This is a genomic window from Leucobacter luti, from assembly GCF_004217175.1.
Classification (GTDB): domain Bacteria; phylum Actinomycetota; class Actinomycetes; order Actinomycetales; family Microbacteriaceae; genus Leucobacter; species Leucobacter luti.
This window is the reverse complement of the sequence record NZ_SHKI01000005.1, coordinates 344,131-457,931: the sequence shown is the minus strand read 5'-3', so window position 1 is coordinate 457,931 and position 113,801 is coordinate 344,131. Positions and strand designations below refer to the sequence as shown.

At 70.5% G+C, this 113,801-nt stretch carries 100 protein-coding genes and 1 tRNA gene (1 of these 101 running past the window's edge); 29 read left to right on the top strand and 72 right to left on the bottom strand.

The annotated features are described in order from the left end of the window. Positions 1-104 precede the first annotated feature (104 nt). The 7 genes from holA to EV139_RS11075 form a co-directional block, all read right to left on the bottom strand. A complete protein-coding gene (gene holA / locus EV139_RS11105; protein WP_130454386.1) occupies positions 105-1,118 on the bottom strand; it encodes a DNA polymerase III subunit delta in 1,014 nt (337 codons plus the stop codon). Between the two features lie 78 nt (positions 1,119-1,196). After that, on the bottom strand, positions 1,197-3,845 hold the full coding sequence (locus tag EV139_RS11100) for a ComEC/Rec2 family competence protein (RefSeq protein ID WP_241989031.1): 2,649 nt from the start codon (positions 3,843-3,845) through the stop codon (positions 1,197-1,199). Then, positions 3,842-4,897: a ComEA family DNA-binding protein gene (locus tag EV139_RS16155; RefSeq protein ID WP_237464330.1), complete on the bottom strand. Its 1,056-nt coding sequence runs from the start codon at positions 4,895-4,897 to the stop codon at positions 3,842-3,844. Before EV139_RS16155 ends, EV139_RS11100 begins: the two co-directional genes overlap by 4 nt. Before the next feature lie 302 nt (positions 4,898-5,199). Further along, entirely contained in the window at positions 5,200-6,429 is a 1,230-nt protein-coding gene (locus EV139_RS11090) for a kynureninase (RefSeq protein WP_130454385.1), read from the bottom strand. Positions 6,430-6,440: 11 nt separating this feature from the next. After that, positions 6,441-7,439: an amidohydrolase family protein gene (locus tag EV139_RS11085; protein ID WP_130454384.1), complete on the bottom strand. Its 999-nt coding sequence runs from the start codon at positions 7,437-7,439 to the stop codon at positions 6,441-6,443. Between the two features lie 182 nt (positions 7,440-7,621). Then, positions 7,622-10,144, bottom strand: coding sequence for a leucine--tRNA ligase (gene leuS / locus EV139_RS11080; protein ID WP_130454383.1), 2,523 nt, complete (start codon positions 10,142-10,144; stop codon positions 7,622-7,624). Between the two features lie 108 nt (positions 10,145-10,252). Continuing rightward, positions 10,253-11,680 carry an anthranilate synthase component I family protein gene (locus EV139_RS11075; protein ID WP_241989030.1) on the bottom strand — a complete coding sequence of 476 codons (1,428 nt, stop codon included), beginning with the start codon at positions 11,678-11,680 and terminating at the stop codon, positions 10,253-10,255. A 34-nt stretch (positions 11,681-11,714) separates the two neighbouring features. On the opposite strand from EV139_RS11075, the gene EV139_RS11070 reads away from it, so the two are divergent. Next, the gene (locus EV139_RS11070; protein WP_130454382.1) at positions 11,715-12,461 is read left to right on the top strand and encodes an aminotransferase class IV; all 747 of its coding nucleotides are present in this window, start codon (positions 11,715-11,717) and stop codon (positions 12,459-12,461) included. A gap of 50 nt (positions 12,462-12,511) precedes the next feature. Here the strand turns inward: EV139_RS11070 and cydC are convergent, their stop codons facing one another. The 4 genes from cydC to EV139_RS11050 all read right to left on the bottom strand — a co-directional run bounded on the left by cydC (position 12,512) and on the right by EV139_RS11050 (position 18,615). After that, positions 12,512-14,194, bottom strand: coding sequence for a thiol reductant ABC exporter subunit CydC (gene cydC / locus EV139_RS11065; protein WP_130454381.1), 1,683 nt, complete (start codon positions 14,192-14,194; stop codon positions 12,512-12,514). After that, on the bottom strand, positions 14,191-15,903 hold the full coding sequence (gene cydD / locus EV139_RS11060) for a thiol reductant ABC exporter subunit CydD (RefSeq protein WP_130454380.1): 1,713 nt from the start codon (positions 15,901-15,903) through the stop codon (positions 14,191-14,193). The genes cydC and cydD overlap by 4 nt, the downstream gene beginning before the upstream one ends. A 227-nt stretch (positions 15,904-16,130) precedes the next feature. Next, positions 16,131-17,159 carry a cytochrome d ubiquinol oxidase subunit II gene (gene cydB, locus EV139_RS11055; RefSeq protein ID WP_130454379.1) on the bottom strand — a complete coding sequence of 343 codons (1,029 nt, stop codon included), beginning with the start codon at positions 17,157-17,159 and terminating at the stop codon, positions 16,131-16,133. A gap of 13 nt (positions 17,160-17,172) precedes the next feature. Next, a complete protein-coding gene (locus tag EV139_RS11050; RefSeq protein WP_130454378.1) occupies positions 17,173-18,615 on the bottom strand; it encodes a cytochrome ubiquinol oxidase subunit I in 1,443 nt (480 codons plus the stop codon). A 283-nt stretch (positions 18,616-18,898) separates the two neighbouring features. Between EV139_RS11050 and EV139_RS11045 the strand changes: the two genes are divergently transcribed. Genes EV139_RS11045 through EV139_RS11035 form a run of 3 tightly spaced genes read left to right on the top strand, consistent with a single transcriptional unit; the run spans position 18,899 to position 21,703 of the window. Continuing rightward, positions 18,899-19,585 carry a DedA family protein gene (locus EV139_RS11045; RefSeq protein ID WP_130454377.1) on the top strand — a complete coding sequence of 229 codons (687 nt, stop codon included), beginning with the start codon at positions 18,899-18,901 and terminating at the stop codon, positions 19,583-19,585. A 4-nt stretch (positions 19,586-19,589) separates the two neighbouring features. After that, positions 19,590-20,639, top strand: coding sequence for an App1 family protein (locus EV139_RS11040; protein ID WP_241989029.1), 1,050 nt, complete (start codon positions 19,590-19,592; stop codon positions 20,637-20,639). After that, positions 20,636-21,703, top strand: a complete 1,068-nt coding sequence (locus EV139_RS11035) for an FUSC family protein (protein ID WP_130454376.1) — start codon at positions 20,636-20,638, stop codon at positions 21,701-21,703. The genes EV139_RS11040 and EV139_RS11035 overlap by 4 nt, the downstream gene beginning before the upstream one ends. A gap of 125 nt (positions 21,704-21,828) precedes the next feature. Here EV139_RS11035 and EV139_RS11030 read toward each other — a convergent pair whose 3' ends face one another. Then, entirely contained in the window at positions 21,829-22,386 is a 558-nt protein-coding gene (locus EV139_RS11030; RefSeq protein ID WP_130454375.1) for a YceI family protein, read from the bottom strand. Between the two features lie 190 nt (positions 22,387-22,576). Between EV139_RS11030 and EV139_RS11025 the strand changes: the two genes are divergently transcribed. Both EV139_RS11025 and EV139_RS11020 read left to right on the top strand, forming a co-directional pair. Next, the gene (locus tag EV139_RS11025) at positions 22,577-23,599 is read left to right on the top strand and encodes a DUF4917 family protein (protein WP_130454374.1); all 1,023 of its coding nucleotides are present in this window, start codon (positions 22,577-22,579) and stop codon (positions 23,597-23,599) included. A gap of 30 nt (positions 23,600-23,629) precedes the next feature. Further along, positions 23,630-24,283, top strand: coding sequence for a mismatch-specific DNA-glycosylase (locus EV139_RS11020; protein ID WP_130454373.1), 654 nt, complete (start codon positions 23,630-23,632; stop codon positions 24,281-24,283). Between the two features lie 16 nt (positions 24,284-24,299). Here the strand turns inward: EV139_RS11020 and EV139_RS11015 are convergent, their stop codons facing one another. The 10 genes from EV139_RS11015 to ftsY form a co-directional block, all read right to left on the bottom strand. Then, positions 24,300-25,037, bottom strand: a complete 738-nt coding sequence (locus tag EV139_RS11015; protein WP_277872949.1) for a type 1 glutamine amidotransferase — start codon at positions 25,035-25,037, stop codon at positions 24,300-24,302. Then, positions 25,034-26,371: a Mur ligase family protein gene (locus EV139_RS11010; protein ID WP_130454372.1), complete on the bottom strand. Its 1,338-nt coding sequence runs from the start codon at positions 26,369-26,371 to the stop codon at positions 25,034-25,036. Before EV139_RS11010 ends, EV139_RS11015 begins: the two co-directional genes overlap by 4 nt. Before the next feature lie 42 nt (positions 26,372-26,413). After that, the gene (gene trmD, locus EV139_RS11005) at positions 26,414-27,148 is read right to left on the bottom strand and encodes a tRNA (guanosine(37)-N1)-methyltransferase TrmD (protein WP_130454371.1); all 735 of its coding nucleotides are present in this window, start codon (positions 27,146-27,148) and stop codon (positions 26,414-26,416) included. Continuing rightward, a complete protein-coding gene (gene rimM, locus EV139_RS11000; protein WP_337248709.1) occupies positions 27,145-27,807 on the bottom strand; it encodes a ribosome maturation factor RimM in 663 nt (220 codons plus the stop codon). The genes trmD and rimM overlap by 4 nt, the downstream gene beginning before the upstream one ends. A 56-nt stretch (positions 27,808-27,863) precedes the next feature. After that, a complete protein-coding gene (locus EV139_RS10995; protein WP_130454369.1) occupies positions 27,864-28,172 on the bottom strand; it encodes an RNA-binding protein in 309 nt (102 codons plus the stop codon). 5 nt (positions 28,173-28,177) lie between these two features. Next, positions 28,178-28,609 carry a 30S ribosomal protein S16 gene (rpsP, locus tag EV139_RS10990; RefSeq protein ID WP_130454368.1) on the bottom strand — a complete coding sequence of 144 codons (432 nt, stop codon included), beginning with the start codon at positions 28,607-28,609 and terminating at the stop codon, positions 28,178-28,180. A gap of 140 nt (positions 28,610-28,749) precedes the next feature. After that, entirely contained in the window at positions 28,750-30,054 is a 1,305-nt protein-coding gene (locus EV139_RS10985; RefSeq protein ID WP_130454367.1) for an alpha/beta fold hydrolase, read from the bottom strand. A 194-nt stretch (positions 30,055-30,248) separates the two neighbouring features. Then, entirely contained in the window at positions 30,249-31,814 is a 1,566-nt protein-coding gene (gene ffh / locus EV139_RS10980; RefSeq protein WP_130454366.1) for a signal recognition particle protein, read from the bottom strand. Between the two features lie 72 nt (positions 31,815-31,886). Further along, positions 31,887-32,741: a 3-hydroxyacyl-CoA dehydrogenase gene (locus EV139_RS10975; RefSeq protein ID WP_130454365.1), complete on the bottom strand. Its 855-nt coding sequence runs from the start codon at positions 32,739-32,741 to the stop codon at positions 31,887-31,889. Between the two features lie 155 nt (positions 32,742-32,896). Beyond that, the gene (gene ftsY, locus EV139_RS10970) at positions 32,897-33,772 is read right to left on the bottom strand and encodes a signal recognition particle-docking protein FtsY (protein ID WP_130454364.1); all 876 of its coding nucleotides are present in this window, start codon (positions 33,770-33,772) and stop codon (positions 32,897-32,899) included. A gap of 144 nt (positions 33,773-33,916) precedes the next feature. Between ftsY and EV139_RS10965 the strand changes: the two genes are divergently transcribed. The 4 genes from EV139_RS10965 to EV139_RS10950 are packed head-to-tail and all read left to right on the top strand — an operon-like array spanning position 33,917 to position 38,205. After that, positions 33,917-35,356, top strand: a complete 1,440-nt coding sequence (locus EV139_RS10965) for a branched-chain amino acid ABC transporter permease (RefSeq protein WP_241989028.1) — start codon at positions 33,917-33,919, stop codon at positions 35,354-35,356. Between the two features lie 8 nt (positions 35,357-35,364). Beyond that, positions 35,365-36,351 (top strand): branched-chain amino acid ABC transporter permease, encoded by a 987-nt coding sequence (locus EV139_RS10960; RefSeq protein WP_130454363.1) that lies wholly within the window; start codon positions 35,365-35,367, stop codon positions 36,349-36,351. Then, entirely contained in the window at positions 36,344-37,360 is a 1,017-nt protein-coding gene (locus EV139_RS10955) for an ABC transporter ATP-binding protein (RefSeq protein ID WP_130454362.1), read from the top strand. Before EV139_RS10960 ends, EV139_RS10955 begins: the two co-directional genes overlap by 8 nt. Then, positions 37,357-38,205 carry an ABC transporter ATP-binding protein gene (locus tag EV139_RS10950; protein WP_130454361.1) on the top strand — a complete coding sequence of 283 codons (849 nt, stop codon included), beginning with the start codon at positions 37,357-37,359 and terminating at the stop codon, positions 38,203-38,205. Before EV139_RS10955 ends, EV139_RS10950 begins: the two co-directional genes overlap by 4 nt. Here the strand turns inward: EV139_RS10950 and EV139_RS10945 are convergent. After that, the gene (locus EV139_RS10945) at positions 38,202-41,267 is read right to left on the bottom strand and encodes a DEAD/DEAH box helicase (protein ID WP_130454360.1); all 3,066 of its coding nucleotides are present in this window, start codon (positions 41,265-41,267) and stop codon (positions 38,202-38,204) included. The genes EV139_RS10950 and EV139_RS10945 overlap by 4 nt on opposite strands. 230 nt (positions 41,268-41,497) lie before the next feature. Here EV139_RS10945 and cyoE point away from each other — a divergent pair, with 230 nt between their 5' ends. Then, positions 41,498-42,565, top strand: a complete 1,068-nt coding sequence (cyoE, locus tag EV139_RS10940) for a heme o synthase (RefSeq protein ID WP_130454359.1) — start codon at positions 41,498-41,500, stop codon at positions 42,563-42,565. Between the two features lie 86 nt (positions 42,566-42,651). On the opposite strand, the gene EV139_RS10935 is transcribed toward cyoE, so the two are convergent. From EV139_RS10935 to EV139_RS10925, 3 genes are all read right to left on the bottom strand, one after another. After that, a complete protein-coding gene (locus EV139_RS10935) occupies positions 42,652-43,905 on the bottom strand; it encodes an ABC transporter substrate-binding protein (protein ID WP_130454358.1) in 1,254 nt (417 codons plus the stop codon). A 103-nt stretch (positions 43,906-44,008) separates the two neighbouring features. Beyond that, complete coding sequence (locus EV139_RS10930) at positions 44,009-47,773, bottom strand: chromosome segregation SMC family protein (protein WP_130454357.1); 3,765 nt, start codon at positions 47,771-47,773, stop codon at positions 44,009-44,011. A gap of 104 nt (positions 47,774-47,877) precedes the next feature. Continuing rightward, positions 47,878-48,264 (bottom strand): DUF4260 family protein, encoded by a 387-nt coding sequence (locus EV139_RS10925; RefSeq protein WP_130454356.1) that lies wholly within the window; start codon positions 48,262-48,264, stop codon positions 47,878-47,880. 76 nt (positions 48,265-48,340) lie between these two features. On the opposite strand from EV139_RS10925, the gene EV139_RS10920 reads away from it, so the two are divergent. Beyond that, on the top strand, positions 48,341-49,180 hold the full coding sequence (locus EV139_RS10920; RefSeq protein ID WP_130454355.1) for a DNA methyltransferase: 840 nt from the start codon (positions 48,341-48,343) through the stop codon (positions 49,178-49,180). Positions 49,181-49,232: 52 nt separating this feature from the next. On the opposite strand, the gene EV139_RS10915 is transcribed toward EV139_RS10920, so the two are convergent. The 16 genes from EV139_RS10915 to EV139_RS10840 all read right to left on the bottom strand — a co-directional run bounded on the left by EV139_RS10915 (position 49,233) and on the right by EV139_RS10840 (position 64,225). Then, positions 49,233-49,748 (bottom strand): mycothiol transferase, encoded by a 516-nt coding sequence (locus tag EV139_RS10915; RefSeq protein WP_130454354.1) that lies wholly within the window; start codon positions 49,746-49,748, stop codon positions 49,233-49,235. A 177-nt stretch (positions 49,749-49,925) separates the two neighbouring features. Continuing rightward, positions 49,926-51,518 (bottom strand): isocitrate lyase, encoded by a 1,593-nt coding sequence (locus tag EV139_RS10910; protein WP_130454353.1) that lies wholly within the window; start codon positions 51,516-51,518, stop codon positions 49,926-49,928. 236 nt (positions 51,519-51,754) lie between these two features. Further along, on the bottom strand, positions 51,755-52,357 hold the full coding sequence (locus EV139_RS10905; protein ID WP_237464340.1) for a DEAD/DEAH box helicase family protein: 603 nt from the start codon (positions 52,355-52,357) through the stop codon (positions 51,755-51,757). Between the two features lie 63 nt (positions 52,358-52,420). Next, on the bottom strand, positions 52,421-52,969 hold the full coding sequence (locus tag EV139_RS10900) for a GNAT family N-acetyltransferase (protein WP_198677542.1): 549 nt from the start codon (positions 52,967-52,969) through the stop codon (positions 52,421-52,423). 138 nt (positions 52,970-53,107) lie between these two features. After that, the gene (locus EV139_RS10895; RefSeq protein ID WP_130454352.1) at positions 53,108-53,839 is read right to left on the bottom strand and encodes a transglutaminase domain-containing protein; all 732 of its coding nucleotides are present in this window, start codon (positions 53,837-53,839) and stop codon (positions 53,108-53,110) included. Positions 53,840-53,992: 153 nt separating this feature from the next. After that, complete coding sequence (locus EV139_RS10890) at positions 53,993-54,466, bottom strand: hypothetical protein (RefSeq protein WP_130454351.1); 474 nt, start codon at positions 54,464-54,466, stop codon at positions 53,993-53,995. Between the two features lie 99 nt (positions 54,467-54,565). Beyond that, complete coding sequence (locus tag EV139_RS10885; protein WP_130454350.1) at positions 54,566-55,699, bottom strand: Fpg/Nei family DNA glycosylase; 1,134 nt, start codon at positions 55,697-55,699, stop codon at positions 54,566-54,568. Position 55,700: 1 nt separating this feature from the next. After that, positions 55,701-56,438, bottom strand: a complete 738-nt coding sequence (gene rnc / locus EV139_RS10880) for a ribonuclease III (RefSeq protein WP_130454349.1) — start codon at positions 56,436-56,438, stop codon at positions 55,701-55,703. An 11-nt stretch (positions 56,439-56,449) separates the two neighbouring features. Further along, a complete protein-coding gene (gene rpmF, locus EV139_RS10875) occupies positions 56,450-56,653 on the bottom strand; it encodes a 50S ribosomal protein L32 (RefSeq protein ID WP_130454348.1) in 204 nt (67 codons plus the stop codon). A 13-nt stretch (positions 56,654-56,666) separates the two neighbouring features. After that, positions 56,667-57,281, bottom strand: coding sequence for a YceD family protein (locus tag EV139_RS10870; RefSeq protein WP_130454347.1), 615 nt, complete (start codon positions 57,279-57,281; stop codon positions 56,667-56,669). Next, positions 57,281-57,775 carry a pantetheine-phosphate adenylyltransferase gene (gene coaD / locus EV139_RS10865; protein ID WP_130454346.1) on the bottom strand — a complete coding sequence of 165 codons (495 nt, stop codon included), beginning with the start codon at positions 57,773-57,775 and terminating at the stop codon, positions 57,281-57,283. The genes EV139_RS10870 and coaD overlap by 1 nt, the downstream gene beginning before the upstream one ends. A gap of 35 nt (positions 57,776-57,810) precedes the next feature. Next, on the bottom strand, positions 57,811-58,524 hold the full coding sequence (locus tag EV139_RS10860; RefSeq protein WP_130454345.1) for a response regulator: 714 nt from the start codon (positions 58,522-58,524) through the stop codon (positions 57,811-57,813). After that, positions 58,517-59,920, bottom strand: coding sequence for a sensor histidine kinase (locus tag EV139_RS10855; protein WP_130454344.1), 1,404 nt, complete (start codon positions 59,918-59,920; stop codon positions 58,517-58,519). Before EV139_RS10855 ends, EV139_RS10860 begins: the two co-directional genes overlap by 8 nt. A 126-nt stretch (positions 59,921-60,046) precedes the next feature. Then, positions 60,047-60,949 carry an ABC transporter permease gene (locus EV139_RS10850; RefSeq protein WP_130454343.1) on the bottom strand — a complete coding sequence of 301 codons (903 nt, stop codon included), beginning with the start codon at positions 60,947-60,949 and terminating at the stop codon, positions 60,047-60,049. A 37-nt stretch (positions 60,950-60,986) separates the two neighbouring features. After that, positions 60,987-61,898, bottom strand: a complete 912-nt coding sequence (locus EV139_RS10845) for an ABC transporter ATP-binding protein (RefSeq protein ID WP_130454342.1) — start codon at positions 61,896-61,898, stop codon at positions 60,987-60,989. A gap of 140 nt (positions 61,899-62,038) precedes the next feature. Continuing rightward, entirely contained in the window at positions 62,039-64,225 is a 2,187-nt protein-coding gene (locus EV139_RS10840; RefSeq protein WP_130454341.1) for an ATP-dependent DNA helicase RecG, read from the bottom strand. A gap of 86 nt (positions 64,226-64,311) precedes the next feature. Here EV139_RS10840 and EV139_RS10835 point away from each other — a divergent pair, with 86 nt between their 5' ends. Together EV139_RS10835 and EV139_RS16025 are read left to right on the top strand one after the other, a co-directional pair. After that, complete coding sequence (locus EV139_RS10835; RefSeq protein WP_130454340.1) at positions 64,312-64,941, top strand: RsmD family RNA methyltransferase; 630 nt, start codon at positions 64,312-64,314, stop codon at positions 64,939-64,941. Between the two features lie 32 nt (positions 64,942-64,973). Then, positions 64,974-65,111 (top strand): hypothetical protein, encoded by a 138-nt coding sequence (locus EV139_RS16025; protein WP_157993034.1) that lies wholly within the window; start codon positions 64,974-64,976, stop codon positions 65,109-65,111. Here the strand turns inward: EV139_RS16025 and EV139_RS10830 are convergent. Both EV139_RS10830 and gabT read right to left on the bottom strand, forming a co-directional pair. Continuing rightward, positions 65,108-66,574, bottom strand: a complete 1,467-nt coding sequence (locus EV139_RS10830; protein ID WP_130454339.1) for an NAD-dependent succinate-semialdehyde dehydrogenase — start codon at positions 66,572-66,574, stop codon at positions 65,108-65,110. The genes EV139_RS16025 and EV139_RS10830 overlap by 4 nt on opposite strands. A 28-nt stretch (positions 66,575-66,602) precedes the next feature. Beyond that, complete coding sequence (gabT, locus tag EV139_RS10825; protein ID WP_130454338.1) at positions 66,603-67,943, bottom strand: 4-aminobutyrate--2-oxoglutarate transaminase; 1,341 nt, start codon at positions 67,941-67,943, stop codon at positions 66,603-66,605. A 174-nt stretch (positions 67,944-68,117) separates the two neighbouring features. On the opposite strand from gabT, the gene EV139_RS10820 reads away from it, so the two are divergent. Beyond that, positions 68,118-69,722 (top strand): PucR family transcriptional regulator, encoded by a 1,605-nt coding sequence (locus tag EV139_RS10820; protein ID WP_241989027.1) that lies wholly within the window; start codon positions 68,118-68,120, stop codon positions 69,720-69,722. A 9-nt stretch (positions 69,723-69,731) separates the two neighbouring features. Here the strand turns inward: EV139_RS10820 and EV139_RS10815 are convergent, their stop codons facing one another. Next, on the bottom strand, positions 69,732-70,361 hold the full coding sequence (locus tag EV139_RS10815) for an SIMPL domain-containing protein (RefSeq protein WP_130454336.1): 630 nt from the start codon (positions 70,359-70,361) through the stop codon (positions 69,732-69,734). 95 nt (positions 70,362-70,456) lie between these two features. Next, positions 70,457-71,473 (bottom strand): thiamine-phosphate kinase, encoded by a 1,017-nt coding sequence (gene thiL / locus EV139_RS10810; protein ID WP_130454335.1) that lies wholly within the window; start codon positions 71,471-71,473, stop codon positions 70,457-70,459. Between the two features lie 79 nt (positions 71,474-71,552). Here thiL and EV139_RS10805 point away from each other — a divergent pair, with 79 nt between their 5' ends. Continuing rightward, entirely contained in the window at positions 71,553-72,071 is a 519-nt protein-coding gene (locus tag EV139_RS10805; RefSeq protein WP_130454334.1) for a DUF3515 family protein, read from the top strand. Positions 72,072-72,198: 127 nt separating this feature from the next. Here the strand turns inward: EV139_RS10805 and EV139_RS10800 are convergent, their stop codons facing one another. The 7 genes from EV139_RS10800 to EV139_RS10770 all read right to left on the bottom strand — a co-directional run bounded on the left by EV139_RS10800 (position 72,199) and on the right by EV139_RS10770 (position 80,253). Further along, on the bottom strand, positions 72,199-73,332 hold the full coding sequence (locus EV139_RS10800) for a D-alanine--D-alanine ligase family protein (RefSeq protein ID WP_420029117.1): 1,134 nt from the start codon (positions 73,330-73,332) through the stop codon (positions 72,199-72,201). A gap of 41 nt (positions 73,333-73,373) precedes the next feature. Then, positions 73,374-74,495 (bottom strand): NAD(P)H-dependent glycerol-3-phosphate dehydrogenase, encoded by a 1,122-nt coding sequence (locus EV139_RS10795; protein ID WP_130454333.1) that lies wholly within the window; start codon positions 74,493-74,495, stop codon positions 73,374-73,376. Then, positions 74,492-75,268: a lysophospholipid acyltransferase family protein gene (locus tag EV139_RS10790; protein ID WP_198677541.1), complete on the bottom strand. Its 777-nt coding sequence runs from the start codon at positions 75,266-75,268 to the stop codon at positions 74,492-74,494. Before EV139_RS10790 ends, EV139_RS10795 begins: the two co-directional genes overlap by 4 nt. Before the next feature lie 82 nt (positions 75,269-75,350). Then, complete coding sequence (gene murA, locus EV139_RS10785) at positions 75,351-76,658, bottom strand: UDP-N-acetylglucosamine 1-carboxyvinyltransferase (protein ID WP_241989039.1); 1,308 nt, start codon at positions 76,656-76,658, stop codon at positions 75,351-75,353. A 178-nt stretch (positions 76,659-76,836) separates the two neighbouring features. Continuing rightward, positions 76,837-77,442 (bottom strand): 3-isopropylmalate dehydratase small subunit, encoded by a 606-nt coding sequence (gene leuD / locus EV139_RS10780; RefSeq protein WP_130454332.1) that lies wholly within the window; start codon positions 77,440-77,442, stop codon positions 76,837-76,839. A gap of 5 nt (positions 77,443-77,447) precedes the next feature. After that, positions 77,448-78,947, bottom strand: coding sequence for a 3-isopropylmalate dehydratase large subunit (gene leuC, locus EV139_RS10775; RefSeq protein ID WP_130454331.1), 1,500 nt, complete (start codon positions 78,945-78,947; stop codon positions 77,448-77,450). 259 nt (positions 78,948-79,206) lie between these two features. Next, the gene (locus EV139_RS10770) at positions 79,207-80,253 is read right to left on the bottom strand and encodes a TerC family protein (protein ID WP_130454330.1); all 1,047 of its coding nucleotides are present in this window, start codon (positions 80,251-80,253) and stop codon (positions 79,207-79,209) included. A 245-nt stretch (positions 80,254-80,498) separates the two neighbouring features. Between EV139_RS10770 and EV139_RS10765 the strand changes: the two genes are divergently transcribed. Further along, a complete protein-coding gene (locus EV139_RS10765; RefSeq protein WP_198677540.1) occupies positions 80,499-81,305 on the top strand; it encodes a TIGR00645 family protein in 807 nt (268 codons plus the stop codon). 85 nt (positions 81,306-81,390) lie between these two features. Continuing rightward, positions 81,391-81,475: transfer RNA gene (locus EV139_RS10760), tRNA-Leu, on the top strand. 58 nt (positions 81,476-81,533) lie between these two features. Here EV139_RS10760 and EV139_RS10755 read toward each other — a convergent pair. Beyond that, positions 81,534-83,030 (bottom strand): DHA2 family efflux MFS transporter permease subunit, encoded by a 1,497-nt coding sequence (locus tag EV139_RS10755; RefSeq protein ID WP_130454329.1) that lies wholly within the window; start codon positions 83,028-83,030, stop codon positions 81,534-81,536. A gap of 145 nt (positions 83,031-83,175) precedes the next feature. On the opposite strand from EV139_RS10755, the gene EV139_RS10750 reads away from it, so the two are divergent. From EV139_RS10750 to EV139_RS15905, 3 genes are all read left to right on the top strand, one after another. Then, the gene (locus tag EV139_RS10750; RefSeq protein WP_157993033.1) at positions 83,176-83,904 is read left to right on the top strand and encodes a TetR family transcriptional regulator; all 729 of its coding nucleotides are present in this window, start codon (positions 83,176-83,178) and stop codon (positions 83,902-83,904) included. A 77-nt stretch (positions 83,905-83,981) separates the two neighbouring features. After that, complete coding sequence (locus EV139_RS16310) at positions 83,982-84,287, top strand: nuclear transport factor 2 family protein (RefSeq protein WP_130454327.1); 306 nt, start codon at positions 83,982-83,984, stop codon at positions 84,285-84,287. Beyond that, the gene (locus tag EV139_RS15905) at positions 84,241-84,435 is read left to right on the top strand and encodes a nuclear transport factor 2-like protein (protein WP_198677552.1); all 195 of its coding nucleotides are present in this window, start codon (positions 84,241-84,243) and stop codon (positions 84,433-84,435) included. The genes EV139_RS16310 and EV139_RS15905 overlap by 47 nt, the downstream gene beginning before the upstream one ends. Before the next feature lie 35 nt (positions 84,436-84,470). On the opposite strand, the gene EV139_RS10740 is transcribed toward EV139_RS15905, so the two are convergent. The 3 genes from EV139_RS10740 to EV139_RS16150 all read right to left on the bottom strand — a co-directional run bounded on the left by EV139_RS10740 (position 84,471) and on the right by EV139_RS16150 (position 86,911). Then, positions 84,471-85,409, bottom strand: coding sequence for an endonuclease/exonuclease/phosphatase family protein (locus EV139_RS10740; RefSeq protein WP_130454326.1), 939 nt, complete (start codon positions 85,407-85,409; stop codon positions 84,471-84,473). A gap of 96 nt (positions 85,410-85,505) precedes the next feature. Next, entirely contained in the window at positions 85,506-85,847 is a 342-nt protein-coding gene (locus EV139_RS10735) for an antibiotic biosynthesis monooxygenase family protein (protein ID WP_130454325.1), read from the bottom strand. Then, positions 85,844-86,911: a redoxin family protein gene (locus EV139_RS16150; protein ID WP_130454324.1), complete on the bottom strand. Its 1,068-nt coding sequence runs from the start codon at positions 86,909-86,911 to the stop codon at positions 85,844-85,846. Before EV139_RS16150 ends, EV139_RS10735 begins: the two co-directional genes overlap by 4 nt. Positions 86,912-87,247: 336 nt before the next feature. Here EV139_RS16150 and mgtE point away from each other — a divergent pair, with 336 nt between their 5' ends. Further along, positions 87,248-88,606, top strand: a complete 1,359-nt coding sequence (mgtE, locus tag EV139_RS10725) for a magnesium transporter (RefSeq protein WP_130454323.1) — start codon at positions 87,248-87,250, stop codon at positions 88,604-88,606. Here mgtE and EV139_RS10720 read toward each other — a convergent pair. Then, positions 88,578-90,146 carry an HNH endonuclease signature motif containing protein gene (locus tag EV139_RS10720; RefSeq protein WP_130454322.1) on the bottom strand — a complete coding sequence of 523 codons (1,569 nt, stop codon included), beginning with the start codon at positions 90,144-90,146 and terminating at the stop codon, positions 88,578-88,580. The two genes, mgtE and EV139_RS10720, sit on opposite strands and share 29 nt — an antisense overlap. Before the next feature lie 154 nt (positions 90,147-90,300). Here EV139_RS10720 and EV139_RS10710 point away from each other — a divergent pair, with 154 nt between their 5' ends. Continuing rightward, complete coding sequence (locus tag EV139_RS10710; protein ID WP_237464344.1) at positions 90,301-91,896, top strand: carboxylesterase/lipase family protein; 1,596 nt, start codon at positions 90,301-90,303, stop codon at positions 91,894-91,896. A 144-nt stretch (positions 91,897-92,040) separates the two neighbouring features. Here the strand turns inward: EV139_RS10710 and EV139_RS10705 are convergent, their stop codons facing one another. The 7 genes from EV139_RS10705 to rplS all read right to left on the bottom strand — a co-directional run bounded on the left by EV139_RS10705 (position 92,041) and on the right by rplS (position 99,412). Beyond that, positions 92,041-95,031, bottom strand: coding sequence for an aminotransferase (locus tag EV139_RS10705; RefSeq protein ID WP_130454319.1), 2,991 nt, complete (start codon positions 95,029-95,031; stop codon positions 92,041-92,043). A 122-nt stretch (positions 95,032-95,153) separates the two neighbouring features. Beyond that, positions 95,154-95,759, bottom strand: a complete 606-nt coding sequence (gene rdgB, locus EV139_RS10700) for an RdgB/HAM1 family non-canonical purine NTP pyrophosphatase (protein WP_198677539.1) — start codon at positions 95,757-95,759, stop codon at positions 95,154-95,156. 2 nt (positions 95,760-95,761) lie between these two features. After that, positions 95,762-96,502 (bottom strand): ribonuclease PH, encoded by a 741-nt coding sequence (gene rph / locus EV139_RS10695; protein ID WP_130454317.1) that lies wholly within the window; start codon positions 96,500-96,502, stop codon positions 95,762-95,764. Between the two features lie 96 nt (positions 96,503-96,598). Next, positions 96,599-97,423, bottom strand: coding sequence for a glutamate racemase (murI, locus tag EV139_RS10690; RefSeq protein WP_130454478.1), 825 nt, complete (start codon positions 97,421-97,423; stop codon positions 96,599-96,601). A gap of 25 nt (positions 97,424-97,448) precedes the next feature. Next, positions 97,449-98,204, bottom strand: coding sequence for a ribonuclease HII (locus tag EV139_RS10685; protein ID WP_130454316.1), 756 nt, complete (start codon positions 98,202-98,204; stop codon positions 97,449-97,451). Then, positions 98,197-98,913 (bottom strand): signal peptidase I, encoded by a 717-nt coding sequence (gene lepB, locus EV139_RS10680; RefSeq protein WP_130454315.1) that lies wholly within the window; start codon positions 98,911-98,913, stop codon positions 98,197-98,199. Before lepB ends, EV139_RS10685 begins: the two co-directional genes overlap by 8 nt. 151 nt (positions 98,914-99,064) lie before the next feature. Further along, a complete protein-coding gene (rplS, locus tag EV139_RS10675) occupies positions 99,065-99,412 on the bottom strand; it encodes a 50S ribosomal protein L19 (protein WP_130454314.1) in 348 nt (115 codons plus the stop codon). Between the two features lie 230 nt (positions 99,413-99,642). Here rplS and EV139_RS10670 point away from each other — a divergent pair, with 230 nt between their 5' ends. Continuing rightward, positions 99,643-99,981 (top strand): hypothetical protein, encoded by a 339-nt coding sequence (locus EV139_RS10670; protein ID WP_130454313.1) that lies wholly within the window; start codon positions 99,643-99,645, stop codon positions 99,979-99,981. 12 nt (positions 99,982-99,993) lie between these two features. Here EV139_RS10670 and EV139_RS10665 read toward each other — a convergent pair whose 3' ends face one another. Next, positions 99,994-100,545 (bottom strand): dihydrofolate reductase family protein, encoded by a 552-nt coding sequence (locus EV139_RS10665; RefSeq protein WP_130454312.1) that lies wholly within the window; start codon positions 100,543-100,545, stop codon positions 99,994-99,996. Positions 100,546-100,689: 144 nt separating this feature from the next. Then, positions 100,690-101,598, bottom strand: coding sequence for a helix-turn-helix domain-containing protein (locus tag EV139_RS10660; protein ID WP_130454311.1), 909 nt, complete (start codon positions 101,596-101,598; stop codon positions 100,690-100,692). A gap of 103 nt (positions 101,599-101,701) precedes the next feature. Between EV139_RS10660 and EV139_RS10655 the strand changes: the two genes are divergently transcribed. Next, a complete protein-coding gene (locus tag EV139_RS10655) occupies positions 101,702-103,816 on the top strand; it encodes a RecQ family ATP-dependent DNA helicase (protein WP_130454310.1) in 2,115 nt (704 codons plus the stop codon). A 144-nt stretch (positions 103,817-103,960) separates the two neighbouring features. Here EV139_RS10655 and EV139_RS10650 read toward each other — a convergent pair whose 3' ends face one another. From EV139_RS10650 to EV139_RS10640, 3 genes are all read right to left on the bottom strand, one after another. Beyond that, positions 103,961-104,959 (bottom strand): Fpg/Nei family DNA glycosylase, encoded by a 999-nt coding sequence (locus tag EV139_RS10650; protein WP_130454309.1) that lies wholly within the window; start codon positions 104,957-104,959, stop codon positions 103,961-103,963. 2 nt (positions 104,960-104,961) lie between these two features. Then, positions 104,962-105,456 (bottom strand): ribose-5-phosphate isomerase, encoded by a 495-nt coding sequence (locus EV139_RS10645; protein ID WP_130454308.1) that lies wholly within the window; start codon positions 105,454-105,456, stop codon positions 104,962-104,964. Positions 105,457-105,545: 89 nt separating this feature from the next. Next, entirely contained in the window at positions 105,546-106,166 is a 621-nt protein-coding gene (locus EV139_RS10640; RefSeq protein WP_130454307.1) for a mycothiol-dependent nitroreductase Rv2466c family protein, read from the bottom strand. 72 nt (positions 106,167-106,238) lie between these two features. On the opposite strand from EV139_RS10640, the gene pepN reads away from it, so the two are divergent. The 4 genes from pepN to EV139_RS10620 all read left to right on the top strand — a co-directional run bounded on the left by pepN (position 106,239) and on the right by EV139_RS10620 (position 110,892). Further along, on the top strand, positions 106,239-108,833 hold the full coding sequence (gene pepN / locus EV139_RS10635) for an aminopeptidase N (RefSeq protein ID WP_130454306.1): 2,595 nt from the start codon (positions 106,239-106,241) through the stop codon (positions 108,831-108,833). Beyond that, positions 108,834-109,727, top strand: a complete 894-nt coding sequence (locus tag EV139_RS10630; protein ID WP_130454305.1) for a mechanosensitive ion channel family protein — start codon at positions 108,834-108,836, stop codon at positions 109,725-109,727. After that, positions 109,724-110,182, top strand: a complete 459-nt coding sequence (locus EV139_RS10625; protein ID WP_241989026.1) for a globin — start codon at positions 109,724-109,726, stop codon at positions 110,180-110,182. Before EV139_RS10630 ends, EV139_RS10625 begins: the two co-directional genes overlap by 4 nt. Before the next feature lie 143 nt (positions 110,183-110,325). After that, positions 110,326-110,892 carry an HhH-GPD-type base excision DNA repair protein gene (locus EV139_RS10620; RefSeq protein WP_130454304.1) on the top strand — a complete coding sequence of 189 codons (567 nt, stop codon included), beginning with the start codon at positions 110,326-110,328 and terminating at the stop codon, positions 110,890-110,892. Here EV139_RS10620 and EV139_RS10615 read toward each other — a convergent pair. After that, positions 110,822-113,260: an FUSC family protein gene (locus EV139_RS10615; protein ID WP_157993031.1), complete on the bottom strand. Its 2,439-nt coding sequence runs from the start codon at positions 113,258-113,260 to the stop codon at positions 110,822-110,824. The two genes, EV139_RS10620 and EV139_RS10615, sit on opposite strands and share 71 nt — an antisense overlap. 34 nt (positions 113,261-113,294) lie before the next feature. Beyond that, positions 113,295-113,801, bottom strand: the 3' end of a protein-coding gene (locus tag EV139_RS10610; RefSeq protein WP_130454302.1) for an oleate hydratase. It continues 1,269 nt past the right edge of the window; 507 of the gene's 1,776 nt are visible here — the last part of the coding sequence; its start codon lies beyond the right edge, outside the window — the gene reads right to left on this strand; its stop codon occupies positions 113,295-113,297.

Here is a 113,801-nt window from a genome sequence, read left to right as displayed (position 1 = left end):
TTCGAGGCCACACGGTCTCACCCACACGGGCTCCGCTTCGGCGGGGCCCGTGTTGCGTTTCGGGGCGTGGGCGGCAGCCCCCGGCGCGTCTTACTTGGCGCGTTTTACTTGGCGCGACCGCGCCGCGCGACGAGCAGCACGAACTTCTCGAGCGCGTACTCGGGGTCACGGGTGCCGCCCTTGAGGAGCCACTCCGTCTCGGCAGCCTGGTCAATGCACCGCGCGAGGTCGCCCTCGCGCCAGCCGCGCACCTCGCGCTGCGCCCGATCGACCTGCCAGGGCGCCATTCCCAGCTCCTTTGCCAGCTGCCCGCTGCCGCCGCTCGCGCCGTACACGCGGGCCATTGCGCGCACCTTCATGTTGAGCGCGGCGAGCAACGGGATGGGGTCTGTGCCGGTGGAGAGCGCCTGGCGCAGGAGCACGAGCGCCTCGGCCCCGCGCCCGGCGGTCGCGGCGTCGGCAACGCGGAACGCGTTAGTCTCGACGCGCCCCTCGGTGGCCCGGTTGACCTCGTCCTCCGAGATGCGCGTACCCACGTCGGAGACCAACTGGACGCAGGCGCCAGCGAGTTCGCCGATGCCCCCCGCGTAGGCGCCCACGAGCATGCGGAGCGCTCCGGGGGTGATCTGTGCGCCGAGGCGGCGGAACTCTGCCTGGGCAAAGCTCAGCCGGTCCGCGTCTTTCTTGACCTCCGGGCAGGCGATCTCGATGGCGCCGCCGGTTCCCTTGCGCAGCAGATCGAGCAGGGCCTTCCCGCGCTGGCCGCCGCCGTGCCGGAGCACGAGCACGGTGTCGTCGGCGGGCTCGGCGATGTACCGCTTCACGTCTTCGATGAACGCGTCCGAGCACTTCTCAACGCCCTCAACCCGCAGCAGTCGCGGTTCCGCGAAGAGCGACGGGCTCGCCAGGGTGAAGATCTCGCCCGCGGCGTACGATGCCGCGTCGACGTCGTGGACCTCGAGGTCGGGGTGTTCGGCGACGAGCGCCGAGCGGATCGCCTGGGCCGCGCGGTCGGCGAGAAACGCCTCGGGTCCGCTGATCAGGACGACGGGCGCCGGCCGCGCCTCCGACCAGTCGAGCTGCGGGGCTTTCGTCTGAGTTGCTCGTGCTGCTGCCACACTCCAACCTTATCCGGGACTCCCGACACCATCGGCCGCAGTGGTCTCCCTGGCGCGGCATCGCCCCCGCGGCACCCGCTACTCGGGCGGCCCGCGTTCAGACGCCCACACCCGGAGACTGCCGGGGGCTCCACTGACGGCGATGCTGCCGAGCTGGTCGGTGCGGGCCGTCGCGGTGCCCGCGGCGGCGAGGTCCGCGAGCGTCCCGGGCGCGGGATGGCCGTAGCGATTTGAAGCTCCCACCGACACGAGCGCGAGATCCGCGGCGACCCGGCCCGGGAGCTCCCGGTTCTGGTCGCGTGAGCCGTGGTGCGCGACCTTGAGCACGTCCGCCCGCAGATCCGCGCCGCCGCGGAGCAGCTCCGACTGGACGAGTGCGCCGGTGTCGCCCAGGAGCAGCACGCTGACGGCGCCCGCCCGCAGCCGAGCGATAACGCTCGCGGAGTTCGCGTCGGCGGGCACATGACCAGCCGCGGGGCCGAGCACCAACCACTGCACGCCACCTCCGTCTTCCCCGCCACCGCCACCGTGCATCCCAGCGACGCCGAGCACCCCACCGCCACCGTGCATCCCAGCGACGCCAACGGTGACGGGCACTCCCGCCGCTTCGAGCTGGCGCACGAGCGCGCGATCCGCGCCGTCCTCCCGGTTCGCGGGCGCGATCAGCGCGCGGTCGACTCGGCGGATCACCGCGTCGAGCGCACCAAAGTGGTCGCGGTGGTCGTGGCTCACGATCAGGAGTTCGATGCGTCCAACGCTGAAGCGATCGAGGCAGGCGAGGAGCGCGTCTGGATCCTCTCCGGTGTCGACGAGCGTCACGCCGCCGGGCCGGGCCGGGTCGCGCAGCAACAGGGCGTCCCCCTGCCCCACATCGCAGGCGACCACGCTCCAGTCGCGCGGCGCGGCGGCGCGAGTGACCGCCGGCGTGAGCGCGGTGGGCCCCAGCAGGAGCCCCAGCCCCGCCGCGGCGAGCCCGAGGCTCCAGCGCGAGGCACCCCGCAGTGCCGGCTCGCGCGCGCTCCAGGGGTGACGCCACCCCGGGTCCGCTTCGCCCTTCCCGGCCCTCCGGAGACCCGGCCGCGCCCGCGGGCGTGTGTGCGCGCCGCGGTGTGTGCCAAGCCACCACGCGGTACCGAGCAGGAGCTCGGCCGCGGCAAGCAGCGCGGCCCCGCCCCAGCCCTCCGGCCAGGGCGCCCTGGCGTACGGAAGCTCAGATGTGACCGCCGCGGTGCCGACGAGCCACCGCGCCGGAAGCGCTGCGACCCACACCGCGAGTGCTCCGAGCGGCTCGCTGAGCGGGAGGAGCACCAGCGCAAGCAGCCCGAGTCCTGTGCCGAGCGGCGCCCCCGGGGCGGCGAGCACGTTCGCGAGCACGCCCACGAGCGGGAGCCCCGGTTGCAGCAGCAGGAGGAGCGGCGCGCAGGCGAACTGGGCGGCGCACGCGACCGCGATCGGGAGCGCGACGAGCTCGGGCACCCGGGCCCGCAGCCGCAGCGCGCGAGTCAGGGGCGGGGCGATGATCAGGATCCCAGCGGTAGCCGCGACCGAGAGCGCAAACCCCGGGTGCAGCGCCTGCCACGGGTCGCGCAGCAGCAGGACGATCACGGCGCTCGCGAGTGCGGGAAGTGCGATCGCGCGCCGACCCCCGTACTGTGAGACGAGCACCACCACCGCCATCACTGCGGCACGCTGCACGCTCGGATCCGGCCCCACCACGAAGACGAAGCCAGCCAGCACTGCGCCCTGACCCAGTATCCGGATCCGGCGGCCAGCGCCGCAGCGGGCGAGCACCCAGCCCGCTGCGCTCGTGACGAGCGCGCAGTTTGCGCCCGACACCGCGACGAGGTGCGTCAGCGAGGCGTCGCGCATCTGCCGATCGGTCTGCGCCGCCACGAGCGAGGTGTCCCCCACGGCCAGCCCCGGCACCAGCGCGGCACCGGGTGTCGCGGCCGCTGCGTCGCGGAGCCGCGCCCTCAGGTCTGCCGCCGCGGTCGCGAGCGAGCCGTCCGACTTTTCCGCCGCGGCCGCGACAATCCGGATCCCGAATGCCGCCCCGGAGCCGGCGTCCAACCGCACCGGGACGCCGCGCACCAGCACCTCGCTGCCCGGCCCCCACCCGCCCCGCTGAGCGGCACCCGCGCGTCCACTCGGCCCGCCACCGCCGCTGTCGCCAACGCCACTGCTGTCGCCGCCTCCGCTGTCATCAGCGCTGCCACCGCCGCTGCTGCCGCCGCCTCCGCGTGCGTCGCCAGCCTCGAACCAGAGCACCAGCGGGACTCGGCCGCGCGCGCCCGCGAACGTGGCGGCGGCCCACGCCCGCCGGTCCGAGGACTCAACGGCGTAGCCACTCAGTGTGACGCTGAGTTCCTGCGTCGTCCCGGCCGCGGCCGCCTCCCGGAGTGTCGCGTCGTCTCTGACTGCCTCGCCCCACTCGATTCGCAGCCCGAGCAGGAGCAGGAGCGCGAGGCCGAGAACTGCCACAGTCGCTGAGCTTCCTCTGGCCACCGCCGCCCACACCCCCGCGCGCCGCCGCACCGCGCGCCACACCACGACCCCGAGCGTGCACGCGCCGCCCAGCGCGCTGGCCACCGCCACGATGCGCCCGGTGCCCGGCGCGGTGATGGCGTGTGCCGCAAGCGCCCAGGCCACGAGCGCGGGCGCCAGCAGGCGCCACTGGCCGGGCGGGCCCCGGTACGCGCGGCGCGCGATGGTGGACTCGCGGCTCACGGCTCGACCAGCTCTCTGAATCCGTCGAGCGTTTTCGGGCCGATCCCTGGCACGTCGAGCAGCTGGTCAACCGTGGCGAACGGGCCGTGGTCGCTCCGCCACTCGATGATGCGCTGCGCGAGCGCCGGCCCGATCCGCGGGAGCTGCTCGAGCTCGCCGGCCGTCGCGGTGCTCAGGCGGATCAGTCCCCCGCTGGCGGCCGGGCCAACGCCGCCCTCCTCCGCGGGCGCGCCGGCCACCAGACCAGCGGCGTCTGGAACCACCACCTGCTCCCCGTCGACCACGGTCCGAGCGAGATTGACCCCGGCGAGTACGGCGGCGTCGGTGGGACCACCCGCAGCCGCGAGCGCATCGGCCACCCGGGCGCCGACCTGGAGCTCAACGATCCCGGGCGACGCAACCTCGCCGACCACGTGCACGAGCACCTTCGACGGCGCGGCGTCACCCGTCGCCGCGCCGGGGGTGTCGAGCTGCTCCCCGCTCCGCTCGCCGATCTCGCCGGCGTCGTTGCCGGGAACCTCGAGCAGCTCGCCGCCGCCAGAGTTCGCCGCGCTGACCACAATCGCGACGACGATCGCTGCGACAAACACGATCACGCCCACCCAGATGGGGGCGGAGATCGCGCGCCGCAGGCGGGCCGCAACCGAGGGCTGCGGGGCCCAGGCGAGGGCGGCTGGCGCCCCCGCGCTTCCGGGCTCCTGCCGCCAGAAGCCCGGCTCGCCCGGCTCGACCGACTCGTCTCGCTCGCCAGGGCCGTGCTGCTCGCCGGGACCGTGCTGTTCGCCATGACCGTGCTGTTCGCCATGACCGTGCTGCTCGCCGGGACCGCCGGCCGTGTCCTCGCTGCTCCGCGCCGCGCGATCGAGGAGTCGTTCTGGGAGCCACCCGTGTTCCGGCGGCGCCCCTGATCCAGCTCGGCGCTCGACAGCACCGTGCGCGCCAACGCCGGGTGGATCGCCGAGAGCGAGTTCATCGGCGACGGGACCGTCGGCGACGGGACCGTTGGCGACGGCGCCCGGGCGGGAACTCCGGAGTGAGTCGTGGGGTGGCATGCCTCAACGCTAGAGAGCGTCAGGGGGCACACCGATCCGGAATCACACACTGTGGATAGGTGGCGTCGCGGGCACGTTCGTGCCGGGCTGTGTACGCCGGGGAGCGGCGCCGTTACCCGATTTCAGGCAGGAGATCCGAACTCAGGCGGATCGATTCAGCCGAAACCATCCGCCTGAGTTCGGATCTCCTGCGCGAACTCGGATCTCCTGCGCGAACTCGGATCTCCTGCGCGAACTCGGATCTCCTGCGCGAACTCGGATCTCCCGCGCGAACTCGGATCCGCCGCGCACAGCACGCGCGCCTACGCCCCGGTGAGACCCTCCGCGATCGCGACCACGCCGCGCAGGGCCTCCGCGTGGGTGGTGCTCAGCGGGGAGAGCCCGATGCGGATCCCGTCTGGCCTGCGGAAGTCGGGAATCACGCCGTCCTCCCACAGCCGAGGCACGAGGTCGGCGAAGCCCTCGTGCCCGATCGTGACGTGCCCGCCGCGGCGCTCCGGGTCGCGCGAGGTGAGCAGGGCGACGCCGCGGGGCGCGAGGAGCTCGTCCACTGCGGTCACGACAAGCGCTGTCAGGCTCACTGACTTGGCGCGAATCTGCGCGATCCCGGCCTCCTCGATCAGCTCGAGCATTCCCTGGAGCGGCAGCATGCTCAGCACGGCCGGTGTGCCGCTGAGGAAGCGCCGGATCCCTGGCGCGGGCTCGTAGCGCTCCCGCATCCCGAAGACGTCGGCGGCGCCCATCCACCCCCACACTGGCTGCTCGGTGAGCTCCTGGAGCGACGCGTTCACGTAGGCGAACGCCGGCGAACCGGGCCCGCCGTTCAGGTACTTGTAGGTGCAGCCCACCGCGAAGTCTGCGGTGGCCGCGTCAAGCTCCACGGGGAGCACGCCCACCGAGTGGCAGAGGTCCCACAGCACGAGCGCGCCGTGACGGTGCGCCTCCGCGGTGATGGCGCGCATGTCAGCGATGGCGCCGGAGCGGTAGTCGACGTGGCTGAGCACGACGAGCGCGGTGCGCTCGGTGACGGCGGCGGCGATATCGGCGACCGTGATGCCGCCCACGGGGTCGGCCGGGAGCTGTCGCAGGGTGAGCCCGCGCGCGTGCGCGATCCCCTCGGCGACGAAGCGGTCTGTGGGGAAGTTGTTGGCCTCGATCAGCACTTCGTCGCGCCCCGGCTGCATCGCGACGGCGGCGCTCATGAGCTTGTACAGCAGCACTGTCGTTGAGTCCCCAACGATCGTCTGCCCGGGTGCCGCGCCAATGAGGGCCGCGCCAATGCGATCCCCCAGTTCGGTGGGGAGGTCAAGCCACTGCTCGTCCCACGAGCGGATCAGGCGGCTCCCCCACTCGTGGCGCACGAACGCGTCCAGGCGCGCGCCGGTGTCGCGCAGCGGCCGCCCGAGCGAGTTGCCATCGAGGTAGGCGCTCACCCCCTCCGCGGGGGCGAAGCGTTCGATGAACCCCGCGAGCGGGTCGGCGTCGTCGAGCTCACGAGCCTGCGCCGCGAGTCGCGTAATCTGGTCGGTCATCTGGATTCCTTTCACGACGAGAGGTCCCCCGCGGAGAGCGGCCGGGTGGCCGCGACGTCGAGCTCGCCGCGCACGTCCCCCGGGATCAGCAGCAGCCGGCTGGGCTGCCGCACCGGGTCCCGCGGCGTGAGCGCCGCGAGCTGGGCCTCCGCGGTGAGACCCGCAGCGCCGAGCGCACGCAGCTCCCGCCGGTTGAGTCCCACGGGCAGTGGCCCGTTGCCCAGGTCGGTGCCGTAGCGGACGCGGCCCCCGCGCTGCGCGAACCCGGCGAGGTTGTCTCGCGCGATTTCGAATGCCGCGTCTGGCGTGCCCCACCCGTGGATGTCGAGCGTTGAGATCCACACGCTGTCGCGGGCGAAGGCGCGCAACTCAGCGTCGTTCAGCCGCTCGGTGAACGGGGTGTGCGCAAACACGCGGGCTCCGAGGCGATACGCGCGCAGCGCCTCCCCGGGCCCCTCGGCGTGTGCGACCACCGGAAGCCCGGCGGCGCCCGCGGCGGCAACGATCGCACTGAACACCTCGTCGCTGAGCACCGGCCCGGCGGCACCGTTGCTCGCCACCTTCACGTGGTTCGCACCGTGCCTGGCCATCTCGGCGACGGCCGCGACCGCGGCGTCCACCTCGGACACCTCACGGGTGGAGCCTGCCGGCGCCCACTCGCGATCGCTGGGGTAGCCGCCGGGTGCGGTAATGAAGGCGCCCGCGTAGTCGACACGCACCCCGAGCGCCGGATCGGGCCGGCCGGGGTCCTCGCTGAGCGCCCGCAGTACGGCGGGGTTGCCGCCGAGATCGAGCACTCGCCCGATCGACCCGCCATCGAGCTCTCGCTCGTCGATGAGCTGCAGGTGCACGTGCCAGTCGGTAAAGGTGCCGGTGACGAGGCCCGCGTCGAGCACGGGGCCCGAGCCCGAGTGATCCGCCGTGATCGTGATCGCCCCGTCGTCCGCCACACGCAGCTCGCCGAGCCGCACAGCGCCCGCAGCGTCGCGATAGTGCGCGCGCATCGTCATCGGTGTCCTTCCGCTCTCATGCCGGTTCGAAGATGCCCCGCCTCGAACGTAACACGGATCACACGGCCCACTCGGAGCACCGCAGGCCGGGAACCAGGAGCCCAGAGCCCAGCACACACCGACCTCCGGGCACACAGCGGGGCCCGCGACCGATACCGATCGCGGGCCCCGCTGTGTAGCCGCTAGGCGGGCTTCGTGGCGATGCTCACGATCTTGGGCACCCGCACGATCACGTTGACGATCGTGCGATCACCGATCGCGCGCTGCACGCCGGCCGACGCGCGCGCTGCCGCCTCGGCGTCGGCCTCGCTCACGGTCGCGGGGAGCGTGAGCCGATCGCGCACCTTCCCGTCGACCTGAACCACCATGGTGACCTCGTCCTCGACGAGGAGTGCCGGATCTGCCTTGGGCCACTCGGCGAGGGCGACCGTGGGCTCGTGCCCCAGCTTTGCCCACATGTCTTCTGCGGCATACGGGGCGAACAGCGACAGAATCATCGCGACGGCCTCGGCGGACTCACGCACGGCGGGATCGGCCGCACCGGCGCCCGCGTCGATGGCCTTGCGGGTCACGTTGACCTGCTCCATGAGGCGCGCGACGAGCACGTTGAACTTGTACGCCTCGACCAGGCCCGGGGCGTCAGCGAGCAGGTGGTGCGTCGCGCGGCGCAGCGCCGTGTCGCCGCTGGCCGGGTCGGTGCCGAGCGGTGCGCCGTCGCGCTCCACGTCGTCGGCCACGCGCCACGCGCGCGCCAGGAACTTCGCGGACCCCTGCACCGACACATCAGCCCAGTCGATGTCGTCCTCCGGCGGGCCAGCGAACGCGAGCGTGACGCGCAGCGCGTCGGCGCCGTGCGCCTGCAGCTCGCTGGCGAACTCGACGAGGTTGCCCTTCGACTTCGACATCTTTGCGCCGTCCTGCAGCACCATTCCCTGGTTGAGCAGCGCGGTGAACGGCTCCTCGAAGTCGAGGTAGCCGAGGTCGTGCAGCACCTTCGTGATGAAGCGGGAGTAAAGCAGGTGGAGGATCGCGTGTTCCACGCCGCCCGCGTACTGGTCGATCGGACCCCAGCTGTTGACGAGCTCGGGGTCGAACGCCTGCGTGGGATCGGTCGCCGACAGGAATCGCAGGTAGTACCAGGAGCTGTCAACGAAGGTGTCCATCGTGTCGGGGTCGCGAGTCCAGGTCTCCCCGGTCTCGGGGTCGACGACCGTGGCCCACTCGGTTGCAGCGCCGAGCGGCGAGCTCCCCTTCGGCTTGAGGTCGAGGCCTTCGGAAGCCGGCAGCTCCACCGGCAGCACGGCGGTGTCGACCGGGCGCATCTCGCCATCGGCGCCGTGCAGGATCGGGATCGGGGTGCCCCAGTAGCGCTGGCGGGAGATCAGCCAGTCGCGCAGGCGATAGGTCGTAGCGGCGCGGCCGGTGCCGCGCGCCTCGAGCACCTCGATCGCCTTCGCGATCGCGTCGAGCTTGCCCAGCCCGTCGAGCTCACCCGAGTTCACCATGACGCCCTCACCCGAGGTGGCGAGTCCGCTCTCGGCCGGATCCGGCAGCTGCGCGCCGTCGGCGTCGCGCACGTCGACCACCACGCGCACGGGCAGCTCGAACTTGCGCGCGAAGTCGAGGTCGCGCTGATCGTGCGCGGGCACGGCCATGATCGCCCCGTGGCCGTAGTCGGCCAGCACGTAGTCGGATGCCCACACGGGAATGCGCTCCCCATTGACCGGGTTCACGGCGAAGCGGTCGAGGAAGACGCCGGTCTTCTCACGCTCGGTGCTCTGCCGCTCGATCTCGGTCTGCTTCTGCGTCTGCTCAAGGTATGCCTGGAAGCGCATGCGCACCTCGGGCGACGCGTCAGCGACCAGCTCGGCCGCGAGGTCCGCGTCCGGGGCGACCACCATGAAGGTGGCGCCGTGCAGGGTGTCCGGGCGGGTGGTGAATACGGGCACCTTCGCGTCGCGGCCCTCGATTTCAAACTCCACCTCGGCGCCGCGGGACCGACCGATCCAGTTGCGCTGCATGTTGAGTACCTTGGTGGGCCACTTGCCCTCGAGCTGGTCGAGGTCGTCGAGCAGGCGATCAGCGTAGTCGGTGATGCGGAAGTACCACTGCGTGAGCTTCTTCTTCACGACCATCGCGCCGGAACGCTCGGAGGTGCCGTCGGCGAGCACCTGCTCGTTGGCGAGCACGGTCTGATCTACCGGGTCCCAGTTGACCCAGCTGGCCTTGCGGTACGCGAGGCCCTTCTCGTACATCTTGAGGAACAGCCACTGGTTCCAGCGGTAGTACTCGGGGTCGCTCGTGTGGAGCACTCGGCTCCAGTCGAACGACGGCGCGTACACGCGGAAGCTCGCCTTCTGCTGGGCGATGTTCGCGTAGGTCCACTCGCGGGGATCGACGCCGCGCTTGATCGCCGCGTTCTCGGCGGGGAGCCCAAATGAGTCCCAGCCGATCGGGTGCAGCACGTCGTAGCCCTGTCCGCGCCAGTAGCGCGCGAGCACGTCGCCGAAGCAGAACGCCTCGGCGTGGCCCATGTGCAGATCACCCGAGGGGTAGGGGAACATGTCGAGCACGTACTTCTTGGGGCGCGTCGAGTCGCCGGCGCCCACCTCGAACGGCTTCAGATCTTCCCAGACGGGAAGCCAGCGATCCTGAATCGCCTGAAAGTCGTAGCCCTCGGCTTCACGGCCCTGCTGCTCGGTCACACACACCTCGATCTTGGTTCGCCTCGCCGCGCGTCAGCTCGGCACATACCCTCCAGAATACCGCGTCGAGCTGGTTCTCCTGGCCGCCGCGCGAATCACGCGGCGAGCTCAGCGCTGCGCAGCAACCTGGGGCGCGATCGCGGCAAGTATCGCGGCCGCCTTCAGGCGCTTCTCGGCGACCTCGCGCGCCGGATCCGAGTCAGCCGTGATCCCGCCACCGGCTCCGACGAGCACGCGGCCGCGTCGCAGCTCCGCGCCTCGAATGGTCATCGCGAGCTCGGCGTCGCCGCTCCGGTCCACCCAGCCGAAACAGCCGGAGTACAGGCCCCGCGGCCCGGACTCGATCGCCGCCAGCAGCTCGACGGCCCGCCGCTTCGGGGCGCCGGTCATTGAGCCGCCGGGGAAACACGCCGCGATCGCGTCGGCGACCCCCCGGCCGGGAGCAAGGCGCCCGCTCACCGTGCTGACAAGCTGGTGCACGTGAGGGTGCGTCTCCACCCGGAGGAACCCGGTGACCTCGACCGTGCCCGGCGCGCACACCCGGGCGAGGTCGTTGCGCATGAGGTCGACGATCATGAGGTTCTCGGCCCGCTCCTTCGGGTCGCGGGCGAGCTCCTCGGCCAGGCGCAGGTCCGCTTCGGGGGTGCTGCCGCGCGGCCGCGTCCCCTTGATTGGGTGCGTTGCGAGTCGCCCGCCGCGAAGTGACAGAAAGCGCTCGGGGCTGGCGCTCACCAGCGAACGCTCGGGCGTGACGATCACCCCGCCGCGGCTTGCCGCGCCCCTCTCGCGAAGTCGCTCGTAGAGCTGAAGCGGTGCGGGGTCCGCAGCGGTCTCGGCCGTGTCGGTGAGGCAGAGCACGTACGCGTCGCCGTCGCCGATCGCGCGCTTGCAGGCCGCAACATCGGTGGCGTAGTGGGCGTCCGAGCGGCGCCACCGGGCGGGGCTGCGGAGGGGGATCCTGGCGGCTCTGGCGGCGCTCGGCTGCGCGGCTCCGGCGGGGCTCAGCTGCCCGGTTCCGGGCTCGGGGGCGAGTACCGCACCGTGTCGCGCAAGCCACGCGTCGATCGCCCCATCGCTCTCGGCTCGGAGTTCCCCGCGCTCCCCGGTCACGGCGAGCACCACGTCGAGGCGCAGCGCGAGCGCCGGAGCTGCGTCGTCCGGCGCCGGGGTGAGGCCCAGCAGCGCAACGCCGAGCTCGTAGCCCAGCGCGACCACCCAGCCACCCCAGAACCCGCCCTCCGGGCACAGCTCCTCCGGGGTTTCAGCCGCCGCGGCAGACCCCGCCTCCGCAGCGGGATCCGATCCCGCGGCCGCAGGACTGACCTCAGCGAGAAACTCGCGCTCACGCCCACGCTCTGCGGTGCGCACGGCCGCGGCGATGCCGAGGTAGCTCGTGCCCGGCTCCCCCGCTGGCGCGGCGTCGCCGTCGAGCCAGCACCAGGCGGGTGCCGCCGCGGCGAGCCGCCGCGCGACCGCGACCGCGCCACCGGCGATGCGCACCGCTCGCCGCGCCCCGCGCTGTCCCCCTGCTGCCACGGAGACCAGCGTAGCGCGGTGCTACGCTCGGGCCATGCCCGCGCTGCCCGATGACCGTGAACTGCTGGTTGCCGACTCATTCAGGGTGCGCGTGCGCGACGGCCGCGCCGAGGCGCGCGGGCTCGCCGCGCACCTCGACCGCTTCGCCGCGACGGCGGTGGCGGCCGCGCAGCCCACCGACCCCGTAGATGCCGCCGCGACCGCGGCGGGCGCCCGCGCGTTCAGCGCTGCGGCGCTGCCCCGGATCGCCGCGTACGGGGCGGGCTTTCCGCGCCTGGAGCTGTGGCGCACGGCAACCGGCGAGGTCGCGTACGATCTCGCCCTGCGGCCGCTACCGGAGCTCGGCGACACGATCGAGCTCCGCAGCGCCGGGAGCTTCGCGCTCGCGCAGCCGCGACGCAAGGGCCCGGGGATTTCCCGGCTCGCAGATCTCAACCGCGCGCTCGGCGCCGAGGCGCTCCTGCTGGGCCCAGCTGGGCACGCACGCGAGGGCGCGACCACGAGCCTCGTATTCTGGGACCCCGCCGGCGCGGGACACGTGATCGCCGATCGCGAGCGCGTCGCCTCGGTGACGGAGCTCCTGCTCGGTCGCGCCGCCCAGCTCACGCCCGCCGCGGCAACGCCGGCCGAGCTTCGCGAGCAGGAGGTCTGGGCCGTGAACGCGCTGCACGGAATCAGGCCGGTGACGCGGCTCGACGGGGTCGCGCTGCGCGCCCCCGACACGGAGCGCCTGCGGCGGCTGCGGGACGCGCTGGACCGGTGCTGGGAACCCCTGCAGTAGCAGGCCACGCGGGAGCTCGCACACGGCGGGGACGCACCCCGAGGAGCCTGCTACACCGACGGCGCGGCGAGCTCAATCCGCTGCGCCCGAATCCCCTCGGGAAGCTCGGTGTGCGTGATGAGAACCACGGCCCGGTCCGCGGGGACTGCGCCGACCAGGTCGAGCAGCAGCCGGTCGGCGAGTTCGCGGTCGACGCCCGCGGTGGGCTCGTCGAGCACCACCACGGGGAAGTCCGCGAGCAGCGCGCGGGCGAGCGCGATCCGCTGCGCCTGGCCACCGGACACGAGGGCCCCGTGCTCGCCGACGGCGGCGTCGAGCCCGCCGCGCGAGCGCGCCCACTCGCCGAGTCCGACCCGGTCGAGTGCGGCCATCAGTTCCTCGTCCGTGGCGGTGTCGCGCGCAAACTTGAGGTTCTGGCGCAGGTCTGCGTCGAACAGGTGCGGCAGCTGCTCGCACAGCCCCACCGTCTTGCGCACGTCCGCGATCGGGAGCGTCGACGCCTCGACCCCGCGCAGGCGGTACGAGCCGCGGTAGGCGAGGAAGCGCACCAGGGCGAGCGCGAGCGTGCTCTTGCCGGCGCCGCTCTCCCCCGTGACCACGAGTGTCTGACCGGCGGCCAGCTCGAAGCTCAGTCCGGAGACCGCGTCGCGGGCCGCGCCGGGGTGGCGCACGGCGAGATCGCGCACCTCCACGAGCGGCGCGGCGGGGTCGAGCTGCGGCTCGCCGGACGCGGCGTCTGCGGGGCCGGGGACTGGGATCTCGGTGGGGATCTCGGTCTCGGTGAGCGCCGCCACTCGGTCGGCGCTCGCGCGGACCGCCCGGCGCGCCGCGAGCGCGGCGGGCACCTGTCCGAAGACCTCAAAGACCGCCGCGGGGACCACGACGGCGGCCGCGAAGAGCGGTGCTGAGACGCCCTGGCCGAGCGCGGGAAGCAGGATCAGGAGGGTGAGGATCGACGCGAGCCCCGAGGCGGCGGCGAGGATTGCGCCCGTCGCGCCGGCCGAGCGAGCGCGACGCAGCTGCACCGCGGACAGCCGGGCCTCTGCGGCCTCGATGCGCGCGCGCTGCTGGCCGATCGCGCCGAACGCGGTCAGCACCTCGGCCGAGGCAAAGCGCTCAAGCAGCGCGTCGACGAGACCGGCGCGCGCCGCGCTCAGCTCGCGGTCTGAAGCGCCGGCAGTGCGCTGAGCGAGCACCACTGCGAACAGCCCTCCCGCGAGCAGCATCACGGTGAGCACGAGTGCCGCGAGCGGCGAGATGAGCGCGATCACCGCGATGCTCAGGATCACTACGACCGCGCTCACGGCGATCGGCTGCCGCACACGCAGCGGCTCGTCTTGCAGCTGGTCCACGTCGTCAACGAAGGCGGCGAGCACCTCGCCGCGGCGGTGCGACTCGATTGCGCCGGGCACCCGCGGGATGAGCGCGGTGAAGGTATCCGCGCGGAGCGTCGCGAGCTGCGCGAGCGCGGCGTCGTGGCTAAACAGGCGCTCCGTGTATCTGAACGCGGCGCGCCCGATCGCGAGCGCGCGCACGCCGACGATCGCAAATGTGAGGTGCAGGATCGGCGGCTGCTCACCGGCGCGCACGATCAGCCACATGCTGAGACCGAGCAGGCCGACCACGCTGAGATCGGCGAGCACCCCGAACGCAAGCCCGGGTCCGCGGCGACGAGCCGCCGGCATGGCGCGGTGCAGGACCGCTTTCCGGCCCGCGGCGACGTGTGCGCTCATCGAGTGGCTTCTTCCTCTGCGAGTGATAGTGATTCGGGCTCGGCGGGCCGCACGTGCACCACGCGATCGGCGGCGTCGAGCACCGCCTGGCGGTGGCTGACCACGACCACGGCTCTGCCGGTGTCCGCCTCGTCCCGCAGCGCCCGGCACACGAGCGCCTCAGTGCCGCGGTCGAGCGCCGACGTGGGCTCGTCGAGCAACAGCGCCGTTTCGGGGCCGAGCGTCCACGCGCGGTACAGGGCGCGGGCGATGGCGATGCGCTGCGCCTGGCCTCCGGACACGCCGGCGCCCACGGCGCCCAGCTCGTGCTCCGGAGCGAGTGCGGGAAGCCCCGCGGCGTCGAGCGCGCGGCGCACCCGACCCGTGTCCACGGTCTCGGCGCCGAGCGTGACGTTCGCGGCGACGGTCCCCTGGAGCAGCCCGGCGCGCTGTCCCACCCAGGCGAGCTGCGCGGGCCGCTCGATCACACCGGCGGCGGGCTCGACGAAGCCGAGCAGCGCCGCGAAGACCGTGGACTTGCCGGCGCCAGAGGGCCCGGCGATCGCCACGACCTCGCCCGGGGCAACGTCGAGGCTGAGGGGGCCCACGACCGCGCGGCCGCCGCGCGCGATACGCACGTCGGTGAGCCGGATCGCACCGGCGGTGCCGCCGCGGACCTCGCCGCCCGCGGCGGCACCGCCCGTCCGCTCGGCCGCGGCGTCGCCGCCGCGCGGCCCCTCGATCAGTTCGAAGACCTCGCCGGAGGCGGCGAGCCCCTCGGTTGACGCGTGGAACGCGGCGCCGACCTGGCGGATCGGGATAAACACCTCGGGAAGCAGGAGCAGCACGAAGAGCCCGAGTCCGAGGGGGAACTCGCCGTTCACGAGGCGGGTGCCCACCGTAACGGCGACGAGCGCGATGGAGAAGGTCCCCGCGAGATCCAGAACGAAGCCGGAAAGGAACGTGACGCGCAGCACCTTCATGGTGCGCGAGCGATACTCCTCGGTCTCTGCCGCAATGCGCGCGGACTGCCGCTGCTCGCGGCCAAAGATCTTGAGGGTCGCGAGGCCCGCGACGGCGTCGAGGAACGACGAGGAGAGCCGCTGCAGCTGCGCCCACTGCCGATCCTGCACCGCCTGTGTGGCCATGCCAATCAGGATCATGAAGACGGGAATGATGGGGAACACGACCAGCACGGTGATCCCGCTCACGGGATCTGCGAACAGCACGGCGATGATCAGGATCGGCGTCGCGACCACGGTGAGCACGAGCTGCGGCACGTAGCCCGAGAAGTAGCCGTCGAGCGCGTCGAGGCCGCGGCCGAGCGTCGTCGCGTGCGCACTGTCTGAGCGCTCGGACGAGTGCTCCGGTGAGCGCGCGTCAACGGCGTCGAGCGCCGCGGCCCGCAGCTGCGCCTTGACCCTGACCGCGCCGCGCGCGGCGACGGCGTCCATGCCCCAGGCCGCGGCGGAGCGCACGCAGAGCGCCACGAGGCCGCCGCCGATCAGCAGCGGCAGATCCTCCGGCGCGAACGCGCCCTCCCCGATCCGGCCGGCGGCGCCGCCCTCGTTGCCGAGCCACGGCAGCGCCACCGCGGTGATCGCCTGTGCGAGGCACCAGCTCCACGCGAGAATCGCGAGGGTGCGCACGAGTCCGAGCACGCCACCGAGGATAAAAACGCTGCGTGAGGCGCGCGCGTAGCGCAGCAGCCGCGGGTCAAAAGGTTTCACGAAGTTCCTGTGCATTCGAGACGGGCAGGAGGACGGGGCCAGTGGGCGCTATCCGGGAGTCTACGGGAGCGGCGGGTCATACATCTGATGAAACCCCGGGCCGCCCCGCGAATCGCCCGCCGAGTGAACAAAGCCCCGGGCCGCTTGCGCGCCCCGGGGCTTCAGTCAGATACGCGGCGAGAACCGCACCCGCGCTCGCGAACGAACGCGGGTGCGGGTGCGACCCCCTAGTGGGCGACGGCCGCGACGGTCTCCCGCGAGAGACGCTTCCGGAAGATCCAGTACGTCCAGGCCTGGTACGCGAGCACCAGCGGGAGGGTGAACACGGCGACCCAGGTCATGAGCTCCAGGGTCTTCTGCGAACTCGCGGCACCCTCGATCGACATTGAGAATGCCGGGTCGAGACTCGAGTGCATCAGGTTCGGGAAGAGCGCCATGAAGATCGCGAGGAGTGCGAACGCAATCGCCGCGGCGTTCGCGGTGAACGCCCAGCCCTCGCGACCGCGGAAGTTCGCGAGCCAGCCCCAGATGAGCGCAACAGCCGCGAGCGCCGAGCTGGCGATGATCGCCCACAGGGTCTCGCTCTCGAGGTGCTGCACGATCGTCCAGATCAGGAACGCGGCGCCCACGACGATCGTCACGACACCAACCTTCGTGGCGAGGGCACGAGCGCTCTCACGCATGTCGCCAACCGTCTTCAGCGCCACGAACACGAGCCCGTGAGTGAAGGTGATGAGCAGCAGCGTCAGGCCACCGAGCAGGCCGTACGGGTTGAGCAGCGTGAGCAGCGTTCCCTCGTACAGCCAGCCGCCGTTGTCCATGCGGGAGATCGGCAGGCCCTGCGCCAGGTTTGCGAACGCGACACCCCAGAGCAGCGGCGGAAGCACCGAGCCCCAGAAGATGAACTGGTCAAACCAGCGGGTCCAGTTGCGGCCCTTGCCCTGGTGCCGGTACTCGAACGAGACACCGCGCAGGATCAGAGCGACGAGGATCAGCAGCAGCGCCAGGTAGAACCCGGAGAACATCGTGGCGTACCACTCGGGGAACGCCGCGAACAGGCAGGCACCGGCCACGATGAGCCAGGTCTCGTTCAGGTCCCAGACCGGCCCGATCGTGTTGATGAGCAAGCGACGGTCGGTGTCGTCCTTGCCGAGGAAGGGCAGCGAGATGCCCACGCCGAAGTCGAAGCCGTCGAGCACGAAGTACCCGATGAGCAGGACACCGACGATGAAGAACCAGAGTGTGGTGAGTTCCATGTTCGTGATCCTCCTAGTAGACCGTCGCCAGCGACTGCTGGTCGGGTTCGCCGGTTTCGTCCTTCTCCAGCTCCGGCGGTCCGGCCTTCGCGGCCTTCACGATGAGCTTGAACTCGACGACCGCGAGGGCGCCGTAGACGATGGTGAACACGATGAGCGACACGAGCACGGCCCAGCCAGGCACGCCGGGCGAGACGCCGCGCTCGGTTGTCATCACGCCGAACACGATCCAGGGCTGGCGACCCATCTCGGTGAAGATCCAGCCCACGAGCGACGCGAGCATCGGGATCGGGGCGGTCCAGATCGCGACCTTCCACACCCACTTGGGGAGATCGGTGTTCTTGCGCGTGATCCACAGGCCGACCGCCGACACGAGTGCGGCGAAGGCGCCGAGGCCGATCATCCAGCGGAACGCCCAGTACGTGACCCAGATGATCGGGGTGAACGAGCCGTCCGTGGGGCAGGTGAGCGCGCTGCTCGCGTCGCCGCAGTACATCTCGGTGTACGCCGCCTGCAGGTCGTTGATCCCCTCGACGGTGCCGTCAAAGGTGCCGGTCGACAGGAACGACAGCAGGTACGGGATGCGCACGGAGAAGATCTCGTGCAGGCCGTCAGGTGTGCCGAGGCTGAAGATCGAGAACGAAGCGTCGGCGCCAGACGAGGTCGCGTAGTGCGCCTCCGCGGCCGCCATCTTCATCGGCTGCGTCTCCGTCATCACCAGGCCGAGCGAGTGGCCGGTGAGGCCGACGCCCACGAACGCGAGGATGTTTGCCCAGGCGCCGAAGCGAAGCGCGGTGCGCATCTCGTCAACGAACTGGTTGCGCTGCAGGTGCCACGCGGCGACCGCGACGAGCACCACGCCGGCGAACATGATCGACGCGAAGATCGTGTGCGGGAACTGAGTCACGGCAACCGGGTTGAGGAGCACGTCGCCGATGTTGTCGAGCTCGGCGCGGCCGCGCTCCGCGTTCAGCGTGTACCCCACCGGGTTCTGCATGAAGGCGTTCGCCGCGAGGATGAAGTACGCCGAGAGCACGGTGCCGATCCAGACGAACCAGATGCTCATGAGGTGGAGCTTCTTGGGGAGCTTCTCCCAGCCGAAGATCCAGAGCCCGATGAACGTCGCCTCAAAGAAGAAGGCGATGAGGCCCTCCATCGCGAGGGGGGCACCGAAGATATCGCCGACGAAACGCGAGTAGTCGGACCAGTTCATGCCGAACTGGAACTCCTGCACGATGCCGGTGACGACACCCATCGCGAAGTTGATCAAGAAGATCTTGCCGAAGAGTCGCGTCAGCTTCAGGTATTTCACCTTGCCGGTCCGCACCCAGACGGTCTGCAGGATCGCGACGAGAAGGCTGAGCCCGATGGTCAACGGCACGAAAATGAAGTGGTACAGCGTTGTCAAGCCGAATTGCCATCGTGCCAGCGTCAACGCGTCGAGAAATTCGTTCATGTATCGCTCCTGAACGAAGGAGTGCGCACCCCAGCAAGAGGGTAGACACTCCCCTAGTGAGATCCGCCACGAGATGTCATTCTCGCCGGAGCTACCGGTCGGCGACCAGTTAGTGCAAGACTACACATGTCTGTGAATATCCTGCGAATCAATTTTGACGTCAAGCAAGTTTTTGCTTCACGTCGAGCGACTTCCCTTTTCGGCGGAAAAGCGAGGTGAAGACACCGGGAATCGTCAGCTTTTCCCCGGGAACGCTTCGGCTTCGCTCGCTACACTCGGTCCAATGGACGAGCTGCTCGATGCGATGATCACCGCGCTCCGCGACCTTGACCCGGTGTTGCGCACCCTCATCGCTGGCTTCGGAATGCTGCTCGAAACCTCGGTGTTCGTTGGCCTGATTGTGCCCGGGGACACGATCGCCATCGTCGCATCGCTCGGCGTCGGGAGCCCCGCCGAATACGGCTGGCTCATCCTCGCGCTCGTGCTCGGCGCGGTCGCTGGCGAGAGCATCGGCTTCGCGCTCGGCCGCTGGGTGGGCCCGCGGTTGCGCGCGAGCAAGCTCGGGCAGCGACTCGGCGAGCGCAAGTGGCAGCTCGCCGACCACTACCTCGGACGCCGCGGCGGCCCCGCGGTGTTCCTCTCCCGCTTCCTCCCCGTGCTCCACTCACTGATCCCCCTCACCGCGGGCATGGCGGGCATGCGCTACCGCAAGTTCCTCGCGTGGACGGCGTCGGCGAGCATCGTGTGGGCGGTCATCGTGGTCTCGCTGGGAAGCGGTGCGGCCGCCGGCTACGATCAGCTCGCCGGCCGTGTCAAGGGCGCCGGCTTCATTTTCGCCGGGGCAGCGGCCGCGATCGTGCTGATCCTGTGGCTGCTCAAGCGAGCTTTCCTGCGTCGGGAGCGCGGCCACCTGCAAGTCGACGCGGCCGAGCCGCACGAAGCTGCCGCACGGGCCGACGCCCTAGACTGAACAGGTGACTGCCGCAACTCAGCCCGACCCCCGACCCCGGTTCGCGGCGCGCCTGGAGGACTGGATCCACACCCGCCGTTCACGGCGGGCGGTATCCCGCGGCAAGACGCCGTCGGTGATCCCCTACATTGGGTACGGCAGCACCGAGTGGGTGCGGGTGTTGGGCCGCGTGCTCTACCTCAAGCCGGAGACGCGCGAGCACACCCGATTCCGGCCCGACGTGGCGCAGGTGTCCCGTGTGCGCGGCTGGCGCACGTTCACGAGCCTCTCCGTACCGCATCAGCCGGTGCGGGTGCACATCGACGGCCAGTTCGTCGCCGAGGTCACCGCCGACCGTGGCGGGGTCATCGACTCGATGGTGCCGGTCTCACTCACCCCCGGCTGGCACACGATCACGCTCCGAGCCGGCGAGAGCGAGGCCGCCGACGCGCCCGTCAACATCGTCGATCCCGCCGCACAGTTCGGCGTGATCTCAGACGTGGACGACACGATCCTCATCACCGCCCTCCCCAAGCCGTTCGTGGCCGCGTGGAACAGCTTCGTGCTCGACGAGCACGCGCGCTCCGCGACCCCCGGCATGGCGGTCATGCTCGACCACCTCGTGGCCCACCACCCCGGTTCCCCCGTGGTCTACCTCTCAACCGGCGCCTGGAACGCCGCGCCGGCCCTCAGCCGCTTCCTGGCGCGCAACCTCTACCCGATGGGCCCGCTCCTGCTCACCGACTGGGGCCCCACGCACGACCGCTGGTTCCGCAGCGGGACCGAGCACAAGCGCCGGGAACTGAAACGCCTCGCCGCCGAGTTTCCCGAGGTGCGCTGGGTGCTCATCGGCGACGATGGCCAGCACGACGAGTCGCTGTACCACGAGTTCGCCACCGCGCACCCGGAGAACGTCGCCGCTGTCGCGATCCGGCAGCTCTCAATTGGTGAGGCCGTGCTCGCCGGTGGCCGCTCGAAGGCGCGGCTGAACCGGACCACGAGCGGAGTGCCGTGGGTGTACGGGCCCGACGGGGCGACGCTGCGGGAGGAGCTGCGGAAGCTGGGCGTGCTGTGACGGGCCCCGTCACGCGGCCGTGGCGCCGCTTCGAGCGCGACTTCACGGGGAGGTTCACCGTCGCGGTGCGCCCGTCCTGGTTCCAGCTTGCAAAGGGCGCGGCTGCCGCCATCATCACCTGGTTTGTCTGCCTGCTCATCTTCCCGGAGCAGCTGCCGATCTTTGGCGCGATCGCCGCGCTGATCGTCATGCAGGACAACGTCGATCAGTCGGTGACCCGCGGCCTCGAGCGCGTGGTTGGCGTGCTCGTGGGGATCTCGGTGGCGCTCGGCGCCGGCGCACTGTTCGGCCAGCAGTCGTGGTTGTTCATCGCCGCGATCGTGGTCGCCATGGCGGTGGGCTGGCTGCTGCGCATGACGCCGTCGTCAACGAACCAGATCGCGATCACCGCGCTGCTCATGATCGCCCTGGGCGGCACCGACCTGCAATACGGCACCGAGCGCCTCGTCGAAACCGCGATCGGAGCCGTGATCGGTGTCGCGCTCAACGCGCTCGTCATCGCGCCCGTGCGCACCTCGTCTGTGCACGACGCGATCATGGACCTCACCCAGCACTCGGCGAACGTGCTGCTCCGGATCGCGGACGGTCTCGACGCGCCGCGCGACGACGCCTGGCTCGCGGAGATGCTGGCGGATGCCCGCAGCCTGCAGGTTGAGCGCGAGCGCGTGCACGGGCTGCTGCGGCAGGCGCGCGAGAGCCTGCGCTTCAACCCGCGCGGCCGGCGCCACTCGGCCGGGCTCGCGGAGGACGACGAGCTGTTCCAGCGGCTCCAGCGCATCGTCACTCAGGTGATCGGGATGGCGCGCGCGCTGTCCGACCTCTACGATCCGGAACTCGTCACCGATCCGTCGGTGATCGGTATGGTCGAGGAGATGCGCCGCGCGGCGCACGACCTTGAGCGGCTGGGGCACATTACCGCGGACCTGCCCGAGCGGGTCGAGCCGCCCGCGCTCACCCAGCCGTACACGATCCCGCAGCCGCACCCCGAGCACTGGGTGCTCATCGGCTCGCTCATGGAGGATCTGCGCCGCGTGCGCGGGCGCATCACGGGCGAGCTCGACTAGCCTGGCTCCGCCCGCGTGACGCGCGCAGCGGCTCCCCCGCGTGCGCACCGCGCTGAGACGCCAGTGGGGCGGGACCGAATCGGCCCCGCCCCACTGGCGTTCCGCGCGTCGCGGACGTGACCCGGTTACGCCTGGAGCGCAGCCTGCACGTCGAGCGAGATGGTGACGTCGGAGCCGAGCAGCAGGCCACCCTTCTCGAGCGGGGCGTTCCAGCTCAGGCCGAAGTCCTCGCGCTTGACCACGGTGGTGGCGGTGAAGCCAGCCTTGTAGTTGCCGTATGCGTCCTCGCCGAAGCCACCGAACTCGAAGTTGAAGGTGACGGGCTTGGTGACGCCGCGCATGGTCAGGTCGCCATCGACGACGAAGTCGCCGTTCTCGCTGCGCGCACCGGTCGACACGAAGGTGAGCTGCGGGAACTCCTCGGCGGCGAAGAAGTCGCCGGTGCGGAGGTGGCCATCGCGATTCTTCTCGTTCGTGTTCACGGACGCGACCTCGGCGGACGCGGTGACCGTGGTGTCGAGGGGGTTCTCGCCCGTGACGAAGGTTGCGTCGAAGTTCTCGAACTTGCCCTTCACCTTGCTGATCGCGAGGTGGCGCACGGAGAAGCCCACCTCGGAGTGCGTGGGGTCGATGGTCCAGGTTCCGACGCGGTACCCGGGGATCTGCTCAGCGGTGATGCTCATGTGTTGCCTTTCATTCAGTGGGAGGGTCTGAGAGGTGTAACTGATACATGCAAGTGGATATTCCTTGTTTTTGGAAAAACTTTTCCCGAAAGTCGTGCAGCGGTGGATTCTGCACTGAATCTTGCCCGCATAGCACTCAACTCAGACCCGGAAACGTCGGGCGATTTCACCTGCTGACTACCGTGAGGGCATGAGTATAGACCCACTGACGTTCGCAGAGGCGCTCGCGCACGCAGGAGCCGCAGCCGAGACCCCCGCGCGAGCGGCGAAGCCCACGATTCTCCTCGGCAACGGATTCAGCATCGACTACGACGCGCGGATCTTCACGTATGACTCCCTCTGGGCGAAGTCGGAGTTTCCCGGAATGACGCTCTCGAAGAGCCAGCTTGAGGAGGTCATCGGAACGTACGACTTTGAGACGGCAATTCGTCGAATCGAGCGCGCGGCCACGCTGGTGCGGCTCTACGCCCCCGGCAGCGATGCCCCCGAGAAACTCAGAAGCGACGCCCACGTGGTGCGGCGCGCACTCTCGGGTGCCCTCACCGCCCTGCACCCGGGACATGCAAACGACTTGAGCGAGGCCAGACGGCGGCACGTGCGCGAGTTCTTCTCGCACTTCGCCGCGATCTTCACCACGAACTACGACCTGCTCACATACTGGGCAGTCACCGGCGCGCAAGACGACCTGCCGGTTCCCCGCACCGACGGCTTTGGCAAGGTTGACGGGTTGCTGACCTGGAGCCCCGAGCGGCAGCAGCGGGTCAGCTTTCTCCACGGTGCGCTCCATCTCCTCCCCGGCGCGGTTCTGACAAAGGCATACGGAGAGTACGGAAAGCCGATGCTGCAGCACATTCGCGAGTGGCTGAGCGCAGACCGTCGCCCCCTGATGGTCACCGAGGGGACCACCGAGGAGAAGCTCGAACGGATCCTCCAGAGCGACTACCTCCGCAGGTGCTTGGACCTGCTGCGCACCACGACGGGTCCCCTGTTCATACACGGCTTCTCGCTCTCAAAGAACGACGCACACCTCCTCGACGTCATCTCGGCGCCGGAGAGCGGGATCACCTCGCTGTACGTGTCCGTGCACGGAGATGGGCTCGCGGTGCGTGAGCGCGCCAGGGAGCTTGCACAGCGCCGGGCACGCATGAACCCGGCCGCCCCCAAGCTTCGCGTGAGCTTCTACGACGCGGACTCCGCGCACGTCTGGGAGTAGGCAGCAGGCCCTGCGGCTAGGCTGCTAGCCATGTCCTCCCGCCGCCCCTCCCCGCTCGGCGGCGCGAAGCCGACGCGAGCGGACCTCCCCCGCTTCGCCACAGACGACCCGCACCCGCTCGACGACGTGCTGCCCACGGATCCGACGGCCCCGCCGCTCCGCCTCCTCATTGTCGGGGTGAACCCTGGGCTGTGGACCGCGGCGGTCAACGCGCCGTTTGCCTACCCCGGCAACCGGTTCTGGCCCTCGCTGCAGCGCGCCGGGCTCACCGACACGCTCGTAGACGCGAGCCGCGGGCTCTCGGACCACGCCGAACAGCAGCTGCTCTCGCGCGGAATCGGGATCACCAACCTGATCGGTCGCGCCACGGTGGCCGAGCGCGACCTGGCGCGGGAGGAGTTCCCTGCCGCGGGTGAACGCCTCGTGGCGCGCCTCGCCGAGCTGCGCCCGAGCACGGTGGCGATCGCCGGGATCGGCGCGTTCCGCCGGGCCTTTCGCGCGCCCCGGGCCGCACTCGGCCCGCAGGACACTGCTGAGATCGCCGGGTGGCCGGCCGGCACGCGCCTCTGGGTCGTGCCGCAGCCGAGCGGGCTCAACGCGCACGAGACCGTCGACTCGCTGGCCGAAAAGTGGCGCGCCGTCTGGGCGGACAGCGCAGCGTCAGAGAACCGGGCGGGCTCCTAGCGCGGGCAGCGGGCGGTTAGCGCGGCCGCCGCTTCGCACTCTCGCGCGCGCGGCGCACCGTCTCGCCCACCTCGACGCGCGGCTCGAACGCACCGGTGCGGCGGCGCGCGGCCTCGCCGATCAAGAAGTCACTGATCGCTGGGTTCTTCGGGAGGAGCGAGCCGTGCAGGTAACTGCCGATCACGTTTGCCGTGCGCGCGCCCTCGACGCCGTCGGTCGGGTTGTTGCCGGCGCCCTGGACCACGCGGCCGAGTGGCGCGGACCCCGACCCGAGCGTGGTGTTGCCACTGTGGTTCTCGTAGCCGATGATCTCACCGAACTCGGGGGTGTCCAGGACGATATTGCCGATCATCCGCTCGCTGCCGCCGCGGGTCTCCACGTCGAGCACGCCGATCCCTGCCAGCTCGTCTCCGGTGTGCGTCACGAAGCGGTGGCCGAACAGCTGGTAGAGCCCACAGATCATGAGCATGGGAGTGCCGTCGGCCGCGAGGGCCCGGATCTCGTCGGCGCGAAGCGCGAGGTCTGCGGCCACGCGCCCCTGCCCCGAGTCCTGGCCGCCACCGCCGACGATGAGGTCGATCGTGTCGGGGAGCGGATCGCCGGGGTTCACCTCGACCACGCGCGGCGCGAAACCGTGCGCGGCGGCGCGGCGCTCAAGCGCGAGCACGTTGCCGCGGTCGCCGTAGATGTTCATGTCGCGCGGGTAGAGCGACACGATGACGAGTTCGTGCTGGGTGCCGGTCTCTGCGCTCACCAGATGTCCTCCACGTCGGTCAGTTCTGCGAGTGCACGCCGCAGCTCAAGCATGGCCGTGTACGTGCAGTAAATGCGCCGGGGCTGCCCCATGGTGCGCTGCCGGAACTCGGTGAGCGCGCGGCCCAGGTCCTCTTGCACCGCCGCCACCGGCACCTCGTCGTGCTCGAGCCGGAGCGCCATGTCCCAGGCGCGCGTGCCGCTCACCGTGTCCACACCGCCGGCGGCGAGCGAGGTGAAGTCGACGTCCCAGAGCCAGGACATGTCCCGGCCGTCGGCGTACTGGTCATTGATGGCGATCATCGCCGCGACCCCTGATGCGTCGAACGAGGCAAGTCCGAGCCGGAAGCCGGCCGGGTTTTTGACGAGCACCAGCTCGAGCGGCTGGCCGTCGAGTTCGAGCTGCTCGCCGCGCCCGAAGGCCGGGCGCACCTTGGCGAGCGCCGCAACAATGCTGCTGGTCTCCGGCGTCACGCTGACGCGCGCCTGGCGCCCGGGCAGGGGCCCGGCGCCGAGCACCTGCCGCACCACGGCCAGCGCCGCGGCAGCGTTGAACGTGTTGTAGAGCCCTTCCAGCTTGAGCGGGGTGCGGTAGTCGACCCCGTCGACCCGGAACACCGCCTCGTGGTCCCCCAGCTCGACCAGGGTGACGTCGGCCGCCGCGGGGTCCGCGGCGCTGCTGTCGGCGACCCCAGCACCAGCATCGGCGTGAAAGTCGTCGTCGCTCGGGAAGGTTGCGAGCAGATCGGCGGAGAGGCCGAACTCGCGCACATCGACCGCGGCGCTCCGCTCGCGCGTGCGCTCGCCGATCGCGTGGATCAGCCGGTCCTCACGGTTGACCACGAGGCCCTCGCTCGTGGCGTCGGCGATGCGCTGCAGCAGCTTCGCGGTGGTGTCGATCTCGCCGAAGCGGTCGAGCTGGTCCCGAAGCACGTTGAGGAGCAGAGTAAACCTGGGTGGGACGCGGTCGATGAAGTACATCGCGTGCGCCTCGTCGAGTTCGAGCACCGCGATGTCTGCATCGAGCTTGCCGCTGAGCGATCCCTCGGCGATTGCCGCCGCGACGACCCCGCGGGAGAAGTTCGAGCCGGTGCGGTTGGTGAAGACGCGCAACCCCTCGGCCTCGAGCATCTCCACGATCATCTTCGTGGTGGTGGTCTTGCCGTTCGTCCCGCTGACGGCCACCACGCCGTACGGGAGCCGGCCGAGCACTCGGCTGAGGAAGCCGGGGTCGATTTTCTCGACCACGAGCCCGGGCAGCGCGGAACCGCCGCCCCGCAGTCGGGCGACCTGCCGCACACTCTTCCCCACGACGGCGGAGATTACATCACGCATGGAATCAAGCCTAGTGGGTGGCGCGGGGGCGATCCTTCGCGTCTAGTCCGCGGCGTGACGACCGCGCGACTCGCCGCGGTGCTCGGGCGGCAGCAGTTCGGGGCGCACGCGCCGCGTCCGCTCGATGCTCTGCTCCTGACGCCACGCGGCGATGGCCGCGTGGTTGCCGCTGAGCAGCACGGGGGGCACCGCCCGGTCGCGCCAGTTTGCGGGCTTCGTGTAGCTCGGGTACTCAAGGAGGCCGGACTCGTGCGACTCCTCGACCAGGCTCTCGGGGTTGCCCACGACGCCGGGAACGAGCCGCGCGATCGCCTCGACCATCGCGATCGTTGCCACCTCACCGCCGTTCAGGATGTAGTCGCCGATGCTCACCAGCCGCACGCGACCGCGCTCGGCGTACTCCTCGAAGACGCGCTGATCAATGCCCTCGTACCGACCGCACCCGAACACCAGGTGGGGCTCCTGCGCGAGCTCGTGCGCCATCGCCTGGGTGAACACCTCCCCCGCGGGAGACGGGAAGATAATGAGCGGCTCGCCGGTGGTCTCGGGATCGGTGAGGATCGAATCGAGGGCTTCGCCCCACGGCTCCGGCTTCATGACCATTCCCGCGCCGCCGCCGGCGGGGGTGTCATCGACGGTGCGGTGCTTATCGTGCGCGTGCTCGCGCAGATCGTGCACGCGCACGTCGATCACGCCCCGCTGCTTCGCCTTCCCGAGCAGCGAGAGCTCGAGTGCGTCGAAGTAGCCGGGGAAGATCGAGACAACGTCGATCCTCATGCGGCGGGATCCTGCGGGTCAGAATCAGCAGCAGAACCAGCGGCGGAGTCGCCCCCAACCGCAGAGCCAGCGTCCGCGGCAGGTTCGGCAGCCGCGTCAGACTGCGGCGCCGCCTCGGACCCCGGACCGCCGGCGATTTCCGCCTCGCGCTCCTCGAAGAGCCCGGTCGGCGGGGTGACGTGGACCAGCCCGGCCTCGATATCGACGCTCGGGACGATCGCCTCGACGAACGGCACGAGCACGGTGCCGGCCTCGGTGGTGACCACCAGGAGGTCCTGAGCCGGGAAGTGACGCACCTCGGCCACCGTGCCCAGCTTTTCGCCCTCGCGCACCACGTCGAGTCCCACGAGCTGGTGGTCGTACCAGGCGTTATCCTCTTCGCCGTCGGCGACTGCCTGCTCGTCGATCCAGAGGATGGCGCGCACGATGCCCTCGGCGTCGGAGCGGTCGGCGAGCTCCTCGAAGAACCCAACCGGCGACTCGTTGAACCAGCGCAGCTCGCGCATCGTGATCGTGCGCCCAAACCAGGGCGAGTCCTCGGGAACCTGCAGGTAGAACTCGGCGCCCGGGGTGAACCGAAGCTCGGGGTTGTCGGTGAAGAGCTCGAGCTTGATGCCGCCCTTCAGACCGTGCGGCTTCGTCAGGCGGCCCACACGCAAACTCCCCGCCCCGCTAGCGGGACGGGGAGCTCGTGCGCGCCCGGAGGCGTCGGCCATCAGGCGTCGCTTCCGCTCGAAGCGGGCTCGGTCGCGTCGACCAGCTCGTCCGCGTCGCCGGCGTCGTCCGTGTCAACCACGTCGACGCGGATGCGCTCGCCAGCGGCGAGCGAGGCAACGACGGTGCGCAGGGAGGACGCGGTGCGCCCGCCACGGCCGATCACGCGGCCGAGATCGTCGGGGTGCACGCGCACCTCAAGGACCTCGCCGCGGGCACCGCCGCGCGCGTCAACGCGCACCCGCTCGGGGTGGTCGACGATCCCGCGCACGAGGTGCTCGAGCGCGTCAGCAAGCGCCTGTTCAGCCAAGAGAATTAGGCCTCGGTGGTCTCGGCTGCGTCCTCGGCGGGAGCCTCGGCTGCGTCTGCTGCCGGCGCCTCGACCGCTGCGGGCTTCTCAGCCTTGGGGCGCAGCACGGTCTTCTTCGCGGAATCGACCTCGAACGGGACCTTTGCCTCGGGTGCGAGCACCTTCGACTCCGTCGAGCCCTCGCCCGAGAACTTGCCCCAGTCGCCCGTGAGCTTGAGGATGGCGGCAACCTGCTCGGTCGGCTGGGCGCCGACGCTGAGCCAGTACTGCGCACGATCCGAATCGACCTCGATGAACGAGGGGTTCTGCGTGGGGTGGTACTTGCCGATCTCCTCGATCACGCGACCGTCGCGCTTGGTGCGCGAGTCGGCGACGACGATGCGGTAGTAGGGTGCGCGGATCTTGCCGAGGCGCTTGAGGCGGATCTTAACGGCCATGAATGACTCCTTGGGTGTCTGTGTGACGACACGCTGCGACGTCTTGCCGCTGCGCGAAAGCCTGGGCACGCGAACTGCGTGAACTCATCAATTTTGCCACACCACGGGCAGTATTTGCAATTTTTGTTGTGACCAGGAATTTAGTCGCGCCGAGTGCTCGGGGTTCCGCCCAAACGAAGCTCAAGCGCCGCAAATAGCCGCTCCGCGACGCCCTCGTGATGCACCCCATCGTGCTCGTATTCGTTGGTCACCCAGGCGTTCAGCCCGGGGACCCGGCTCGCGGTGTTGAGCGAGAGCCCCGCGTCCACATACATGTCGTCGAAGTACACCGCCGCCTCTACGGGCACGCTGTTGCGCCCCAGGCGCTCGCGGTCGTACATCTCGATGGGCCACTCGCGCGACGCGAGCTCCTCAACCCCGGCGCGGAAACCGCGCAGGGCGCGGATCTCTGAGAACATCCAGGGGAACACCATCTCCCCCGTGAACTCGAGCGGTCGCCCGGCCTCCGCGAACTCCGGTCGCTCCTCGCGGGCACGCTGTGCGGCCCAGGCCGAGGGGCCGGGCCCGTAAATACTCTCTTGCAGGGCGATGAAGAGCGGGTTCGTGGCAAAACCGGTCGCAGCGCCGACGGTCTGGATGAACGTGTCGCTGAGCCGCGTCTCCGACTCGTCCGAGAACGCTTCGTCGAGCATCCAGTGCACGCGGTCGTAGCCGGGCGCCATGCCGAGGTCGAGGCCGAGCGTCTGGAACCGGCGCACGGTGAGTCGATCGCCGTCCGGAAGCCGCACGTCCTCGGCCGCAAGCAGATCCGCGATGCGTGCCACTCGATCGGTCAGGTGTGGGGTGCGCTCGCGGAAGATCCGGTTCTTGGCGGCGACCCGCGGGAAGGTGCGCCGGTACACCTCGTCTGGATCCGGCTCGAGGCCCGCCAGGCCACCGGTCACTGCGGCGCCGATCAGCGCCTCCGGGGCCACGGAGAGGTAGTGGAGGGTGAGAAACCCGCCGTAGCTCTGGCCCAGGCTCCACCACTGGCGGCCCTCGTAGTGCGTGGCGCGCACGGCCTCGAGGTCGCGCACGATTGAGTCTGCCCGGTGGAGCGAGAGCCGCCGCGCGGCCTCGGCGGCCGGAAGCGGCGCAAAGTCATCGCCAGAGAGCGGCGTCGAACGGCCGGTCCCGCGCTGATCGGGGATCACCACGCGGAAGCGGCGCAGTGCGGCGCCCACCCAGGCCGACCGCCCGAGCGGCCGGGTCCCCTTGCCACCGGGGCCACCCTGCAGGTGCACGAGCAGCGGCAGGTCGGCGTGTCGCAGTTCGGCGGCAACCAGTTCGCGAGCGAAGATCCGAATTGTCTCGCCGTGCGGGTCATTCCAGTCGAGCGGGACAGTGGTCCACACGTCCCGCGCGACGATGTCCGAACCGATCAGATACTCAGCGCCCTGGCTCATGTCTCTGCCCTCCCTGCGGTACTCACGTGCGTCAGTGCCAATCTACCGGTCGAGCCACCACCCGAACAGCACCGGGAAGCCCAGCATCACTGCCACAGTGCCCGCCATCGCCCGCCAGCGCCCGGGCCACCCTCCCGCCAGACCGCCGTCGGAGGCTCGGGTCGGTGACCGAGCGGAGGCGCCGGGTCGGTGACCTAGCGGAGGCCCTTGCCGAGCATCTGCTGCAGCTTCGCCATCTCTTCCTCGGACGGCTGCGCCGCGGCGCCGCCACCGATACCAAACCCGGAGCCGCTCGGCGCCGTCGCCTGCTTTGCCTCGATTCCAGCCTGCTCCTGGGCGCGCTTCGCCGGGTTGCCCGACTGCTTCTTGCCCTTGCCCTTGCCCTGCGCCTTCTTCTTTCCACCGTGGCCGCCCATGCCGGGCATGGGTCCCATCCCCGGAATCTGGGGCACGCCGCCGCGCGCCACCGTCTTCATCATCTTTGCGGCCTGCTCGAAGCGCTGCACGAGCGAGTTGACGTCGGTAACGGTCATGCCCGAACCCTTGGCGATGCGCAGCCGGCGCGACCCGTTGAGCAGCTTCGGGTTCTGCCGCTCCGCGAGTGTCATCGACTGGATAATCGCCTCGGTGCGCACAATCTCGCGCTCATCGAAGTTCTCGAGCTGATCCTTCATCTTGCCCATGCCGGGAAGCATGCCCATCATCTTCTTGATGGAGCCGGCACCGCGCAGCTGCTGCATCTGGCCGAGGAAGTCGTCGAGCGTGAACTCGTCCTTCGCGATCTTCTCGGCGACCTTGCGCGCCTCGCCCTCGTCGAACGCGCTCTGCGCCTGCTCGATGAGCGTGAGAATATCGCCGAGATCGAGGATGCGGCTCGCCATGCGGTCGGGGTGGAACGGCTCGAAGTCGCCGAGCCCCTCGCCCGTCGAGGCGAAGAGGATCGGGCGGCCGGTCACACCGCGGATCGACAGCGCCGCGCCACCGCGCGCGTCACCGTCGAGCTTGGTGAGCACCACGCCGGTGAAGTCGACACCCTCCTGGAACGCCTGCGCGGTCGCGACGGCGTCCTGGCCGATCATTGCGTCGATCACGAAGAGCACCTCGTCGGGATCGATCGCCTTGCGAATGTTCGCGGCCTGCTGCATGAGCTCCTGGTCCACGCCCAGGCGGCCAGCCGTATCCACGATCACGAAGTCGTACTGCTTTGCGCGCGCCTCGGCGACGCCGCCCTTGGCGACCTTCACCGGGTCGCCAACGCCGTTGCCGGGCTCGGGCGCGTAGATCGCAACCCCGGCCTGCTCGGCCACGACACCCAGCTGGGTCACCGCGTTGGGACGCTGCAGGTCGCACGCGACGAGCATGGGCGTGTGGCCCTGATCCTTAAGCCACTTAGCAAGCTTGCCCGCGAGCGTGGTCTTGCCCGCGCCCTGGAGGCCGGCGAGCATGATGATGGTCGGCGGCTTCTTCGCGAACTCAAGCCGGCGCTGTTCGCCGCCGAGGATCGCCACGAGCTCCTCGTTGACGATCTGCACAACCTGCTGGGCAGGGTTGAGCGCCTGGTTGACCTCGTCGCCGAGGGCCCGTTCGCGGACCTTCCCGGTGAAGTCTTTGACCACGTCAAGCGCGACGTCCGCTTCGAGCAGCGCGCGTCGAATCTCGCGTACGGTGCTGTCGACGTCTGACGCCGACAGCTTGCCCTTCGCCCGCAGATTCTTGAAGGTGTCGGTGAGCCGCGCAGAGAGGTTTCCGAAAGTAGCCATGATGGGTTGATTCTACCCCGCGCGGCGGCCCGGCATGAGCGCGCGACTCACCCCGGGCCCCGCGGGCCGGCGCTACTTCCCGCTGTAGTCGTAGAAGCCGCGACCCGACCCCTTGCCCAGCCAGCCCTTGTCGATGTATTCGCGCTTGATGTACTCAGCGAACTCGCGCATCTCGGGGTCGTCCCCGCTCATGCCGAGGTTGTAGGGGGTCATCATGCCCACCACGTCGAAGATCTCGAACGGGCCGGCGGGTGCGCCGGTCGCGATCTTCCAGGTGTTGTCGATGTCCTCGGGCGTGGCGACGCCGCGGACGACGAGCTTGGCGCCCGCGTTGAGGAACGGCACGAGCAGGGAGTTCAGCACGTAGCCCGGCTGCTCCTTGTGGATCCGGATCGGGACCATGCCGATCTCGGCAGCAAACTCGGCCACCTGTTCGAAGACCGCCGGATCCGTGCCGGGGTGCCCCATGACCTCGCCCGTGTTGTGCAGCCACACCTCGTTTGCGAAGTGCAGTGCGAGGAACCGCTCGGGGCGACCGGTGAACGGCGCGATGTCGCTCGGCAGCAGCGTCGACGAGTTCGTGCAGAAGATCGTCTGCTCAGGGGCCAGCTGGCCCACGCGCTCCCAGGTGCTCTGCTTGATGTCGAGGCGCTCGGGGACCGCCTCGATCACGATGTCCGCGGCGGAGAGGGCGTCTGCGAGGTCGGAAGACGGCCGAATTCGGGCCACCGCGGCGTCGAGCTTCTCGGGCGTCGCATCGGGCAGGTCTCGCAGATACTGCGGCTTGAGATACTCCCACCGCTCGGGGAGCTTCGCGAGGATCTCGTCGTTCAGATCGTAGGCTACGACGTCCTTGCCGGAGTACGCGGCCTGGAAGATGATCTGGGAGCCCAGGACCCCGGTGCCCAGTACTGTGAGGTGCTGCATGGTTACCCTTTCTCGAACGCTACACCTGGTTGGTGGAGCTTCCGGTCCGGCGGCCGCAGCGTGTGGCCCAGCCGTCAGGCCTCACGTCAAATGTATCGCTTTTTTGCACTCATCAGTCAGTTATTCGCGGGCGGCTGAACATTTGAGTCCCCCACTCAGCCGACGAGCTGCTGCGCGAACACGTGCGGCGTGAAGCCGGTGAGGTCGGTGATCCCCTCGCCCTGCCCCACGAGCTTGATGGGCAGCCCGGTCTTTTCCTGCACGGCGAGCACGAAACCGCCCTTCGCGGATCCGTCGAGCTTGGTGAGTACGAGGCCCGTGACCCCGGCGTGTTCAATGAACGCCTCGGCCTGCGCGAGCCCGTTCTGCCCCGTCGTGGCGTCGAGCACGAGCAGCACCTCGGCGACCGGCGCCTGCTTCTCGATCACACGGCGCACCTTGCCGAGCTCGTCCATGAGCCCGCCCTTGGTCTGCAGCCGGCCCGCGGTGTCGATGATCGCGATGTCGTAGCCCTCGGCGATCGCGCGCTCGACCGTCTGGAAGGCGACGGCCGCGGGGTCCTGCCCCTGCTGCTGCGGCTTGACGATATCAACCCCGGCCCGCTCGGCCCAGGTGCCGAGCTGCTCCACGGCGGCGGCGCGGAACGTGTCGGCGGCGCCCACGACGATGCGCTTGTCGAACGCTTTGAGGTAGTTGGCGAACTTGCCGATCGTGGTGGTCTTGCCCACCCCGTTGACGCCGACCACGAGAATGACCGCGGGGCGCTCCGAGAGGTGCAGCGTCGGGTCGTAGGCGGCGAGCCGCTCCTCGACCGCGTCGCGGAGCATGCTGCGCAGCTCGGACACCTCGGTGACGCGCAGTCGCGACACCTCCGCCCGCAGCGAGTCGAGCAGCGCCTCGGTGACGTCCGGGCCAAAGTCCGCGGTAATCAGTGCGGTCTCGAGATCGTCCCAGGTCTCATCAGTAATCAGGGTGGGACCACTGAAGATATTGCGGAATGCCTTCGAAAAAGACCACGTTCGCTCTGCCATACGTCGATCCTATCGATGCAAGACGCGGGAGTAACCGGCCGATCGGTCATTTGCGGCCCGAGACTCCGCTACGATTCACGGTGTTAGCACTCCCCAACAACGTCGATGGGATGTCGGCGTTCCACGTGACCCCACGGAGGCACTGTGACCCGACCACCGTCAGTACCGGGTTCCCGGAGACGCCTCGCGGGCGCCGGGCTGCTCCTCGCGATGCTCGCCGCCGCGATCGGTGCCGTCTTCGCCGCGTCTCCGGCTCAGGCAGACGCCTCGTGCGTTCCGGACGCGCAGACGGCGTGCATCCAGGGCGTCATCAAGACCAGCGCGGGCGAGCCAGCCGTCGCCGTGTCCGTCACCCTCGACCCCGGTTCACTCAGCACCACCTCGGATGCGGCCGGGCGCTGGGCCTTCGCGGTGACCACGTCTGGGACCTACACGGTCGGCATCGACCCCGCGACCCTCCCGGATGGCCAGTTCCCCAAGGCCGCCGCCACACGCCAGGTCACCGTCGAGCTGTACGAGAGCGCCAGCGCGCTGTTCCCGCTCACCGACGACGCGGCCGCCGGGGGCGAGTCAACGTCTCCCTCGCCCACCCCGGCACCGAGCACCGAGCAGCCGGGGACCGCGACGCCGGGCGGTGCGAGCGATGGTGGCACCGGCACGAGCGCCGAGACCACCCCGGGCGCGAGCACCAGCGCCGACGGGTTCTCCTGGCCGCGCTTCTGGCAGCAGTTCGCGTCGGGGATCCGAATGGGGCTCCTGCTCTCGCTCGCCGCAGTGGGGCTGTCGCTCGTGTTCGGCACCACCGGGCTCAGCAACTTCGCGCACGCGGAGATGCTCTCGATGGGCGGCATCCTCGCCTTCCTGTTCATGGGACTCACCGGGAACATCTGGCTCGCCGGCGGGATCTCAGTGATCATCATGGCGGCGTTCGGCTGGCTGCAAGACACGGTGCTCTGGCGGCCGCTGCGCAAACGGCGACTCAGCCTCATGCAGATGATGATCGTCTCGATCGCCCTGTCGATCGTGCTGCAGAACGTCTTCCAGTTCTTCTTCGGCGCAAACGTGCTGCGCATTGACCCGAGCACCCCGCAGACCGTCACGCTGCTGGGCGTCACCCTCACCGTGCAGTCGTACATCGCCATGGGCATCGCGCTCGTCGCGATCGTCGCCGTGGGGCTCGCGCTCAAGTACACCCGCTTCGGCCGCGCCACGCGCGCGGTATCCGACAACCCGGCGCTCGCCGAGGCGTCCGGCATTGACGTGAACGGCGTGATCCGGATCGTGTGGATCGCAAGCTCGGCCCTCGCCGGACTCGCCGGCGTGCTCCTGGGCCTCGTGCTCAACGGCATCTCCTGGAACACCGGCTGGCACTTCCTGCTCCTCCTGTTCGCGGCGGTGGTGCTCGGCGGTATCGGCACCGCCTTCGGCGCCGTCATGGGCGCGATGATCATCGGGCTCGTCGTCGAGATGGCGAACATCTGGCTGCCCGGCGACCTCAAACACGCGGCCGCACTCTTCATCCTCATTCTCGTCCTGCTGGTTCGGCCACAGGGCATCTTCGGCCGCGCTGAGCGGGTCGGGTAGGGACCGCCATGGACTTTCTGATTAGCCTGCTGCAGTCAATCCTGCAGACCGCGCTCTCCCCCGTCACCGCCGCCTTCGTGCTCGCGGCGATTGGCCTCAACATCCACTTCGGGTTCACCGGGCTCATGAACATGGGCCAGGCGGGGTTCATGCTCGTGGGCGGCTACGGCTTTGTTATCTCCGTGATGAACGGCCTGGGGTTCTTCCCGGCGATCCTGATCTCCATGCTCGCGTCGGCCGCGTTCGCGCTGCTACTCGGGATCCCCACGCTCAAGCTTCGGGGCGACTACCTCGCGATCGTCACGATCGGGGCCGCAGAGATCATCCGCATGACCGCGCGGCTCGCGAACCTCACCCCCATCACGGGTGGGCCGAGCGGGATCCAGAGCCCCAAGTTTCGCGAGGAGTTCAATGCGCTCTCCCCGCTCCCCGAGGGCCGCACGTCGTTCTTGAGCCTCGACTACGTCAACACCGGCGTGGACGACTGGTGGTCGCGGATCGTCGCCTGGGGCCTCGTCGCGCTCTTCCTGCTCGTCACCTGGCTGCTGATGCGGAGCCCGTGGGGCCGGGTGCTCAAGGGGATCCGGGAAGACGAGGACGCCGTGCGCAGCCTCGGCAAGAACACGTTCTCGTACAAGATGCAGGCGCTGATGATCGGCGGCGTGATGGGCGGTTTTGGCGGCATCATCATGGCGTTCCCCGCTGCGATCAACCCCGACGGCATGGGCCGCGCCACCACGTTCAACCTGTGGATGATTATGCTGCTCGGCGGCGCCGCGACGATCCTCGGGCCCCTGCTCGGCTCGATCCTGTTCTTCGTGGTGCGCCTCGTGATCACGAGCGTTGCCTCGGAGTTCGTGCCGGACAGCGTACTCAACGCGCAGCAGACCGAGATCGTGTCGTGGATTCTCATCGGGCTCATGCTGATGCTGCTCGTTATATTTAGGCCCCAAGGAATACTCGGGAACAAGAAGGAGCTGTCGTTCAATGTCTGAGCTCGCACCGTCGCATGCCCCCGTACGCCCCGGCGAGTACCCGCACGATCGCGCCGCGCTGCGCGCCACGCTCGCGGGACTCGAGCAGGTCCCGGGCAGCGCCAAGCCAGATCCGATCCTCACGGTCGACCGCATCGAGCGACGCTTCGGCGGCATGACCGCCGTCGACGTCGACCACCTCGAAGTGCAGCGCGGCGCGATCACCGCGCTGATCGGACCCAACGGGGCCGGCAAGACCACCTTCTTCAACCTCCTCACGGGCTTTGACCGCCCCACGAACGCGGCGCGCCCGTTCGGGGGCAGCGCCCCGGATCGCGCACGCTGGAGCTTCGAGGGGCGGGACCTCGGCCGCACCACAGCCACCCGGGTAGCGCGGGCCGGCATGATCCGCACGTTCCAGCTCACGAAGGCGCTCAGCCGCATGACGGTGCTCGAGAACATGCTGATTGGCGCCGCCGATCAGCCGGGCGAGAACCTGCTCGTGGGCCTCATCAAGCCGCTGTGGGCCAAGCGTGAGCGGGAGAACATTGCGCGCGCAGACGAGCTGCTGCGGCGGTTCAAGCTCGACGCGAAGCGCAACGACATGGCCGGCGGGCTCTCGGGCGGGCAGAAGAAACTGCTCGAGATGGCGCGCGCGCTCATGGCGGAGCCGGCGATGATCATGCTCGACGAGCCGATGGCCGGCGTCAATCCCGCGCTCACCCAGAGCCTGCTCGACCACATTCAGATGCTCCGCGACGAGGGTACGACCGTGCTCTTCGTGGAGCACGACATGCACATGGTGCGGCACATTTCCGACTGGGTGGTGGTGATGGCCCAGGGGCAGATCATCGCCGAGGGGCTCCCCGAGGACGTGATGTCGAGCGAGGCGGTCGTCGATGCTTACCTCGGCGCGCACCACGATCGGGACCTCGGGGACGATGACGTACTTACCACCGGGGTGATCCGCGCAATCTCGGAAGAGGTGGCCGACGAGGCCGCACTCGATGCACAGGAGGGATCGCGATGAGCGACACCACACAGCCGATTCTCCGCGCGGACGGCCTCGACGCTGGCTATCTCCCGGGCATCAACATTCTGAACCGGTGCTCCCTCGAAGCGCGCCGCGGCGAGCTGGTGGGGATCATTGGCCCCAACGGAGCCGGGAAGTCGACGCTCTTGAAGGCGCTCTTCGGGCTGGTCAACATCCGCGCCGGATCGGTCACGCTCGACGGACGCGACGTGACCGGGCTGAAGACGAACGAGCTCGTGCGAGCCGGGGTGGGGTTCGTGCCGCAGTCACACAACGTCTTCCCGTCGCTCTCGATCGAGGAGAACCTGCAGATGGGCCTCTTCCTCAAGCCGAAGGAGTTCGCCACGCGCGCCCAGGACATGTGGGATCTCTTCCCCATGCTCGCCGAGCGGCGCAAGCAGCTTGCCGGCTCGCTCTCGGGCGGCGAGCGGCAGTCCGTCGCCATGGCTCGCGCGCTCATGATGCAGCCGCAGGTGCTGCTCCTCGACGAGCCGAGCGCCGGCCTCTCCCCCGTGCGCCAGGACGAGACGTTCATCCGCACCCGGCAGATCAATCAGACCGGGGTCACGATCATCATGGTCGAGCAGAATGCCCGGCGGTGCCTGCAGATCTGCGATCGCGCCTACGTGCTCGATCAGGGCACGAACGCGTATGAGGGGCCCGGCCGGGAGCTCGCAAACGATCCGCGCGTGATCGAACTGTACCTCGGCACGCTCGCGAAGGAGGTGGAGGCGAAGGGCTCCGAGCGCCGGGGCGGCGCCCGGGACGGCGGGGCCGGGGCCGGGGCCGAAGCAGGCTCGGCCGGACCGAGCGCAGCCGAAACTGGCCCGGCCGAAGGCTAGGCCAGCGCCTCCCCGCCGAGCAGCTCGCGCACGTCGGCGGCGGTGAGCGTCTGCGCGAACAGTTCCTCGTCGTCGATCACGGCGTCGAAGAGCGCCCGCTTGCGCCGCTGCAGGGCGAGCACTTTCTCCTCGATGGTGCCGAGCGCGATCATGCGGACCACGTGCACGGGCGAGCGCTGCCCGATCCGGTGGGTGCGGTCGATCGCCTGTGCCTCGCTCGCCGGGTTCCACCACGGGTCGAGGAGGAGCACGGTGTCGGCCTCCGTGAGGTTGAGGCCCACCCCTCCGGCCTTCAGGCTGATCAGGAACACGTCGGCCTCGCCCGCCCGGAAACGTGCGATCACCGCGTCGCGGTTGCGCGTGCTGCCGTCGAGCGTGACCGTGCGCACGCCTGCCGCGTGCAGTCGCTCGCGCGCGCGGTCGAGGAACGAGGTGAACTGGCTGAACACGAGCGCGCGGCGACCCTCGGCCGCGAGCGCCGCGGCCCGCTCCGCGAGCGCCTCGAGCTTTGCAGACGGAAGCGCGGTGTACTGCTCGTCGATGAGCGACGCGTCGAGCGCCAGCATGCGCAGCAGCGTGAGCGAGCGGAACACGGTGAATCGGTTGCGGTCGAGGTCTGCGATCAGCCCGAACAGCTTCTGGCGCTCGCGCTGCACGAACACGTCGTAGAGCTCCCGGTGCCCCGGATCGAGCTCAATCTCAAGGATCTGTTCCTGCTTCTCGGGGAGCTCGGGGGCGACCAGGTCTTTGGTGCGACGCAAGAGAAATGGACGCAGCCGGCGGCGCAGCCGCTCCGTGCGCTGCGCGCGCAGACCCGCCTGCACGCCCGGGCCGCTGCCGGCGCCCACGCCGACGGAGATCCCGAGCGCGGGCCGCTCGATCGCGCGCACGTACTCCTCCTCAAACCGCCGCGCCGAGGGGAAGAGGCCGGGTGCGACGATGCGACAGAGTGCGTGGAGCTCGCGCAGCGAGTTCTCGATGGGGGTGCCCGTGACCGCGAGCTTCCACGCCACCGGCAGCTGCTCGGCGAGCTCGTTGCCCTGGGCGCGCGCGTTCTTGACGAACTGCGCCTCATCGAGGATGAGCCCGGCGAATCCCAGGTGCGGATCCGACGCGACCTCGGTGAACCGCTCCGAGTCGAGCCGGAAGAGCGCGTAGCTCGTGACGATGACGTCCGCCTCCGCTGCATCGGCCCGCAGCGGCCGGCCAGACGCGGCCTCGGTGGCGGTGCGTACGCGCACGCGCAGCCCGGGGGCAAAGCGGGCGGCCTCCGCCGCCCAGTTGCTCATCACCGAGGTGGGGGCAACCACGAGGAACGGCCGCGGATCCGCCGCGTGTGCGATGAGGGTGAGGCACTGCAGGGTCTTGCCAAGCCCCATGTCGTCCGCGAGGATCCCACCCAGCCGGTGGCGCCAGAGGAACGCCAGCCAGTTGAACCCGTCGCGCTGGTACGGCCGCAGCTCAGCGTGGATGCCGGGCGGCACGGGCGTCTCGGCTGGGATGTCCGCCCGCACCTCGGCCACGAGGGCGCGCCACTCGACCGCGGCGATCGACTCGTCTGCGAGGTCTTCAAACTCGGCCCAGAGCGTGACCTGGTGCCGGCTGATCCGCACCCCGGTCTCCCACTCGTCGAGATCCTGCGCTTCAGCGATCAGCTCCGCGAGCGGCGCAAACGCGGGATGGGTGAGCGAGAGATAGCTGTTGTCGACGAGGAGCAGCTTCTTGCGCCCGAGCGCGAGGGCGCGAAACAGCGGCACGAACGGGACGGTCTTCCCCTCGACCGTGACGAGCACCCCGAGGTCGAACCAGTCCTCCTGCTCGCTCGGCACCGTCGTTACCGTGAGCTGCGGGATGCCCTGCGCCTCGCGGTAGTTGGGCGGTGCGCCGGTGACGCGCACCGCGATGCCATCAATGATCTTGAGCGAGGGCACGACGCCCCCCATGAAGGCCGCCGCGTCGACGCCACGCAGCTCGACGCGCGGCGGGAGCGGCGGTTCGGCGAGCCAGGCGGCCGGCACAAGCTCATCGCCGATCAGCTCGGCGGGGAGCAGCTCGGCGAGCACCGGATCCGGCGCCCCCGGCGCGCCCTCGATGTGCCAGCTCAGCGCGAGGCGGTGCCCGGCGCGCCAGGCCGCGGTGAGCACCACAAGGCCCGGGGCGGGGGCGGGCAACGTGACCGACCCGTCGGCGCTGCCCACGCTGAAGCCGCGGCGCAGCTCGGGCAGGCCGTCGGCGAGGAAGGCGGCTCGCTCCCCCGCGGGGATCAGCAGTGGGCCCGCGACGCCGGAGCTCGCGCCGCGCTCACCGTGCGCGAGCAGCGCGGCCTCCGCGGGCGTGAGCCCTGCGGGCACCGGGGCGAGCCGCACCGCGCGATCACCCCCGTGCTCGGCCAGGTACACGCCGTGGTCGCCAACGGCCCGCCACCCGGCGGCGGGGACCACCTCGTCGGCGAGGGCGAGCTGCGGCCGCAGCGTGAGCGCGCCTCCCGCGTCGACCGTCGCGTCGAGCGTGAGCCTGGCCGCCGCGTGCAGCTGCACCGTGGCCCGCGTGCCGGTACCCACGAGGGCGATTCCCAGCGGTTCCACCTGCGCGAGCATGCTCCACAGCGCCGGACTCACGAAGTCGTCGAGAAACACCCAGTTTGGATCCTGCCCCACGGCGATCGGCTCGGCCGCGCGGTGCAGCGCATAAAACTGGCGGAACCAGCGCTGCTGGGCGGGGTCGAGCCGCAATCGGCTGCCCTGGTGACCGATGTTTGACCAGGTGAGCGAGCCGCGCGCCCAGCCGCGCTCCGTGCGCATCGCCGGGCGCGTGGCGAGCCGGTAGTCACCGCTCCCGGGTTCGCTGGCGCCCCGCAGGGAGCGCGACGTGGGCCCGTTCCACCGCTCGGCCGTGCGCGGAATGAGCTCGCGCAGCTCGAACTGCAGCGCGAGCTGGCTGCTCGGCTGGGCGGCGGCGGTGTGCTCGGCCGCGCGGGAGCCGAGGAGATCGGCGAGCTGGGCGCGCCAGTGGTTCGCGCTGCGGGGCTGAGTGCCGGCGGAGTCGGCGGAGGGGCTGGTCATGTCTCTCTCATCGTAGGAGGTGCCACCGACACGCGCACGGCCGCCGCACACTCAGAATCGACGATTCTTGGCCCCGCTGCGACGATCTCAGAATTGAGCGGGTATATTTGAGGGAGGAATCCGCAGCCACTCGGCTACGGCGCTCGGCTCGGCCAGCGTTGCGGACAGCCGCACCGCACGCGGCGATCCCGCGCCAGCGCGCGCCGGGGCTTGAGAAAGGCCAGATTCGTATGCCCACGAGTGGGTCCCCCACACATGACCAGCCCGGCTCGAGCGACCGCGGCGGGGCGCGCAGCGACCGCGAGACCGCGGCCGAGCAGAGCGAGATCGCTCCGGAGCTCTCCGAGCTGGCCGACGCGGCCGTGTTCTCAGAGCGCAGCCGCGGCACCGACGCGAAGATCGCGTCGCGCGCCGACGGCGACACGTTTGGCGCCGCGTTTGCGAGGTACTACTCGCTGACGAAGCCGGGCGTGCTCTATGGCAACGTGCTCACCGCCGCCGCGGGCTTCCTGCTGGCCGCCGGCGCCACGCGCATCTTCGACGGCCTGCTCTTCCTCGCGACCGTGGTGGGCACCACGCTCGTGATCGCGGCGGCCTGCGTGCTCAACAACATCCTCGACCGCGACATCGACGACCGCATGGAGCGCACCAAGAAGCGGGCCACCGTCTCCGGGAGCATCAGTATCCGCGGCGCGATCATCTTCACGGTCGTGCTGTTCGTGCTCGGCAACGCCGTGCTGATCGGCTGGACCAACTGGCTGGTCGTGGCGACCGGCCTGGCCGGATTCTTCACCTACGTGGTGCTCTACGGCATGCTCTCCAAGCGGATGAGCGTGCACGGCACCCTCATCGGCAGCATTTCGGGCGCCGCCCCGATCTTCGCCGGCTACGTGGCTGTGACCGGGGTGGTCGACGCCGGCGCGATCCTCGCGTTCCTCGCGATTTTCTTCTGGCAGATGCCCGAGTTCTACTCGATCGCGGTGTACCGCCGCGACGAGTACGCACGCGCCGGGGTCCCCGTGATCACCGTGGTGAAGGGCATCCCGCAGACCAAGGTGCAGATCCTCATTTACACCATCGCCTACGCGGTCTCCGCGGTGCTCCTCACTCCGTTCGGGTACACCGGCTGGGTGTACGCGGTGGTGATGGGCGCGCTCGGCCTGTGGTGGATCGTGATCGGCATCCAGGGCTTCAGCGCCACCGACGACAGCGCCTGGGCACGCCGCATGTTCAGGTTCTCGCTCGTGATCATCATGGCGTACAGCCTCATGATCTCCGTGGGGCCACTGCTGCCATAGCGCGTCGCGCGCTCGCGCCGCTGAAACGACTCAGGGCCGGTCTCCCCTGCGGGAGGCCGGCCCTGTGCCGTTGGGCGGGGCGGAGCCTAGCCCTCGATCTCGCCCACGGCCTGCGGGGTGTTCTCCGCGTCGAAGCGGTAGAGCCCGATCAGCGCGGTCGACGGCTCGTTGTCGTCGTTGAGGGGGCCGCCGCCGGCCTTGCCCTCGTAGTGGATGTCCTTGCCGTCCTCAAGCAGCGCGAGGCAGTCGGCGTACGCGTCGCACTTTTCGCCGCCGTCGGTCCCGGAGACCGCGTGCAGGTTCGCCACGATCGTCTCGGTGTCGGCCGCTCCGCCGCGCTGCGCGGCGAGGGCCACGAGCATCACGGCGTCGTAGGCCTCGGGCGCGAAGTTGAGGCTCTTGCTCGCATCCGACGAGGCGGCGACGAGCGCCTCCTCAAAGCTTGGATCGACCGTGCGGCCGGGCGTGGTGCCCTGCGCGCCCTCGAGCAGACCGGCGTCGAACTCGGGGTACGGCACGGTGTTGCCGTCGACGAGGTACAGCTTGGAGAGGTCAAAGCCCTGCGCCGCGAGCTCGGGGATTGCCTGCTTCGCTTCGACGTAGCTGACCATCGCCACCGCGTCCGGGTTCTTCGCGAGCGCCGCGGTGACCTCGGACGAGAACGTGGTCTGCGCCTCGGGGAACTCCTCGCCGGAGCCCTCGGCGCCGTACACGACCTCGGCGCCGGCCTCCTCAAGCGTGGCCTGGAGGTTGTCTCGCAAGCCCTTGCCGTAGTCGTTGTTCTGCGCCAGCACCGCGACGGAGGTGTTGCCGTCCTGGAGCACCAGGTTGCCGAGGGCGCGGCCCTGGATGATGTCCGATGCAATGGTGCGGAAGTACAGCTCGTTGACGCCGGCGAGCGCGATGCCCGTGTTCGAGGGCGAACCCATCAGGATCCCGGCCTCGGTCAGCTTCGGCATCGCAGCGTTCGTGTTTCCGGTACCCATGGCGCCGAGCACGAATGCCGGATCCGCCTTGATGATCTCGTCAACGCTCTTCGACATGATCGTGGGGTCGGTGGGATCGTGCTCGTTCGCTTCGACGACCACCTCGACGTCGTTGCCGAGCACGCCGCCGGCGTCGTTGATCTCGGAGACCGCGAGCTTCACCGCGGCCTGCGGGCCGTAGATCAGGTGCTCAAGCGAACCCGTCTGGGGCAGCAGCGTGCCGATCCGGAGCACCTGCTCACCGGAGCCGCCCGACGCGTCAGACCCCCCACTCGTGGTGCACCCGCTCAGCAGCAGCGCCGCGCCAGCGGCAAGCGCGATCCCAGTAGTGGCCCGTTTCGAGAAGTTCTTCATGAATGACGCCTTTCTGCACATTCTCGACGCCGCGACTCTGCGGCATACAGGATGAGCATAGCGATTCCCCGGGTTGGGGACGGGGATCTTTCCGGCCGATCGGTCAGTTGTTAGCGTCTCGTGACCCGACGCCCGCCTCGCGCTCGATCCGCTGGCCGACGACCGCGGAGATTCCGTCCTGGCGCATCGACACGCCATAGAGGGCGTCCGCGATCTCCATGGTGCGCTTCTGGTGCGTGATGATGATGAGCTGCGAGTTCTCACGCAGCCGATCGAACACCTGCAGCAGGCGCCCCAGGTTCGCGTCGTCCAGCGCCGCCTCGACCTCGTCGACGATGTAGAACGGGCTCGGCCGCGCCTGGAAGATCGCCATCAGCCAGGCGACCGCGGCGAGCGAGCGCTCACCGCCAGAGAGCAGCGAGAGCCGCTCCACCTGCTTGCCCGCGGGCTTCACCGCCATCTCGATGCCGGTGTTCAGCAGGTCGTCCGGGTTGCTCAGCGCGATCTCACCTGAGCCGCCGGGGAAGAGGATCGGGAACACCTCGGCGAAGGCGACTCGCGTGTCCTCGAACGCGGCCGCGAAGATCCCCTGCATCTTCTGGTCGAGCTCCGCGATGATCGCGAGCAGGTCCGAGCGCGTCTTCGTGAGGTCTTGCAGCTGCTCCGTGAGGAACGTGTGCCGCTGCTCAAGCGCCGCGAACTCCTCGAGGGCGAGCGGGTTGATGCGCCCCAGTTCGGCGAGGCGTCGCTCCGCCTTCGCGAGGCGCCGCTCCTGTTCAGCGCGCACGAACGGCACGCCGGTTACTGGCTGCGCCTCGCCACCGGACAGCGACTCCCCGCCGGACTGCGAGTCCCCGCCGTCCCGCGCCGCGGGGAGCGCAACGCCGTCGGAATCGTGCGTGCCGGTGGCCGTCAGGCCCAGCTCCGCGGCGAGCTCGGCCTCGAGCGCGTTCGCGAACTGCGGTTCCTCGCCGCCGGCGACGTCCGCCGTGCCCGCGGACGAGGCGGCGGTGTCGCCGCCGTCCGGGCTCCCGGCGCCGAGCTCGGGGATCAGCTGATCGGGGCCGTACTCCGCGATCAGCACGTCTTCGACGAGGCCGAGCTCGTTGCCCGAGCGCTCAAGCAGGCTCGAGAGCTGCAGCTTGCGCTCGTAGCTCTTCAGCTCCGCGCCGTGCACGCGCTCGGTGAGCCCCTGCAGCTTCTGTCGCAGCTCGGAGCCCTCGGAGCGGAGCAGGGTGAGCTCTTGGCTGTGCCGGGCCCGCTCCTGCTCGGCGCGCTGCTGCGCGAGGCGCGCCTCAGCGAGGGAGCGGTCGCAGGCGTCAAGGATCGCGGGGAGCAGTTCGGCAACGTGGGTGGCCTGCGCCACCTGCCGCGCGCGAAGCACCGCGCGGCGCGCGGCCTCCTCGGCCGCGCGCTGCTCGGCGGCGAACTGCTCGGCGAGGGTGTCCCGGTGGGCAGCTCCCGCGCGTGCGCGCTCGCGCGCGGTTTCAAGCGCGAGCCGCGCCTCAAGTTCGCCCGCCCGCGCGGCCTCGAGCTCCGCAAACAGCTGGTCGCGCTGGCCCGCGTCGAGCATCGGTCGCGGCTCGGCCTCCGCTTCCGCGAGGCTCTGCTCCGCGCGCTCGGCTTCGCGCTCCGCCTCAGCCACCGCATCCGCGACGCCGCCGAGCGCCTGCTCGGCGCGCCCGGCCTCGGCCTCGGCCGCCTCAGCGCGGGTGACGAGGCGGTTTCGTTCCTTGGCGACCTCGGCGCGGCGCGCGTCGGCAGAGCGCAGCTCCGCGAAGCTTTCCTCTGCGGCGGTCTTCGAGCGGGCGACGGCCGCGCGCAGCTCCGCGAGCTCTGCCTCGGTGTCGGCGATCTCGGACGCAACGGCAGCGCGACGCTCCGCGGCCTGCTCAAGCTCGGCGGTGACCTCGATTCGCGAGGGCGCCTGCCCGGAACCGCCGCTCAGCGTGTACTGCGTCAGCACGTCGCCGGCGCCGGTCACCACCGTGTATCCGACCCCCGGCACGCGCTCGCGAAGTGCGTCCGCCGCGGCAACGGCGGCGTCGAGATCGGCGGCGACGTAGCTGCGCGCGAGCAGGCCGCGCACGCCGTCGGGCGCCTCAAGGAGGATGTCGCTCACGCGGGTCAGCCCCGGCACCTCGGGCGCGTCCACCGCGAGCTCGCCCGAGGAGCCGAGCACAGCTCGCAGCCGCCCCAGATCCTGCGCGCGCGCCACCCCGACCGCGTGCTCAGCGGCCGCGGGCGAGTCCGCGAGCAGCGCGTCGGCGAACGCGCCGAGGGCGGCACCCACGGCCGCCTCGAAGCCGTCGCGCACGCGTACGCGCTCGGCGACGCGGCCAGTGATGCCGCGAGGCGGGGCGTCGAGCAGGGCCCCCGACGCGTCCCGCTGATCGAGCGACCGGGTGAGCGCACTGATCCGGGCCTCGAGTCCCGCGCGCTCCTGTTCGAGCGCGTGAAGCCGATCGCGCGCGGCGTCGCGCTGCTGCTCGGCGGTCGCCTGCGCGTCCTGCGCCGCGCGGTACGCGTCGTCGAGCCCGGCCTCGGGCCGATCCTCGTCGTCCGCCTGCTCGGCAAACGCGGCGAGGGCCGCCCGCGCCTCGTCGAGCCGGGCCCGGGCCTGCGCCACCGCGTGCTCGCGGCGACTCGCCTCCTGGCCCACCGTGGCAAGCTTCTGCGCGGCGGCCTCGGTGCGGCCGCGCAGCTGCGACAGCTGCAAATCGTGCCGCGACACGAGCGCGCTCTGGGCCGCGATGTGCTCGTCGGTGGCGTCGAGCGCGCCCTGGGCGGCGCGGGTGGCGGTGCCCGCCCGCTGCCACGCGGCCTCGGCCTCGGGGACCAGCGCTGCGAGGCGATCAGCCTCGGCGCTCGCCTCGTCGATGGCCCCGCGGCTCAGGCGCGTCACCTGCTCGGGCGCCTCCGCCTGGGTGGCGAGAAAGGTGAGGCGCTGCTGCGTCTGCGCGTACAGCCCGCGCAGCTTTGCCTGCACCGACTCAAGCCCGATGGTCACGCGGCGCGCGGCGTCGAGCTCGTCGCTCTGCTGCTCCTGTTCGAGCCGCTGGATCCGGAGCTGTTTCTGCTCCACCTGCTCTTGCAGCACGATGCGCTCGGAGTGCTGCTCGGCCTCGTCCCGCGACAGTGTGTCGAGCTCGGCGCGGAGCCGGAACACATCGTCGGCGAGCAGCCGCGCCTTCGCGTCGCGCGCCTCGGCGGCGATCCCCTGGGCGGCGCGCGCCACCTCGGCCTGACGACCGAGCGGCTTGAGCTGCCGCCGGATCTCGCCGGCGAGGTCGTTCAGCCGGGTGAGGTTCGTCTCCATCGCGTCAAGCTTGCGAATGGTGCGCTCCTTGCGGCGCCGGTGCTTCAGGATGCCGGCCGCCTCCTCGATGAAGCCGCGCCGGTCTTCCGGGGTGGCGCGCAGCACGGCGTCGAGCTGCCCCTGCCCCACGATCACGTGCATCTCGCGGCCCAGCCCGGAGTCGCTCAGCAGCTCCTGCACATCGAGCAGGCGGCACGATTCGCCGTTGATCGCGTACTCGCTCGACCCGTTGCGGAACAGCGTGCGGCTGATCGTCACCTCTGAGTACTCGATCGGCAGCGCGCCGTCCGAGTTGTCGATCGTGAGGCGTACCTCGGCGCGGCCGAGCGGGCCGCGCGTCGCGGTGCCGGCGAAGATCACGTCTTCCATCTTGCCGCCGCGGAGCGTCTTCGCGCCCTGCTCCCCCATCACCCAGGCGAGCGCGTCGACCACGTTCGACTTCCCCGAGCCGTTGGGCCCGACGATGGCGGTGACGCCCGGTTCAAATTGGAAGGTGGTCGGTTGCGCGAACGACTTGAAGCCCTTGAGCGTCAGACTCTTCAGGTGCACGCCGCCTCCTCCTCCTCGCGCTCCGGGCCAATGCGGATCCCTCAGAGCCTACCGGGGGTTCCGCCTGATCCGCGGGATTCCGCGGGCGCTTCGCCCGCGCCGGCTCAGGCCAGTGGCGCGATCGTGCCGTCCTCGGCGCGCGGCCCGAAGCCGAACACGCGATCCGCGGCGATGTGCACGAACCAGGCGAGGCCCGCGAGCGCGATCCCCCAGTGGCCGTTCGCCAGCCCGCCAGTGAGCAGCATCACGATGAAGCCGCCGGCAATGAGCGCGGCGGGGACCGCCACACTGTGCATCAGGTTGTAGAAGGCGACGCGGCTCGGCTTGAGCCGGCCGCGCTCCTCGAAGGCTCCCACGAGCGCGATATCGGGGAGCAGGGCGAACACCACGACCACGAAGACCGCCGGCCAGCCCCACATCACGCACCAGAGCACCGCGACGACGAGCCAGACCGCGGCGCTCATGCCCCACATTGCACGCGAAAACATCATGCTCCAATGCTAGCCGCCCGCGGGTGCGCGGCCGCACCCGCGGCGCCGCGCCCCGGGCCCCGCTACACTCCAACGCATGAAGACTCTCCCCGCGGCACCGCGCGCGGGCACCCTCGCGCCGTCCCCGCTCGCCGACCGCCTCACCGCGACGCACGCCAGCTTCGTCGCGGCCCGCCCGCCAGGCGCGGAGGAGGACGTGCACATGATCGGCGAGATCGTGGACCACGTGATCGAGCGCTGTTCCCGCCCCGGTGAGCTGGTGTTCGACCCGTTCGCCGGGTTTGGCACGACGCTCGGCCGCGCCGCAGCGCTCGGCCGCGCCGCACTCGGAATCGAGCTCCTCCCCGAGCGAGTCGCGCACGTGCGGGAGCGGGTGCCGGGCGCACGCGTGATCGAGGGCGACGCGCGCGAGCTCACCCGGATCCTCGACCGCGAGCGCCCCGACCGCGCCGCGGCGCCCGGCGCGGTCTCCGAGATCGCACTCGTGCTCACTTCCCCGCCCTACATGACGGCGGAGGATCACGAGGCCGACCCGCTCACCGCGTACGAGCAGGACACCGGGGACTACGCGCGGTACCTCGCCGAGCTCGGCCTGGTCGCCGCGCAGTGCGCGCGCGTGGTCGCACCCGGCGGCTTCGTGGTCTGGAACGTCGCCGATATTCACCACGGCGGGCGCACCACCCACCTCATCCGGGACTGCGCACGCGAACTCGCGCGCCACCTCACGCCGGTGGGCGTCACCGAGATCACCTGGGACCGCTACCCGCACGATCTCGTGGCCGACGCGCTGCTCGTCTTTCAGCGTGAGCCGGCGGCTGAGCCGGAGGCTGAGCCGGAGGCTGAGCCGGAGGCTGAGCCGGAGGCTGAGCCGGAGGCTGAGCCGGAGGCTGAGCCGGTGGTCGCACCGGCCGGGTAGCCGCCGTGATCCCCGCGCCCATCCTTAAGGGCACCGACGGCCCCGCCGCACGCTAGCGTTCGAACGCGCCCGCGCCCATCCCGGCAACGTAGGCAGCCTGGCCCACGTGCTCAGCGGCGTCGCAGCTCATGCTCACCATGCGCGCGGCGAGGGTCACCGGCGGCTCCCACCGCTCATCTACGATGCGGGACAGGTCGGCCGCGTCGAGGGTTTCCAGATACGCGACCTGGGCGGCCACGACCGCGCCGAGGTACTCAAGCAGCAGGTCCGCGTCGCGCACCACGATCCCACGCGCCTGCTCGGGGGTGTGGCCATAGCCGAGCTCGTGCGGGGCCACGTTGAGGCCGAAGCGCACCGCGAACCCGCCGGACTCCGCCACCGACGCGGCGCCCGTGAGCGCGACGAGTTGCTCGTCGATCTCGCGCGCCGCGTGCCACAGCAGCCACGCGATCGAGTTGTCGTGGTGCGGGTGCGCGTTGAGCAGCTCGGGTGTCAGTGCACCGCGGAGGTGCTCGGCCGCCTCAAGCGGGCGGCGGGCCAGGTCGATGAGGATCTCAGTGCCGTTCATACGCGACACCCTACGCCTCCGAGCTGGCCGGGGCGAGGGTGCTGCCTCCCCCGCCCACGCGACGCGCGGAACCGATCGCGCGAGGGCTGGGGCGCCCAGGGCGCGGACGCGGACGGCCCGGACACGCCAGCGGGGGGCCGGCCGAAGCCGAGCCCCCCGCACGGGTGGTGCGAACCGTTAGAACTGGTTCATCGTGTTGTCCTTGCCGCCGGCCTTGAGGGCGGCGTCGCCGGCGAAGTACTCCTTGTGGTTGTCGCCGATGTCGCTGCCGGCCATGTTCTGGTGCTTGACCGTCGCGATGCCCTGGCGGATCTCCTCACGCTGCACGTCGCGCACGTAGGTGAGCATGCCCTCGTCGCCGAAGTAGCCCTTGGCCAGGTTGTCGGTGGACAGCGCGGCCGTGTGGTAGGTCGGCAGGGTGATGAGGTGGTGGAAGATACCGGCGCGGGCGGACCCGTCGCGCTGGAAGGTGCGGATCTTCTCGTCGGCGAGCTGCGCGAGCTCGGTCGCGTCGTACTCGACGCTCATGAGCTTGTCGCGGTCGTAGGCCGACACGTCCGTGCCCTCCGCGGCGAGCTGATCGTACGCCTGCTGGCGGAAGTTCAGCGTCCAGTTGAAGGACGGGCTGTTGTTGTAGACCAGCTTCGCGTTCGGGATGACCTCGCGGATCCGGTCGACCATGCCCGCGATCTGCTCGACGTGCGGCTTCTCGGTCTCGATCCAGAGCAGGTCGGCGCCGTTCTGCAGCGAGGTGATCGAGTCGAGCACGCAGCGGTCCTCGCCGGTGCCGGCGCGGAACTGGAACAGGTTGCTCGCGAGGCGCTTGGGACGCAGCAGCTTGCCGTCGCGCTTGATCACGACGTCGCCGTTGCCAAGCTCGGACTCGGAGATCTCCTCGACATCAAGGAACGAGTTGTACTGGTCGCCGAGGTCGCCCGGGGTGGTGGTGACGGCGAGCTTCTGCGTGAGACCCGCACCGAGCGAGTCGGTGCGTGCGACGATCACGCCGTTGTCGATCCCGAGCTCAAGGAACGCGTAGCGCACGGCGTTGATCTTCGCGAGGAAGTCCTCGTGCGGCACCGTCACCTTGCCGTCCTGGTGGCCGCACTGCTTCTCGTCGGAGACCTGGTTCTCGATCTGGATCGCGCAGGCACCCGCCTCGATCATCTTCTTCGCGAGCAGGTAGGTGGCCTCGGGGTTTCCGAAGCCGGCGTCGATGTCGGCGATGATCGGGACCACGTGGGTCTCGTAGGTGTCGATCTGCGACTGCAGGAACTCGACGGCGGTCTCGTCGCCCGCGACACGGGCGTCGTCGAGCTGCGTGAAGAGCAGGTCGAGCTCGCGTGCGTCGGCCTGGCGGAGGAAGGTGTAGAGCTCCTCGATCAGCGCGGGGACCGAGGTCTTCTCGTGCATCGACTGGTCGGGCAGCGGGCCGAACTCGGAGCGGAGGGCAGCGACCATCCAGCCCGAGAGGTAGAGGTAGCGCTTGTTCGTCGTCTTGAGGTGCTTCTTGATCGAGATCAGCTTCTGCTGGCCGATGAAGCCGTGCCAGACGCCGAGCGACTGCGTGTACACCGAGGAGTCGGCGTCGTACTCCCCCATGTCGCGGCGCATGATGTCGGCGGTGTACTGCGCGATCTCGAGACCGGTCTTGAACCGGTTCTGAGCCCGCATCCGCGCGACATGCTCAGGGTTGATCTGTCCCCAGCTTGACCCGTGCTCAGCCTTGAGCGCCTCCACGGCCTCGACGTCGTTCTGGAATGCAGTCATGGTGACTCCTTTGTAGTGATTGCCAGATCACAATCGCGGTGACCTTTCTGGGCTACTTCTCACTCTGCACCGCCCAGCACCGACACACGCGCCAAATCGTGGGTGAAAATACGCGGTATTTCTGCTTCACGGAATTACCGCGAGTTTGGAGGGGTGCTGTGGCCGAGGTGTGCTCTGGTCAGGGCGCACCGCGACCGAGGCCCCCGCAGCCGAGGCACGCACCGCGCACCCGGCGCTCAGCGAGAGCGGGGAGCGGCCCGCGGACGCTCAAGCGCGCGGATCGCGGCCTCAAGCTGCGCGAGCCGCAGAGCCGGCGTCCCCGCGATCTCGAGAACCTCGCAGGCGCCCGTGAGGTCGGGATCATCACTGAGCTCGCAGAGCGCGTCGTTCATCGCGGCGCGAAGCTCGGTGTCCTCGTCGTCGCCCACCCGGATCGCGTCGTCCCAGTGGAGCGGGAGCACCACCTGCAGATCGACCGCGGCGGCGGCGCGCACGGTGAGCCGTCGCCCACGCTCGAGCGCTGCGGCAGAGGCGCCCGGCCGGCCAAGCTGCTCGAGCGCGAGCAGGTAGGCGAGGAAGTCGATCGGGCCGCGCTCGGCGAGCACGGGAGCCGCCGCCGGTTCGTGGAGCCGCGCCGCGGCGAGCACCAACTGCGCGCCAAACGACCCGGCTCCCGCCGCGTCGTCCGCCCAGTCGAGATACTCGTAGGGATCGGGCAGTATCTCCCACGCGGGGTGCGCCGCCGCAAAGTCAGCGATGAGGGTGCTCTTCCCGCTGCCATGGGTACCCGAGACGACGACGCGCACGCGAACCTCCTCGGGATGGCGGGTTTCGCTCATGGTATCCGACGCGGGCGGGGCACCCGAGCAAGGTCCGAACCGCGCGGGTCCCGCGCGCTCCGGCTACGCCGCAAACTCGCGGGCGAGGATCGCGTACACGTACTCCGAGCCCCGCCGCTCGCCGTCGAGGTCGTTCTCCACCAGGTGCGCCTCTTGGCGCATGCCCAGGCGCTCACAGATCCGCCGGGATGCGTCGTTCTCGACGTCCAGCCGGGCGAAGATGCGGTGCGCGCGGTGCTCCGCGAACAGGGCGCCAAGCAGCAGCAGCGCCGCCTCGGTCGCGTAGCCGCGGCCCGCGCTCGCCGGGTCGAAGATCCAGCCGACCTCAACCTGGCCGGCGGCCGGGTTCTCGAGCGTCGCAACCACCTCGCCCACGAGCGCGCCGTCGCCCGCGCCCACCACCGCGAAGAGGAGCTGATCCCCCGCGCGCTCGAACCGGCGCTCCGGGTTGCGCAGCGCGGAGTCCCGGCTCTGCTCGGGCGTGAGCGGCGGGCGGTAGAGGTAGCGGGCGACCTCGGGCAGCGCCTGATAGCGGGCCCGCGCCTCACTGAGGATCGCGTCGAATGGGCGGAGGACGAGCCGATCGCTCGCGAGTGGGGACGGTGAGGGCACGAGACCAGCGTAGCGAGTGACGCCTGGGCGGGGCGTACGATCCCGGATCCGCCCGGCGCGATCCGACTCCGCAGCAACGCGGCTCCGGGGCTCCGCAGCAACGCGGCTCCGCCAGCACACAGTTGCGCGGCGAAGCCGCTACGCCGCTACACGGCGCAGTGTGACGTCAGCCACAGCGCGCACGGGGGCACAGAGTGTCTGGCCGAGCCGCGCGAACGCCTCGTCGCGGTCGGCGAAATAGCCGAGGTCCGCGCGCACGAATCGAGACAGATCGTACGCGCTGTCACCCGTTGTGCCGTCCCAGTCGATGGCGCACCGCCCCACCGCCTCAAACAACGTCTCGCTGCCGGAGTTGCTGAAGCCGCCACCGCCGCGGCACCCGAGCGGCCCGAACAGCTCGGCGGCCGGGCGCCAGCCGCCGACATTGAACTCCGGCCACGCCAGCAGAATCTGGTCAGGGAGGGCGAACCGGACCCGCCCAAACCGCGGGTACCAGAACGAGCGGTCAACGAGCAGCGCACGCACCCTGGTCGGCACACCGATTGCGCGTGCCGCACTCTCGAGAATTGCGAGCCGCTGACTGCAGGACCCAAAGCCGCGCGCGTATGTGCGCGACGCGGGGTTTCGCTCATCGAGCGCGTACACCGCACGCACCCCGTCGCGAATTGCCGCGTGCGCCGCAGCGAGGATCGCGACGGGCTCGTCCGATCCGGCCACCGCCCGGGCCTCAGCCACCAGGTCGACGATCGCGGGCGACTCGTAGTCAAGGATCGCGGTTGCAGCCGTTGATCCCGGATTGGTGGGACCGGTGCCGGAACGGTGTGCCCCGCGCCGGTACCACGGCGTCGCCAAGCGAGCGACGGTTCTCATGGGCGTGGGGCTCGCTGGGGCTGTGACATATGGCCATCGTACACACGGGCCGCGCAGGTGACCTCGAGCTCGCGGTCTCGTTCGCACCCGCGGCGCACCGGGGTCGATATCGCGCTAGCTCCGCCCCCGCACTGAGCATCCGCGTTTCCCTTTTTAGTGCCCCCGCAGGTCGACGCTGCTGAGCAGCGTCGAGGTCGGCTCGTCCAGGTCCACGACCAGGTACGTGCCCGGCTGGTGCAGGTCTTCGCCCGAATCGAGCTGCCCGGCCAACCGCGCGACGCTGTCGTCATCCGCGGCGGCCACGCGCGGACTCCCAGGCTGGGCCTCGTAGGCAGCCCCCAGCGCCTCCTGCGTCAGGTCGCTGCGGACCAGCAGCACTCCGGCGTACTGCGTCCCGTTCCCCGCCGGGGCGAACCGCGACACCAACCAGCTTGAGTCGACCACCTCGGCCCCCGCGGGCACCTCCAGCGCGAGGAGTCCGTGTTCAAGCTGCTGCGCGGCTGCGTTGTTCGAGTTGTGCACCCACGCGTAGGTCGCGATGGCCGCGAGGACCGGGGCGAGCACGAGGACCGAAAACGCACCCACGATCCAGCGCGCTGGATGATCACTGAAGCTGCTTCGGGCCATGGGGAGATGCTACGCAGCGACGCTCTCAGAGGCCTGGGAATCCCCGTCTGGCACGCGGGCGGCGTGCCCCGCGGCGGGAGGCGCGCGAGCTCAGCTCGCCTACCGCCCGCGCTGACACCGCGGGCAGTAGTGGCTCGACCGGCCGCCGAACGGCACCCGCCTGATCGGGTCACCGCACCGTGGGCACGCCTCGCCACCGCGGCCGTACGCGTTCAGGCTGTGCGCGAAATACCCCGCCTGCCCGTTCACGTTGACGTATTGCTCGTCAAAGCTGGTGCCGCCCTCCGCGAGCGCCTGCGCGAAGACGTCGCGCAGCGCGCCGAGCAGCTCCGCGAGCTTCCGCGCACTGAGCGCCCGGCCCGGCGTCTCAGGGTGCAGACGGGCGCGCCACAGCGCCTCGTCCGCGTAGATGTTACCGACACCGCTGACGAGCGCCTGGTCGAGGACGAGCTTCTTAATCCCGGAGGATCTGCCGCGCACGGCGGCGACGAACGCCGCGTCGTCGAAGAACGGGTCGAGCGGGTCGCGGGCGATCCGCGCCGCCTGCACGGGGAGCAGCGGTTCCCCCACCGAAGCCGCGCGCGACGCGCCAGCACCCACGCCAGCACCAGCACCAGCACCAGCACCGGGAACGCTGCCGCCGGGGGCGCCGTCGCGGGTGGGCGCGAGCCGGTCGAGCGCGAGCGAGCCAAAGAGGCGCTGGTCGGCGAAGTCGAGGCGCAGCTCGCCGTGCTCGGGGTGGTCGATCCACAGGCGGATCCGCACGTGCCGGTCATCCTCCGCCGCGGTGTCGCGCAGCAGCAACTGCCCGCTCATGCCGAGGTGCGCGAGGAGCGCCCAGCGCTCGGCGGCGACTCGCGCGCCAGCAGCTTCCTCCGCGCCAGCACCACCGGCACCGCCAGAACCGGCGGCACCGCCATCACCGCCAGCCGCAACACCGTCCTCCGCGCCAGCACCCGCGCCACCCGACACCGGCAGCCACATGAACTTGCCGCGCCGGGCGGGCGCGCCGAGCCGCAGGCCCGTGACGCGGCGCTCGAAGTCGGCGGCACGCTCGGCGGCGGCCGCGGCCGGCATGGTCACGCCGTGCCCGCCAAGGCCGTCGTCGCCGGCGAGCGGGGTGTGCCGCTTCAGTGCGCGTGCATCGCGCACCTCGGCGGCAATCACCCGCGCACCGGTCACGGCGGGCGCGAGCCCGGCGCGCACCACCTCGACCTCGGGGAGCTCGGGCACGCTAGCGCCTGCGGAGCTGGGAGACCGCGTCTCGCGCTGCCGCGAGCTCGGCGTTCTTCTTACTCGTGCCCGTGCCGTAGCCCGTGACCCGGTCGACCGTCACGCGCGACGCGTAGCGCCGGTCGTGATCCGGACCGGAGCCCGTGGTGTCGTACGGCGGGTGCGGCAGGCCACGCCTGGCGGCCTCCTGCTGCAGAGCCGTCTTCGGATCGAGCGCGTCGGTAAAGCGGTCCGGGTCAACGAGGAGCGTCTCCATGAGGCGCAGCACAAAGCGCTCCGCCTCCGCGGCGCCCGCCGACAGGTACACGGCGCCGATGATCGCCTCGACGGAGTCCGCGAGCAGCGATTCCTTCTCGCGCCCGCCGGTGAGGTCCTCACCGCGACCGAGCTTGAGCACGGCGCCGATCCCGAGGGCGCGGGCGACCTCGGCGAGCGCGGTGGTCGACACGAGCGCCGCGCGGCGCTTCGCCAGCTCCCCCTCGCTCAGCTCGGGGTAGTCGCGGTACAGCTTGACCGTGACCGCCTGCCCGAGGATCGAGTCGCCGAGAAATTCGAGGCGCTCGTTGTGCGGGGCGCCCCCGTGCTCGTACGCCCAGGATCGGTGGGTGAGGGCGAGCTCGCCCAGTTCTGGCTCTACCGCAACACCGAGTGAAACGAGAAAGCCGTCGAGGTCGCCCTGAGGCGACCCCGACGGCGAGTCCCGGTCGGTGTGCGGGAGCGACGTATCGTTCCCGTTCACGCGATCAGTGCTTAGACGTCAGCAACCTTGCGGCCCTTGTACTCGAGGAACAGGGGGGTGCCCTGCGAATCCTCGACCACGCGAGCGCGGTGCGGCAGGCTGTAGACAGTCTTGCCGTTTTCTTCAGTCTTGACGAGCGTGGGAACAATCGCCTTCCACGCCGAACGACGGTGACGGGTGTTCGAGCGCGACATCTTCCGCTTGGGAACAGCCATGATGTTCTCTTTCCTACTTGCTTACGGACCCGGGGTGCTCCCCCGCGCCAGGATCTACTTCAGCCGTGACGGTCTCGGCCACGACGCTGGTGTCAAAGCCAGCCAGCGCTGCCCACCGCGGATCAATATCCACGTCGTTCAGCACCGCAGCCTCGGCATCGCGCAGCTCACCGGACTCGGGATCGAGTCCCGGGCAGTCCGGGCGACACACAGGCTGGAACGGCAGTGCAAGCACTACCGCGTCTCTGAGCGGGGGTTCAAGATCCACGTGATCACCGTGAACCCCATACTCGTCGGCCTCCGTAGGAGTATACGCGAAAAGCTCCTGAAACTCGACTTGAAACGGCGTGGTGAAATCTTTCAGGCAGCGACCGCACTCGGCGTGCATGGTCGTGTGGGCCTCGGCGGACACGAGGATCCCCTCGTGAACAGACTCCAGGCGCACATCGAGCTCAAGCTCGGCCCCCGCGGGGATCTCAGCGAGTGCCTCGCCGAATTTCTCGGGAAGCACGATGGTGCGCGAGCGCTCGCGCATCTCGCCCGGGCGGTTCATGATGTCGCGAATGTTCTCTTCGAACACGCGCGTGGCTCCGCCGCGCTTCGTGGCGGCGTTCGTCTCCCCCGACATCAGGCGGGTCGCGTCTTGTCGAGGAAACGGGCCACGGCGGGCGGCACGTAGGGGCTCACGTCGCCGCCGAGCGACGACACCTGGCGCACGAGCGTGCTCGATACGTGGGCGTGGGCGGGATCCGGCAGCATGAAGACGGTTTCGACACCGGCGAGGCTGCGGTTCATGAGCACCATCGGCGTTTCGTAGGCCACGTCGATCTGCGATCGGATGCCCTTGACGAGTACGGAGGCACCCACCTCGGTGCAGTAGTCGACGAGCAGCCCGACCGACCAGGACGCGACGAGGATGTTGTCCGGAATATCCGGATCTTCCGCGATCGACTTCTGGATCAGGCCGACGCGCTCAGACAGCGGCAGCATCGCGTCCTTGCCGGGGTTGTGCACGACCAGGACATGCACCTGGTCGAACACCCCGGCGGCGCGTCGAATTACGTCGAGGTGCCCCAGGGTGACGGGATCGAACGATCCCGGGACGACAGCGATATTGGTCATGCGTCTAGCCTAGCCGCAACACCTTTGGCATCGCCTCAGAGCCCGTGCTGTTTTGCGAAGATCACGGCGTGCACGCGATCGCGCAGCTGGAGCTTCGACAGCACCCGCCCCACGTGCGTCTTCACCGTAGATTCTGAGAGGAAGAGCTCGGCGCTGATCTCACCGTTGTTCTTCCCCTCCGCGATGAGCCGCAGCACGTCGAGCTCCCGCTCGGTGAGCACCGCGAGTTCGGGCGCGACGCCCGCTCCCGCCGCCGCGCCCGGCACCCCCGGCTGGGCGTCGTCCTGCGCGGGGAGCCCGCCCGTGGCTCGCAGCTGCTCAAGGAGGCGCTTCGTGACGCTGGGGGCCATCGTGGCGTCGCCCGCCGCGACCCGGCGGATCGCGTCGACGAGCTCGGTGGGGCGCGCGTCTTTGAGGAGGAAGCCGCTCGCCCCGGCCTGAATCGCCCCGGTCGCGTACTCGTCGAGGTCGAAAGTGGTGAGCACCACGACCTTCACCGCGGGGAATCGCTCGGCGATCTCCCGGGTCGCGTCGATGCCGTTCATGCCCGGCATGCGCACGTCCATGAGCACGATGTCGCAACTGGCCCCCTCCGCGGCGAGGCGCTCGAGCTGGGCGAGTGCGGCGGCGCCGTCCGATGCCTCAGCGATCACGTCGATGCCGGGCTCGCCCAGGAGCACAAGACGGAAGCCGGTGCGGATCAGTTCCTGGTCGTCAACGAGCATCACGCGGATCGGTGTGTCAGTCATGGGGTTCACTCTCTGGGTTCTCGGTCGTGTGGTCGCTGTCGGGGGTCCCCGAGCTCGCCGCGGGGCTCACCGGGAGCACCGCCCAGAGGCGCCACCCCCCGCCCGCGTGCTCGGGCACGGGGCCGGACTCGATGTGCCCGCCAAAGACGCGGGCGCGCTCGCTGAGCCCGGCGAGCCCGCGCCCCGAGCCGATTCCCGTGACCGGGTGGGTGGCGCCGGACGCGCGGCCGAAGTCGCGCACCTCCACGCTGGTGCGATCGGCGAGGCGCTGCACCTGCACCTGGGCGCGGGCACCGGTGCCCGCGTAGCGCAGCACGTTCGTGAGGCCCTCCTGCACGATCCGGTAGATCGCGAGCTCCTGGCCGCGGTCGCCGGAGTCCTCCCCCGTGATGTCGAGCGCCACGCGGAGCCCCGCGTTCGTGAAACTCTGCACCAGCTCGGGGAGATCCTGCACCCCCGGCTGCGGCACAAGCTCAGGCTCGTTCTCCGGCGCGTGCAGCGCGCCGAGCAGGCGGCGCATCTCTCCGAGCGCGGTGCGCCCGGTCTCTGCGCTGCGCCGCATTGCGTCGGCGGCGGCTTCGGGGGCCACCTCCGCGGCGCGGGCCGCCCCCTCGGAGAGCGCGATCATCACCGAGACCGAGTGGGCGACGATGTCGTGAAGCTCGCGCGCGATGCGGGAGCGCTCCTCCGCCACCGCGAGCTGCGCGAGCTGGTGGCGTTCGCGCGCGAGCTGGTGCGCCCGGTCGATCACCGCTTCGAGGTAGCGGCGCCGGTTGCCGAGGTTGATCCCCAGCATGAGGATGGCGAGCAGCCACAGCGCACTGAGCAGGCTGATCCCGATGAACTCGGTGGGGCTGCGCACCACCGCCCCGCTCTCGGCGATGAGCACGCCACCGGGGCCGATCTGCCCCACCTGCGACGACTCGCGGTGCACATCGAGACCGAACTGCAGCAGCGTGCCGCCCAGCGCGATCCCGTAGCCGATCCAGCCGGCGGGGACGCTGCGGTAGACGGGGACCGCGTAGAGGAGGAAGAGCAGCGCAACGCCGTTCGCGAAGCCCTGCGTGCCCTGGTCGCCGAACATCGCGAGCACGACGACGATCAACCCCGCGAGCGGGAACTTACGGCGCAGCATCAGCGCGGTGCCGATCGCGGCAACCCGGAGCGCGGTGAGCGGCCACAGGGGCCAGTCGAGGTGGGGCGGGATCCCGAACCAGGTCTCGGGCTGCCCGTCTTGCCAGCTCGCGGCGCTGAGGAGGTCGATCAGCACCCCGAACAGGCTGCCGATTACGAACCAGACCACGATGAAGACGTCGACCACGATCGGGTGCGCGGCGAGCGCGCGGCGAATCACCCCGGGTGGTCGCGGGAGGCGCACTTCGGCTTCGGTGATCACTCTCTCACCCTAACTACTGACGGGACGCTGGTCGGCGCGCCGCGGGCAGGACTCCCAGATCGCGCACGCTCGCGGCGGGCGGGTCCCAGACTCCCGGGTCCCGTCCGCCGGGGCGATCGGCGCCGGTTAGCGCGCGTCGCGGCGCTTGAAGACCACGGCGGCCGGGAGCACCACGACCGCGGCCCACACGGCCATCGCGATCAGCGCACCCCAGAAGCTCGGGGCCCCGCCCTGGCCGTCGACGATCCCGGAAGCGAGGGTGCTCCCCAGCGGGGTCGGCAGGTAGGCAATTGCGGTGCTGACCCACTCCCACCCGGTGATGCTGAGCACCTGGAAGGCGATCGGCAACACGAAGGTGGCGCCCGTCACGACCGCGATGCCGCCGGCGGTGGAGCGCAGCAGCCCCGCGACGCCGAACGCGAAGAGCGAGATCAGCACCAGGTAGGCAATCGTGCCGAGCGCGCCCGAGATCACGGTGGTCGAGAGGAGCTGGGAGGCGGCCTCCGGGAAGAACAGCACCCCGATGCCGAGGCCGCCGATCACGAGCACCGCTGCGGCGATCCCCGAGACGAGGCTGAGGAGCAGCGCCTTTGCCGCGAAGACCGGGCTGCGCCGCGGAACCGCGGTGAGGGTCGACAGGATCATGCCGCTCGAGTACTCGCTCGAGATCGCGAACACGCCGAGCACCCCGAAGACGAGCGCAAGGAACGGCGCGGTCATGGTGCTCGCGAAGAGCAGGTAGCTCTGGAGCGCCGCGTCGCCCTGGCCGAGCGTCATCCCGGCGTCCCCGCCGCCGATCTCGCTGCTCCAGAGCGCTGCGATCAGCGTGCTCAGCGCGAGGCCGATGACGACGGTGATGATGAGGCTCAGCCGGACGCTGAGCAGTGAGGTGAACTTGATCCGCTCGCTGCGGAGCACCCCGCCGAAGGTGAGGCCGGAGCGGTCTCGCCCCGCGGCAGCCCCGCGGCGCGACTGCGGCTGGGCCGGGGTGGGGGCGGAGCTCGCATCGATGAGCACGGTAGAAGTCATTGTCGATATCCCTTGTCTACGGGTCTGCTGGGCGGCGCTACGCGGCCGCGTATTCGAGCTCGGTGCGGGTGAGTTCAAGGTAGGCGTCCTCGAGGCTCGCGGCAACGGGGCTGAGCTCGTGCAGGGCGATTCCCTGCGCCGCAGCGAGATCACCGACCTCGGCGGCAGTGAGGCCAGCGACGGTGAACGCGTCGTCGCCCGCGGGCTCGAGCGCGGCCGGGCTTTCCGGGCCCGCCATGAGGGTCGCGGCAAGGCGCGCGGCCTCCGGGCTGCGCACCAGCACGCGGGCCTGTTTGCCGGCGGCGATGAACTCGGCGATCGGGGCGTCCGCGACCACGCGGCCGCGGCCGAGCACGATCACGTGGTCGGCGGTCTGCGCCATCTCGCTCATGAGGTGGCTCGACAGCAACACGGTGCGGCCCTCGCTCGCGAGGTGCCGCACGAGCTGACGCACCCACAGCACGCCGTCTGGATCGAGCCCGTTGACCGGCTCGTCAAGGATCAAGACGCGCGGATCGCCGAGCAGCGCCGCAGCGATCCCGAGCCGCTGCCCCATGCCCAGCGAGAAGCCGCCCACGCGCTTGTGCGCGACCTCGCTGAGCCCGGTCTGCTCGAGCACCTCGTGGACCCGGCGCTCGGGGATCCGGTGCGTCGCCGCGAGTGCCCGCAGGTGGCTGCGCGCGCTGCGCCCGGGGTGCACACCCTTCGCGTCGAGCAGCGCCCCCACCTCGTGCATGGGCGCCGGGAGCTCTGAGTAGCGGCTGCCGTTGATCGTGACCGTGCCGGCCGTGGGACGGTCGAGGCCGAGCATGAGTCGCATGCTCGTCGACTTGCCCGCCCCGTTGGGGCCGAGGAACCCGGTCACCTGACCCGACTTGATCGTGAAGCTCACATCGTCCACCGCGAGTTTTGTGCCGTATCTCTTACTCAGACCGCGTGCCTCGATCATGGGTGTCTCCTTGCGTCGTGTTCACCGAACCCCGGCGATACTCCAAAGCTACGCACCCCAGGCTCACGCCACATCGGCCGGAAGTGCCTGCCCGGGTGGTACCTGAGTATCATTCGTGCGGGATCGCCCCGCCCGCCCGGCTAGGACTTTGCGAGGTTCTCGAGGTCTCCCGCGGCCTCGCGCGCGGCGAGGATCGCCGCGAGCTCGGGGGCGGTGCGCAGCTCGGGATCGCGCTCAAGCAGCGCGGCAGCGAGCTCTCGCGTGTGCACAATGAGCTCGCCGTGCTCGGCGACGCGCAGCAGGCGCAGCGTTGACCGCCCACCCGACTGCTCGGTGCCGAGAATGTTGCCCTCCCGGCGCAGCTCGAGGTCGACCTCGGCAAGTTCGAAGCCGTCCGACGTATCAGCCACGGCGTCGATCCGGGCCCGGGCGGTGGAGCCCTGCTCGGCCGTGGTCATGAGGAGGCACAGCCCGGCGTGCTCGCCGCGGCCCACGCGACCGCGGAGCTGGTGCAGCTGGGAGATGCCGAAGCGATCCGCGTCGCGCACGATCATGATCGATGCGTTGGGCACGTTGACGCCCACCTCGATCACGGTGGTCGCCACCAGCAGGCGGATCTCCCCCGCAGCGAAGCCGCTCATGATCCGGTCTTTCTCGGGCCCCGAGAGTCCGCCGTGCAGGCCGGCGATCTCGATGCCAGCGAAATCGGCGCGCGCGCGCAGCTCCGCAACCGTGTCTTCGACGTTTGCGAGGGGCCGCTGCGGGCCGGTGCCACTCCCCGCCGCCGCCTCGGGTGGCTCGGAGCCGGCCTCCAGTTCACCCGCCGCGATCGCCGGGCACACCACGTACACCTGCCGGCCCGCGTGCAGGTCTTCGACCGCGCGGGCCCACACGCGGGCCGCCCGGTTCGGCATTTCGAGCTCGGGAACCGCAAACGTCTCGATGCCCTTGCGGCCGGGCGGGAGCTCCCGGATGGTGGTCACCTCGAGATCACCGAACGCGGTGAGCGCGACGGTGCGCGGAATTGGGGTGGCCGTCATTGCGAGCACGTGCGGCTGCGAGCCCTTGCGGCGGAGCGTCTCGCGCTGCTCAACGCCGAAGCGATGCTGCTCGTCGACAACGATCAGCCCCAGGTCGGCGAACGTGACCGCGTCGCCGAGGAGCGCGTGCGTGCCCACGGCGATGTGCGCCGCACCCGCCGCAATCGCGAGCAGCGCGCGCTTCCGCTCGGCCGCGGGCATGCGGCCCGTGAGCAGGATCGGGTTCAGCTCTGCGCTGAGCTCGGGGCCGAGCGCCTCGGTGATCGACCTGAAGTGCTGCGAGGCGAGCACTTCGGTGGGGGCGAGCAGCGCGCTCTGCCCGCCGCTGCCCGCCACCTGCAGCATGGCCCGCAGCGCGACGAGCGTCTTGCCCGAACCCACCTCGCCCTGCAGCAGCTGGTGCATCGGGTGGGGTGCCGCGAGGTCGGCGGCGATGCGCGCGCCGGCGAGCCGCTGGTCCCCCGTGAGATCGAACGGGAGCGCGGCGTCGAAGCGCGCGAGCGACTCACCGCCCGCGGGGCGCGGTGTGCTCTGCTCCTGCGCGGCGCGGCGGCGGCGGTCGAGCAGCGCCAGCTGTAGGTCGAACGCCTCCCTGAAGCGCAGGCTGTCCTGGGCCGCGTGCCAGTCGGCCTCACGCTGCGGCCGGTGCACCAGCTCAAGCGCGCGCTGCAGCGGCATGATGCCCTCCGCTCTGAGCAGCTCTGCCGGGAGCGGATCCGGCACCGGGGCGAGGGCGTCGAGCACCAGCTCGACCGTCTTCTGCACGGTCCAGCTGGGCACCTGCGCCGTCGCGGGATAGATGGGGACCGGGGTCTCGGACCACGCCTTCGCGGCCGCCTCGTCGAGCTGCGCGGCCCCGGGGGCGTCGTCACGGTTGTCGAACAGCTCGTAGTTGGGGTGCTGCAGCTGCAGGTGCCCGCGGTACTCGCTCACCTTGCCGGTGAAGATCCCCCGCCGGCCGGGGAGCAGCTCATGCTGCCGAAAGGCCTGATTGAAAAAAGTGAGCGTGAGGGTGCCCGTGCCGTCGGTGATGCGCGCCTCGACGATCTTGCCGCGCCGGTTCTTCATCTCGCGCGCGCCGATGTTGAGCACCTGCGCCACGACGGTGATCTGCTCGCCGAACGGCAGGTCGTTGAGCGGCGTGAGCTCGCCGCGCCGCGAGTAGCGGCGCGGGAGGTGCCACAGCATGTCGCCCACCGTGCGCACGTCGAAGCTCTTCTCCATGGGCTTCGCGGTGCGGGCGCCCACGACCTCAGCGAGTGCGGTGTCGAGGGTGACCAGAGCCATGCATTAAGCGTATCGCCGCCCGGCGACATTCTGCCGACACCGCCGCGCGGGCTGCCGGGAACGCCGCGCCGCGCTACGCTCGTGGGGTGACCAGAGTTATCGCGGGGGCTGCCGGATCGCTGCGCCTCGAAGTGCCGAAAGCCGGAACCCGCCCCACGAGCGACCGCGTGCGGGAGGCAATCTTCTCGACCCTCGACTCGTGGGACCTGCTCGCGGAGACGCGGGTACTCGATCTCTACGCCGGTTCGGGCGCCCTCGGCCTGGAGGCCGCGAGCCGGGGCGCGAGCCGGATCGTGCTCGTCGAGAAGCACCCGCAGGCCGCCCAGGTGGCGACGCGCAACACGAAGACGGTGCTCTCGGCGTTTCGCGGCGGCTCGGCCCCCGAGGTGGAGGTGGTGCGGCAGTCGGTGCAGACATACCTCGACGCGGCCGGTGCGAGCGGCGCGCGGCTCGGGGCGTGGGACGTGGCGCTCCTCGATCCCCCGTACGACCTCGGCGAGGCCGAGCTCACCGCAAACCTGGCGGCGCTCGTGCCGCTGCTCGCACCGGGTGCCGCGGTGCTCGTTGAGCGGAGCACGCGCACGCCAGAGCCGAGCTGGCCCGCGGGGCTCAGCCCGATTCGCGAGCGCCGGCACGGCGAGACCGCACTGTGGTGGGCCGAGCCGACCGAGCCCGGCACCCCGGAAGCGTCCGAGAGCGAAGAATCGCCTGCGTAGCTTTCTGCACAAACTTGACGCATGCTGTTGCTGTGCCTGAACAGCTCGTCACACGTCGCTGGCCGTCGGAGCGATGGGAGGATCACCTCGGCGAGCAGCTGCGCCGTGCGCGCACGACCGAGGCCCCGGGATCCGCAGGATCCCGGGGCCTCGCACTCCACCGCGACTAGCGCGGGAGCAGGGTGTACTTCGACGAGAGGAACTCGTGGATCCCCTCAAAGCCGCCCTCGCGGCCGAGGCCGGACTGCTTGAGCCCGCCGAACGGCGCCGCGGCGTTTGAGACGAGGCCGGTGTTCAGGCCCATCATGCCGCTCTCGAGCTTCTCGATCATGCGGTGTCCACGGTGGATGTTCTCCGTGAACACGTAGCTGATCAGGCCGTACTCGGTGTTGTTGGCGATCTCGACGGCCTCTTCCTCAGTCGAGAAGCGGATCACGCCGAGCAGGGGTCCGAAGATCTCCTCGCGCATGATCGCCGACTGCGGGGTGAGGTGGTCCACAACGGTGGGCTGGAAGAAGTTGCCCGGGCCGTCGATGACCTCGCCGCCGGTGACGACCGTCGCGCCGGTGTCAACCGCGTCCTGCACGAGGCGAGCGGTGTTAGCCACTGCCTTGTCGTCGACGAGCGCTCCGATGTCGTAGCCCTCCTCGGCGCCGCGGCCGATCGAGAAGGCGGCAACCTTCTCGCTCACGCGACGCACGAACTCGTCAGCGACCGACTCGTGCACGATGACGCGGTTCGCCGCGGTGCAGGCCTGGCCGATGTTGCGGAACTTCGCGAGCATTGCGCCCTCGACGGCGCGATCGAGATCCGCGTCCTCGAACACGATGAACGGGGCGTTGCCGCCGAGCTCCATCGAGGTGCGGAGCACGTTCTGCGCTGCGGCCTCGAGCAGCTTGACGCCCACCGGGGTGGACCCCGTGAACGAGAGCTTGCGGAGACGCGTGTCCGAGAGCAGAGCGCTCGACTGGGCGCTCGACTTCGAGGTCGCGACCACGTTAACCACGCCGGCGGGAAGGCCGGCCTCTTCGAGCAGCTGCGCGAAGAAGATCGTGGTGAGCGGGGTCAGCGCGGCCGGCTTGATGACGACCGTGCAGCCAGCCGCGAGCGCCGGAGCGATCTTGCGGGTGGCCATTGCCAGCGGGAAGTTCCACGGGGTGATGAAGTAGCACGGCCCCACGGGGATGTGCGAGACGAGCATGTTGCCCGTCCCCTCCGGGTTCTCGCGGTAGTCGCCGCGTACGCGGACGGCTTCCTCGGAGAACCAGCGCAGGAACTCGCCACCGTAGTTGACCTCGCCACGAGCCTCGGCGATGGGCTTGCCCATCTCCATGCTCATGAGGAGCGCGAAGTCTTCCTTGCGCTCCATGAGGAGATCGAAGGCGCGGCGCAGGATGTTCGAACGCACGCGCGACGGCGTGGCGGCCCAGGCTTCCTGAGCGGCGACCGCGGCGTCGAGCGCGCGAACCGCGTCCTCAACGGTCGCGTCTGCGATCGACTTGATGACCTCACCGGTTGCGGGATCGTGCACGTCGAGCGTGGCGCCCGAGGTGGACGGCTCCCAGGTGCCGCCGATGCCGAGGCCGGACTGCACGCTATCGAGCAGTTCCTGTTCGTTGGGCTTCAGAGCCATGTGTTCGTGTCCTTTCGGGAGTGACGAGTTAGGCGTTCGCCTTGAGCGCGTCCGCAACGATCTGCAGGCCCTCGCGGAGCAGCTCGTCGGAGATCGACAGCGGCGGGAGGAACCGCACCACGTTGCCGTAGGTGCCGCAGGTCAGGAGAATGACGCCCTGCTCCCCAGCGTACTTGGCGATTGCGCCGGTGAGCGCAGCGGCGGGCTTCATGGAGCCCGACTCGACGAACTCGACTGCCTTCATTGCGCCGCGGCCGCGAATGTCGCCGATGCGATCGTCGCTCTTGCGCAGCTCGGCGAAGAACTCGTCAACGATCGCGCCGATCTCGCGAGCACGCTCGGCGAGGTTCTCCTTCTCGTACGTGTCGATCGTCGCCAGAGCGGCGGCGCAGGCGATCGGGCTGCCGGCGTAGGTGCCGCCCAGGCCACCCGCGTGCGCGGAATCCATGATCTCGGCGCGGCCGGTCACGGCAGACAGGGGCAGGCCGCCCGCGATGCCCTTGGCGGTGGTGACGAGGTCGGGGACAACGCCCTCGTGGTTCGCGGCGAAGAGGTCACCCGTGCGTGCGAAGCCGGTCTGGACCTCGTCGAGGATGAAGACGACCTTGTTCGCGGTGGCCCAAGCCTGCAGCGCGGGGAGGAAGCCCTCGGCCGGCTCGATGAAGCCGCCCTCGCCCTGGATGGGCTCGATGATCATCGCGGCGAGGTTGGCTGCGCCGACCTGCTTCTCGATCTGCGTGATGGCCACCTCGGCGGCTGCGGCTCCCGAGAGGCCGTCGCGGTACGGGTACGACGCCGGAACGCGGTAGACCTCGGGGGCGAAGGGGCCGAAGCCGTCCTTGTACGGCATGTTCTTCGCGGTCATCCCCATGGTGAGGTTGGTGCGGCCGTGGTACGCGTGGTCGAAGACGACGACGGCATTCTTCTTCGTGTAGTGACGCGCGATCTTGATCGCGTTCTCGACAGCCTCGGCGCCCGAGTTGAACAGCGCCGAGCGCTTCTCGTGGTCGCCGGGGGTGAGCTCGTTGAGCTTCTCCGACACCTCGACGTAGCCCTCGTAGGGGGTCACGGTGAAGCAGGTGTGCGTGAACTGCTGCACCTGGTTGATGACGGCCTCGACGACGGCGGGGGCCGAGTTGCCAACGCCGGTCACGGCGATGCCGGAGCCGAGGTCGATCAGCGAGTTGCCGTCGGCGTCGACCATGACGCCGCCACCCGCGGCAACCACGGACACGGGGAGCGCGACGCCGACACCGGCAGCAACCGCGGCGTTCTTGCGCGCGAGGAGCTCCTGCGACTTCGGGCCAGGAATGCTGGTAACGAGCTTGCGCTCCTGCGGAAGCGAGGGGCCGCCGATGACATCGACCATGAGGGTTCTCCTTGGTGTAGGTTTCGCGCCGCGGGTGCACCGGGCACGGGTCCAATTGATTCGGGATCAGCCTAACCCCAAGCCCCTCGGAGCGAGTGTGCCAGAATGGTGTCGAAGCGAATCAACTTTCGACAGGGTGGCACAGCGGGACGCCCGCTCAGAGACGGGGGCAGCGTGGACGAGACCGGGACGCCACACAGCGGCGAGATTCAGCCGTTTTCGGAGGCTCCCGCCGGGGTCTCGCTGCGCCAAACGATCGAGCTCGGCGAGCTGCTCCACCAGTACCAGCTCAGCCTGGTCCTCATCGCCGGCGCCGACGACACGACGGCCGCGCGCGCTGTGCAGTGGGTCCACATCAGCGAGCTCGAAGACCCCACCCCGTTCCTGCCGCCGCGCACCGTGCTCCTCACCACCGGCGCCCGCTTCGACGTGGTGCAGGGCCCCGAGGACGCGCGCGCCTATGTGCAGCGCCTCATCGACGCCGGCACCTCCGCCCTCGGTGTCGCCGTCGGCCTGCACTGGGACCGCATTCCCGCGCAGGTGGTGGCGGCCTGCGACGCCCTCGGCCTCCCACTGTTCCGCGTCCCGTACGACACCGCCTTCATCGAGATCGTCCAGACCGCGGCCAGGCTGCTCGACGCCAAGACGCGCGACCGCGACATCTGGGCGATCGACTCGCAGCGCGCGGTCACCGCCGCATCGCTGCACCGGGACGGCCTGGGCGCGGCGGTGCGGGAGGCCGCGGCGCGACTCGGACGCTGGGTGGGCATCACCGATCGCTCCGGCCGCCTCGTCGAGTTTGCACCGCAGTCGGCGCGCGGCGCGGTGGACGCGGAGTGGATCCGGCGCGAGACCCGACGCCTCGTGGAGCGCGGGGTGAGCGCCGGCCGCATCGGCGGCGGCGAGGGCAGCGGGATCCAGATGCAGGCGCTGGGGCGGCAGGGGCAGGTACTCGGCGTGCTCGTGAGCGAGGACCACGGTGCGCCAGACACCGCCGAGCGCACGCTCCTGGGGCTCGTCTCGGCGCTCGCCACGATCCAGCTCGAGCATCGCAGCGGCGTGGGGGCCGCACAGGCCGCGCTCCGCGGCGCGATCCTCGACCTGCTCATCGGCGAGCAGGTGCAGTTGGCCGAGCGACTCGCCGAGGGCACCCTCACCCGGATCCCCGCCGGCGCGATCGTGGCGGTGCGCTACCGAAGCCCGGCCGAACCGGATCCGAGCTTCGCCGAGGACCTGCAGTCGCTCGACGCGGGAAGCCCCGGCCTCATTGGCGCGAGCTACCGGGACGCCCCGCTCGTGATCGCCGAAAGCCGACACCTCCCGGCGCTCAAGCGGCTCCTCGTGGCGCACCGACTCCCCGCGGGCATCTCGGAGCGGGGCACCCTCAGCGCGCTCAGCGAGCTCGTGGGGCAGGCGGATCGCGCGCTCGAGTACGCGCTCGGTTCGGCCGCAGCGGTGCCCGTCGACTACCGCCCCGAGCTCCACGGCGGCGTGCTCCGCCTGCTCGCGGCGCAGCCCGAGGCGGTCGTCCGCGCGGCGGCGCTCCTCGCACCGATCCGCCACCACGACGAGCGGCACGGCGACGTGATCGAGGAGAGCCTCGCGACCTGGCTCGCGCACCACGGGCAGACGAGCGCGGCCGCGACCGAGCTCGGGGTGCACCGGCACACGCTCAAGGCGCGCGTCCACACCGCGGCGAGCCTGCTCCAGCTCGACCTCGACTCCCCCGACTCCCGGGCCGAGCTCTGGGCCGCCCTCCGACTCCTGGCGGACGCCTAGGGCGCTCGGCTACGCGCCGAAGCGAGCCTGGATCTCCACGCGCACGCTGATGTCGTGCACCGTCACCTCGGGCGGCGCAGCACCGTCCGCGAGCGCGAAGCGCGGGGCACCGATCGGGCTGATCCCGCCCCCGCCGCCCGCGCTCGCGTCGCGCAGCTCGCGAAACTCGGTGACCGGAGTGCCGAGCGCCGCCGCGAAATCGTCGGCAGCGGTGCGGGCGTCGGCGACCGCGTCGGCGCGCAGCTCGCGCAGCACCGCCTCGCGCGCGTCTTCACTCAGCTTCCACGACACCCGCGGGTCGACCCCCGCCTCCGAAAACTCGGTGGTGAGCGCGCCCACCTGCCCGAGCTCAACGAGCTCGATCGAGACGCTCACGCTCGCGCGGTGCTCCACCACCTGCGCGCCGGACTCGTCGCGCCAGCTGTTCGTGTACGTACTCACGGCCTCCGCGGCGTAGCTCTCCGCGATGCCGGCCCCCACCAGCTGCTGCGCCCGGGCCACGATCAGCTCGTGGAGCGCCCCGGCCGCCGCGATCACGGCCTGGCGCTCGGGCCCCGCGCTCGACGCGCTGAGCTGGAGCTCGGCGCGGTCGGCGGGCAGACGCCGCTCGGCGGATCCGGTCACCACAATTTCAGTCATTCCACTCCCCCTGGGTGTCTGCGGCGCTCGCGTAGCGCCACCAGTTGAAGACTAGCTGGCGGGCCGAGGGGCCGTCCAGGTCGGCGCGGGCCCGCTCACGCCCCCGGCCAGCGCACCACGTACGGGTCCCAGCCGGTCGGCTGCAGCGGCGCGCCGTCCAGGGTGACCTCGGAGCGCTCGGTCGCAGCGACCACCCGGCCGATCGCCACAAACCCGCCCGGCAGCCCGGCGGCCTGCACCGCGGCGGGGAACGTCGCGAGGAGCCCGTGATCCTCACCGCCCGTGAGCATCGCGGGCACGGGCACCTCGACGCCGCGCTGCAGCCCGAAGCCGCGCTCCAGCCACGCCCGGTCGAGTTCGAGCCGCACGCCGCTCGCGCGCGCGAGCCGGTCCGCGTCGATCGAGAGCGAGTCCGACACGTCCATCATGGCGGTCGCTCCGGCCGCGGCCGCCACCGCGCCGAGTTCGATCGGCGGTGCGGGGGCCAGCTGCGCCGCGAGGATCTCGGGGTGCGCGGCGCGCAGCGCGGGGAGGGTGCGCGCGTGCGCGGTGCCGTCGGCGTCCGCGGCCTCGGCGAAGAGCAGCGAGAGCCCCATGCCGGCGAGACCGAGGTCGCCGGCGTAGGCGACCACGTCGCCGGCTCGCGCACCGGCGCGCGTCACCGCGGGCCGCCCCGCGAGCTCCCCCAGCGCGGTGACGGCCGCCGTGAGGACGGGGGCCGTGCCGAGGTCGCCGCCGATCACGCCGCAGCCCGGCGCGAGCTCACAGCACGCCGCGTTCATGCCGGACGCGATCTCTTCGAGCAGCGCGACCGGAGTGTCGCGCGGCACGGCGAGCGCGAGCGTCAACCCGATGGGCCGCGCCCCCATCGCCGCGACGTCGGACAGGTTCGTCGCGGCGAGCTTCCAGCCGAGGTCGAAGCCGCCGTGCCAGGCAGCTCGGAAGTCTGGGCCTTCGATCATCGTGTCGGTGGTCACCACGAGTTCGCCGCTGGGCCGAAGCACCGCGCAGTCGTCGCCGGGGCCGAGCAACGCCGCGGGGGCCGGGGCGAGCCGCGCGAGCACCCGAGCCAGCACGCCTGATTCTCCGAGTTCACCAACGGTCAGCGTCATCCCACTACGCTACCGCGCCCGGCACCCGGCGTCCGGCGTCCGCACAGGATCCGGAGCCGGCCCCGGTAGACTCGGGGTCATGTTGCGCCTGCCGTCTCGCCCGTCCCGTGTTCGCCGACTGGGCGCCGTCTCCGCGGTTGCCGCGGCGCTCGGCGTTGCGGCGTTGACGGGCTGCGCTGGCCAGGTGCCGATGCACCCCGCTGAGGACGCGAACAACCCGGCGTGCGCCGACGTGATCGTGCGGCTCCCCGACACGGTGGCCGAGCAGAAGAAGCGCACTACGAACGCGCAGGCCACGGGCGCCTGGGGCGAGGAGGCCGCAGTGCAGCTGGTCTGCGGGATCGAGCCGAGCGGCCCCACGACCGACACCTGCGTCAACGTGAACGGCGTCGACTGGGTGATCGACGAGTCTTCTGCGCCGATCTACCGCTTCGAGGCGTACGGCCGCTCCCCCGGACTCGCCGTGTACGTTGACGGCGAGCAGGTCAGCGGCACCGACGTAGTCGTCGACCTCAGCGCGGTCGCGAAGGAGCTGCCGCAGGAGCGCAAGTGCACGAGCCTCGGCGACACGCTCGACCTCACGAAGCCGCAGGCGTAGCGGGCCGCAGCACTCGCCCCCGGGCAGCGCAGCGGCGCCGCATGCGGTACCACAGCGCACAGCGGCTCCGCCGCGCAGCATCACAGCAGCTCCGCCGCGCAGCTCGCCCCCGCAGCCCGACTCGCGCCTAGTAGGCGGGGCGCTTCTCGATCGCGAGCTCGATGAGCTCGGTGATGAGCTCGGAGTAGCTCACACCGGACGCCTCCCACAGCCGCGGGTACATCGAGATGGGGGTAAAACCGGGCAGCGTGTTGATCTCGTTCAGCACCGGACCGGTCTCGGTGAGGAAGAAGTCGATGCGCGCGTGTCCGGCGCACTGCGTCACGTTGTAGGCACGCACCGCGGCGTCACGGATCGCCGCGAACTCCGCATCGGTCACGTCGGCGGGCAGCGCGAGGTCGACCCCCGCGGCCCCGAGGTACTTCGCCTCGAAGTCGTAGAAGTCGCGGCCTGAAAAGACAATCTCCCCGATGACCGAGCTGGTGCGCGGCGCGGCTTCGCCACGCCCCTCCAGCACGGCGATCTCGACCTCGCGGCCGGTCACGCCCGATTCGATCAGCACGGTCCGGTCCTCGGCGAACGCGAGGGTGAGCGCGGCGGGGATCTCCGCGGCCGCGACCACGCGGCTGACCCCCACACTCGACCCGGCCCGCGCGGGCTTCACGAAGAGCGGGTAGGTGAGTCCCTCGTCGAGCGACTCGACCAGGTACGGATCCGCCGCCACCTGCTCGCTCGTCACCGTGCGCCACGGCGCCACCGCGATCCCGGCGTCCGCGAGCACGGTCTTGACCACGTGCTTGTCCATGCAGAGTGCGGAGCCGAGCACGCCGCTGCCCACGTAGGGCATGTCGACGAGGTCGAGCATCCCCTGCACGGTGCCGTCCTCCCCGTAGGGCCCGTGCAGCATCGGCAGCACCGCGTCCACGTGGCCGAGGCTGCGCAGCGTCCCGGTCTGTTCGATCACGGTGATGGTCTGCGTGGCCGTGGAGGCGGGCCACAGCACGCGCGTGCCGTTGTCGTGAACCTCGGGCAGCGCGCCGGCCTCGAGCCGGTAGTCGGCCAGGTCGTCCTCGCGCATCAGCACGGTGGCGCCCTGTCGGGTCATGCCCACGAGGATGACGTTGAACTGTGACCGGTCGATTGCGCGCAGCACGCCGGCGGCGGTCACGCAGCTGATTCCGTGCTCGCTGGAGCGGCCACCGAAGAGGATCACCACGGTGCGGGGGGCCGATCCTGCGCTGCGGATGGGGCCGGTTGCCACGGGCCCTGTTGCCGCCAGGCCGGTTACGCTCTCGTTCTCGCTCACGCTGAGTTTCCCTTCATTCGGTTCACCAGTCGACGCCAACGCCCCTCCGCGGGGGCCTCAAGCCGTTGCTCCGGCCGCGGCACGTCGTCCTCGGTCGCGAGGTGCGGGCCGAGGTTTGCGGGCGCCATTGTGCCACTGAGCACCATTTGCACCTGCTCAACGATGGGCATCACGATTCCGCGCTCGCGGGCGAGCTCAAGCACGGGCGGTACCGAGGTGATGCCCTCGGCAACCTGCTGCATCTGCTCGCGCGTCTCCTCCTGCGAGTACCCCTGCCCAATGAGCCGGCCCGCGGTGTTGTTTCGCGAGAGCGGCGACTGGCAGGTCGCGATCAGGTCGCCCAGGCCGGCGAGTCCCGACAGCGTGGCGGGGTCGGCGCCGGACGCGACCGAGAACTCGGTCATTTCGGCGAGGCCGCGCGTGATGATCGCCGCTTTCGTGTTTTCACCGTAGCCGACGCCGTCGACGATGCCGATCGCGAGCGCGATGAGGTTTTTGAGCACGCCGCCCAGCTCGGTGCCGATCACGTCCGTGTTGACGTAGGTGCGGAAGTAGGGCGCTGAGGCGGCGGTGGCGATCTCCTCGGCAACGGCGAGGTCTACGCAGGACGCGACGGCGCCCGTGGGCTGCTCCTTCGCGATCTCGAGCGCGATGTTGGGGCCGGACACCGCGCCAATGCGCTCCGGCGGAAGATCGAGCGTGTCGGCAATCACCTCGGACATGCGCATCGTGGTCGTCTTCTCGACGCCCTTGACGAGGCTCACGAGCACGCTGCGTCGGTCCAGGAACGGCTCGATATCGAGCAGGTTCTGACGCAGCGTCTGGCTGGGCACCGCGAGGAACACGAGCCGCGCCCCGCGAAGCGCTGTCGCGAGATCACTCGTTGCGGCAAGCCCCTTCGGGAGGTTGATACCCGGCAGGTACTGCGTGTTACGGCGCGCGACCTGAATCTCGTTCGCGAGCTCCGGGCGCCGAGCCCAGATCGTCACGTCGCACCCAGCGTCAGTGAGGATCTTCGCGAAAGTGGTCCCCCAGCTCCCCGAACCGATCACGGCGACCTTACGCCCCCGATTTCGCGTGCCGTTGCCGCGAACGACCGGAATTGAATTGGTACTCAAAAGCGTCCTGTCTCACTCTGCTGGTGCTTGGTGGGGTCCCACCGCTCGGGCGGCGGCGTCTCACCACGAAGCTCGGCGAGCAGCGCGGTAATGGCGTCCATCAGGTCCCGGGTAGCCTCGTTCATCACGCGCTGGTCGAGCGGCCGATCGGCGTACTTGCTCAGGTCGAGCGGCTCCCCCACTGACACGTGAATCGTCTTGCGCGGGAACGGGTGGATCCGCTTCGCGTAGCGCGGCATCAGCTCCTGCGTGCCCCAGTGCGCAACGGGGATCACGGGGATCCCTGATTCGAGAGCGAGCCGGATCGCGCCGGTCTTTCCCCGCATGGGCCACAGCTCTGGGTCGCGCGTCAGCGTCCCCTCCGGGTACACGATCACCCCGGAATCGTTCGCGATCAGCTCCGCGGCCGCGCCGATCGGGTTTGCGCTCCCCGCGCCCGGGCGCGCCGCGCCCACACGCTCCACGGGGATCTGGCCCGATGCGCGGAGCAGCCTGCCAAAGACCGGGATCTTGAACAGGCTCGCCTTCGCCATGAACCGGGGCAGTCGCCCCAGGTGCCACACCGCCGCCCCTACCGCGATCGGGTCAATCTCGCTGTAGTGGTTCGGCGCGATAATGAACGGCCCCGTCTGCGGGAGCTTCGACTGCGGCGTGAATCGATAACGCACCATCAGCGACCAGATCGGGAGCACCAGGCCGGAGAGCACCCAGAACACCGAGGGGCGCCGCTTCTCGGCTGAGGAGCGGCCCCGGATCTTCACCGTGTCAGTCATACTTCCCATTATCCCGGAGGCGCGGTCCTCAGGCTGCATGCCAAACCGCGTCTCCGCAGATCGTGCGGAAGTTCTCAGCCGCTCAGCTCTCGTAGACGAAGTCGGCGCCCAGCAGGTGCAGCTTCTCGATGAAGTTCTCGTAGCCGCGAGAGATGATCCCGAGGTTCGTGACCTTCGACTGCCCCTCCGCGGTGAGCGCCGCGATGAGGTGGCTGAACCCGCCGCGCAGATCCGGCACCTCGATGTCGGCGCCCGTGAGCGGCGTGGGTCCCGTGATCACGGCGGCCTGCTCGAACTCGCGGCGCATCACGCGCCGCTCGTCCGCGGCGAGGCCGTCCTTGTGCACCACAATGTTGGCGCCCATCTGGTTGAGCGCGTCGGTGAAGCCGAAGCGGTTCTCGTACACCGTCTCGTGGATCGTGGAGACGCCCTGCGCCTGCGTGAGCGCCACAACGAGCGGCTGCTGCCAGTCGGTCATGAAGCCGGGGTGCACGTCGGTCTCGATCGTGACGGGCTTGAGGTCGCCGCCCGGGTGCCAGAAACGGATCCCGTCGTCGTGCACGTCGAAGTCACCGCCGACCTTGCGGAAGACGTTCAGGAAGGTCATCATCTCTTCCTGCTTCACGCCGCCCACGAACACGTCGCCCTTGGTCGCGAGCGCGGCCGCAGCCCAGCTGGCGGCCTCGTTGCGGTCGAAAATCGCGCGGTGGTTGTAGCCGCGCAGCTCCTCGACGCCCTCGATGAAGATCACCCGGTTGGGCTCCATCGAGATGATCGCGCCCATCTTCTGCAGGATGCAGATCAGGTCGACAATCTCGGGCTCGATTGCGGCGTTGCGCAGCTCGGTCTGGCCCTCGGCGAGCACCGCGGTGAGCAGCACCTGCTCGGTCGCGCCGACCGACGGGTAGGGCAGCTCGATGTTCGCGCCCTTGAGGCCGTTGGGGGCCGTGAGGCTGATCCCGCTGGGGAGCTTCTCGATCACGGCGCCGAACTCGCGCAGTGCGTCGAGGTGGAAGTCAATCGGACGATCGCCGATCCGGCAGCCGCCGAGGTCGGGGATGAACGCCTCGCCGAGGCGGTGCAGCAACGGCCCGCAGAAGAGGATCGGGATCCGTGAGGAGCCGGCGTGCGCGTCGATGTCGGCCTTGTGCGCCATCTCGACGTTCGACGGATCGAGACGCCACTCGCCCGCCTCTTCACCGCGGGTGATCAGCACACCGTGCAGCGCGAGCAGGCCGGCGACCACGCGCACGTCCGAAATGTTCGGCACGTTGCGGAGCACGCTCGGGGTCTTCCCGAGGAGCGCGGCAACCATCGCCTTGGTGGCGAGGTTCTTGGCGCCGCGCACCTCGATGCGGCCCTTGAGCGGACGGCCACCGTTGATGATGATCTCGTCGGAGGTGAGGCCGACGCGGGCGCCCGCCTTCTGCGCGTCGAGCTTGCGGCCCGCGGCGTCCTGTTCCTCGGGGCTGGGCTTCAGCGCGTCGGTGGGGACGTCAACCGCTTCCTCAAGGACGCGGTCGGTGTCAGAAGTGTTCACTGCATCAGTCACTCGGTGTCTCCGAACTCTAGGCCGACTGGGCCGGCTGGGTCGTCGTGGGCATCCACGCGGGGCGGCGGGCTTCGAACTCCGAAATCGCTTCCTCATTGCGAAGCGTCAGCGAAATGTCGTCGAGGCCCTCCATGAGGCGCCACCGGGTGTAGTCATCAATCTCAAACGGAACGGTCAGATCGCCGACCGAAATCTCGCGGTTCTCGAGGCTCACCTGAAGCTCTACGCCGGGGGTCTCGTCCATCGCAGCCCACAGGCGCTCGACGTCCGGCTCGGTGACCTGCGCGGCGAGTAGGCCCTGCTTGCCCGAGTTGCCGCGGAAAATGTCCGCGAAGCGGGGCGAGATCACGACTTTGAAGCCGTAGTCGCGCAGCGCCCACACGGCGTGCTCGCGGGAGGAGCCGGTGCCGAAATCGGGACCGGCGACGAGAATGCTGACCCCCGCGTACTGCGGCTGGTTCAGCACGAAGTTCTCGTCCTGGCGCCAGTGGTGGAACAGCGCGTCCTCGAAACCGGTCTTCGTGACCCGCTTCAGAAACACCGCGGGGATGATCTGGTCGGTGTCAACGTTCGAGCGCTTCAGCGGCGCGGCGATTCCGGAGATGGTGGTGAACTTTTCCATGTTGATCAGGCCTCCACCTTCTCGGTTGCGTCGTGCGTAATGCCCTGCTCGGCGTCGCTCCGCAGATCCCACGGGCTCGAGAGCGTGCCGCGGATCGCGGTCGCCGCCGCGACGAGCGGCGACACGAGGTGCGTGCGCCCGCCCTTGCCCTGGCGGCCCTCAAAGTTGCGGTTCGAGGTCGACGCGCAGCGCTCGCCGGGCTCGAGCTGGTCGGGGTTCATTCCGAGGCACATGGAACAGCCCGCGAAGCGCCACTCGCCACCGAACGCCTCGACGATCTTGTCGATCCCCTCGGCCTCGGCCTCGAGCCGCACGCGCGCCGAGCCGGGCACCACCATCAGGCGTACGCCGTCTGCCTTGCGCTTGCCCTTGATCAGGTCAGCGAAGGCGCGCAGATCGTCGAGCCGACTGTTGGTGCACGAGCCCATGAACACTGCGTCGACCGGAATCTCCTTCATCGGCGTGCCCGCCGTGAGGTCCATGTACTCAAGCGCGCGCTCGGCGGCGGCGCGCTCGTTCGGGTCTGCAATCTGCGCCGGATTCGGCACGTTCTCGCTGAGCAGAACGCCCTGACCCGGGTTGGTGCCCCAGGTCACAAACGGCTCGAGCTCGGAGGCGTCGATGAAGACCTCAGCGTCGAACACGGCACCCTCGTCGGTGGGCAGCGTCTTCCAGTACTCCACGGCCGCGTCCCAGTCAGCTCCGGTGGGCGCGGCCTCGCGCCCCTTCACGTACTCGAATGTGGTCTCGTCGGGAGCGACCATGCCGGCGCGGGCGCCCGCCTCGATCGACATGTTGCAGATGGTCATGCGACCGTCCATGGAGAGACTGCGGATCGCGGAGCCGCGGTATTCGAGCACGTAGCCCTGACCGCCGCCCGTGCCAATCTTTGCGATGACCGCGAGGATGATGTCCTTGGCCGTGACGCCCGGGCGCAGCTCACCCTCGACCGTGATCGCCATGGTCTTGAACGGCTTCAGCGGGAGCGTCTGCGTCGCCATGACGTGCTCGACCTCGCTCGTGCCGATCCCGAACGCGAGAGCGCCAAACGCGCCGTGCGTGGAGGTGTGGCTGTCGCCGCACACGACCGTGATCCCCGGCATTGTGAGCCCGAGCTGCGGCCCCACCACGTGGACGATGCCCTGCTCTTTGTCACCCAGCGGGTGGGCACGCACACCGAAGTCTGCGACGTTGTGCCGCAGCGTCTCGATCTGCAGCCGGCTCGTGGGGTCTTCGATCTGGCGGGTGATGTTGAGGGTGGGGGTGTTGTGATCCTCGGTCGCGATCATCAGGTCGACCCGACGCAGTGGCCGGTTCGCGGCGCGCAGGCCGTCGAACGCCTGCGGGCTCGTGACCTCGTGGATCAGGTGGAGGTCGATGTAAATGAGATCTGGCTCGCCCTTCTCGCCCTTGACGACCACGTGGTCGTCCCACAGCTTCTCGGCGAGGGTGCGCGGCCGCTTCGCCGCTTCAGTGTTCAACCCAGACGCATTCTGATTACTCATCTTTTTGCTTCTCTTCTCAGTCTCTACGCTCTATAAGCTCTGCGCCGCACGAATTATTCCGGCGTGATGCGCGGTGAGGATTCGGCCATGCGGAAACTCCGCGACGGGGCGGCCGATCGGCTAGAGCCCGTCGCGGCTGTGAAGAAGCAGTCGCCGCAAACGCATGCCGACGAGTCTACCACCGGGGACCCTGACAACACGGCATCCCCGACTCGCGAGGCGAGCCGGGGATGCCGAAGGGGTGTTGCCGGGGTGTTGACTACGACGCTGTGTCGTCGGTATTCGTCTCGGCTGACTTGATCTCGGCGGCGCCGAGGTGCAGGCGCTCGCCGTGCGCCTTCGCGTCGCGCTTCGCCTTGACCACGCTGGCGATCGTCGCCACGCCCATCGCGAGCACGATGAACCCGAGGGACATTCCCGTGCTGATCTCGGGCACCGGCACGTGCTCCCCGCCGTTGATGAACGGCAGCTCGTTCTCGTGCAGCGCGTGGAGGATCAGCTTCACGCCGATGAACGCGAGGATCGCGGCGATCCCGTACTTGAGGTACGGGAGGCGATCGAGCAGTCCGCCCAGCAGGAAGTAGAGCTGGCGCAGGCCCATCAGCGCGAACACGTTCGCTGTGAAGACGATGAACGGGCTCTGCGTGATGCCGAAGATCGCGGGGATCGAGTCGAGCGCGAACAGCAGGTCGGTGGCGCCCAGCGAGATGAGTACGAGCAGGAACGGCGTGAACATCCGCTTCCCATCGACCGTGGTGCGGAGCTTGCCGCCGTCGTACTCGTCGCTGAAGGGCATGACCTTCTTCACCTGGCGAATCAGCCAGCTCTCGCCCTGCTCGCCGTGCCCACCGGGCTTGACCTGCTGCCAGGCCGTCCAGATCAGCCAAGCGCCGAACAGGAAGAAGATCGCGATGAACTTCTCGATGATCGCGGCGCCCACAAGGATGAAGATGCCTCGGAAGACGAGCGCGAGCACGATGCCGATCATGAGCGCGCGCTGCTGATAGGCGCTGGGTACCTTGAACGCGGCGAGGATCAGCACGAACACGAACAGGTTATCGATCGAAAGGCTGTACTCGGTGAGCCAGCCCGCGAGGAACTCGGTGCCGTGCTGCACGTCTCCGAGCAGGAAGATCGCGCCGGCGAACACGAGCGCGAGCAGCACGTAGAAGCCGACCCAGAGGCTCGCCTCGCGCATCGAGGGGACGTGGGGGCGCTTGATGATGAGCAGCAGGTCGATGACCAGGATCGCCACGAGGACGACCATTGATCCGATTTCGAACCAGAGCGGCAAGACAGGTGTCACGGTGAGGGACTTCTCCTTCGGAAGGCGCGGTGGGTGCGCGTAAGGCCGAAAGTCTCTTCCCGACGCTGCCTCGCGGCTGCATCGCGCCAGCACCGGCCCCGCGATCTGCGCGGAGCGTATTGACGAGGCTGGCGAGGCGGAATACTCCCCTTCGCAAGCCATCAGTATACCCACGCTCAGGTGCGGGGCGCTGCGCCTGCGATAGCATGTGACTCCCTTTCAAGTGAATCCTCGGGAGAACACACGTGAGCGATCGTTCGACGTCGGCAATCCAGCGCAGCTCAGAGCGCGGTCCGGGACCGGCGTCGCGCACGCTCGCCGCGTTCATCTTTGCAAGCCGCTGGCTGCAGGCCCCGCTCTACCTCGGCCTCATCATCGCGCAGGCGGTGTACGTGGTGCTCTTCTTCGTCGAGCTCTGGCACCTCGTGGAGAACGTGATCGTCTCGGGGCACATCACGGAGACCGACGTGATGCTGAGCGTGCTCGCGCTCATCGACATCGTCATGATTGCGAACCTCCTCATCATGGTGATCATCGGCGGCTACGAGACGTTCGTCTCGAAGATCCGCGTCGAGGGACACCACGACGAGCCCGAGTGGCTCTCGCACGTCAACACGAACCTGCTCAAGGTGAAGCTCGCCGTCTCGATCATCTCGATCTCCTCGATCCACCTCCTCAAGACCTTCATCGAGGTGGGCCGCATGGACGACGGCGTGGTGCGGGGCGCGAACGATCAGGTGATCTACTCCTCCGAGGGCGTGATGTGGGAGGTCGTAATCCACCTCGCATTCATCGTGTCCGCGATCGCCCTGGCCGTCATCGACAAGATGTCGCAGCACCACCCCGCGGTGCAGCGCGACGAGGTCACCGCCGGCGCGCTTGAGGCCGAACTGATGGGCGACACCTCGGCCGCAGCGCCGGCAGCGGCCGTTCCCGCGGCTGCAGTCACCGCCCCGGCAGCTCCCACCGCCGGCGAGGGCTTCGTGACCGTGCGGCTACCCGCCGGCTCGGCGCTCCCCGAGGGCGCCGAGGTGATCGCGGAGCAGCGCTAGCCGCTCGGGCCCGGCCGCGGGTCCGCCGGCACGCGGCCACCCCGCCCGGCCCGCTAAGCTAGACCGGTGCCGCACGCGGCACCGCGCGCGAGTGGCGGAATTGGCAGACGCGCTGGATTTAGGTTCCAGTGTCTTCGGACGTGGGGGTTCAAGTCCCCCCTCGCGCACCACGAGCGCCCCGGCACAGGAGGAAACTCCCGGCCGGGGCGCTGCCGCGCCGCGCGCGAGCTACTCGGCCTGCGTGGCAGCCGGCACCACGGTGCGCGGCGCGTCAACGGGCACGCGGGTGACGAACAGCGAGAAGCCGAGCGCCACGACCGCGACGATCGCCGACGCGAAGAACGCCGCGCCCGCCCCGTCCGCAAGGGCCGCGGTTTCCGGGACCCCGGCGCCCATGGCGTCCGCGCTCACGCCGCTGTAGATCGCGATCATGGTCGCGGTTCCCGCGGCGCCCGCGAGCTGCTGCATCGTGTTCATGATGGCGGATCCGTGGCTGTACAGGTTCGCGGGCAGCGAGCCGAGCGCCGTGGTCATCACGGGGGTGAACAGCGCCGCGAGCCCCACCGAGAAGACGACGTGGACGGCAACCACGAGCCACACGCTCGTGCGCTCGTCGATGGTCGACAACCAGAAGAGGCTGCCCATGACGAGCGCCATGCCGGGGATGATCAGCGGGCGCGGCCCTACGCGGTCGAAGAGGCGCCCGGCAATCGGTGACAGCACTGCTTCGAGCAGTCCACCGGGCAGGAGCGCCAGCCCGGTGACGAGGGCGCTGACGATCAACGATCCCTGCAGGTACAGCGGCAGCGTGTTCATCACGCCGAGCAGCGCCGCCATGAGGGCCATGAGTACCACGAGGGAGAGCGTGAAGTTGCGCACGCCGAGCGGACGCAGGTCGAGGAGCGCGCGCCCGTTGCGGCCGCGCACGATCTGGCGCCACACGAAGAGCCCGAGTCCGACCACACCGACGCCGAGGATGGCCGCGGCGATCCCCGCGTCCGCTCCCCCGCCGAGGATCTCGCCGATCGAGCTGAGCCCGTACACGAGGCCACCGAACGCGAAGACCGAGAGCACCATCGAGAGCAGGTCGAACGGGCCGGCGCGGCGCTCACCGATGTTCGTCAGTTTGAACGCGCCAATCAGCGTGGCGACGGCCACGAGCGGCACCATGACCCAGAAGATCCCGTGCCAGCTCACGAAGCTGAGCACCAGCCCCGCAACCGTGGGCCCGAGTGCCGGACCGGCCGCCATCACAACGGCGATGAGCCCCATCACGGTGCCCCGGCGGGCGGGCGGAACGAGCGTCATCGTGACGGTCATGAGCAGCGGCATGATGATCGCGGTGCCGACCGCCTGCGCCACGCGGGCAAGCAGCATCACCACGAACGCCGGCGAGATGGCCGCCGCGACCGTCCCGGCGAGGAACGTCACCGTGGCGAAGATGAACACCGACCTGGTGGTGAAGCGTTCAAGCACCCACCCGGTCGCGGGGAGCACGACGGCCATGGTGAGCAGGAACCCAGTGAGGAGCCACTGGGCGGTCGTGGCGGAGATCGAATAGTCGGCCATGATCGCGGGAAGCGCCACCGCCACGGTGGTCTCGTTGAGCATCATGACGAACGCGGTGGTGACAAGCACCGCCAGCACCGTTTTGACAGGGCCCGGGATCGTGCCCTGGTCGGTATCGAGTGCGGCGGGCGAGGTATCGGGAGATGAAACTGACATACAGCGGGTCAACCTTTGGGCTGGTAGGGCCCCGTTTCCTGGGGTGGCTGGGTGGCGCAGCGAACGCCGACCAGAGAATCTTACCTGTAAAGTGATGCACGCGCATTGTTTTAGTTCTACGCCCGGGGACGGAGGGGGTCACACCATGGCGGCATCGATCACACCCGGCGGCCCAGAGGCTGCGAACACCGCACCCACACCCGGGACACCGGCATCAGCCCCGCTCGCAACGCCGAAAACGCCCCTGCCCGCGACTCAGGCAACGCCCGAGCAGGCGCGTGCAATCGCCCGCCGCGCCCAGCTGCTCGCGGCGGCCTCGCGGCTCCTCAAGCGGGGTGGCACGGCAGCAGTGACGCACCGCCGAGTGGCCGAGGAGAGCGACTCATCGCCCGGCGCCGTGCGCTACTACTTCAAGACGCGGGAGGATCTGCTCGCCGCGTGTCTCGCCGATATGGAAGCGGCGCGCGTCGCGACGGCCGAGCGCCTGCTTGAGAACCCCGCCGTCCCCGGTGAACGCCCGGGACCCGAGACGGTGGCACGCCGCGCGCTCGGCATCTACTGCGGGTCGGAGCTCGACGACGTGGCGGTCGCGGGCACCATCTGGATCATCGTTGACTGCTCGCGCGAGAGCCAGCGCTTGGCCGCGCTGCTCGAACAGATGCGCATCGCTGCGGAGGCGCAGCTGAAGCGGCTCCTCGCGCAGTGCGGGTACGCCGCCGTGCCGCCGAGACTCGTCGCCTCAGTGATCGACGGCAGCATTCTCTCCACCGCGCTTGAGGGCCGGGCGGCGGCCGCCGCGGCCGCCGCAGCGGAGCTCGCCGAGTTCCTCCGGCTCACCGGCCTCCACCCAGCCGCTTCGTCCCTCGCCGAATAGGCATTTCGGTTTCGAGCGTGCACACTGGTCTGGGGGCTGATCCACTACCGCACAGGCCACGCGCACAGGGAGACCCGATGTACCAGCGCATCATTCGCACGAGGATCCGAGCGGTGGTCGCTCGGCTCAACGCCGGCGACGTCAGCCACATGCTCCGCACGCTTGCGCCCAGGTTTGAAGCCCGGGTGCACGGCGAGCACGCGCTGTCCGGGTGTCGCACCCAGCCGCGCACCGTGCAACGGTGGTGGGCACGCAGGTTCAGACTGCTCCCCGGAGCGCGGTGCACGATCGAAGACATCCTCGTGAACGGTCCCCCCCTGGCGCACCCGGGTGGTCGTGGTCGGCGACACCACCAGCGTACTCCCGGACGGCCACCGCTATGAGAACCGCGTGATGCAGCGCATGAAGCTGCGCTGGGGCAGAGTGACCGCCATCGAGACGCTCGAAGATTTGCAGAACCTCCAGCGCGCGCTCCTCGTCGTCGCCGCAGCCGGCCGCCCCGAGGCGATCGCGCCGCCCATCGAGGACTAGATGGGTCCGGCCGAAAAGCCGGCCGGGTCACCGCCCTACGGCGTGGGGCTCAGCTCCGCGGTGATCGCGAGGTGATCGCTCTCGCCGATGCGGACCGTCGCCACGTCCCGCGGGTCGAAGCCGCGCTCGAGCACGTGATCGAGTCGCACGACCGGGAACGCGGCCGGCCACGTGAAGCCGAAGCCACCTGCGGTCTGCCGCGGCTCGACCAGTACCTCGCTGAGCGGCGTAAACGAGCGGTCATCCGAGCCCGCATTGAAATCGCCGAGCGCAATGATGCGCGGGCTCCCGTCCGCGCGAATCAGCTCGGTGAGTTCGGCGAGCATCTGGTCGCGCTGCTCGTGTCCCTGGAGCCGGGCCGAGGCGGCGTGCACCACGTAGACCGTGGTGTCTCCCCCGGGCGTCGCGACGACCGCGCGGAGCGCGCGCTTCCACCCGAGCCCCAGATCGAGCGGCTCGGCCTCGATGATCTCGTACGCGCTCCACAGTCCGACCGTGCTGGCGCGGGCCGTGAACGGGTATGCCGCGGCAAGCGTCGCGTCGACCTGATCCCGCGAGTCCGCGTCGATCTCCTGCAGCGCGAGCAGGTCTGGTGCGCGCTCCGCGGCCGCCTCCGCCGCGGCGACCGCGTCGCCAGCGGCGCCCTGCAGGTTTTGGCTGAGCACCGACACCGATGCGACATCCGCGGAGGCTGCGGGCGGGTCGAGCGGCATGATGCGCGGCACGAAGACGAACGACCACACGGCGACGGCGGCGAGGGTCACCAGGATCCCGAGCCAGGCGCGCCGGGCGAGCGCCGCGATGAGCAGCAGCGCCACGGGGACGCCGAGCCAGGGCAGAATCGCCTCGAACGGCAGGGCAAGGCCCCACACATCTGGGAACCGCTGGGGGGCTGCCATCGCGGCGATCAGCACGGCGGCGAGCGCGGCAATCACCACACCGACGCGGCGCCGTCTCCCGTTTCTGCGAACCACAGTGGCTCCTCCCCTAGGCGAAGTCACCGATGCTAGCAACGGGCCAGCGCTGGTTCCTGACCCCGGGCTGAGATTGCACCGTGCGGGGTCCCCTCGCTAGCGAGCGGGTGAGCTGCCCGGCGGTGCGTGCTCGATCCCCAACCCCAATTCTCCGTATTCGCTGCGCACCTCGGCGATCACCACTCGGTACCGCCCGAGCCACTCGCCCGAACGCAGCTTCGCCACCCCGTGCGTGTCCATTCCGACGAGCTGCGTGAGCGCTTCGTACGATTCCCAGTAGTAGACCTCCGAGTGGAGGCCGGTCTCGGCGTTGTGCCACGACTCCTCTCCGAGGAATCCGGGGATCCGGCGGGCGCGCTCGGCGATCTCGTCGTTGAGCCTGTGGAACTCGGTGCTGAGGTCGCCGGTCTCGAAGATGAACGTTGAGCTGTATTTCATGCGGGGTTCTCCGGGTGTGCGGTAAGCCACGCGAGTACCTGCTGCGCGTGGGCGTTTGGCGGAAAGATCGGGTAGAAGGCGTGCTCGATCACACCGTCGCGAATCACGAGGGTGAGGCGCGCGTACAGGCGGTCGTGCCCCGGGGCGGCGAAGGTGGGAAGGTCGAGCGCGTCTGCCAGTGCGAGCCCGGGGTCCGAGAGCATGGTGAACGGGAGGCCGAGCCGATCGACCACCTCGGCCTGGTACTCGGGGCTCTGGCTCGAGAAGCCGTACACGCGCGCCGCCCCCGCCTCGCGGAGCTCGGTGAAGTGGTCTCTGAAGTCGCAGGCCTCCGTGGAGCACCCGCGGGCCCCGGGGATGGCGTCCCACCCCTCGGGGAGGTCAACCCCTGGCGTGCCGGTGAGCGGGTACAGGTAGATGATCGTGCGACCCGAGCCCAGCGCGGCAAGGTCCACGAGTTCTCCTCGCGCGCTGCCCAGCACGAGCGGCGGGACCGGCATCCCGGGCAGGTGCGCTGCCGCCCCGTCATCTTCGGGCACCGGGAGCCCCGCGGGCAGCTGAGTGAAATCGGCGGGCGGCACCGGGGTATCGCCGGCGGGCGGCACCGGGGTATCGCCGGCGGGCGGCGCCGGGGTATCGCCGGTGGGCGACGTCTGGGAGGAGCTGGCTTCCGGATCCCGGGCTGAGTCGCCTTCCGGAACCCTGGAAAAACCGCGCCCGGCGGCCGCGTCGAGGCGCCGCTGCAGCGCTTCCCTGCGCGCGCCAAGCTCCGCGAGCGCGCGGTCGAGCTCCGCGATGGCGTCGCGGTACACGGCCAGTGAGCTGACGCACTCGTCACCGTGCTCGTGCCCAGTGTCAAGGCACTCCACGAACGGGGCGGCGCGGCTGGGGGCGATCCCGAGCCCGTGGAGCTCCCGCACCTCGCGCACCGTGCGCAGATCCTGCGCCGTGTACTCCCGGTACCCGTTGCTCGCCCGCTCGGGCGCGACGAGGCCGATGTCCTCGTAATACCTGACGGCTTTGACCGTCACTCCGGCCTGCAAGGCCAGTTCTCCGATGCGCATGGTGCACCTCCTCGGCTCAACGCTAAACCCTGCCCCCGGGGGCAGAGTCAAGCCCAGCGAATCGACGCCCGGCTGGCGGGAATGCCCCGCCACTGATAAGGTTCGGGCGGGCCAGTGCGGCCCTGTTCGCAATATACAAGCTTGTGGAGGTGAGCGCGTGCCCAGTGACAGTTGTAGTCGACAGCCGGATCCCGTGGCGTCCAGCCCCTCCTGTAGCGCGAGCTAACGCTTCTCGCGGCGTCCGGCACCCCGAATTGGGCGCGCGATCGGTCGTGCGTCCAACCCACCCTTCGTGCGCCGCCAGCCGGTCGGTGCGCAGCCGCAAGGAGCGACGCCATGAGCATTTCAGAGCCCCAGACCACTGACGAGCTGACCACTACGATCACGCAGCTATTTGCCGCGCGTGATCTCGGCGCCCTCACACGCGCGATCAGCACGGTGTCCGCGACGGCGCTGATTCCGGTGTTCGAGCGGCTGAGCCGGAAACAGAGCGCGGTGATGTATCGCCTCCTCCCCAAGGATCGCGCGGCGGAGGTGTTCGAGCTGCTCGATCCCCCGCTCCAGAGCGACCTGCTGCACGGACTGCAGGACGCCGAGACCGCCCAGCTGTTCGCCGATCTCGATCACGACGACCGCCTCTGGCTGCTCGACGAGGTCCCCGCCGCGCTCGCGACCCGGCTGCTCCGCGGCCTGCCCGAGCAAGAGCGGGTGCTCACCTCAGCGCTGCTCGGCTACCCGCAGGGCAGCATCGGTCGCCGGATGTCGCTGGAGTATGTGTCGACGCGGGCGAGCTTCACCGTGCGCGAGTCGATGGTTCGTGTGCGTGAGCGGCTTGCCGACGCGGAAACCATCTACACGATCCCCGTGCTCGACGACTCCCGGCACGTGGTGGGCGTGGTGAGCCTGCGCGAGCTGCTCAGTGCGGCCGACGACACCCTGATCTCCGAGCTGATGAGTGAGGCGCACACGGCCACCGCCCAGGACGACGCGGAGCTCGCGGCGCGGCGCTGCGCCGACCTTGCGCTGCTCGCCATGCCGATCGTGGACCGTGAGCATCGCCTCGTCGGGATGCTCACGATTGACGACGCGATCCGCATCCTCGAGAACGAGGAGAGCGAGGACGTGGCCCGGCAGGGCGGCACGGAGCCGCTGCGACGCCCCTACCTGTCCACGCCCATCGGCGCGCTCGTGCGCTCGCGAGTGATCTGGTTGCTCGTGCTCGCGGTCGGCGCGACACTCACCGTGCAGGTGCTCTCGGTCTTCGAGGCGACGATCGCGGAGGTGACCGTGCTCGCGCTGTTCGTTCCACTGCTGATCGGGACGGGCGGGAACACCGGCAACCAGGCGGCCACCACCGTGACCCGCGCGCTCGCGCTCGGCGATGTGACGGCGCGCGACTTTGCGCGCGTACTCACCCGGGAGCTGCGCACCGGCGGCATGCTCGGGCTGTTGCTCGGCACGCTGGGCTTCACGATCGCGGCGATCGCGTACTCGCCGCAGATCGGGCTCGTGATCGGGCTCACGCTGCTGTGCGTGTGCACGCTCGCTGCTGCGGTGGGCGGCTGCATGCCCCTGATCGCGCGCGCGGTGAAGGTGGATCCGGCGGTGTTCTCGAACCCGTTCATCTCCACGTTCGTTGACGCGTCCGGCCTCATCATCTACTTCCTCATCGCACGCTCCGTTCTCGGGCTGTGACCCGGGCGGCCTCGGGCGCGCGCTCTGCCGACGGGACCGTCGTCCGCTCGGCGGGGGCGCGGCCGGGGGTGCCTCCCGAGGCGCGGCCCGGCGGCGCCACGGGCTCTCGACTGCGCCGGAACCGCACCCGGCTGGGCGGCTTGTCCACGTAGCTTCGCCCGCCCGGGCTGGTCCACCGCAGCACCCCGTGGCCCTCCTGTGTGACGCGCCACGCAGACTGGTGTTTGAGCACGTGATGCGCACGGCACAGGTGCGCGAGATTGTCGGTGCGCGTGGCGCCGCCCTCGGCCGCGGCCACCGTGTGGTCGATGTCGCAACGCCGCGCGGGCGTACGACACCCCGGCGCCCGGCAGTGCAGGTCGCGTGCGGCGAGCACCCGGCGCATCTGCGGCGTGGGCCGGTAGCGGTCGACCGCGAGCACGTCGCCCGCCTCGGATGCAGCGATAAGCTCCCAGACTTCGGCGGATGCCGCGAGCGCCCTGGCCGCGCCGGCAGTGATCGGACCGTAGCCGATCAGCTCGGCCACGGCGGTGCCGCGTGTGACCACGGCAGGGCCGCTCACGGGCACGGCGGGGCCGGTGCTCGCGGTGGTGCGGGCGGGCCATGGGCCAACGGGCAGCGTCCCCGGGCCCGCGCGATCGGCGAGGCGCGCGCCGAGCCCCAGCATCTCGCCCGGGACCACCACCTGGATCTGCGCCCGAACGCGATCCCCTATCGCGGCGGTCGCTCCCGGCCGTTCGAGGAGCAGGTCGCAGAGCGCGTCGGCCCGAATCTCGTCTCGACTGCGGCGCGCGGCAACCGCGGGCGCCGCAGCCCCCGCCGCCTCAGCGTTCGCCGCCTCCGCAGTCCCCTTCGCCTCGGCGCTCGCCGCCCCCACAGCCCCCGCCGCCTCGGCGTTCGCAGTGTCGAGTGCGATCCGGTTGAGTCGGTCTCTGATCGCGTAGGCCTCCTCCGCGGGGAGGTGGGCGATGAGGTCTGCCATGCCGCGGTCTGCGTCGACCACGCGAACGCTGCGCTGGCGCCGCGCCTCCGCGTGACGCTCGTCGAGTGTCGCTTCCGCGTGCTCTGCCGCGAGGCGCCGCGCGATGGGTCGCAGGCGATTCGCGGTCTCCTCGCGCGCGTATTCGAGCACCTCGCGTTCGTACGCCGCGCGCCGCCGGGCCTCGTCGGGGCGACCCGTAACGAGCACGCTGCCGGACGCGACTATGACGTGGACGTGCTCGAGCAGCACCTCGCCACTGCGCAGCGTGTGGAGCGTGGCCCGGTACTGCGCCGTGACCGACCAGGCGGTGTCGAGGAGCCGCTCGGTGGCCTGCTCCCCGAGGCCGGCGGCCAGCGCCATCTCCAGCCGCAGCGCACGGAACGCGAGCTGGCTCTCTGGTCCCGGGGCTGCACCGACGGTCGCGTCGAGGGCCTCGGCGAACAGCTCCAGTAGCTCGGCGTCGGCGCGCCCGCGGAGCCGCCGCTGCGCGCGGACCCCCGCCACCGCCCCGTCGAGGCGGGCGAGTGCCGCGCTGATGTTTCCGTCGGTGGAAGCCATGTTGCTATTTACTCATGGACCTCGGACATTCGTGGTTCGCGGGCCTGGCGCCGGATCCGAACATTCCGGCGGCGCGCCGGCAGCTCGCGTGCGTTCACCTGGCTGATCAGCGGATCCCTTGACCGCTGCCGCGGATCCGCACCAGAATCGGAGCATGCCCGTCGAACCAGCCAGCCCCGCGGCCCAGCCCGGCCCGACCGCCCAAAACGCAGCGGGAGCCGCGGGAGCCGCCCCCAACGCAGCAGGCGCAGCAGGCGCAGCAGGCGCAGCAAGCGCAGCAGGCGCAGCAAGCGCAGCAAGCGCAGCAGGCGCAGCAGGCGCAAGCCCCACCGCCACCGTGGCGGGCGGTGCGATCCGCGGCACCGAGACCGCCGGGATCCGCCGCTTCCTCGGGGTCCCCTACGCCGCCCCGCCGTTCGGCGAGCTGCGCTTCCGCGCCCCGGCGCCCGTTCCGGCCTGGGACGGGATCCGCGACGCCACAGCGTTCGGCCCGACGGCGCCGCAGCGCCCATACGCCGGCGAGTTGGGCGAGCTGCTCGAGAGCGCGGCGATCCCGGGCGAAGACATCCTCACGGTCAACGTGTGGACCCCGACCGCGCAGCCCGGCACCGCCCAGACCCTCCCCGTGCTGGTCTGGTTCCACGGCGGCGCGCTTGAGCGCGGCACGCCAGCGCTCCCCGGCTACGACGGCACCACGTTCGCCAAGGACGGGATCGTGTTTGTCTCGGTCGGCTACCGGCTTGGCGCGGAGGGCTTCTCCGTGCTGCCCGATGCGCCGCGCAACCTCGGCCTGCGAGACGCGGCGGCGGGCCTCGCGTGGGTGCACGAGAACATCAGCGCGTTCGGCGGTGATCCCGAGCGCATCACCGTGATGGGCGAATCGGCCGGCGGCGCGATCGCGGCGGCACTGCTGAGCGCACCCGGGAGCGCGCCGCTCATCGCTGGCGCGATCGTGCAGAGCGGCCCGCTCGCTGTCGGCTCCGCAGAACGCGCCGGGCGAATCACTCGCGCGCTCGCGCGGCGGCTCGGGATCGAGGCCACGCGGGACGCGTTTGCCGCGGCCTCCCCCGAGCGTCTCCTCGACGCGCGCGCCGCACAGGCTACCGGGAGTTCGCCGCTCGGCGGCGCACCAGGCTATGCGCTGGCGCTCGACCCCGGGATACTCCCCGACCCGCCGCAGCGCGCACTCGCCGCGGCCCGGGTGCCGGTGCTCATCGGCAGTAACACGGACGAGTATCGGCTCTGGTTCTCACCAACCGTGCTCGCCGGGCTCGGACCGATCAAGCGCGCGCTCGCCCGCGCTGCCCTGCGGGTGTCGGGCCGGGCCGCCGCCGCGTACCGAGCAGCCTGGCCCGGTGCGGCGCCGGCCGAGGTGCTCGGGCAGATCGTCACCGACCTGCTGCTGCGGCGGGATCTCGTCGCGGCAGCGCGGGCGCGCTCGGCGCCCACGTTCGTCTACGAGTTCGCGTGGCAGAGCCCCGTGCGGGATCTGCGCGCCGCGCACGCGCTCGAGATCGCGTTCGTCTTCGACGGCCTCCACACGAGCGAGTCGCTGCGTCTCGCCGGGGACGCGGCCCCGCAGCCCCTCGCGGACGAGATGCACCGCAGCTGGGTGAGCTTTGTGCACACCGGTGATCCGGGCTGGGCCCCCTTCACCGAGGCGGAGTCGGTGCGCCGCTTCGACACGCGTTCTGAAACGGTGCCGCTCCCCCGCGCGGCCGCGCTCGCCACCCTCCCCGACGCCGCATAGGGGCGACGGGGGAACGGCCGCGAGCGGGAGGCCGGCGGGACGCGGCAGGACGCCGGGCGGGATCCGGATCGAATCCCGCCCGCGTCGCAGGCCGCCGGCGCAGACCGCTCACGCGGCAGCGGGCCGGCCGCGAGCCGCCCGCCGCTACCAGCCCTCGGTGAGCACCCGATCGAGCGCCGCGACCACGAAGTCGGCACTCTCGGCAGTGAGGCAGAGCGGCGGCTTCACCTTCAGCACGTTTGAACGCTCCGAGGTGGTCAGCACGATCACGCCGAGCTCCTTCAGGCGCTCGCAGATCGCGGCCGCCTCCTCCTTTGCGGGCTCCATCGTCTCACGATCCCGCACGAGCTCGACACCGAGGTAGAGTCCCTCGCCGTGCACCGGGCCGATGATCTCGTGCCGCGCACCCAGCTCGCGGAAGCCGTCGGCGAGGCGGCCGCCGACCACGCGCGCGTTCTCCTGCAGGCCGTCCTCGGCCATCGCGTCGAGCACGGCGAGCCCTACCCGACAGCTCAGCGGGTTGCCGCCGGCCGAGGAGAAGAACTGGCCCTGCGACGCGAGCGCGTCGGCGACCCGCTTCGACGTGATGACGCCGCCGAGCGGGAAGCCGTTGCCCATGGGCTTCGCGATCGCGATGATGTCCGGGCGCACGCCCGACTGCTCAAAGCCCCAGAACGTCGAGCCCATCCGTCCGAAGCCCACCTGGACCTCGTCCGCGATGCAGAGCCCGCCCGCGTCGCGCACGCGCTGATACGCGTCGGCGAGGTAGCCGTCTGGCAACATCACGCCGCCGGCGTTGCCGAGCACCGACTCGCAGATAAACCCGGCGACATCGCGTCCATCCGCGGCAAGCCGTTCAAGGTCCGCCCCGAGATCTGCCGCGTAGCGCGCGCCGCTGTCCTCGCCGCGGTGTGTGCCGCGGAACCGGTTCGGGACATCGGCGACGTGCACCCAGTCCGGGCGGTTCTCAAGCGCGTACGGGTTGTCGTATGCGCTCGTGGTCACCGCGTCCGACGCCATGGTCCAGCCGTGGTAGGCCTCGCGCAGCGACACGACGGTGCGCCGCCCGGTGGCGGCCTGCGCCAGGCGCAGCGCGAGGTCGACGGCCTCCGAGCCGCTGTTCACCAGCAGCACGGTGTCCAGCTCGGAGTCGGCCGGGAGCAGCGCGAGCAGGCGTTCGCTGTATTCGGCGAGCTCGCGGAACAGGAATCGCGAGTTCGTGTTCAGGATCCGGCTCTGGCGGTTCATCGCGTCTGCCACCCCGGGGTGGCCGTGCCCCAGCCCGGTGACGTTGTTGACCACGTCAACGTAGGCGCGACCGGTCGTGTCGATCAGGTGGTGCCGCCAGCCGCGCTCGATCTGCATGGGGCGCTCGTAGTAGCGCTCCTGCGCGCTCGCGAAGATCCGCGTGCGGCGCTCAAGCTCGTCGGCGGCCTCGTCACGCTGGGCGAGCGCGGGAAGGGCGAGCAGGTCCGCGGGGTCGTGGCTGAATCGCGCCCAGGCTGGCACGCGCTCGGGCGTCACGAAGGCCGCCCCGATCGGCGCACCGGCGTCCGGCTCGCTCGCGCCCGGGCGGCGCAGGCCGATTGCCAGCGCGCGCGGGTGCGCGCTCGCGGCGACCGCACCGACGCTGTCGCCGGCGCTCAGCTGCGTGCCCACCTGCATGCTCGGCGCCACGCCGTGCAGCACGAGCGTCCACCCGTCCGCCGTCTCGATCCGGATGTGGTCAGTACCGACGGACGCCAGCTGCCCGGCGAGCGGGGTGACCACGGCCGCAGCCTCACCGGCTGGCAGCCACACCTCGGTGTCGACGGGCCAGGTCGCGGCGGCGGCGGCCGCGTCGACGGCGGTGCGCGTGAGCCGGAAGACGCCGTATGGGAACACCGCGGCAGCAGCCCCCTCGGCGAGGGCGTTCGCGACGAGTGCCGCCTCGGCGTCGGCCGCCCGCCACTTGCCCGCGTCGAGGACCTCTGACTCGATCCCCGCGTCGAGCACGGCAACCGGGCCGGCGAGCCCGGGCAGCACGGCGCGCAGCGGCTCGGCGTCGGAGCGCTCGGTGCCCGCTCCCGGAACGGCCAGCAGCCGGAGCCCCGCCCCGGCGGGGACGCCGTGGAAGCCGAGCCGGGCGAGCACCTGCTCGGTTGCCTCGGCGAGGGGGATCAGCGTGGCGGCCTCGAAGATCGCCTGCTCGCCCGCAACGCGCTCTCGCGCGTACTCGTTGTCGCCGTCGATCTGCAGCTGCCGCCACCCGCTCGCAACGAGCACGGTGGCGCGGAGCACGATGAGCGGCCAGACAGCACGCGCCTCCGCGACGGAGAGCGGTGCGTCCCGGTTGAACGCCGCGACGAGATCGAGCAGACGGAGTGGCCGATCCTGCTCGTGGTGGAGCATCGATGACGCGGTCACGGCGAGTTCGGAGACGCGCCACCCGTAGGCGAGGTCGCCCAGATCGAGCACCGTGTGCGGGTGCACGCGCGCATCGTCGCCCGGGAGGCCGGTCACGTTGTCGTCGGTGAGATCGCCGTGGATCGCCTGCGTGGGCAGCGCTTCGGCGACCTCCGCGAGCGCTGCCTGAGCCTGCTCTGCGGCCACGAGCACGCGAGCGCGCAGCTCATCGTCGGTGATCGCCGGCGCGAGCGCCACGGTCTGCTCGTAGGCCACGCTCATCACCCACATGTGCTCGGACGCGAGCCCCGGGTGGGTGAGGTGTGCGAGCGCGCGCACCGAGGCCGCGGCGAGTGCGCCGAACTCCTCGAGCACCACGGGCGCGAAGTAGCCGAGATCCACCATCGGCGCCCCCGGCGCGAACTCGCTGCGGCGCACCGCAAATCCGCCCCAGCGCTGCGTCGCCGCACCGTCGAGCCCGGGCAGCACCGAGGGCACCGGCACGCCGGCCGCACGGTACGCCTCGAGCGCCGCGTGCTGGGCATCCCGTGCCGCGTCGGTGAACACCGGGTTGTCGACCCGCAGCACGCTGCGGGACCCGTCCGGCTCGGTCAGTACAAAGTTGCGGTCCTGATTGCTCCCGAGCTCGGTCGCTACCGCCGTGATCCCGTAACACTCCCGCGCGATCGCCGCAGCGTCAGTCACTGAAACATCGGGGCGGACCAACCCGCCCATCTGCTCTTCCGTCATCGTGAGATCTCCATCTCTGGTGTCGAAGTGAGGTGATGCGTGTGTTGGGTACCAGCGTCGCGCGTGCGGGGTACTCGGGCTCGGGCGCAGGGGCCACACAAGCCGGCGTCTTTGAGTGAGGGCTACAGCCGGGTGCGCAGCTCCTCGGCGAGCGCGGTGAACGCCCGGGTGCGGTGCGAGTGCTGATCCTTCTCCGCAGCGGTCATCTCCGCGGCCGAGCGGCAGCTGCCCTCCGGCTGGAACACCGGGTCGTATCCGAAGCCGCCGTCGCCCACGGGCTCGCGGAGCACGCTGCCCTTCCACACACCGAGCTCGCAGATCTCAACGCCCGGGACGTCGTCCGCTTCGGGGATCACGAGCGCTGCGGCGCACACGAAGCCCGCGGCCCGGTGCTCGTCGGCGATGTCGCTGAGCTGCCAGAGCAGCAGGTCGACGTTGCCGGTGTCGCTGCGCTCGGGCCCGCCCCAGCGCGCCGAGAAGATGCCGGGGCAGCCGCCCAGGACGTCGACGGCGATGCCGGAGTCGTCGGCGATCGCGGGGAGTCCCGTGTGCTCGGCCGCGGCGCGCGCCTTCAGCAGCGCGTTCTCCTCGAAGCTCGTCCCGGTCTCAACGGGCTCGGGCCCGTCGTAGCCGATGAGCTCGATGTCGGGGACGAGCGGCGCGAGAATACGGCGCAGCTCCTCGAGCTTGTGCGCGTTGTGCGACGCGAGCACCACTGTCTGACTCATGATTACTGTCCCTCCGCGAGCACGCTGCGCTGCAGTTCGGTGAGCTCCCCCGCGCTGGCGACGGCCAGGTCGAGGAGCGTGTTGAGTTCGGCGCGGGTAAACGGCACGCCCTCGGCGGTGCCCTGCACCTCGACGAAGTCGCCGGCGCCGGTGACCACGACGTTCATGTCGGTGCCGGCGCGCGAATCCTCGACGTACGCGAGGTCGCTCATCGCGACCTCGCCCACGATCCCCACGGACACCGCGGCGACGCTATCGGTGAGCGGCTGCGCGTTCTTCGCGATGTGCCCGTTCGCGCGCGCCCACTCGATCGCCTCGGCGAGCGCAACATACGCCCCCGTGATCGACGCGGTGCGGGTGCCGCCGTCCGCTTGCAGCACGTCGCAATCGATCACGATCGTGTTCTCACCCAGCGCCTTCGTGTCGATGATCGCGCGCAGGCTGCGGCCGATCAGGCGCGAGATCTCGTGCGTGCGGCCGCCGATCTTGCCGCGCACCGACTCGCGCTGCATGCGCTCGTTCGTGGAGCGGGGCAGCATCGAGTACTCTGCCGTGACCCAGCCCGTGCCGTTCCCCTTGAGCCAGCGAGGCACGCCGGGGGTGAACGATGCGGTGCACAGCACCTTCGTGCTGCCAAACGAGATGAGGGCGCTCCCCTCGGCCTGCGCGCTCCAGCCACGCTCGATCGTCACGGGGCGCATCTGCGCCGGGGTGCGGCCGTCAACTCTGGTGTATTCGCTCATGTGCGTGGGCCTTTCTCAGTGCAGGGAGGGAGTGAAGTTGCCGGATCGGACCCGCTCCACTCCAGCGTAGCCGCGACGGTACGCGCGGCACAGGACTCAGTGTGGAAGCTGGATCGCGCCGGTCTGGACGCGCGCAACGGTGTCGATACCGATGCCGAGCATTCGTTGGGCGAGTTCGACGAACGCGGCGGTGTCGGCGCCGGTCGCCTCGTAGCGCAGCACCGGGTCGCCGGCGCTGCTGGGACGCAACAGCCCGAGTTCGGTGAGCGTCTGGAACACCACGTTCGCCGTCTCGATGTCGCTCGACACAAGGGCCACGTCGGGGCCCACCACACCGCGCAGTGCGCCGCGCAGGAATGGATAGTGGGTGCACCCGAGCACGAGCGTGTCGATCCCCTCGGCGACCAGGGGTGCAAGATACTCTTCGGCCACCCGATGCACCTCAGGGCCGCTCGTCTCGCCGGCCTCGACCAGCTCGACAAATCGCGGGCACGCGGCGGCGGTGAGCGTGATCTCCGGCCGCATTGCGAAGAAGTCGTTGTACACGCGTGACTGGATCGTTCCCTGCGTCCCGATGAGGCCGACCCGGCCGTTGCGGGTGATCGACGCCGCGCTGCGCACGGTCGGGGCGATGACCTCAACCACGGGGACGTCGTAGCGCTCGCGCGCGTCGCGCAGCACCGCGGCAGACGCGGTGTTGCAGGCGATCACGAGCATCTTGACGCCCTGCGCCACGAGGTCATCGAGAATCTCGAGTGCGAAGCGCCGCACCTCGGCGATCGGCCGCGGACCGTAGGGCGTGCGCGCCGTGTCGCCCACGTAGATCATCGACTCGTTGGGGAGCTGGTCCCGGATCGCGCGCGCCACAGTGAGGCCGCCGACTCCAGAGTCAAACACCCCGATAGGAGCTTCGGGGAACATCTCGTGAGTGGTCACCTGATCCAGCTTACCCGAGGGGGTCGCGCGGCAGCTTCACCCAGGTGGTGCGGTGCAGCTCGGTGAGGCCGGCGGCCGCGATGCCCGCGTAGTGCGCCTTCGCCCCGTAGCCCTTGTTCGAGGCCCACCCGTACTCGGGGTGCTCCTCGTGCGCGTCGCGCATCAGCACGTCGCGCTCCACCTTCGCGAGCACGGAGGCCGCGGCGACGCTCGCGCACGCGCGGTCCGCGCCGACGCGGGTGCGCACGTCGAGCGGCTGCTTGAGCACGGGCGACAGCCAGTCGTGGGAGCCGTCGAGAATGATCACGGCGCGATCCACGGGTACGCCGGTCTCGTGGAGGGCGAGCAGCGCGCGGCGCGCGGCGGCGCCCAGCATGGCGGTGATCCCGCGCGCGTCTATCTCCTCGGCGCTTGCGAAGCCCACGGCGCCCCGCCCCCACTCGCGCACGAGCGGGTACAGCGCGTCGCGCCGCTTCTCGCTCAGCAGCTTCGAGTCGCGCAGGCCGCTCGGAAATTCGGTGGTCCCGGCATACACCGCGTACGCGCCCACGGCGACCGGACCCGCGATCGCACCGCGGCCCACCTCATCGACGCCGATCACGAGCTCGGCGCCGGCGGCGAAGTAGGCAGCCTCGGCCTCGAGCGTCGGGTCTTTCGACGGCGCAGGGGCCGACGACGCAGCCGGATCCGACGGCGCAGCCGGATCCGACGGTGCAGCCGGGTTCTCGGCAGGCGCCGCGGCAGCGGGGTCGAGCTCGCTACTCACTGCGGGCCTGATCCACCCCGGTGAAGGTCCCCTCGGGCGTGCCCAGCCAGGTGATGCGGTTGAGCGGCCAATTCAGCACGAACGCGCGCCCCACGATCTCCGAGTCGGGAACGAAGCCCTTGCCCGGCTGATCCTGGTTGTACCGCGAGTCCTTGCTCTGGTACCGATTGTCGCCCATCACCCAGACGGAGTCCTCGGGCACGGTCACGTCAAAGTCGATGCCGGACGCGCGGGTCTCCCCCGGCGGGATCACGATGTACGGTTCGTCGAGCGGCACCCCGTTCACCATGACGCGCCCCTCGGCGTCGCAGCACTGCACGCGGTCGCCGCCGATGCCGATCACGCGCTTCACCACGTAGTCGTTGCTCGTGTCGGCCGCGAGGCCCACCGCCTGCAGCACCTTCTCGAAGCCGGTCGGCGGCGTGTCGCCCCGCGGGTACAGCCACCCGCCCGGATCCTTAAACACCACCACGTCGCCGCGCTGCACGTCAACGAGATCCGGAACCAGCTGGTTCACGAGGATCCGGTCGTTGATCTGCAGCGTCTGCTCCATCGACTGGGATGGGATGTAGAAGCTCCGCACGAGGAAGGTTTTCAGCAGGAACGACACGAGGAAGGCGACGACGAGGATGACGAGCAGATCGCGCAGGAAGCCGACCAGTCCGCCCCGGCGCGTGCGGCCGCCAGTCTCGGTCTCAGCGTCGCTCATGTGCGCTCCTTCGTGTGTGAGGAACTCGCGTGTGTGCGGCATCCCTCGAATATTCCTAGGTAAGACACTTCAGGCTCCCACACCCGGAGGGGTGGGAGCCTGAAAATGTCACAGGCGTGTCGAAACCAGCGCCCGCAGATCAGTGCGAAACTTACGCGTCGCGCTTCTCCTTGATCTTCGCCTTCTTGCCGGTGAGGGCGCGGAGGTAGTAGAGCTTCGCGCGACGCACGTCACCGCGGGTGACCACCTCGATCTTTTCGATCGCGGGGGTGTGCACGGGGAACTTACGCTCAACGCCCACCTGGAAGCTGATCTTGCGGACCGTGAAGGTCTCGCGGACGCCCTCGCCGTGGCGGGCGATCACAACGCCCTGGAACACCTGAACACGCGAGCGGTTGCCCTCGACGATGTTGACGTGCACCTTGACGGTGTCGCCGGCGCGGAAATCGGGAATGTCGCTCTTGAGCGACGCGGCATCGACGTGGTCGAGCTTCTGCATGATGATCTCTCTCTGCGGCCGCCGCAAGTCGGAACGCGGATGATAAAAAAGTAGTGAGGTGTTTGGCTCACGGTGTGTGCGGACCCTTGCGGCAGTGCCGCACCGTGGCACAAGGAACCATTATGCCACAGTCCGAGCACCGAATGCGCTGCTGCGCGCGTCTGGGAGAAAAGATGCAGCGCTGAGAATGTTCACCGGCCACGCTGAGCTGCCGGGGCTAGGCTTGCAGCATGGATGAGCGGCGAGACACCACGGACGTGCACCCCGCCTCGACCCGTGAGGCGCGAGACACCCCAGCCCAGCCGGATCCCGGCGCACCGGGGTTCAGCGCACCGGAGTTCAGCGCATCGGAGTTCAACGTATCGGAGTTCAACGCTCCGCTTCCCGAGCCCCGAGCGGTCGCCCCGATGAGCCGAGGCGAGAAGAGCGTGGCGTGGGCGCTCGGCATCGGCGGGACCGCCGCGGGCATCGCGCTCGCAACGGGCGCCGTGGTCGCCACGATCACGCTGGTGGTCTTCGCGGTGAGTCCAGTCCTCGGGCTGGCGCTGTTCGCGGCGATCTTCGGCTAGCCGAATAGCCGCTTAGTCGGCCAGCGGGCCGCGCACCAGGTAGCGCGCGGTCAAGAATGCCCCGTTGCGGCCGTGTTCCACGAGTTCGAGGTCGAGCCGCCGGGGAAGCACCTGCCTGCCACCACCGAGTGTTACCGGGGCGATCGAGAGCAGTATCTCGTCGAGCAATCCGGCGTCGGCGAACTGGCCGGCGAGATCGCCCCCGCCCACCACCCAGAGGTCCTGCTCGCCCGCGGCGTCGCGCATCGCCGCGTGCACCTGCGGGATCGGGTCGCTTGAGAACCGCACGTCCGCGGGGGCACCCGACGCGGTGTCGGTGGGGGCGGCGAGCTCGCGGCTCGTCATCACCCAGCTCGGGATCTCGTAGGGCCAGGGACCCTCACGAAGCAACCACTCGTAGGTGGTCGATCCCATCACCAGGGCGCCAACCCCCGCGATGAACGGGCCGTAGGCGTTCGGGCCGTCGTCTGCGATGTCCTGGCGCAAGAGCCAGGCGAGCGAGTCGTCTGGATCGGCAATGAATCCGTCGATGGTGGCGGCGACAAAGTAGGTGACACGCGACATGCTGGGCTCCTCGGTTGGGTGCGGATCGAAGGTATAGGGGGTCGGGTGGGAAGCTCGGGGGCTCCGGGAGCGCGGTGCGGGCGGCGGCGAGCGCGGTGCGCGGTGCGCGGTGCGCGGTGCGCGGTCACGCAGTGCCGGACGCGGTTACGCCTCGCCGCGCTCGCGGCGCAGCCAGAGGATCGGGTCGCCGGCGTCGCGGGCGACGCCGTGCGCCGCGAGCATGCTTCGCGCGAGCTCGCGGCGGTGCGCGGCGTAGGTGAGCACGTGCGCCACGACCCCGCTCACCACGAAGCTCTCGGGCGGCTCGCAGAGCGCGTCGACGAGCCGGTCGTCCCAGGCCCGCCGCGCGTCGATATCGCGCACGAACGCGAGCCAGCGCCCGGCCACCCCCGCATGAAGCTCCCCGAGGGCGGCGAGACTGGGAGCATCGGAGGTCGCGGGTGCCCGCTCCCCGTCGAAGGCCGCGAGCCACACGCGCTTCGAGTGGACAAGCTGGGTGAGCACGGCGGCGATGCTCGCCTCCTCGCCAGTGAAGTCCAGCACGGTCTGTCCCGGCCGCACCCCCAGCGTGGTGACCGCCGGATCAAGCGCCGCCGCGGCTGAAATGAGCGCGGCGGTGTCGTCCAGGTCGTGGCGAACGAGCTGTTCAACAAGCGGATTCACGGGAGTCTCCTGTTCGTGCACCCAGAGTGAGGTGGGCGGATGGAAGTGAATGCCGTTCGCGCTCGGCAACCAGTGCCCGGCCGCGGGAGCACTGGGCGGGTGCCCGAACGCCCGCGCGTATGCCCGGCTGAAGCCCTCGGCTGAGTCGTACCCGGCCGCGATCCCGGCGTCGACCACGCTCGCGCCACCGCGCAACTGCCACGCGGCGCGCTCGAGCATCACGCGGCGGCGCATGGCGACGGGCGGTTCGCCCGCGCGCTCGGACACCGTGCGGGCGAAGTTGAACCGCGTGGTGTGCGCGGCGCCCGCCATCTCGTCGAGCGTGCGGTGGCGCTCGTCGAGCACCGCGTCGAGGAGCTCGCGCAGACGGTCGGGCTGGGAATGCGGCATGGGTCAAGTCTGCTCCGATTCTGCCGCGCGCGCATGACCGGTATTGCTGAATCGCTGCGGGGCGCAGCCCCGCAGTGTCGGTCGTTACTGCAATGATCGGTGCATGGCGATTCACGAGCAGTCAACCCGGGACCGGGCACTCGATGTGCTGCGACAGCTCACCGGCGCCCCCACGGCCGAGTTTCACCCCGGCCAGTTCGAGGCGATCAGCGCGCTCGTCGACGAGGGCCGTCGCGCACTGGTGGTACAGCGCACGGGCTGGGGCAAGTCGGCGGTCTACTTCGTAGCGACCGCGCTGCTCCGTGCGCGTGGCGCCGGCCCCACCCTGCTGGTCTCCCCGTTGCTGGCCCTCATGCGGGATCAGGTCTCCGCGGCGGAGCGCGCCGGCGTGCGCGCCGCCGCGATCAACTCGGCCACCGCCGAGGAATGGGGCGAGATCGAGGGCAGACTCGCCCGCGACGAGATCGACGTGCTGCTCGTGTCGCCCGAGCGCCTGAACAACCCCCGCTTCCGCGAACAGCAGCTGCCCGGCATCCTCGCGCGCATGGGGCTGATGGTGATCGACGAAGCGCACTGCATTTCCGACTGGGGCCACGATTTCCGGCCCGACTACCGTCGCATCGCGGCGCTGCTCGCGGGCCTCGACCGGCACATCCCGGTGCTCGCCACCACGGCCACCGCAAACGCCCGCGTGGTCGCGGACGTCGCGGAGCAGCTCGGCAGCGACGTGCTCACGCTCCGGGGCACGCTCGCGCGCGACTCGCTGCGGCTCGGCTCGCTGACGCTGCCGTCGGCGCAGGCGCGACTCGCCTGGCTCGTCGCGCACCTTGGCGGGCTGCAGGGCAGCGGGATCGTCTATGCGCTCACCGTCTCGGCGGCGGAGGACACCGCGGTGCTGCTGCGCGACGCCGGCTACGAGGTGGCGGCGTACACGGGCCGCACCGACCCCGAGGAGCGGGAGCGCCTCGAGGGTGCGCTCAAGCGCAACGAGGTGAAGGCGCTCATCGCCACGAGCGCGCTCGGCATGGGCTTCGACAAGCCGGATCTCGGCTTCGTGGTCCACCTCGGGGCACCCTCCTCCCCCGTGGCGTACTACCAGCAGGTGGGCCGCGCCGGGCGCGGCACCGCCCACGCCGACGTGCTGCTGCTCCCCGGGGCCGAGGACGCGGCGATCTGGCGCTACTTCGCCACCGCCTCGATGCCGGATCCGGTGCGCGCCGCGGCCGTAATCGCGGAGCTCGGCGCGCCGGACTCGGCGCCGCTGTCCACTCCGGCGCTCGAGGCACGCGTTGATCTGCGCCGCACGCAGCTCGATCTCCTCCTCAAGGTGCTCGACGTCGACGGTGCGGTACACCGGGTCGCCGGCGGCTGGGTGGCCACGGGCGCCCACTGGGAGTACGACGCCGAGCGGTACCGCCGGATCGCTGCGGCGCGCGAGGCAGAGCAGGCCGCGATGCTCGAGTACGAGCGCGGGGCGGTGTGCCGCATGGAGCTGCTGCAGCGCGAGCTCGACGACCCGACCGCCGCGCCCTGCGGGCGCTGCGACGTGTGCGCGGGGCCCTGGTACCCGAGCGAGGTGAGCGGCGCGGCGGCGGAGCAGGCGTCGACCCGGCTCGAACGCGCGGGCGTGCCGATCGAGCCGCGGGGGCAGTGGCCCACCGGCGCCGATCGGCGCGGGGTCCCCGTCCGCGGCAGGATCGCGGTGGAGGAGCGCGCGGAGACCGGCCGCGTGGTCGCCCGACTCACCGACCTCGGCTGGGGCGGCCAGCTCCGAGAACTCTTCGCGGCGGGCGCCGCCGACCGCGAGCTTCCAGACGCGCTCCTCGGAGCCGTGATCGCCACGCTTCGCGATTGGCCGTGGGAGGCACGGCCCGTCGGGATCGTCGCGATGCCGTCACTGAGCCGGCCCCGCCTCATTGGCAGCACGGCCGCCGCGATTGCCGAGCGAGGAAAACTGCCGTTCCTCGGCACCCTCGACCTTGATGAGTCGCGGCCGGCCACGGGACCGGGCGGCAACAGCGCGTTTCGCCTCGCCTCCGTGTGGGGGCGCTGGAGTGTGGGCCCGGAGCTCGCCGCGACCGTGTCGCAGGCGCCCGGCCCACTCCTGCTTGTCGACGACCTCGTCGACAGCCGCTGGTCGCTCACGGTCGCCGCACGCGAGCTGCGCCGGGCGGGGGCGCCGGCGGTGCTGCCGTTCGCGCTTGCCTCGGTCGGCTAGGCGCGGCGCGGTCGACCCGGTCGGCTCAGATGTGTCGGCTCGGCGCGGCCGGCGCGGCCGGCTAGGCGCGGCCGGCGCGGCACGCTCGGCACGCTCGCCGCGGCACGCCGCACCCCGGTCAGCCGGGGCGCTGGGTCCGCGCGCTCAGGTCTGGCAGCCCGGGCACCAGTACAGCTTGCGCGCGCCGAACTCCTCAAGCACGATGTTCGCGCCGCAGCGCTTGCACGGCGTGCCCTCGAGCTTGTAGACCCAGTGCCGCTCGTCGCGCTCCTCGAGGGCGCGCTGATACTCCGCGCCACTCAGCCCATCGATCGTGATCATCTGGCCCACCGTGATGCCGGTCTCGAGCAGCTCCGCCCAGTCGTCCCACAGCGCCTCGAGCACGGTGCGGTCGAGGGTGTTCGCGGGCGTGTGCGGGTTGAGACCGGCGCGGAAGAGCATCTCGGCGCGGTAGACGTTGCCGATTCCCGCCACGACCGACTGATCCATGAGCACGAGGCCGATCGGCGTCTTTTTCTTGCCCGCGCGCTCAACGAAGCGCGCCCGCTCCGCGGGCGTGTTCGCGTTGGCGGGGTCCGGGCCCAGGCGCTGCACCACGGCGTCGACCTCGGCCGGCGTGAGCACCTCACACGCGGTCGGCCCGCGCAGGTCGGCGCACACGGTGTCGGTGAGCAGGCGCACGCGCACCTGGCCCACTGGGTCTGGCGGGAAGTGTCCGGCATCGGCCACCTCGCGGTCAGACTCGGCCATACGCACCCGCGAGCGCCGGGGCGCGCCGATCGACGTGACCGAGTCCTCGCCCTCACGATCGACCGCGCCGCCCGGGCCCGAGTTCTCCCCGGTCTGGCCGAGCTTCGAGTGTCCCGGCGTCTGCCCGTGGATCTGGATTGACGGGTCCACCCGTACCTCGCCCGCGAAGTCCCACGCCCCGTAGATGCCGAGGTGCACCCGCAGCCACTGGTCACCGGCGAACTCGAGGAACATCTGCTTGCCCACCGCGCGGGCGTCCACCATCTCCCGCCCGGAGAGCACGGCGGCGCCCTGCGCGAACCGCCCCTGGGGGCTGGTCACCTCGGGCGCAGTGCCCACAAAATTGACGCGAAACTGCCGCGCGATGCGGTGTACGGAGTGTCCCTCGGGCACGGCTAGCTCAGCTGGTCGACGTGCTTGCCGGCGATCTGCCCCGTCCGCTCGTACTCGCCGAGCTGTGCGATGCGGCGCACGTGGCGCTCATCGCCGGGGAACGGCGTGGCCACGAACAGTTCGATGAAGCGGATCGCGTCTTCGACCGGGTGCTGGCGCGCGCCAATCGAGATCACGTTCGCGTTGTTGTGCTCACGGGCGAGCGTGGCCGTCGACTCGTTCCACACGAGGGCCGCGCGGATCCCGGCGACCTTATTTGCCGCCATCTGCTCGCCGTTGCCCGAGCCGCCGAAGACTACGCCGAGCGCCTCGACGCCCGCGCGCTCGTCAGTCGCGACGCCGATCGCGGCGTTGATGCAGAACGACGGGTAGTCGTCGAGCGCGTCGTATTCAGCGGGCCCGTGGTCGATCACCTCGTGTCCGAGCGAGCGCAGGTGCTGCTGCAGCTGCTGGCTGAATTCGAGTCCGGCGTGGTCAGTAGCAACGTGAATGCGCATGGCCACAATCTTAGCCGCGCCGCGGGCAGGCCGCGTGCGGCGGCGCGACCGACCAGCGGCGCGAGCAGACCGCGCGCGGCGCGAGCGCGTTAGAACTGCGGGCCGGCCGTGCGGCCGCGCTTGAGCTCGTAGAAGCCGGGGACGTTGGCAGCGGCGAAGATCCCGTCCCACAGCTGCAGCGCCGCCTCGCCCGTGGGCGACGGCGTCACCACGGGGCCGAAGAAGGCGGTGCCGTCGACGGAGATCACGGGGACCCCCACGTCGGGCCCGGCGATCTCAAGGGCGTGATCGGTGTTCGCGCGCAGCGTCGCGTCGAGGGACGCATCGGCCGCGGCGGCGGCAAGCGTGGCGGGCAGCCCCACCTCGGCGAGCGTCTCGGCGATGATCGCGGCCTCGTCGCGGCTGGCCTCCGGGTGGAAGCGCTTGCCGAAGCCGGCGTACAGCCCGCCGACGACCTGATCGCCGTGCGCGCGGCGCGCAGCCTCGATGACGCGCCCCAGATGCAGGCCGATCCTGAAATTCGGTGCGTGGTCGCCCGTGTCACGGTGTTCGTTCAGGATCTCCAGGCTGACGGGATGCCACACGATTGAAAAACCGCGCTCGATCGCGACTTCCTGCAGCCACCGGCTCGTCATCCAGCACCACGGGCACACTGCGTCAAACCAGAATTCAACCTGCGGACCTGAATTTGCGGGGGGCGTCACACTCATCTCACCAGCCTATCTGGGGTTCTCCGGCGTAGGCTGGAGATCGTCAAACATCGTTACTCGTCAGGAGCATCAGTGCCAGGAACGAATCTCACCCGCGCGGAAGCACAGGAGCGGGCCAGCATCGTCGAGTCGCAGCGCTACGAAGTCGCCCTCGACCTCACGGTCGGCCCGGAGACCTTTGCCGCCGACACCACCATCCACTTCGCGGCAAGCCCCGGATCGGCCACCTTCGTGGACCTGATCGCCGATTCGGTCGAGCTCGTCGAGCTCAACGGAGTCGCCCTCGATCCGGCGACCGCGTTCGCCGATTCGCGCGTGCAGCTGCCGGGCCTCGCCGCGCAGAACACCGTGCGCATCGCCTCCACCCAGCGCTACACGAACACCGGCGAGGGCCTGCACCGCTTCGTCGACCCCGCCGACGGCGAGGTGTACCTCTACTCGCAGTTCGAGGTGCCCGACTCGCGGCGCATGTTCGCCGTGTTTGAGCAGCCGGACCTGAAGGCCACGTTTGCGTTCACCGTCACCGCACCCGCGCGGTGGCAGGTGGTCAGCAACCAGCCGACGCCCGCGCCCACCGCGACCGGCACGAAGGCCGGCGCGCAGGGCAGCGACTGGGCCGAGCAGGAGATCGCCACGTGGGCGTTCGAGCCGACGCCGGTGATGTCGAGCTACATCACCGCGCTGATCGCCGGCCCGTACGCCGAGGTGCGCTCGGAGCTCACCAGCCGCGACGGCCGCACGATCCCGCTCGGCGTGTTCTGCCGCGCCTCGCTCTCGGAGTACCTCGACGCCGACTACATCTTCGAGAAGACCCGCGAGGGTTTCGCGTTCTTCGAGGAGCAGTTCGACTACCCGTACCCGTTCGACAAGTACGACCAGCTGTTCGTGCCCGAGTACAACATGGGCGCGATGGAGAACATCGGCGCGGTGACGTTCACCGAGGCCTACGTGTTCCGTTCGAAGGTGACCGACGCGATGCGGGAGCGCCGGGTCGTCACGATCCTGCACGAGCTCGCCCACATGTGGTTCGGCGACCTCGTGACCATGCGCTGGTGGAACGACCTGTGGCTCAACGAGTCGTTCGCGGAGTACATGTCCACGCTCGGCGTGGCCGAGGCTACCGAGTGGACTGAGTGCTGGACCACGTTCGTCGCCTCCGAGAAGTCGTGGGCGTACCGGCAGGATCAGCTCCCCTCGACGCACCCCATCGTCGCCCCCATCAGCGACCTCGAGGACGTACTCGTCAACTTCGACGGAATCACCTACGCGAAGGGCGCGTCCGTGCTCAAGCAGCTCGTCGCTTGGGTGGGTCGCGAGCCGTTCATGCGCGGCGTCCACGACTACTTCGTGAAGCACCACCACGCGAACACCGAGCTCCAGGATCTTCTCACCGAGCTGGAGGCCCAGAGCGGGCGCGATCTCGGCGAGTGGTCAAAGCTGTGGCTCGAGACCGCCGGCGTGAACACGCTGCGCCCGGTGTTCGAGCTTGACGCCGATGGCCGCTACACGAGCTTCGCGATCGCGCAGAGCGCCGTGGCGGAGTACCCCACGATCCGTCCGCACCGCATCGCGGTCGGCCTGTACGGCGAGGCGAGCGACGGCAGCGGGGCGGTCCGCCGGATCCAGCGCCTTGAGCTCGACATCGCCGGCGAGCTGACCGAGGTGCCCGAGCTCGTGGGAGTGGCGCAGCCCGAACTCCTGCTGCTCAACGACGACGACCTCACCTACGCGAAGATCCGGCTCGACGAGCGCTCGCTCGCGACCGCCGCGGCGCGCCTGGGCGACCTCGACGACTCGCTCGCCCGCGCACTCGTCTGGGGCACACTCTGGGACGCGACGCGCGACGCCGAGTTCCCGGCCTCCCGCTTCGTCGACATCGTGCTCGCGCACATCGGGCGGGAGACCGCGTCGACCACGCTGCGCACGCTGCTCGGCCAGCTGCTGCTCTCGGCGGCGAGCTACGTGGCGCCCGAGCGCCGCACGGCAACGCTCGAGCGGGTCGCCGACGCGCTGTGGCGGCTCGCGATCGACGCGGAGCCCGGCTCGGATCGCCAGTTCCAGTTCGTGAAGTCGTTCGGCCAGCTCGCCGGCACCTCCGAGCAGCTCGACACGGTGCAGGGCCTCTTCGACGGCTCGCTCCCCCTCGACGGCCTCGACATCGACACGGACCTCGGCTGGGAGCTGCTCATCGCGCTCGCGGCGGGCGAGCGGGCGGGGGCGGCCGAGATCGACGCGCGCCTCGCCGAGGATCGCACCGCGAGCGGCAACCAGTCGGCAGCGCACGCCCGCGCGGCACTGCCGACGGCCGCCGCGAAGCAGGCCGCGTGGGAGCTCGTGTGGGACACGAGTGACCAGCCGAACGCGATCGTGCGCGCGACCGGTCTGGGCTTCACCCGGGCCAGCGACCGCGAGCTGCTCGTGTCGTTCGTCGACCGCTTCTTCGCGGCCCTGCTGCCCGTCTGGGAGTCGCGCAGCTACCAGATCGTCGAGGAGCTGGTTGACGGGTTCTTCCCGGCGCCGCTGGCAAACGTCGCCCTCGCCGACGCGACCCGCGCCTGGCTCTCCGCGAACCCGGCAGCGCCGGCCGCGCTGCGCCGCATGATCACCGAGCACCTCGCCGGCGTCGAGCGCGCCGTGCGGGTGCAGCAGGCGGACCTGGAGGCGTAAATGGAAGGGGTCGGCACAGAACTCGCCAATTTCTACTTCGATTACCGCAAGGCAATCAACATCTTCGTGATTGTGCTGCTCGCGGTTCTCGCGAATTGGCTGCTGCGCCGACTCCTCACGCGCACCGTCACCCAGGTGGTGCGCGGCGTCAAGCGCGCGCAGGACGTCGACACCACCTCGGAGATGCAGGCTGCGCCGTACGTGAACGCGCGCGCGGTGCAGCGCACCCGCACGCTCGGCACGGTGGGGCGGCACATCATCACCTGGACCATCGTGGTGATCGCGATGATCCTGATCCTCGGCCAGCTCGGCGTCAACCTCGCCGCGCTGCTCACCTCCGCCGGAATCGTCGCCGCGGGCCTCGCCTTCGGCGCACAGAACATCGTGAAGGACATCCTCAACGGGATCTTCATGGTGTTCGAGGATCAGCTGGGCATCGGCGACGTGGTCACCATTGGCGAGGTGAACGGCACCGTCGAGGACGTGGGGATCCGCGTCACGCAGGTGCGCGCCCTCGACGGCACCCTGTGGTTCATTCGCAACGGCGAGATCCTCACCCTCGGCAACTCCTCTCAGGGCTGGGGGCGCGCGCTCGTTGACGTGACCGTCGACGCGCGGCAGGACCTCACCCGGGTATCCGAGGTGACGCTCGACGCCGCGCGCACCCTGCTCACGTCCGAACGTTACGCGCGCAAGGTCACCGGCGAGCCCGAGATCCTCGGCCTCGAGAGCGTGTTCGGGGACCGCGCCACCCTGCGCCTGGCCGTGCGCACGCGCCCCGAAGCGCAGTGGGAGGTGCAGCGCGGGATCCGGGCCGAGATCCGTCGCAAGTTCGCAGCCGAGGGGATTACGCTGGCAGACGAGCGCCCGAATCTGCCAGGAGGCCACGCGTGAACGACCAGCAGTCCCCCGAGACCCCAGCACCCGCGCCGCGGCTCACGCTGCGCGCCGGCGAGACCGGCAACGCCGTGACCGACACCGTGTGGGAACAGGTGGGCGGCACCGAGACCTTCGAGATCATCGCCCGCGCGTTCTACCGCGGCGTGCGCGAGGACGACGTGCTCGCCCCGATGTACCCGCAGGACAATTGGGAGGGCGCCACCTGGCGGCTGCGCGCGTTCCTTGAGCAGTACTGGGGCGGCCCCACCACGTACTCCGAGCAGCGCGGGCACCCCCGGCTGCGCATGCGGCACCAGCCGTTCCCGGTGACTCCGCTCGCGAAGGAGCGCTGGCTGCTGCACATGCACGCCGCGCTCGACGAAGCAGCGCTCCCGCCGATGCACGACGCCGCGTTCCGCGACTACGTCGAGCGCGCAGCGCTCGCAATGGTCAACCGCTTCGAAGACTGAGGCCGGGCGCGGCGGTCCCGGGCGCAACGGCCCCGGGCACAACGGTGCCGGGCACAACGGCCCCGGGCACAACGGCCCGAGGCGGGACACCGAGCGAGCGTCGGCGGGTAGCGGCGGGCCTCCGGTCCGCCTACGCTGGACGCATGAGCATCCACCTCACCGACGATCCAGCCGCAGACGCGCTCCTCAGCGAGAACCCGCTCGCGCTCCTCATCGGCATGCTGCTCGACCAGCAGATCGCGATGGAGGTCGCGTTCGCGGGGCCGCTGAAGATCGAGCAGCGGCTCGGCGGCGTGGACGCGGCGACCCTCGCCGCGGCGGATCCCGACGCCGTGGCGGCCGCGTTTAAGGAGACCCCGGCCGTGCACCGTTTCCCGGGATCAATGGCCGAGCGGGTGCAGCAGCTGTGCCGGGTGATTGCCGACAACTGGGGTGGCGACGCCGCCGCAATCTGGGAGCGCGACTCCCCCGACGGCGCGACCGTGCTCAAGCGGTTGAAAACGCTGCCGGGCTTCGGGCCGCAGAAGTCACAGATCTTCCTCGCCCTGCTCGGCAAGCAGCTCGGCTTCGCAGGTGCGGGCTGGCGCGAGGCCGCGGGGCCCTACGGTGAGGACGGCAGCCACCGCAGCGTGGCTGACATCACCTCCCCCGAGACGCTCGCCCTGGTCCGCGAGTCGAAGCGGGCCGCGAAGGCCGCCGCGAAGAAGTAGCGCCACCGCCGAGCGCCGCCACGCGCCGCAGCGCCCAGTCAATTGTCGCGAGAGCCTGAGCGGTGCCCCCGGGCACGGCGGCGGAGAACACGCGCTCCGCGGGGAACGGCTCGACCGCACCGCACGCCCGGGTCGCACTTGCGTCCGGGCCGGCGCCAGCGTCTGTTTCCGCACCGGCATCCGTGCCTGCTTGCGCTCCGGCGTCCGTGCCCGGGCCAGCCGTGAGCGCGTGTCGCGCCGCGGCCGCGGCCGCGGCGACGGCGCTCAGTCCCTCGACCGCGGGCGTCCCCGCAGGGAGCGTCGTGACCGGGGGCACCTCGGCCGGTTCGCGCTCGCGCGCCGCGGGGGCGGGGGCGGTTCCGGGTGCGGCGACCAGAAGCGACTGCACGAGCCGAGCCGCCGCCCGGGTCACCACGAACATGAGGTGCACCGCGTCGGCCTCTCCGCGCGTGCGCTCGAGCGCGAGGGCAGTGGAGACCCCCGCAACGGCGTCGTCGAGCTCGGCCTGGCGATCCTCGAGCGCCTTGAGTGCGCTGCCGAGTAGGCGCCTGCCGCTCGGCGCGGACAGCGCCTCGCTCACCGCGCGCAGCAGCGCATCGAGGGCGTCGAAGTATGCGTTGACCCGCGCGGTGAGCTGCGGTCGGGAGCTCGCGGAGAGCACGAGGTAGGCGCAGAGCACCCCGACCACGGCACCGATGAGCGTCTCCCCCGCGCGCAGCTCAAGGAGTTCGGGGCTGAGCGTGCCGAGCATCCGATAGATCGCCACCAGCATCGTGGTGAGCCAGAGAGCCACATACACATAGTTGAGCGGGCCGAAGTAGAGCACGCCAAACACCGCGATCAGAGCGATGATCGAGAGCGCCGCGGGCGAGTCGCCGCCCACCGCGACCGCGAGCACCCCCAGCGCAATCCCGCCGAACGTCCCCGTGACGCGCCGCACCGCCCGGGTGAGGATCGAGCCGCGCGTCCCCACCCCGATGAAGATCACGAAGGCGGTCATCACCGCCCAGTACCAGCGACTCGCGGACAGCGCCTCACCCACCACGCTCGCAAGCGTTGCCGCAATCATTGCCTGCACGGCCAGCCGGCTCTGCGCCGACCACGCGCGCCACCCCCGCACGCCCAGCGAGCCGCGCCGCTTCCGGTTGCCGCCCCAGCCGCGCCCGGCGACACCACCGGCACCGGCCGGGCCGGTCACCGCGGGGTGCGGCGCAGAAGCCGGCGCAGCGACCGGCACAGCGACCGGGGCGTGCGCCGCTGCCGCAGCGGCCGGCGGCACCGAGGGCCCAGACCCCGCTGAGGGCATCGCCGGCGCGGCCGTTTCCCGGGCCGGGCCGCTCGCCCGTCCGGGCCCCGGGCGGGCGGCGAGCGCGCGCAGCCAGACGTGCGCGCACGCGGCGTGAGCGATCAGGAGCGCGGCCGCGGCGCCGGGCGCCGGGGTGAGGTCGCCGCGGTCAGCGGCGTCGACCAGGCCCCGCGCCCAGCCCGCCGCGGAGGTGAACCGGGGCGAGCCAGGCGGCTCGGTGAGGACCGCGTTCAACTGGGCCAGCGCACGGTGTTCTGCGGCCGCGAGCTGGCCGGTCCGGTGCAGCCGCATGAGCTCGAATGCCGCCGACTCGGTGGTGACCCGCGCGTCGAGCACCCCGCGCTCAAACTCGGCGTCGCTGCACCCGAGGATCCCGGGCACACTGTGCGTGTCCTGCCACTGCGTGAGCGCACGACCCACCGTGTCGGCGCGGGCGAGCAGCGCGCGCATCTCGGCGGGCCGGGGCGACCGCGCGGCGTCTCGAGTCACCGCCGCCGACGCGAGCCGCAGTTCGTCGAGGAGCACCCGCAGCTCGCGCCCGGGCCGCCGCGCGAGCAGCACGGCGCGCACCAGGACCTGAGAGCCGACGGCCCAGGTCGCGATGAGGCAGAGCGCCCCGAGTGCCGCCCCCTCGGGCCGCATGAAGAGGGTGAAGAAGTAGCCGATGAACGCGATCGCGCCGAGCGCGGCCGCCCGCGCCCCGTATCGCCGCACCCAGATCGCCGCCCCGGACAGCACAATGAAACCGACCATTACGAACGGCCGCAGCGAAGACGCGGCGGCCGCAAGCAGGATCGCGGCGAGCACGGCCGGGAGGAGCAGCGCCGTGGTGAGCAGCCTCTGGGCGGGCGTGCGGTCCTTCACCAGGTTCCCGGCCTGCAGCGACAGGAACACCGAGGCAGCGATCATCCCGGAGTTCGCGCCGAGCAGGTGCACCGTGGCCCACCCCGCAAGAACGCTCGCGAGCACGCCGCAGGTGAGCGCGACGGCGCGCACGAGGCGCGCGTGTCCCGGGTCGAGTGCCGCAACGACCCGGGACAGGCGCACAGCGACGTGCCTCACGTCGCTGCCCCGCCGCGCACCCCCGTCACCCCGTTCAGCTCGGGTCGACGAGACCGTACTGTTCGAGCAGCTGCCCGACCACGTTGTTCTCAATGTGGTGGCGCGCGAACCTGCGCGCGAGCGGACCGCCGGGGATCTCAAACTCCGCGCCATCGCGCATGCGGTTCACCGCGTGAAACAGCGCGCGAACGTCGTAGGTCGAATTGAACACCTCGGGCACGCCGCGTTCAATGTCGAGCAGCGTATAGACGGCCTCCATCGGCGTGCGCACCGAGTACTCGGTGGTGAAGATGCAGTCGCGCTCGGCCGACTGCGCGAACTGCCCGATAAACGCGAAGTTTGTTGCCCCCTCCGGAACGACCGCGGGCCGGTCGCTGTGCTTGCGGGGCATGAAGAAGGCGGTCACGTACGGCATCATGACGGGCACTGTCTTCGCGCCGTCCGCGGCGAGCTCCGCAATCTGATCCTCCGGAACGCCCAGGTGATATAGCCACTCCTGGGTGATCTCCTCGCCCGTGCAGTCCTGCATGGGCTTCTGCAC

What these genes read in the sequence shown, in the direction of transcription:
- EV139_RS10840 (WP_130454341.1), bottom strand. Translation starts at nt 64,225, where the DNA reads ATGGCTCTGGTCACCCTCGACACCGCACTCGCTGAGGTCGTGGGCGCC.
- EV139_RS10905 (WP_237464340.1), bottom strand. Translation starts at nt 52,357, where the DNA reads ATGAGCGAAACCCGCCATCCCGAGGAGGTTCGCGTGCGCGTCGTCGTC.
- EV139_RS10860 (WP_130454345.1), bottom strand. Translation starts at nt 58,524, where the DNA reads ATGACTGACACACCGATCCGCGTGATGCTCGTTGACGACCAGGAACTG.
- EV139_RS10750 (WP_157993033.1), top strand. Translation starts at nt 83,176, where the DNA reads ATGGCGGCATCGATCACACCCGGCGGCCCAGAGGCTGCGAACACCGCA.
- leuD (WP_130454332.1), bottom strand. Translation starts at nt 77,442, where the DNA reads ATGGAAAAGTTCACCACCATCTCCGGAATCGCCGCGCCGCTGAAGCGC.
- EV139_RS10955 (WP_130454362.1), top strand. Translation starts at nt 36,344, where the DNA reads ATGTCTGAGCTCGCACCGTCGCATGCCCCCGTACGCCCCGGCGAGTAC.
- EV139_RS10735 (WP_130454325.1), bottom strand. Translation starts at nt 85,847, where the DNA reads ATGAAATACAGCTCAACGTTCATCTTCGAGACCGGCGACCTCAGCACC.
- EV139_RS10720 (WP_130454322.1), bottom strand. Translation starts at nt 90,146, where the DNA reads ATGGCTTCCACCGACGGAAACATCAGCGCGGCACTCGCCCGCCTCGAC.
- EV139_RS10975 (WP_130454365.1), bottom strand. Translation starts at nt 32,741, where the DNA reads ATGCAGCACCTCACAGTACTGGGCACCGGGGTCCTGGGCTCCCAGATC.
- EV139_RS16155 (WP_237464330.1), bottom strand. Translation starts at nt 4,897, where the DNA reads ATGCCACCCCACGACTCACTCCGGAGTTCCCGCCCGGGCGCCGTCGCC.
- EV139_RS10910 (WP_130454353.1), bottom strand. Translation starts at nt 51,518, where the DNA reads ATGACTGCATTCCAGAACGACGTCGAGGCCGTGGAGGCGCTCAAGGCT.
- cydB (WP_130454379.1), bottom strand. Translation starts at nt 17,159, where the DNA reads ATGGAACTCACCACACTCTGGTTCTTCATCGTCGGTGTCCTGCTCATC.
- EV139_RS10645 (WP_130454308.1), bottom strand. Translation starts at nt 105,456, where the DNA reads ATGCGCATTCACGTTGCTACTGACCACGCCGGACTCGAATTCAGCCAG.
- thiL (WP_130454335.1), bottom strand. Translation starts at nt 71,473, where the DNA reads ATGACGCTGACCGTTGGTGAACTCGGAGAATCAGGCGTGCTGGCTCGG.
- EV139_RS10845 (WP_130454342.1), bottom strand. Translation starts at nt 61,898, where the DNA reads ATGATCGAGGCACGCGGTCTGAGTAAGAGATACGGCACAAAACTCGCG.
- EV139_RS10710 (WP_237464344.1), top strand. Translation starts at nt 90,301, where the DNA reads ATGCCCGTCGAACCAGCCAGCCCCGCGGCCCAGCCCGGCCCGACCGCC.
- EV139_RS10850 (WP_130454343.1), bottom strand. Translation starts at nt 60,949, where the DNA reads ATGACTTCTACCGTGCTCATCGATGCGAGCTCCGCCCCCACCCCGGCC.
- rpsP (WP_130454368.1), bottom strand. Translation starts at nt 28,609, where the DNA reads ATGGCCGTTAAGATCCGCCTCAAGCGCCTCGGCAAGATCCGCGCACCC.
- EV139_RS10890 (WP_130454351.1), bottom strand. Translation starts at nt 54,466, where the DNA reads ATGGCCCGAAGCAGCTTCAGTGATCATCCAGCGCGCTGGATCGTGGGT.
- EV139_RS11090 (WP_130454385.1), bottom strand. Translation starts at nt 6,429, where the DNA reads ATGACCGACCAGATTACGCGACTCGCGGCGCAGGCTCGTGAGCTCGAC.
- EV139_RS10660 (WP_130454311.1), bottom strand. Translation starts at nt 101,598, where the DNA reads ATGCCGCATTCCCAGCCCGACCGTCTGCGCGAGCTCCTCGACGCGGTG.
- EV139_RS10925 (WP_130454356.1), bottom strand. Translation starts at nt 48,264, where the DNA reads ATGATGTTTTCGCGTGCAATGTGGGGCATGAGCGCCGCGGTCTGGCTC.
- rph (WP_130454317.1), bottom strand. Translation starts at nt 96,502, where the DNA reads ATGAGCGAATACACCAGAGTTGACGGCCGCACCCCGGCGCAGATGCGC.
- EV139_RS11025 (WP_130454374.1), top strand. Translation starts at nt 22,577, where the DNA reads ATGAGTATAGACCCACTGACGTTCGCAGAGGCGCTCGCGCACGCAGGA.
- EV139_RS10655 (WP_130454310.1), top strand. Translation starts at nt 101,702, where the DNA reads ATGGCGATTCACGAGCAGTCAACCCGGGACCGGGCACTCGATGTGCTG.
- EV139_RS11050 (WP_130454378.1), bottom strand. Translation starts at nt 18,615, where the DNA reads ATGAACGAATTTCTCGACGCGTTGACGCTGGCACGATGGCAATTCGGC.
- gabT (WP_130454338.1), bottom strand. Translation starts at nt 67,943, where the DNA reads ATGGTCGATGTCATCGGCGGCCCCTCGCTTCCGCAGGAGCGCAAGCTC.
- EV139_RS10630 (WP_130454305.1), top strand. Translation starts at nt 108,834, where the DNA reads ATGGAAGGGGTCGGCACAGAACTCGCCAATTTCTACTTCGATTACCGC.
- EV139_RS10705 (WP_130454319.1), bottom strand. Translation starts at nt 95,031, where the DNA reads ATGACGGAAGAGCAGATGGGCGGGTTGGTCCGCCCCGATGTTTCAGTG.
- coaD (WP_130454346.1), bottom strand. Translation starts at nt 57,775, where the DNA reads ATGACCAATATCGCTGTCGTCCCGGGATCGTTCGATCCCGTCACCCTG.
- EV139_RS10665 (WP_130454312.1), bottom strand. Translation starts at nt 100,545, where the DNA reads ATGTCGCGTGTCACCTACTTTGTCGCCGCCACCATCGACGGATTCATT.
- EV139_RS16150 (WP_130454324.1), bottom strand. Translation starts at nt 86,911, where the DNA reads ATGCGCATCGGAGAACTGGCCTTGCAGGCCGGAGTGACGGTCAAAGCC.
- EV139_RS10670 (WP_130454313.1), top strand. Translation starts at nt 99,643, where the DNA reads ATGGATGAGCGGCGAGACACCACGGACGTGCACCCCGCCTCGACCCGT.
- rdgB (WP_198677539.1), bottom strand. Translation starts at nt 95,759, where the DNA reads ATGAGTCAGACAGTGGTGCTCGCGTCGCACAACGCGCACAAGCTCGAG.
- EV139_RS16310 (WP_130454327.1), top strand. Translation starts at nt 83,982, where the DNA reads ATGTACCAGCGCATCATTCGCACGAGGATCCGAGCGGTGGTCGCTCGG.
- EV139_RS10985 (WP_130454367.1), bottom strand. Translation starts at nt 30,054, where the DNA reads ATGAGCCAGGGCGCTGAGTATCTGATCGGTTCGGACATCGTCGCGCGG.
- rplS (WP_130454314.1), bottom strand. Translation starts at nt 99,412, where the DNA reads ATGCAGAAGCTCGACCACGTCGATGCCGCGTCGCTCAAGAGCGACATT.
- EV139_RS10640 (WP_130454307.1), bottom strand. Translation starts at nt 106,166, where the DNA reads ATGAGTGTGACGCCCCCCGCAAATTCAGGTCCGCAGGTTGAATTCTGG.
- cydC (WP_130454381.1), bottom strand. Translation starts at nt 14,194, where the DNA reads ATGAGCGCACACGTCGCCGCGGGCCGGAAAGCGGTCCTGCACCGCGCC.
- EV139_RS11045 (WP_130454377.1), top strand. Translation starts at nt 18,899, where the DNA reads ATGGACGAGCTGCTCGATGCGATGATCACCGCGCTCCGCGACCTTGAC.
- rpmF (WP_130454348.1), bottom strand. Translation starts at nt 56,653, where the DNA reads ATGGCTGTTCCCAAGCGGAAGATGTCGCGCTCGAACACCCGTCACCGT.
- EV139_RS10950 (WP_130454361.1), top strand. Translation starts at nt 37,357, where the DNA reads ATGAGCGACACCACACAGCCGATTCTCCGCGCGGACGGCCTCGACGCT.
- EV139_RS10620 (WP_130454304.1), top strand. Translation starts at nt 110,326, where the DNA reads ATGAGCATCCACCTCACCGACGATCCAGCCGCAGACGCGCTCCTCAGC.
- EV139_RS10755 (WP_130454329.1), bottom strand. Translation starts at nt 83,030, where the DNA reads ATGTCAGTTTCATCTCCCGATACCTCGCCCGCCGCACTCGATACCGAC.
- cyoE (WP_130454359.1), top strand. Translation starts at nt 41,498, where the DNA reads ATGCCCACGAGTGGGTCCCCCACACATGACCAGCCCGGCTCGAGCGAC.
- EV139_RS10870 (WP_130454347.1), bottom strand. Translation starts at nt 57,281, where the DNA reads ATGTCGGGGGAGACGAACGCCGCCACGAAGCGCGGCGGAGCCACGCGC.
- EV139_RS10895 (WP_130454352.1), bottom strand. Translation starts at nt 53,839, where the DNA reads ATGAGAACCGTCGCTCGCTTGGCGACGCCGTGGTACCGGCGCGGGGCA.
- ffh (WP_130454366.1), bottom strand. Translation starts at nt 31,814, where the DNA reads ATGGCTACTTTCGGAAACCTCTCTGCGCGGCTCACCGACACCTTCAAG.
- EV139_RS10945 (WP_130454360.1), bottom strand. Translation starts at nt 41,267, where the DNA reads ATGACCAGCCCCTCCGCCGACTCCGCCGGCACTCAGCCCCGCAGCGCG.
- mgtE (WP_130454323.1), top strand. Translation starts at nt 87,248, where the DNA reads ATGAGCATTTCAGAGCCCCAGACCACTGACGAGCTGACCACTACGATC.
- EV139_RS10805 (WP_130454334.1), top strand. Translation starts at nt 71,553, where the DNA reads ATGTTGCGCCTGCCGTCTCGCCCGTCCCGTGTTCGCCGACTGGGCGCC.
- leuC (WP_130454331.1), bottom strand. Translation starts at nt 78,947, where the DNA reads ATGAGTAATCAGAATGCGTCTGGGTTGAACACTGAAGCGGCGAAGCGG.
- EV139_RS11085 (WP_130454384.1), bottom strand. Translation starts at nt 7,439, where the DNA reads ATGACGATGCGCGCGCACTATCGCGACGCTGCGGGCGCTGTGCGGCTC.
- murI (WP_130454478.1), bottom strand. Translation starts at nt 97,423, where the DNA reads ATGTTCCCCGAAGCTCCTATCGGGGTGTTTGACTCTGGAGTCGGCGGC.
- EV139_RS10815 (WP_130454336.1), bottom strand. Translation starts at nt 70,361, where the DNA reads ATGACTGAAATTGTGGTGACCGGATCCGCCGAGCGGCGTCTGCCCGCC.
- EV139_RS11010 (WP_130454372.1), bottom strand. Translation starts at nt 26,371, where the DNA reads ATGCGTGATGTAATCTCCGCCGTCGTGGGGAAGAGTGTGCGGCAGGTC.
- trmD (WP_130454371.1), bottom strand. Translation starts at nt 27,148, where the DNA reads ATGAGGATCGACGTTGTCTCGATCTTCCCCGGCTACTTCGACGCACTC.
- EV139_RS10830 (WP_130454339.1), bottom strand. Translation starts at nt 66,574, where the DNA reads ATGGCTCTGAAGCCCAACGAACAGGAACTGCTCGATAGCGTGCAGTCC.
- EV139_RS10920 (WP_130454355.1), top strand. Translation starts at nt 48,341, where the DNA reads ATGAAGACTCTCCCCGCGGCACCGCGCGCGGGCACCCTCGCGCCGTCC.
- EV139_RS11020 (WP_130454373.1), top strand. Translation starts at nt 23,630, where the DNA reads ATGTCCTCCCGCCGCCCCTCCCCGCTCGGCGGCGCGAAGCCGACGCGA.
- EV139_RS11030 (WP_130454375.1), bottom strand. Translation starts at nt 22,386, where the DNA reads ATGAGCATCACCGCTGAGCAGATCCCCGGGTACCGCGTCGGAACCTGG.
- EV139_RS10790 (WP_198677541.1), bottom strand. Translation starts at nt 75,268, where the DNA reads ATGACTGACACGGTGAAGATCCGGGGCCGCTCCTCAGCCGAGAAGCGG.
- lepB (WP_130454315.1), bottom strand. Translation starts at nt 98,913, where the DNA reads ATGAGCGACGCTGAGACCGAGACTGGCGGCCGCACGCGCCGGGGCGGA.
- EV139_RS10935 (WP_130454358.1), bottom strand. Translation starts at nt 43,905, where the DNA reads ATGAAGAACTTCTCGAAACGGGCCACTACTGGGATCGCGCTTGCCGCT.
- EV139_RS10960 (WP_130454363.1), top strand. Translation starts at nt 35,365, where the DNA reads ATGGACTTTCTGATTAGCCTGCTGCAGTCAATCCTGCAGACCGCGCTC.
- EV139_RS10915 (WP_130454354.1), bottom strand. Translation starts at nt 49,748, where the DNA reads ATGAACGGCACTGAGATCCTCATCGACCTGGCCCGCCGCCCGCTTGAG.
- EV139_RS11070 (WP_130454382.1), top strand. Translation starts at nt 11,715, where the DNA reads ATGCCCGCGCTGCCCGATGACCGTGAACTGCTGGTTGCCGACTCATTC.
- ftsY (WP_130454364.1), bottom strand. Translation starts at nt 33,772, where the DNA reads ATGGCAGAGCGAACGTGGTCTTTTTCGAAGGCATTCCGCAATATCTTC.